This window comes from Streptomyces sp. NPDC044002 (genome assembly GCF_056434525.1).
On record NZ_JBWKEZ010000002.1, the window covers coordinates 51398 to 163310 of the forward strand.

101 protein-coding genes and 1 pseudogene (1 of these 102 only partly in view) are annotated in these 111913 nt (G+C 74.8%); 42 read left to right on the forward strand and 60 right to left on the reverse strand.

The window, feature by feature from the left end; all coding sequences use genetic code 11:
* Nucleotides 1–116: 116 nt before the first annotated feature.
* Both AC07A6_RS01815 and AC07A6_RS01820 read right to left on the reverse strand, forming a co-directional pair.
* Nucleotides 117–1298, reverse strand: coding sequence for a cytochrome P450 (locus AC07A6_RS01815; protein ID WP_125815589.1), 1182 nt, complete (start codon nt 1296–1298; stop codon nt 117–119).
* Nucleotides 1295–2005 (reverse strand): cyclodityrosine synthase, encoded by a 711-nt coding sequence (locus tag AC07A6_RS01820; RefSeq protein WP_478775660.1) that lies wholly within the window; start codon nt 2003–2005, stop codon nt 1295–1297. The genes AC07A6_RS01815 and AC07A6_RS01820 overlap by 4 nt, the downstream gene beginning before the upstream one ends.
* Nucleotides 2006–2345: 340 nt before the next feature.
* Here AC07A6_RS01820 and AC07A6_RS01825 point away from each other — a divergent pair, with 340 nt between their 5' ends.
* From AC07A6_RS01825 to AC07A6_RS01840, 4 genes are all read left to right on the forward strand, one after another.
* Nucleotides 2346–2912, forward strand: coding sequence for an RNA polymerase sigma factor (locus tag AC07A6_RS01825; protein WP_362458700.1), 567 nt, complete (start codon nt 2346–2348; stop codon nt 2910–2912).
* On the forward strand, nt 2909–3895 hold the full coding sequence (locus AC07A6_RS01830) for a CU044_5270 family protein (protein WP_478775661.1): 987 nt from the start codon (nt 2909–2911) through the stop codon (nt 3893–3895). Before AC07A6_RS01825 ends, AC07A6_RS01830 begins: the two co-directional genes overlap by 4 nt.
* 102 nt (nt 3896–3997) lie before the next feature.
* The gene (locus tag AC07A6_RS01835; protein ID WP_478775662.1) at nt 3998–4738 is read left to right on the forward strand and encodes a response regulator transcription factor; all 741 of its coding nucleotides are present in this window, start codon (nt 3998–4000) and stop codon (nt 4736–4738) included.
* Nucleotides 4739–4886: 148 nt separating this feature from the next.
* Nucleotides 4887–6074: an MFS transporter gene (locus AC07A6_RS01840; RefSeq protein ID WP_478775663.1), complete on the forward strand. Its 1188-nt coding sequence runs from the start codon at nt 4887–4889 to the stop codon at nt 6072–6074.
* Here the strand turns inward: AC07A6_RS01840 and AC07A6_RS01845 are convergent.
* The 5 genes from AC07A6_RS01845 to AC07A6_RS01865 all read right to left on the reverse strand — a co-directional run bounded on the left by AC07A6_RS01845 (nt 6071) and on the right by AC07A6_RS01865 (nt 10432).
* A complete protein-coding gene (locus tag AC07A6_RS01845) occupies nt 6071–6910 on the reverse strand; it encodes an amino acid ABC transporter ATP-binding protein (RefSeq protein WP_478775664.1) in 840 nt (279 codons plus the stop codon). The genes AC07A6_RS01840 and AC07A6_RS01845 overlap by 4 nt on opposite strands.
* A gap of 7 nt (nt 6911–6917) precedes the next feature.
* Complete coding sequence (locus tag AC07A6_RS01850; protein ID WP_362458685.1) at nt 6918–7718, reverse strand: amino acid ABC transporter permease; 801 nt, start codon at nt 7716–7718, stop codon at nt 6918–6920.
* Nucleotides 7715–8509, reverse strand: a complete 795-nt coding sequence (locus tag AC07A6_RS01855; RefSeq protein ID WP_362458730.1) for an ABC transporter substrate-binding protein — start codon at nt 8507–8509, stop codon at nt 7715–7717. Before AC07A6_RS01855 ends, AC07A6_RS01850 begins: the two co-directional genes overlap by 4 nt.
* 905 nt (nt 8510–9414) lie before the next feature.
* Nucleotides 9415–9585, reverse strand: a complete 171-nt coding sequence (locus tag AC07A6_RS01860; RefSeq protein WP_478775665.1) for a hypothetical protein — start codon at nt 9583–9585, stop codon at nt 9415–9417.
* 184 nt (nt 9586–9769) lie between these two features.
* Nucleotides 9770–10432 carry a DUF4360 domain-containing protein gene (locus AC07A6_RS01865; RefSeq protein ID WP_362458674.1) on the reverse strand — a complete coding sequence of 221 codons (663 nt, stop codon included), beginning with the start codon at nt 10430–10432 and terminating at the stop codon, nt 9770–9772.
* A gap of 269 nt (nt 10433–10701) precedes the next feature.
* Here AC07A6_RS01865 and AC07A6_RS01870 point away from each other — a divergent pair, with 269 nt between their 5' ends.
* Nucleotides 10702–11655 carry a nucleoside hydrolase gene (locus tag AC07A6_RS01870; RefSeq protein WP_362458671.1) on the forward strand — a complete coding sequence of 318 codons (954 nt, stop codon included), beginning with the start codon at nt 10702–10704 and terminating at the stop codon, nt 11653–11655.
* Between the two features lie 5 nt (nt 11656–11660).
* Here AC07A6_RS01870 and AC07A6_RS01875 read toward each other — a convergent pair whose 3' ends face one another.
* Nucleotides 11661–12482 carry a helix-turn-helix transcriptional regulator gene (locus tag AC07A6_RS01875; RefSeq protein ID WP_478775833.1) on the reverse strand — a complete coding sequence of 274 codons (822 nt, stop codon included), beginning with the start codon at nt 12480–12482 and terminating at the stop codon, nt 11661–11663.
* Nucleotides 12483–12623: 141 nt separating this feature from the next.
* Between AC07A6_RS01875 and AC07A6_RS01880 the strand changes: the two genes are divergently transcribed.
* The gene (locus AC07A6_RS01880) at nt 12624–14042 is read left to right on the forward strand and encodes an MFS transporter (protein WP_362458668.1); all 1419 of its coding nucleotides are present in this window, start codon (nt 12624–12626) and stop codon (nt 14040–14042) included.
* A gap of 182 nt (nt 14043–14224) precedes the next feature.
* On the opposite strand, the pseudogene AC07A6_RS01885 reads toward AC07A6_RS01880, so the two are convergent.
* The 3 genes and pseudogenes from AC07A6_RS01885 to AC07A6_RS01895 form a co-directional block, all read right to left on the reverse strand.
* A pseudogene (locus AC07A6_RS01885) lies at nt 14225–14992 on the reverse strand (IclR family transcriptional regulator); the annotation flags it as partial.
* 869 nt (nt 14993–15861) lie between these two features.
* Nucleotides 15862–16440 carry an RNA polymerase sigma factor gene (locus AC07A6_RS01890; protein ID WP_241253482.1) on the reverse strand — a complete coding sequence of 193 codons (579 nt, stop codon included), beginning with the start codon at nt 16438–16440 and terminating at the stop codon, nt 15862–15864.
* Nucleotides 16441–16834: 394 nt separating this feature from the next.
* Nucleotides 16835–17467, reverse strand: a complete 633-nt coding sequence (locus tag AC07A6_RS01895; protein WP_007268088.1) for an NADPH-dependent FMN reductase — start codon at nt 17465–17467, stop codon at nt 16835–16837.
* 311 nt (nt 17468–17778) lie between these two features.
* On the opposite strand from AC07A6_RS01895, the gene AC07A6_RS01900 reads away from it, so the two are divergent.
* Nucleotides 17779–18519, forward strand: coding sequence for a polysaccharide deacetylase family protein (locus AC07A6_RS01900; protein ID WP_478775666.1), 741 nt, complete (start codon nt 17779–17781; stop codon nt 18517–18519).
* 85 nt (nt 18520–18604) lie between these two features.
* On the opposite strand, the gene AC07A6_RS01905 is transcribed toward AC07A6_RS01900, so the two are convergent.
* A complete protein-coding gene (locus AC07A6_RS01905) occupies nt 18605–19519 on the reverse strand; it encodes a glycine-rich domain-containing protein (protein ID WP_478775667.1) in 915 nt (304 codons plus the stop codon).
* A gap of 413 nt (nt 19520–19932) precedes the next feature.
* Between AC07A6_RS01905 and AC07A6_RS01910 the strand changes: the two genes are divergently transcribed.
* The gene (locus AC07A6_RS01910; protein ID WP_478775668.1) at nt 19933–21042 is read left to right on the forward strand and encodes a mechanosensitive ion channel family protein; all 1110 of its coding nucleotides are present in this window, start codon (nt 19933–19935) and stop codon (nt 21040–21042) included.
* Nucleotides 21043–21054: 12 nt separating this feature from the next.
* Here the strand turns inward: AC07A6_RS01910 and AC07A6_RS01915 are convergent, their stop codons facing one another.
* On the reverse strand, nt 21055–21909 hold the full coding sequence (locus AC07A6_RS01915) for an SDR family NAD(P)-dependent oxidoreductase (protein ID WP_478775669.1): 855 nt from the start codon (nt 21907–21909) through the stop codon (nt 21055–21057).
* A gap of 89 nt (nt 21910–21998) precedes the next feature.
* On the opposite strand from AC07A6_RS01915, the gene AC07A6_RS01920 reads away from it, so the two are divergent.
* Nucleotides 21999–22451 carry a MarR family winged helix-turn-helix transcriptional regulator gene (locus AC07A6_RS01920; protein ID WP_362458650.1) on the forward strand — a complete coding sequence of 151 codons (453 nt, stop codon included), beginning with the start codon at nt 21999–22001 and terminating at the stop codon, nt 22449–22451.
* On the opposite strand, the gene AC07A6_RS01925 is transcribed toward AC07A6_RS01920, so the two are convergent.
* Nucleotides 22438–23724, reverse strand: a complete 1287-nt coding sequence (locus tag AC07A6_RS01925; RefSeq protein ID WP_478775670.1) for an MFS transporter — start codon at nt 23722–23724, stop codon at nt 22438–22440. The genes AC07A6_RS01920 and AC07A6_RS01925 overlap by 14 nt on opposite strands.
* An 83-nt stretch (nt 23725–23807) precedes the next feature.
* Between AC07A6_RS01925 and AC07A6_RS01930 the strand changes: the two genes are divergently transcribed.
* On the forward strand, nt 23808–24674 hold the full coding sequence (locus AC07A6_RS01930; protein ID WP_362458644.1) for an ArsR/SmtB family transcription factor: 867 nt from the start codon (nt 23808–23810) through the stop codon (nt 24672–24674).
* A gap of 37 nt (nt 24675–24711) precedes the next feature.
* Here AC07A6_RS01930 and AC07A6_RS01935 read toward each other — a convergent pair whose 3' ends face one another.
* Both AC07A6_RS01935 and AC07A6_RS01940 read right to left on the reverse strand, forming a co-directional pair.
* Nucleotides 24712–24825, reverse strand: a complete 114-nt coding sequence (locus AC07A6_RS01935) for an MFS transporter small subunit (RefSeq protein WP_478775671.1) — start codon at nt 24823–24825, stop codon at nt 24712–24714.
* Nucleotides 24822–26180 carry an OFA family MFS transporter gene (locus tag AC07A6_RS01940; protein WP_478775672.1) on the reverse strand — a complete coding sequence of 453 codons (1359 nt, stop codon included), beginning with the start codon at nt 26178–26180 and terminating at the stop codon, nt 24822–24824. Before AC07A6_RS01940 ends, AC07A6_RS01935 begins: the two co-directional genes overlap by 4 nt.
* A gap of 114 nt (nt 26181–26294) precedes the next feature.
* Between AC07A6_RS01940 and AC07A6_RS01945 the strand changes: the two genes are divergently transcribed.
* A complete protein-coding gene (locus AC07A6_RS01945; protein WP_478775673.1) occupies nt 26295–27191 on the forward strand; it encodes an alpha/beta fold hydrolase in 897 nt (298 codons plus the stop codon).
* Here the strand turns inward: AC07A6_RS01945 and AC07A6_RS01950 are convergent.
* On the reverse strand, nt 27188–28243 hold the full coding sequence (locus AC07A6_RS01950; RefSeq protein ID WP_478775674.1) for a cation diffusion facilitator family transporter: 1056 nt from the start codon (nt 28241–28243) through the stop codon (nt 27188–27190). The two genes, AC07A6_RS01945 and AC07A6_RS01950, sit on opposite strands and share 4 nt — an antisense overlap.
* A gap of 103 nt (nt 28244–28346) precedes the next feature.
* Here AC07A6_RS01950 and AC07A6_RS01955 point away from each other — a divergent pair, with 103 nt between their 5' ends.
* Nucleotides 28347–28913 carry a YbaK/EbsC family protein gene (locus AC07A6_RS01955; RefSeq protein WP_478775675.1) on the forward strand — a complete coding sequence of 189 codons (567 nt, stop codon included), beginning with the start codon at nt 28347–28349 and terminating at the stop codon, nt 28911–28913.
* Between the two features lie 243 nt (nt 28914–29156).
* Here AC07A6_RS01955 and AC07A6_RS01960 read toward each other — a convergent pair whose 3' ends face one another.
* Complete coding sequence (locus AC07A6_RS01960) at nt 29157–29711, reverse strand: hypothetical protein (protein ID WP_478775676.1); 555 nt, start codon at nt 29709–29711, stop codon at nt 29157–29159.
* A gap of 191 nt (nt 29712–29902) precedes the next feature.
* Here AC07A6_RS01960 and AC07A6_RS01965 point away from each other — a divergent pair, with 191 nt between their 5' ends.
* From AC07A6_RS01965 to AC07A6_RS01975, 3 genes are all read left to right on the forward strand, one after another.
* Entirely contained in the window at nt 29903–30574 is a 672-nt protein-coding gene (locus AC07A6_RS01965) for a hypothetical protein (protein WP_362458626.1), read from the forward strand.
* A 102-nt stretch (nt 30575–30676) separates the two neighbouring features.
* Nucleotides 30677–31231, forward strand: coding sequence for a heme-binding beta-barrel domain-containing protein (locus AC07A6_RS01970; protein ID WP_478775834.1), 555 nt, complete (start codon nt 30677–30679; stop codon nt 31229–31231).
* Between the two features lie 116 nt (nt 31232–31347).
* A complete protein-coding gene (locus tag AC07A6_RS01975; protein WP_386273477.1) occupies nt 31348–32967 on the forward strand; it encodes an alpha/beta hydrolase in 1620 nt (539 codons plus the stop codon).
* On the opposite strand, the gene AC07A6_RS01980 is transcribed toward AC07A6_RS01975, so the two are convergent.
* A complete protein-coding gene (locus AC07A6_RS01980; RefSeq protein WP_478775677.1) occupies nt 32895–33653 on the reverse strand; it encodes an SDR family NAD(P)-dependent oxidoreductase in 759 nt (252 codons plus the stop codon). The two genes, AC07A6_RS01975 and AC07A6_RS01980, sit on opposite strands and share 73 nt — an antisense overlap.
* Before the next feature lie 114 nt (nt 33654–33767).
* Entirely contained in the window at nt 33768–34352 is a 585-nt protein-coding gene (locus tag AC07A6_RS01985) for a TetR/AcrR family transcriptional regulator (protein WP_478775678.1), read from the reverse strand.
* Between the two features lie 129 nt (nt 34353–34481).
* Between AC07A6_RS01985 and AC07A6_RS01990 the strand changes: the two genes are divergently transcribed.
* Together AC07A6_RS01990 and AC07A6_RS01995 are read left to right on the forward strand one after the other, a co-directional pair.
* On the forward strand, nt 34482–34916 hold the full coding sequence (locus tag AC07A6_RS01990; RefSeq protein ID WP_362458613.1) for a CBS domain-containing protein: 435 nt from the start codon (nt 34482–34484) through the stop codon (nt 34914–34916).
* A gap of 221 nt (nt 34917–35137) precedes the next feature.
* Complete coding sequence (locus AC07A6_RS01995) at nt 35138–36196, forward strand: N-acetylmuramoyl-L-alanine amidase (RefSeq protein WP_478775679.1); 1059 nt, start codon at nt 35138–35140, stop codon at nt 36194–36196.
* Here AC07A6_RS01995 and AC07A6_RS02000 read toward each other — a convergent pair.
* The 6 genes from AC07A6_RS02000 to AC07A6_RS02025 form a co-directional block, all read right to left on the reverse strand.
* A complete protein-coding gene (locus AC07A6_RS02000) occupies nt 36171–36986 on the reverse strand; it encodes a class I SAM-dependent methyltransferase (RefSeq protein ID WP_478775680.1) in 816 nt (271 codons plus the stop codon). The genes AC07A6_RS01995 and AC07A6_RS02000 overlap by 26 nt on opposite strands.
* A gap of 3 nt (nt 36987–36989) precedes the next feature.
* The gene (locus AC07A6_RS02005) at nt 36990–37649 is read right to left on the reverse strand and encodes a DUF2278 family protein (protein WP_478775681.1); all 660 of its coding nucleotides are present in this window, start codon (nt 37647–37649) and stop codon (nt 36990–36992) included.
* 80 nt (nt 37650–37729) lie between these two features.
* Entirely contained in the window at nt 37730–38947 is a 1218-nt protein-coding gene (locus AC07A6_RS02010) for a threonine synthase (RefSeq protein WP_478775682.1), read from the reverse strand.
* Nucleotides 38948–39233: 286 nt separating this feature from the next.
* Nucleotides 39234–40748: an alpha/beta hydrolase gene (locus AC07A6_RS02015; protein ID WP_478775683.1), complete on the reverse strand. Its 1515-nt coding sequence runs from the start codon at nt 40746–40748 to the stop codon at nt 39234–39236.
* A gap of 73 nt (nt 40749–40821) precedes the next feature.
* Entirely contained in the window at nt 40822–44013 is a 3192-nt protein-coding gene (locus AC07A6_RS02020) for an amidohydrolase family protein (protein ID WP_478775684.1), read from the reverse strand.
* A 147-nt stretch (nt 44014–44160) separates the two neighbouring features.
* Entirely contained in the window at nt 44161–45639 is a 1479-nt protein-coding gene (locus AC07A6_RS02025) for a multicopper oxidase family protein (protein WP_362458591.1), read from the reverse strand.
* A gap of 333 nt (nt 45640–45972) precedes the next feature.
* Here AC07A6_RS02025 and AC07A6_RS02030 point away from each other — a divergent pair, with 333 nt between their 5' ends.
* Nucleotides 45973–47880, forward strand: coding sequence for a glucosidase family protein (locus tag AC07A6_RS02030; protein ID WP_478775685.1), 1908 nt, complete (start codon nt 45973–45975; stop codon nt 47878–47880).
* A 68-nt stretch (nt 47881–47948) separates the two neighbouring features.
* On the opposite strand, the gene AC07A6_RS02035 is transcribed toward AC07A6_RS02030, so the two are convergent.
* The 3 genes from AC07A6_RS02035 to AC07A6_RS02045 all read right to left on the reverse strand — a co-directional run bounded on the left by AC07A6_RS02035 (nt 47949) and on the right by AC07A6_RS02045 (nt 51141).
* The gene (locus AC07A6_RS02035; RefSeq protein WP_478775686.1) at nt 47949–48203 is read right to left on the reverse strand and encodes a hypothetical protein; all 255 of its coding nucleotides are present in this window, start codon (nt 48201–48203) and stop codon (nt 47949–47951) included.
* 49 nt (nt 48204–48252) lie between these two features.
* Nucleotides 48253–50355 carry a sensor histidine kinase gene (locus AC07A6_RS02040; RefSeq protein WP_362458582.1) on the reverse strand — a complete coding sequence of 701 codons (2103 nt, stop codon included), beginning with the start codon at nt 50353–50355 and terminating at the stop codon, nt 48253–48255.
* Between the two features lie 114 nt (nt 50356–50469).
* The gene (locus AC07A6_RS02045) at nt 50470–51141 is read right to left on the reverse strand and encodes a response regulator (protein WP_478775687.1); all 672 of its coding nucleotides are present in this window, start codon (nt 51139–51141) and stop codon (nt 50470–50472) included.
* A gap of 151 nt (nt 51142–51292) precedes the next feature.
* On the opposite strand from AC07A6_RS02045, the gene AC07A6_RS02050 reads away from it, so the two are divergent.
* The gene (locus tag AC07A6_RS02050) at nt 51293–52441 is read left to right on the forward strand and encodes a dehydroquinate synthase/iron-containing alcohol dehydrogenase family protein (protein WP_478775688.1); all 1149 of its coding nucleotides are present in this window, start codon (nt 51293–51295) and stop codon (nt 52439–52441) included.
* A 5-nt stretch (nt 52442–52446) separates the two neighbouring features.
* Entirely contained in the window at nt 52447–53097 is a 651-nt protein-coding gene (locus tag AC07A6_RS02055) for a class II glutamine amidotransferase domain-containing protein (protein WP_478775689.1), read from the forward strand.
* Here the strand turns inward: AC07A6_RS02055 and AC07A6_RS02060 are convergent.
* From AC07A6_RS02060 to AC07A6_RS02070, 3 genes are read right to left on the reverse strand one after another with little or no spacing between them, the layout of a single operon-like run.
* Nucleotides 53015–54199, reverse strand: coding sequence for an anhydro-N-acetylmuramic acid kinase (locus AC07A6_RS02060; protein WP_478775690.1), 1185 nt, complete (start codon nt 54197–54199; stop codon nt 53015–53017). The two genes, AC07A6_RS02055 and AC07A6_RS02060, sit on opposite strands and share 83 nt — an antisense overlap.
* Entirely contained in the window at nt 54196–55626 is a 1431-nt protein-coding gene (locus AC07A6_RS02065) for an MFS transporter (RefSeq protein WP_478775691.1), read from the reverse strand. The genes AC07A6_RS02060 and AC07A6_RS02065 overlap by 4 nt, the downstream gene beginning before the upstream one ends.
* Before the next feature lies 1 nt (nt 55627).
* Nucleotides 55628–57043 carry a L,D-transpeptidase gene (locus tag AC07A6_RS02070; protein WP_478775835.1) on the reverse strand — a complete coding sequence of 472 codons (1416 nt, stop codon included), beginning with the start codon at nt 57041–57043 and terminating at the stop codon, nt 55628–55630.
* 177 nt (nt 57044–57220) lie between these two features.
* Here AC07A6_RS02070 and AC07A6_RS02075 point away from each other — a divergent pair, with 177 nt between their 5' ends.
* The 11 genes from AC07A6_RS02075 to AC07A6_RS02125 all read left to right on the forward strand — a co-directional run bounded on the left by AC07A6_RS02075 (nt 57221) and on the right by AC07A6_RS02125 (nt 74520).
* Nucleotides 57221–57841 (forward strand): L-threonylcarbamoyladenylate synthase, encoded by a 621-nt coding sequence (locus AC07A6_RS02075; RefSeq protein ID WP_362458560.1) that lies wholly within the window; start codon nt 57221–57223, stop codon nt 57839–57841.
* A 452-nt stretch (nt 57842–58293) separates the two neighbouring features.
* The gene (locus tag AC07A6_RS02080; protein ID WP_478775692.1) at nt 58294–60021 is read left to right on the forward strand and encodes an AfsR/SARP family transcriptional regulator; all 1728 of its coding nucleotides are present in this window, start codon (nt 58294–58296) and stop codon (nt 60019–60021) included.
* Between the two features lie 75 nt (nt 60022–60096).
* Nucleotides 60097–62283: a TOMM precursor leader peptide-binding protein gene (locus AC07A6_RS02085; protein ID WP_478775693.1), complete on the forward strand. Its 2187-nt coding sequence runs from the start codon at nt 60097–60099 to the stop codon at nt 62281–62283.
* A complete protein-coding gene (locus tag AC07A6_RS02090) occupies nt 62273–64183 on the forward strand; it encodes a TOMM precursor leader peptide-binding protein (protein WP_478775694.1) in 1911 nt (636 codons plus the stop codon). The genes AC07A6_RS02085 and AC07A6_RS02090 overlap by 11 nt, the downstream gene beginning before the upstream one ends.
* Before the next feature lie 49 nt (nt 64184–64232).
* A complete protein-coding gene (locus AC07A6_RS02095; protein WP_478775695.1) occupies nt 64233–65783 on the forward strand; it encodes a SagB family peptide dehydrogenase in 1551 nt (516 codons plus the stop codon).
* Nucleotides 65784–65813: 30 nt separating this feature from the next.
* Entirely contained in the window at nt 65814–68624 is a 2811-nt protein-coding gene (locus AC07A6_RS02100; protein ID WP_478775696.1) for a lantibiotic dehydratase, read from the forward strand.
* Nucleotides 68612–69667, forward strand: coding sequence for a lantibiotic dehydratase C-terminal domain-containing protein (locus AC07A6_RS02105; protein WP_478775697.1), 1056 nt, complete (start codon nt 68612–68614; stop codon nt 69665–69667). Before AC07A6_RS02100 ends, AC07A6_RS02105 begins: the two co-directional genes overlap by 13 nt.
* Nucleotides 69664–70767 (forward strand): peptidase M50, encoded by a 1104-nt coding sequence (locus AC07A6_RS02110; RefSeq protein WP_478775698.1) that lies wholly within the window; start codon nt 69664–69666, stop codon nt 70765–70767. Before AC07A6_RS02105 ends, AC07A6_RS02110 begins: the two co-directional genes overlap by 4 nt.
* A gap of 50 nt (nt 70768–70817) precedes the next feature.
* Entirely contained in the window at nt 70818–71804 is a 987-nt protein-coding gene (locus tag AC07A6_RS02115) for an ABC transporter ATP-binding protein (protein WP_478775699.1), read from the forward strand.
* The gene (locus AC07A6_RS02120; RefSeq protein ID WP_362458534.1) at nt 71801–72556 is read left to right on the forward strand and encodes an ABC transporter permease; all 756 of its coding nucleotides are present in this window, start codon (nt 71801–71803) and stop codon (nt 72554–72556) included. Before AC07A6_RS02115 ends, AC07A6_RS02120 begins: the two co-directional genes overlap by 4 nt.
* Complete coding sequence (locus tag AC07A6_RS02125; RefSeq protein WP_478775700.1) at nt 72553–74520, forward strand: TOMM precursor leader peptide-binding protein; 1968 nt, start codon at nt 72553–72555, stop codon at nt 74518–74520. Before AC07A6_RS02120 ends, AC07A6_RS02125 begins: the two co-directional genes overlap by 4 nt.
* A gap of 107 nt (nt 74521–74627) precedes the next feature.
* On the opposite strand, the gene AC07A6_RS02130 is transcribed toward AC07A6_RS02125, so the two are convergent.
* Complete coding sequence (locus tag AC07A6_RS02130; protein ID WP_007268044.1) at nt 74628–74801, reverse strand: thiazolylpeptide-type bacteriocin; 174 nt, start codon at nt 74799–74801, stop codon at nt 74628–74630.
* A gap of 151 nt (nt 74802–74952) precedes the next feature.
* Between AC07A6_RS02130 and AC07A6_RS02135 the strand changes: the two genes are divergently transcribed.
* On the forward strand, nt 74953–76206 hold the full coding sequence (locus AC07A6_RS02135) for an amidohydrolase (protein ID WP_478775701.1): 1254 nt from the start codon (nt 74953–74955) through the stop codon (nt 76204–76206).
* Between the two features lie 36 nt (nt 76207–76242).
* Here the strand turns inward: AC07A6_RS02135 and cynS are convergent, their stop codons facing one another.
* Complete coding sequence (gene cynS / locus AC07A6_RS02140) at nt 76243–76713, reverse strand: cyanase (RefSeq protein ID WP_478775702.1); 471 nt, start codon at nt 76711–76713, stop codon at nt 76243–76245.
* A 30-nt stretch (nt 76714–76743) separates the two neighbouring features.
* Entirely contained in the window at nt 76744–77328 is a 585-nt protein-coding gene (locus AC07A6_RS02145) for a carbonic anhydrase (protein WP_478775836.1), read from the reverse strand.
* A gap of 125 nt (nt 77329–77453) precedes the next feature.
* Between AC07A6_RS02145 and cynR the strand changes: the two genes are divergently transcribed.
* The gene (gene cynR / locus AC07A6_RS02150) at nt 77454–78341 is read left to right on the forward strand and encodes a transcriptional regulator CynR (RefSeq protein WP_478775703.1); all 888 of its coding nucleotides are present in this window, start codon (nt 77454–77456) and stop codon (nt 78339–78341) included.
* A 13-nt stretch (nt 78342–78354) separates the two neighbouring features.
* Here cynR and AC07A6_RS02155 read toward each other — a convergent pair whose 3' ends face one another.
* The gene (locus AC07A6_RS02155) at nt 78355–78780 is read right to left on the reverse strand and encodes an MmpS family transport accessory protein (RefSeq protein ID WP_478775704.1); all 426 of its coding nucleotides are present in this window, start codon (nt 78778–78780) and stop codon (nt 78355–78357) included.
* Nucleotides 78781–78879: 99 nt separating this feature from the next.
* On the opposite strand from AC07A6_RS02155, the gene AC07A6_RS02160 reads away from it, so the two are divergent.
* Both AC07A6_RS02160 and AC07A6_RS02165 read left to right on the forward strand, forming a co-directional pair.
* Nucleotides 78880–79113, forward strand: a complete 234-nt coding sequence (locus AC07A6_RS02160) for a DUF6296 family protein (protein ID WP_362458522.1) — start codon at nt 78880–78882, stop codon at nt 79111–79113.
* Nucleotides 79114–79231: 118 nt separating this feature from the next.
* Nucleotides 79232–80119, forward strand: a complete 888-nt coding sequence (locus AC07A6_RS02165) for a carbonic anhydrase (protein ID WP_478775705.1) — start codon at nt 79232–79234, stop codon at nt 80117–80119.
* 90 nt (nt 80120–80209) lie between these two features.
* Here the strand turns inward: AC07A6_RS02165 and AC07A6_RS02170 are convergent, their stop codons facing one another.
* The 10 genes from AC07A6_RS02170 to AC07A6_RS02215 form a co-directional block, all read right to left on the reverse strand.
* Nucleotides 80210–81472, reverse strand: coding sequence for an MFS transporter (locus AC07A6_RS02170; RefSeq protein ID WP_478775706.1), 1263 nt, complete (start codon nt 81470–81472; stop codon nt 80210–80212).
* Nucleotides 81469–84027 (reverse strand): ATP-grasp domain-containing protein, encoded by a 2559-nt coding sequence (locus AC07A6_RS02175; RefSeq protein ID WP_478775707.1) that lies wholly within the window; start codon nt 84025–84027, stop codon nt 81469–81471. Before AC07A6_RS02175 ends, AC07A6_RS02170 begins: the two co-directional genes overlap by 4 nt.
* Nucleotides 84028–84193: 166 nt before the next feature.
* Complete coding sequence (locus tag AC07A6_RS02180) at nt 84194–84424, reverse strand: hypothetical protein (RefSeq protein WP_478775708.1); 231 nt, start codon at nt 84422–84424, stop codon at nt 84194–84196.
* Between the two features lie 134 nt (nt 84425–84558).
* Nucleotides 84559–85827 (reverse strand): SGNH/GDSL hydrolase family protein, encoded by a 1269-nt coding sequence (locus AC07A6_RS02185; protein WP_478775709.1) that lies wholly within the window; start codon nt 85825–85827, stop codon nt 84559–84561.
* Nucleotides 85828–85892: 65 nt separating this feature from the next.
* Nucleotides 85893–86747, reverse strand: a complete 855-nt coding sequence (locus tag AC07A6_RS02190) for an ABC transporter ATP-binding protein (RefSeq protein WP_478775710.1) — start codon at nt 86745–86747, stop codon at nt 85893–85895.
* Nucleotides 86744–87730 carry an ABC transporter ATP-binding protein gene (locus tag AC07A6_RS02195; RefSeq protein ID WP_478775711.1) on the reverse strand — a complete coding sequence of 329 codons (987 nt, stop codon included), beginning with the start codon at nt 87728–87730 and terminating at the stop codon, nt 86744–86746. The genes AC07A6_RS02190 and AC07A6_RS02195 overlap by 4 nt, the downstream gene beginning before the upstream one ends.
* Complete coding sequence (locus AC07A6_RS02200) at nt 87727–88581, reverse strand: ABC transporter permease (protein WP_478775712.1); 855 nt, start codon at nt 88579–88581, stop codon at nt 87727–87729. The genes AC07A6_RS02195 and AC07A6_RS02200 overlap by 4 nt, the downstream gene beginning before the upstream one ends.
* A complete protein-coding gene (locus AC07A6_RS02205; RefSeq protein WP_478775713.1) occupies nt 88578–89588 on the reverse strand; it encodes an ABC transporter permease in 1011 nt (336 codons plus the stop codon). Before AC07A6_RS02205 ends, AC07A6_RS02200 begins: the two co-directional genes overlap by 4 nt.
* The gene (locus AC07A6_RS02210; RefSeq protein ID WP_478775714.1) at nt 89585–91264 is read right to left on the reverse strand and encodes an ABC transporter substrate-binding protein; all 1680 of its coding nucleotides are present in this window, start codon (nt 91262–91264) and stop codon (nt 89585–89587) included. Before AC07A6_RS02210 ends, AC07A6_RS02205 begins: the two co-directional genes overlap by 4 nt.
* Before the next feature lie 45 nt (nt 91265–91309).
* Complete coding sequence (locus tag AC07A6_RS02215) at nt 91310–92983, reverse strand: amidohydrolase (protein WP_478775715.1); 1674 nt, start codon at nt 92981–92983, stop codon at nt 91310–91312.
* Between the two features lie 128 nt (nt 92984–93111).
* On the opposite strand from AC07A6_RS02215, the gene AC07A6_RS02220 reads away from it, so the two are divergent.
* Nucleotides 93112–93828, forward strand: coding sequence for a TetR/AcrR family transcriptional regulator (locus tag AC07A6_RS02220; RefSeq protein WP_478775716.1), 717 nt, complete (start codon nt 93112–93114; stop codon nt 93826–93828).
* Between the two features lie 10 nt (nt 93829–93838).
* Nucleotides 93839–94426 (forward strand): YdeI/OmpD-associated family protein, encoded by a 588-nt coding sequence (locus tag AC07A6_RS02225; protein WP_478775717.1) that lies wholly within the window; start codon nt 93839–93841, stop codon nt 94424–94426.
* Nucleotides 94427–94433: 7 nt separating this feature from the next.
* Here AC07A6_RS02225 and AC07A6_RS02230 read toward each other — a convergent pair whose 3' ends face one another.
* From AC07A6_RS02230 to AC07A6_RS02265, 8 genes are all read right to left on the reverse strand, one after another.
* Nucleotides 94434–95306, reverse strand: a complete 873-nt coding sequence (locus AC07A6_RS02230; protein WP_362458483.1) for an RNA polymerase sigma-70 factor — start codon at nt 95304–95306, stop codon at nt 94434–94436.
* A 54-nt stretch (nt 95307–95360) separates the two neighbouring features.
* A complete protein-coding gene (locus AC07A6_RS02235) occupies nt 95361–96146 on the reverse strand; it encodes a carbonic anhydrase (protein ID WP_478775718.1) in 786 nt (261 codons plus the stop codon).
* 76 nt (nt 96147–96222) lie between these two features.
* Entirely contained in the window at nt 96223–96825 is a 603-nt protein-coding gene (locus tag AC07A6_RS02240; RefSeq protein WP_478775719.1) for a HutD/Ves family protein, read from the reverse strand.
* 84 nt (nt 96826–96909) lie between these two features.
* On the reverse strand, nt 96910–97281 hold the full coding sequence (locus AC07A6_RS02245; protein WP_478775720.1) for a peptidase inhibitor family I36 protein: 372 nt from the start codon (nt 97279–97281) through the stop codon (nt 96910–96912).
* A complete protein-coding gene (locus AC07A6_RS02250) occupies nt 97278–98006 on the reverse strand; it encodes a hypothetical protein (RefSeq protein ID WP_478775837.1) in 729 nt (242 codons plus the stop codon). Before AC07A6_RS02250 ends, AC07A6_RS02245 begins: the two co-directional genes overlap by 4 nt.
* 120 nt (nt 98007–98126) lie before the next feature.
* On the reverse strand, nt 98127–99533 hold the full coding sequence (locus AC07A6_RS02255) for a VWA domain-containing protein (protein WP_478775838.1): 1407 nt from the start codon (nt 99531–99533) through the stop codon (nt 98127–98129).
* 137 nt (nt 99534–99670) lie between these two features.
* The gene (locus AC07A6_RS02260) at nt 99671–99874 is read right to left on the reverse strand and encodes a cold-shock protein (RefSeq protein ID WP_362458472.1); all 204 of its coding nucleotides are present in this window, start codon (nt 99872–99874) and stop codon (nt 99671–99673) included.
* Nucleotides 99875–100042: 168 nt separating this feature from the next.
* Nucleotides 100043–100705 carry an NADPH-dependent F420 reductase gene (locus tag AC07A6_RS02265; RefSeq protein WP_362458469.1) on the reverse strand — a complete coding sequence of 221 codons (663 nt, stop codon included), beginning with the start codon at nt 100703–100705 and terminating at the stop codon, nt 100043–100045.
* Nucleotides 100706–100923: 218 nt separating this feature from the next.
* On the opposite strand from AC07A6_RS02265, the gene AC07A6_RS02270 reads away from it, so the two are divergent.
* A complete protein-coding gene (locus AC07A6_RS02270) occupies nt 100924–101385 on the forward strand; it encodes a hypothetical protein (protein ID WP_478775721.1) in 462 nt (153 codons plus the stop codon).
* 56 nt (nt 101386–101441) lie between these two features.
* Here the strand turns inward: AC07A6_RS02270 and AC07A6_RS02275 are convergent, their stop codons facing one another.
* From AC07A6_RS02275 to AC07A6_RS02290, 4 genes are all read right to left on the reverse strand, one after another.
* Nucleotides 101442–102803: an FAD-dependent oxidoreductase gene (locus tag AC07A6_RS02275; RefSeq protein WP_362458463.1), complete on the reverse strand. Its 1362-nt coding sequence runs from the start codon at nt 102801–102803 to the stop codon at nt 101442–101444.
* Between the two features lie 139 nt (nt 102804–102942).
* Nucleotides 102943–103476 (reverse strand): GNAT family N-acetyltransferase, encoded by a 534-nt coding sequence (locus AC07A6_RS02280; protein WP_362458460.1) that lies wholly within the window; start codon nt 103474–103476, stop codon nt 102943–102945.
* A gap of 71 nt (nt 103477–103547) precedes the next feature.
* Nucleotides 103548–104513, reverse strand: a complete 966-nt coding sequence (locus AC07A6_RS02285; protein ID WP_478775722.1) for an isopenicillin N synthase family dioxygenase — start codon at nt 104511–104513, stop codon at nt 103548–103550.
* A gap of 157 nt (nt 104514–104670) precedes the next feature.
* Entirely contained in the window at nt 104671–105171 is a 501-nt protein-coding gene (locus AC07A6_RS02290; RefSeq protein ID WP_362458454.1) for a hypothetical protein, read from the reverse strand.
* 294 nt (nt 105172–105465) lie between these two features.
* On the opposite strand from AC07A6_RS02290, the gene AC07A6_RS02295 reads away from it, so the two are divergent.
* From AC07A6_RS02295 to AC07A6_RS02305, 3 genes are all read left to right on the forward strand, one after another.
* A complete protein-coding gene (locus AC07A6_RS02295) occupies nt 105466–106029 on the forward strand; it encodes an HPP family protein (protein WP_478775723.1) in 564 nt (187 codons plus the stop codon).
* Nucleotides 106030–106134: 105 nt separating this feature from the next.
* A complete protein-coding gene (locus AC07A6_RS02300) occupies nt 106135–106899 on the forward strand; it encodes a VOC family protein (RefSeq protein WP_478775839.1) in 765 nt (254 codons plus the stop codon).
* Between the two features lie 58 nt (nt 106900–106957).
* Nucleotides 106958–107980, forward strand: a complete 1023-nt coding sequence (locus tag AC07A6_RS02305) for a PHP domain-containing protein (protein WP_386274841.1) — start codon at nt 106958–106960, stop codon at nt 107978–107980.
* Between the two features lie 74 nt (nt 107981–108054).
* On the opposite strand, the gene AC07A6_RS02310 is transcribed toward AC07A6_RS02305, so the two are convergent.
* Nucleotides 108055–109143, reverse strand: a complete 1089-nt coding sequence (locus AC07A6_RS02310) for a hypothetical protein (RefSeq protein ID WP_478775724.1) — start codon at nt 109141–109143, stop codon at nt 108055–108057.
* A 240-nt stretch (nt 109144–109383) separates the two neighbouring features.
* Here AC07A6_RS02310 and AC07A6_RS02315 point away from each other — a divergent pair, with 240 nt between their 5' ends.
* Nucleotides 109384–111048: a carboxylesterase/lipase family protein gene (locus AC07A6_RS02315; protein ID WP_478775725.1), complete on the forward strand. Its 1665-nt coding sequence runs from the start codon at nt 109384–109386 to the stop codon at nt 111046–111048.
* An 8-nt stretch (nt 111049–111056) separates the two neighbouring features.
* Here AC07A6_RS02315 and AC07A6_RS02320 read toward each other — a convergent pair whose 3' ends face one another.
* A protein-coding gene (locus AC07A6_RS02320; RefSeq protein ID WP_478775726.1) for a M64 family metallopeptidase crosses the window boundary here: on the reverse strand, nt 111057–111913 show its 3' portion. 490 nt of this gene lie beyond the right edge of the window; only the last 857 of its 1347 coding nucleotides appear in the window; the start codon falls outside the window, past its right edge; its stop codon occupies nt 111057–111059.

A 111913-nucleotide genomic window follows, 5' to 3' on the forward strand; every position in this document is an offset into this window, starting at 1 on the left:
CCGCCCCCTCCCCCCCCCCCCCCCCCCCCCCCCCCTCCCCCCCCCCCCCCCCCCCCCCCCCCCCCCCCCCCCCCCCCCCCCCCACGGCCTGGGGCTCGGGTCCGGTCAGACGGTGGTCACCACATCACCGGCAGGCGCTCGGGCAGGCGCTTCATGAAGCCCGTGCGCCACACGAGCTGCTCGACCGGCACGGCCAGCCGCATGCGGGGCATGGCCTTGAGCAGGGCGAGCAGCGCGGTCTCGGCGTGCTTCTTGCCGAGGGCGGTGGCGGGGCAGTAGTGGGAGCCGCCGCCGAAGGAGAAGTGGGCGGAGGAGTTGGCGCGGGTGAAGTCGAGGCGGTGCGGGTCCGGGAAGACGGAGGGGTCGAAGTTCGCGCCCTCGGGCAGGACGAGGACCAGCTCGCCCGCCTTGACCTGGACGTCGCCCAGGGTCATGTCCTCCATCACCAGGCGCGGCAGGCCGTCGCCGATGGAGAGGTTGATGCGCAGCAGCTCGTCCACGGCCTGGGGCATGAGCTCCGGGTGGTCGGCCAGGTAGTCGGCCTCCTCCGGGTGGGTGAGCAGGGTGACCAGCGCCATGGCGAGGAAGCCGGCGGTGGAGATGACGCCCGCGCCGAAGAGGGTGACGCCGACCGTCGCGAACATCTCGTCGGAGACGTGCTCGTAGCCCTCGGTGCCGCGCAGCTTGGCGAGGTCGCCGACGAGTCCCTGCTCGGTGTCGTCGAGGCGCGCCTTCATGTAGGCGATGTCGCGGTCCCAGTTCAGGCGCGCGGCGGGGATCTCGGTGGCGCTGTTCATGAAGGCGATCGGCAGCGACTCCGCGAGGAGCGGGGCCGCGTCGTGCGGGATGCCGAGGATCTGGCAGTGCATCGCCTCGGAGAACGGGTCCGTGAACATGGTGCGCACGTCGACGGGGGCACCGTGCTGGAGCATCCGCTCGACCAGTTCGGCGGCGTACTCGTCCATCCACTGCTGGAGGCCCGGGGACTTGGGGTTGATGGCCTTCATGACGGCCTTGCGCAGGCCGGCGCCGGTGATGTTGCCCATGTTGTTGACGACCTCCGGGGGGATCGTCAGCGCGTACTGGCGGGGCACACCCGGGTCGGAGGTGTTCTTGAGGCTGAACCGGTCGTCTTCGAGGACCTGCTTGACGAGCTCGTAAGAGGAGACGAGCCAGGCCTCGGCGCCGGCGATGGTGCGGACCTTCACCACCGGGGGCAGTTCGTCGACCTGGGTGGGCAGGTGCGTTCCGTCCCACGTGAAGGGGAATTCGAGGATCGGCTCCGCGTGGGTGGTCACAGCTGGTCTCCTTCGGTGGCGGGGGTGACGATGGCGTGGCCCTGGTTGCGGGAGGCCCGCAGTCCGGCGCCGCGCGAGTAGAGCAGGTCCGCCATCGGCAGCGCCTGGTGGTAGCAGTTCAGCGACGAGGGGACGCCCAGGATCGCGGGGGTGTCGAGGAAGAGCGGCGCCTCGGCGCACACGTAGTCCAGGCAGACCGCCCGCTGGTGGGCGGTGGCCTTCTCGCCGCCGAGGACCTTCGACGACAGGAAGATGTCGACGAGTTCGTTGCAGGTCTGCGCGAACGCCGGGTCGGTGTGCAGCCGTTCCAGCAGGTCGGCGTGCATGGCGTCGTAGGCGGGGATCCCGCGCAGCGAGGACATCGGCCTGCCGCGCAGGCGAGTGCCCGACGGGTCGATGTCGGCGACGGCGTTGGTCACCTTGGCGCGCACGCCGCGCAGGTTCTTGACGGTCTTTCGGCGGGCCTCGTCGGGGGGATAGCCCATGGCCTCGTACATCTCGGCCACGTGCAGGTCGGTGTAGATCAGGTCGGCCTGCTCGAAGTTGTCGAGCGCCCATTCGGCGAGGGCGTGCACACGCTGGGCGGAGAAGTAGGAGTTGCCGGGAGAGATGCCGATGACGGCGTGGCCGCCTTCGTCGGCGATGACCTGGCAGTGCGGTGTGTACGCGTCGACACGGAAGGCACTGGTTCGAGTGGCTGTTGTCATGGGAGTGGTCGCATCCCTGTCGCCGCGATTCCCCGCGCGGACCCCGTGTCCCGGGTGCGGCGGCGACGAGCTGAAGCTATACGAACACTTGAGGCCCCGGACGATTACCGTGCAGTTCGTCTCGGTTACTGAAACCGTATGTTGCCCGAGTCAACTGCAACGGCCTGTAAGCGTGTGGATCCGGACCGTAAAGTGACGTTCCGACACATCCACTGGCGGGTCGGCCCTTTCGAAGGCAAGCTTCCGTTTTGAGCGGTATCCGCGGTTCCGTTGCGTCGGCGGGCACGTCGCGTGACCGGAGTCACATGCAACGGGGCGGGTTCCGCGGACACTTCCCAGCGTGAAACCCCAACAGTTCGCGGACATCTACGACGAACACGCCCACGCGGTGTTCGCGCACGCCGTCCGCATGACCGGCGACCGCGCCGGAGCCGAGGACATCGTCTCCCTGACCTTCCTGGAGGCCTGGCGGCTGCGCGACACGCTCGACGGCGTCACCAGCCGGCGGGCCTGGCTCTTCGGCGTCGCCACGAACGTCATCCGCAACACCCGCCGGGCGGCCCGCCGCCACCGCGAGGCCATGACGCGGCTGCCGCCTCCCGAGGCGGCGCCCGACGTGGCGGAGGCGGTCGTCTCCCGCCTCGCCGACTCCGCGGAGGCCGCCGCCGCGCTCGCCGTCCTCGGCCGGCTGCGGCGCGCCGACCGGGAGGTGCTGCTGCTGCACGTGTGGTCCGGCCTCAGCCACGAGGAGGTGGCCCGGGCGTGCGGGGTGCCCGCGGGCACCGTCCGCTCGCGCCTCTCCCGCGCCCGCGCCCGGCTGCGCGTCCTCGTGGCCGCCCACCTCGCCCAGTCCCCGACCCGCGGGCAGCTCCCCGCGCCCCGACCCGCCCGGGAGGGAAACCTGTGAACCCCGCCGACGAACCCCTCGGGCAGCTGCCCGGCCTCTCCGACGCCGAACTGCCCTTCCCCGGACGGGCCCGGCTCCGGGAGCACCTCGTCCGGGAGGCGCACGCCGAGCCCCGACCCGCGCGGTCCCGGCGGCGTGCCGTGCTGCTCCTCTCGGCGGGCGCCGCGGCCTGCGCCGTCACCCTGGCCGTCACGCTCGGCACCACCGGCTCCGGCGGGCCGTCCGCCGCCGCGCCGCCCGATCCGGCGGCGGTACAGCTGCTCGACCGAGTGGCGCTGACGGCCCAGGAGGCCCCCGCTCCGGCCGTACGGGACGGCCAGTTCCTGTACACGCGCACGACCGGGCACTCCACGGCGCTCTCGGAGGTGCCGGGCGGGGCGATGGAGGCCTCGCGCACGGACTCGTCCGGGGAGCGCTGGCTGTCGGTGGACGGCTCGGCCGCTCCCGTCGAGCGGACCGCAGGCGGCGGCACGAGGACGCTGCCCTGGGACGGCGTGAGCAGGGCCACCCTCAACGGCCCCACCTACCGCTTCCTCGAATCCCTGCCCACGGACCCCGGCAGGCTCCTGGAGCTGATCTACGCCGACGCCCGCCTCAACCACGGGCCGGGGTCGGGCTCCACCGTCGGCCCCGACCAGGCGGCGTTCGTCGCCATCGGCGACCTGCTGCGCCAGATGGAGGCCCCGCCCGGGGTGAGCGCCGCCCTGTACCGCGCGGCGGCCCGCATCCCGGGGGTCGTGCTGGTTCCCGAGGCGACCGACGCGGCGGGGCGTTCGGGCGTGGCGGTCGCCCGGGTGCACAAGGGCGAGCGGACGGAGTGGATCTTCGACAGGAGCAGCCTGCGGCTGCTGGGCGAGCGGACCGTCGTCCTGGAGGACAGCTCCTGGGGGAAGGCGGGCACGGCGGTGACCTCGGTGGCCATCGTCGGCCGGGGCGTCAGCGACCGGGCCGGGGAGACCCCGGCCGTGGTGCGCCCCTGGTAGGGCACGGGTGGGGCACGGGTGGGGCACGGCTGACGGGCGGGAGCCGCGCCGAGCGGACCGGGTTGCGGATGCCCGTGCGCGTCCCTCGCCCATAGTGGGGCCATGGAGCCCGAGTCCGAGTCCGAGACCGCGTCCCCGTCCGCTTCCCCGTCCGCGTCCGTGTCCGCGTCCGCGAAGACCCCGGTCCGCGTGGTGCTCGTCGAGGACCATCCGCTGTTCCGCACGGGCCTGCGGTCGGCGCTGGAGAGCGCCGAGGACGTCGTGGTGGTGGGCGAGGCCGAGACGATCGCCGCTCTGGCGGGCGTGGTCGAGGAGGGCCGGCCGCAGGTGGTGGTGATGGACCTGTCGCTGCCCGACGGGTCGGGCCTGGAGGCCACCCGCCGGCTCGCCGAGGAGCACCCCGGGGTGTCGGTGCTGGTGCTGACGATGGCGGACGACGACGGCACCCTCCTCGCCGCCCTGCACGCCGGTGCCCGCGGCTACCTGCTCAAGGGGGCCGGACGGCAGGAGGTGCTGCACGCGGTGCGCACGGTGGCCGCCGGGGGCGCGGTGTTCGGGCCGGACGTGGCCGCGCGGATCGCCGTGCTCGCCACCGGGGGCGGCCGGCGCGACGCGGAGCGGCTCTTCCCCGCGCTGACGGCGCGCGAGGTCGAGGTGCTCGACCTGGTCGCCCGCGGCCACGACAACCGGCGCGTGTCCCGGGAGCTGTTCCTGGCGGAGAAGACCGTACGCAACCACGTGACCCGCATCTTCGAGAAGCTCGGCGTCACCACCCGGGCCGAGGCCGTCGTCCGCGCCCGGGACGCGGGGCTCGGCGCGGGTGACGCACCGGACGGGGACTGAGGCCGGCCGCTCGGGGCCGGGGTAATGCCGCAGCTCAGCGGGGTGTCCGGCGGGGCGCGGGGCCGGTGGCGTGGCGGGTGGGCGACGTCCCGGCGATTCGGGCGCGCGGGGCGGGGCCGGGGTGGGGCGCGGGGTTACCGTCGGCGGCATGGACCGGATGCGCCGGGGCTGGCGGCAGTGTGTGCTCGGCGGGGCGGTGTTCGCCGTGTGCATGGCGGGCACCACGCTGCCGACCCCGCTCTACGGCCTCTACCAGGAGAAGTTCGGCTTCTCCGAGCTGACCGTCACCGTGGTGTACGCCGTCTACGCCTTCGGGGTCATCGGCGTGCTGCTGCTGGCCGGCAACGCCTCCGACGCCGTGGGCAGGCGGCCGGTGCTGCTGGCGGGGCTGGGGTTCGCGGCGGCGAGCGCCGGGTGCTTCCTCCTCGCCACCGGAGTGGGCTGGCTGTACGCGGGGCGGCTGCTGTCGGGGTTGTCGGCCGGGCTGTTCACCGGGGCGGCCACCGCCTACGTGATCGAGTCGGCCCCGCCGGGCGGCGGCGGCCGGGCGACGTTCGTGGCGACGGCCGCGAACATGGGCGGGCTGGGCTGCGGTCCGCTGCTGGCGGGGCTGCTCTCGCAGTACGCGCCCCGGCCGCTGTACCTGCCGTTCGAGGTGCACCTCGCCCTGGTGGCGGTCTCGGCCGCCGTCCTGCTGGGGCTCGGGGAGACCGTACGGCAGCGGCGGGCCCTGGCCACCGTACGGCCGCAGCGGCCGGGGCTGCCGCCGCCGGTGCGGCCGGTGTTCGGGCCGGCGGCGATCGCCTCGTTCGTGGGGTTCGCGCTGTTCGGGGTGTTCACCTCGGTCAGCCCGGCGTTCCTCGCGCAGTCCCTGGGGGTGCACAACCGCGCCGTGAGCGGGCTCGTCGTCGCGCTGGCCTTCTTCGCCTCGACGGCGGGGCAGGTGGCGGTGGGCCGGGTCGGTGCGCGGCGGTCGCTGCCGCTGGGCTGTGCGGGGCTGCTGGCCGGGCTCGCGCTGCTGGCGGGCGCGTTGTACTGGGACCTGCTCGCGCTGGTGGTGCTGAGCGCGCTGGTGGGCGGGGCCGGTCAGGGGCTGGCGTTCCGCGGGGCGCTGTCCGTGGTGGCGTCGGCCTCGCCGCCGGACCGGCGCGCCGCGGTGATCTCGACGCTGTTCGTGGTGGCGTACGCGGGTATCTCGGTGCCGGTGATCGGGGTGGGCGTGCTGGTCGATCCGCTCGGGCTGGAGGGCGCGGGGCTGGTGTTCATCGCCTGCATGGCGGTCCTGGTCTCGGCCGCCGGAACCTATCTGCTGCGACGGTCGGGAACCCCCTCCTAGGCCCGGGACTCCGGCGGGGCGTCGCCGTCGGCCGGAGCCTCGGCCGGTGCCTCGACCGCCGCCGGGTCGAGGACGCGGTCGAGGAAGTTGCGGGTGCGTTCGTGCCGCGGACGGGTGACGACCTGTTCCGCGGGCCCCTGTTCGACGATCACGCCGCCGTCCATGAACACGACCCGGTCGGCGACCTCCCGGGCGAAGCTCATCTCGTGGGTGACGACCATCATGGTCATCCCCTCCCCCGCCAGGACGCGCATGACCGACAGCACCTCGCCGACGAGTTCCGGGTCGAGCGCCGAGGTCGGCTCGTCGAAGAGCATCACCTCCGGTCCCATGGACAGGGCGCGGGCGATGGCGACGCGCTGCTGCTGGCCGCCGGAGAGCTGGGCCGGGTAGGCGTCTGCCTTCGCGGTGAGGCCGACGCGTTCGAGGTTCTCGCGGGCGACGGCGGCGGCCCGTTCCTTGCCGGTGCCCAGGACCCTGCGCTGCGGGAGCGTGAGGTTGCCGGTGACGCTGAGGTGCGGGAAGAGGTTGAACTGCTGGAAGACCATGCCGATGCGGCGGCGCGCGGCGTCGATGTCCACGTCGGGGTCGGTGAGTTCCGTGCCGCCGACGAAGACCTGGCCGCCGGTCGGCTCCTCCAGCAGGTTCACGCAGCGCAGCAGGGTGGACTTGCCCGAGCCGGAGGGCCCGATGACGCACACCACCTCGCCGCGGCCGATGTCGAGGTCGATGCCGCGCAGGACGTGGTTGTCGCCGAAGGACTTGTGCAGTCCCCGGATCTCGATCTCCGGGCGGTCGCTGCCCATCGTGTCCCCCGTTCCCGTGGTCTGTGGCATCGGTTCCTCACGTGGCCTTGTCGGCACGGGCCTCTAGCCGGCGCACCACGAAGCTCAGCGGCACGGTCACGAGGAGGTAGCACAGGCCCGCGACGAGGATGGGGGTGGAGTTCGCGGTCTCGCTGGCGAGGTCCCGGCCGAACTTGGTCAGTTCCCGCTCCTCCAGCGTCACGCCGAGGAAGAGCACCAGTGAGGAGTCCTTGAAGAGGAGGACCAGTTCGTTGGTGAGCGGGGGGATGACGATGCGGAACGCCTGGGGGATGACCACCGACACCATGGCCCGGCCGTGCGAGAAGCCCAGTGAGCGGGCGGCTTCCATCTGCCCCTTGGGGACGGCCTGGATGCCGGCGCGGATGGTCTCCGCCATGTAGGCGGCGGCGACCAGGCCGAGGCCGAGCGCGACCTTCCCGTACGTACCGCCGGGGATGGCGGTGCCGGGGAAGGCCAGGGGGACCGCCACGCCGACGAAGATGAAGATGAGCAGGGCGGGCAGGCCCCGGAAGAGCTCGATGTAGACGCTCGCGACCCAGCGGTAGGGGGCCACCGAGGACAGCCTCATCAGGGCGATGACAAGGCCGAGCACCAGCCCGAACAGGAACCCGGAGAGGGTGTACACCACCGTGTTCCGCAGGGCGATGGTGATGATCTCCGGGAAGAGCCTGGCCGCCAGGTCGGTCTGCGCGAACTGGTTCTGCAGCCGGCCCCAGTCGGCGAGTACGCCGACCAGGACCAGGACGGCGACGAAGACCGCGTACTGGACGCCCTGCCAGACGCGGCGCCGCTGCCGCCGGGTGAGCCGTGAGGTCACGACGTCGCCTGGGGCAGCGGGCCGATCCACTGTTCGTAGATCTTCTTGTAGGTGCCGTCGGCCTTGGCGTCGGTGACCGCCTTGTCGATCGCGGCGAGGAGTGCGGTGTTGCCCTTCTTCACCGAGAAGCCGTACTTCTCGCCGGTCTCGATGTTCTGTCCGAGGACAAACTCGGCGGAGTTCTTCGGGTCCTTGAGCCAGCCCTGGACGACCGGGTAGTCGATGACGACCGCGTCGACCTGGCCGGTGCGCAGGCCGTTGAGCACCGCGTCCGAGCTCTCGAAGGCGACCGGGTTGAAGCCCTGGGCCTTGGCGTAGCTCTCGCCGGTGGTCTCCGCCTGGGCGCCCAGCTTCTTGTTCTTGGCCTTGAGGTCGGCGAGGGAGGTGATGCCGCTCTTCTTCGTCGCCAGCAGGGCCTGGGTGGCGTCGAAGTAGGGGACGGAGAAGTCGACGTTCTTCTTGCGCTCGTCGGTGATGGTCATGCCGGCCGCGGCGAGGTCGCACTGGCCGGAGTTGAGGAAGGCACCCGTCTTGAAGTTCTCGAACGGCGTGTCGAGGATCTTCTGTTCGACTTCGAGCTTCTTCGCGACCAGGTCGATCAGGGCCACGTCGAAACCGACGACCTTGCCGTTCTGCTCGAACTGGAACGGCGGGTAGGGCAGGTGGGTGCAGGTGGTCAGCTTGCCCTTCTCCACGACCTTCACGCCCCCTGCCGCCTCCCCCGGCCCCTCGTCACCCGAGGAGCAGCCCACGGCGAGGAACAGGCCCGCGGCGGCGGCAGCGGCGGCCAGGGCGCGCGGTCGCCAGCGTGAGGGGTGGTGGTGACCGCCGTCGCGGTGACTGCGGTGTCCTTCGGCCGTCCGGAACACGGTTGACCTCCACGGGGGTGCGGGGGGAGCGGCGGTCGCGGAAGGGGACCGTCCGTCGAGATCGTAAGCCCCGGGGGCGCACCGGCAAGGGACCGTGCGCGATGCGGCGCGAAGCGTCCTGCCGCGGCCCGCCGGGCGCGGGAGGGGTCCGGGGGACGGAGGGCGTGCGGCGCTCCCGGCGCGTTCTCGCCCGTACGCCGTCGACGGTCTTCCCGGATTCCCGCCGGGGTGCCCGCCGCACTCGCGGAGAACGCCCTGGTGGAAGCCTTGCCGTGGCCCGGACGGGCGGCCCCGGGGGCGCGTGCGCGCGCTCACCGCGCGTGCGGGACACATGTCGCGGCTGTGGACCTCGTACCGGATTCGGGGCGGAGCACCGCGGATTCCTCCATATGCCGACACGTCGCCACCACCCCGCCGCCCGCGGCCGTCCTTCCCCGCGGCGATTTCCCCACGGCCCCAACAGGCCGGCGCGTCCGGATTTCCACCACGGGTCGAGCGGCCCTCCCTTGGCGTGCAGTGTCGTGCGCTGGGGCGCCAGAGCACGGAAGGCGCATTCCGTTTCCCAGAGGTGGCGCGCCCCTGCACAGCACTCCGTTTCCCCCCGCCGGGGTCAGATCCGCCCGCGCCCGCATGGGTCTGAGCACGGTTCAGGTGACCGAGCCCATGGCGGCCCGCGGAAGCCCGGTCCACGCCGAGGGCGCTCGCCGAGTTCCGGCCGGCCCGCCGGCTGACCATGGAGCGGCCGGCGTACCGGCTGGGCATGGACTCGTCGGAGTACCGCGCCGCGGAGGCGTTCCTCGCGAGCAACCGGAGCTTCCGCTTCCCATTCAGGGCCGGCGCGGGGTCCGCCGGAGGCTCTCGGACCCCTCCTCGGCGGGCCCGGCGGGCGCCTCCGGCTCGTCCAGGTCCTGGAGACCCGGGAAGCGGTACGGGTCGAGCGCCCACTGCGGCGTCCCGGAGGAGAGTCCGTACGTCGGTGCGGTGTTCACGGTGCTCATCGGACCTCCCGGTGGTGGGGTCATCACTGAACGTCACGACTCGTTACTCTCCGCATCTGGTTGCCGAGGCTGGACATTCCCACCCGAACGCCCTCAATGGCATCTCTTCACACCGCCTCCGGGCATGCGCGGGGGCCGCGCCCAGGGGGGATCCCGGGCGCGGCCCCTCGTCGCCCCGCCGGTGTCAGCGCCGCTGCGGGCAGGTCTTCCAGGAGAAGTGGTACACGGTGTTGAAGCTGCCGTCGGTGGAGTCCATCGCGACGAAGCTGGTGGTGTTCGCCGTGTCGGAGGAGCCGGCCTGGGCACGCAGCTCGGTGTTGATGTTCAGGTTCCGCTTGGCCCCGCAGGGGTGGAAGACCAGGGCCTCGACGGGCACCGCGTCCGACACCTGCCAGTTGCCCTCGGTCGGGCCGCTCAGGGTGTGGCTGCGGTATGCCGTCTGCTGCATGCCCTGGAAGTAGTAGCTGGCGTTCTGTGTGGCGCTCGCCCCCTGGGCGAGGCTGGCGAAGCCGCGGTAGTCCGCCTTGGCGATGGCGTAGGTGTAGCCCTGGGGCACGTTCACGCTGAGGCCGAGCTGGCAGTTCTTGCGGAAGTCGGTGGCCTTGGCGTCCTTGCCGACCTGGGCGAGGTACTCGCTGTACGTCACCGTGAAGGCGGTGTTGTCCGGGGAGACCGCGACATTGGCGGTGCCGGGGCGACAGCCGGAGCCGTTGACCTGGACCACGTCGACGGTGATCTGCCCCGGGGGCGCGGGGAACGGCAGGGCGGGCGCGGCGCCCGCGGAGGGCGTGAGGGCGGCAGCGGCGAGCGCGGCGGCCGCGCCGGCAGTGAACACCGTTCTGAGCATGGGGAGTCCTTCCGATCGCTGCTGTGCGTGATCGGCACGAACCGTTCCACACTCCCCGCGGCCATCGGCGCAGGCGCGGCAGCCGCCACCCCCTCCACCCCGCACGCGACCCCCGTCCGGGGCAGTCATCCGACCATCACACCGCGCGCCCGAGGCCGGTGTCCGCCACGACCCGGCCGCCTTTTGGCTCGTAAGGGGCGGCCCGCGCGGCCGTCCGGCGGCAGACTGGGCCGTGTCTTCGGGATCAAGCCCACGAGGAGGTCCGGCGCGTGCCCGTTCCGATCATCATCGACTGCGACCCCGGACACGACGACGCCTTGGCGATCATGCTGGCGGCGGGGGATCCCGCCGTCGACCTCCTCGCCGTCACCACCGTCGCCGGGAACCAGACGCTGGAGAAGACCACCCTCAACGCCCGCCGGGTCCTGACCCTCGCCGGCGTCACGGACGTGCCCGTCGCCGCGGGCTGCGCCCGGCCGCTGCTCCAGCCGCTGGCCGTCGCCGCCGACGTGCACGGCGAGTCGGGGCTGGACGGACCGAGGTTCCCGCCGCCGACGGTGGACGTGGTGCCCGAGCACGCGGTGGACCTCATCCACCGGATCCTCGTCGAGCACCCCGAGCCGGTCACCCTGGTTCCCACCGCCCCACTGACCAACATCGCGCTGCTGCTGACCCGCCATCCCGACAGCGCCGCGCACATCCGCGAGATCGTGCTGATGGGAGGCTCGGCGGGGCCGGGCAACCGAACACCGGCGGCCGAGTTCAACGTCCACACCGACCCGGAGGCCGCCGCCGTCGTGTTCGGCAGCGGAGTACCGGTGACCATGTGCGGGCTCGACGTGACCCACCAGGCGCTGGCCACCCCCGAGGTGCTGGCCCGCTTCGAGGCCCTCGGCACCCCGATCGGCTCGGTCTGCGTGGAGCTGCTGACCTACTTCGCCTCCGCCTACCGCCGGCTGTGGGGCATGCCCCACCCGCCGCTGCACGACCCGGTGGCGGTGGCCCGGGTGATCGACCCGGCGATCGTGGGCTGCGCCGACGCCAACGTCGTCGTCGAACTCCAGGGCCGCTACACCCGCGGCGCCACCGTCGTGGACCTCCACCAGTACGTGGGACGGCCCGTGAACGCGCGGGTCGGCACGACCCTGGACACGGAGCTCTTCTGGGACCGCATGGTCGGCGCGGTCGCCGCCCTCGGCTCCCGCGGCCCCGGCCCGGCCTGAGGGGCTCAGCCGGCCACCGGGTACATCAGGCCGCGCCGCCCCTCGGGCGAGGTCAGCCACTCCAGCTTCTCGGCGGTGTCCGTGCCCGGCAGCGGGGTGTGCAGCACGATCGACAGGTCCGGCCGCGCGGGCACCCGCAGCTGGGTCGACTCCACGTGCAGCGCGCCGACGACCGGGTGCCGCACCTGCTTCTGCAGCTGGCCTCCGGGGCGGATGTCCCGGCGCTTCCACAACGCGGCGAACTCCGGGCTGAGTTCGAGCATCTCCGCGACCACCGCCCGGAACCCGTCGTCCCCGGGGTGCTCCGAACAGGCCGCCCGGAACTGGGCCACGACGTCGCAGGCGTTACGGTCCCACTGCGGGGAACGCTCCCTGTAGATCGGGTCGGTGAAGAAGGCGATCAGGCAGTTCTGCACGGTCTCCGGGCTCATCCCGAAGACCAGCGCGGCAGCGTCGTTGTACATCACGGTGTTCCAGTAGGTGTCCATGATGTGCGCCGGGAAGGGCATCCAGGCTTCGATCAGCCGCCGCAGGCCGTCGCACATGTCCCGGTCCCCCGGGGCCACTTGCAGCGCGGGCGGGTTGAGACCGGCGAGCACGTACAGGTGCCGCCGCTCGGCGCTGGTCAGCTTCAGCACCCGGCTCACGGAGTCCAGCACCTGCCCGGAAACCGTGATGTCGCGGCCCTGTTCCAGCCACTGGTACCAGGACACGCCGACCCCCGCCAGCACGGCGACCTCCTCCCGGCGCAGCCCTGGCGTGCGGCGGCGGGCCCCGCCGTCCGGCAGCCCGGCCTCGGCCGGTGAGATCCGCGCACGCCGGCTCATCAGGAACTCCCGCAGCTCCGCCCGGCGGTGCTGGTCGATCGGCGTTGCCACGAACTCCCCCTGTCAGGCTCCCTGGTGGTGCCACCAACAGGATAAGTTCTCACTCTCCACGGGCATTCCCGGGCCGCGAGGGTGGTGGCCATGACGACAGACACACGGACCCCCGAGGTCAGCGGGCCGCACACGGCGGCTCCCGAGAACGCGCCACGGCTCACCGGCCGGGCCAAGCTGGTCCTCTTCGTGCTCTGCGCCGCCCAGTTCATGGTGGCGCTCGACTTCTCCGTCCTGAACGTGGCGCTGCCCGCGCTCGGCAGGGACCTGGGCCTGAGCCAGTCCGGCCTCCAGTGGGCGGTGACCGCGTTCACCCTGCCCTCCGGCGGCTTCCTGCTGCTCTTCAGCCGGATCGGCGACCTGTACGGCCGCAAGAAGCTGTTCCTGGCGGGCCTCGCGGTCTTCACCGCGGCCTCCCTGCTCGCCACCTTCGCCTGGGACCCCGCCTCCTTCCTGGCCGGCCGGGCCCTGCAGGGCCTGGGGGCGGCCGTCATCGTGCCGACCGGCATGTCGCTGCTGACCACGACGTTCCCCGAGGGCCCGCTGCGCGACAAGGCGCTCGGCATCTCCGGCACCCTGCTGTCCCTGGGCTTCACCGTCGGCATGGTGCTCGGCGGTGTCATGACCGACACCCTCGGCTGGCGTTCGACGATGGGCCTGCTCGCGGTCGCCGGGCTGCTCGTGCTGTTCCTCGCGCCGGGTCTGCTGTCCGAGTCGCGCACCCCGGAGCGGCCGCGCCTCGACGTTCCGGGGGCCGTCACCGTCACCGGTGGTCTGCTCGCCCTGATCTACGGCCTGTCGACGGCGGCCGAGCGCGGCTTCGGCGGCACGGACGTCCGGGCCGCGCTGGCGGCGGGGCTCGTCCTGCTCGCCGCGTTCGTGGTGGTGGAGTCGAAGTCCCCCGCCCCGCTGGTCTCGCTGCCGATGCTGGGGCGGCGCACGGTGGCCTGGGGCAACATCGGCGGCCTGGTGACCTTCTCGATGATGTCGACGGTCGTCTTCGTGCTGACCCTCTACCTCCAGGAGACGCTGCGCCTGTCCTCCTTCCTGACCGGGCTGGTCTTCGGCGTGCAGGGCGTCACCTCCGCCCTGGCCGGCGCGTACGCCCCCCGGTTCATCGGCCGCTTCGGCGCCCGCCCCGTCCTGATCGGCTCGCTGCTGGCCCAGGGTGCCTTCACCGCGGCGCTGCTCGGCACGGGCCCGGAGTCGGGGGCCCTGCTCGCGGCGCTGGCCGTGTCGGTGGCCAGCATGGGCCACCTCGGCGCGATCATCTCGTACGGGGTGATCGTGACGAGCGGTGTCCCGGACGAGGAGCAGGGGCTCGCCACCGGGCTGGTGACCACCACCCAGCAGGTCGGCCTGACCGTCGGCATCCCGCTGCTCGGTGTCCTGGCCACCACGCAGGAGGCGCTGTTCGACGGGGTGCGGCTGGTCCTGGCGATCGACGCGGCCGTCGTGATCGCAGCGGCCGTGCTGGTCGCGGCCGGCCTCGGCCGGCGGAAGGCCTGACGCGCGGCGGAGGCCGGCCCCGGGTGCGGGGCCGGCCGTTGTCGCTATGCGGTGGTGGAGAGGAAGGGGCTGTGGAGTCCGGCCGGGGCCGCCGCGCCGGCCGGCGCGTCCCGGAACCACTGGGGTCCCGGGGCGGCGGGTGCGCTGCGGACCGATGCCGGGGCGGGCTGGGCGCTGCCGGCCACGATGAGGGCGAGTAAGACCGCGGCGGCCTCGCTCTGCAGGATCCGGGCGGCCTGCCTCAGCCGGCCTGGATCGGGGACGGGGATGGACAGGGCCACGCATTCGGGGTTCGGGCCCGAGGTGATGGGGACGGCCGCGCACACCGTGCCGAGGGCGTACTCCTGGAGGTCGAGGAGCGGGGCGTTCGGCCTGCGCGCGTCGAGCTGGTGGAAGAGGGCCTTCTCGCTGCCGATGGTGTGCGGGGTGAACCTGGACATCCGGTGGCGGTCCAGATGGTCCTTCCTGTCGTCGTAGTCGAGCTGGGTGAGCAGGGCCTTGCCGACGGCGGAGGCATGGGCGGCCGACCTGAAGTCGACCCATTCCTCGACGACGGGTGTGCCGGGGCCGTCGGCGTACTGGGTGATGGAGACCTCGCCGTCGGTGTAGCGGGCCACGTAGACGGCGGCGCCCACGGCGTCGCGGACCCAGGCGAGGGTCTCCTTGAGGTGGCCGCGCCCGTCGCCGCCCGCCGCGTCGGTGAGCGCCAGGGCGTTGCCCGCGATGTAGGCGTCGGGTCCGGTCGGGGCGGCCAGGCCGGCGCGGACGAGCTGTTCCACGGCCCGGGCGATCACCAGTTGCGGCAGTTTCGTCTCACGGGCGATCTGGGTGAGGCTGACTCCGCCCGAGTACCGGTTGACCACCTCCAGGACGCGCAGCGCCTGGTGCACGGATTCCAGTGCGGCGGACGCCGGCTGGGCTTCGGGACCCTTGCGGGCGGCGTGCGTCAGGTGCGGCTGCTTGAGCGCTTCGAGCGCCCACGCGTTCGCCTCCCCCGTCAGGTGCAGGGGGTTGAGTCGGGCGTGGTGGGCCACGGCCACGGCGACCGGTGGACTGGGGGTGAACACGTCCCCCAGGTCGGGGTGTTCGTGGTTGGGGCGCGCCGCGACCGCCTGCCGCAGCCGCGCCGGCAGCCGGTAGGGCGGCCGCGCGGCCCGGCCGGGGCCGCTGGTGAGCGAGCTGAGGTCCTGGGTGCTGATGGGCGGGGAGGTCCAGATCACGGAGGCGGCCAGGGCCTCTTCGAGGTCCTCCGGGATCTGCTGCAGGTGGGGCAGGTGTTCCTCGGCGGGCAGGGTCCGGGCCTGCTGCTTCCAGTGCCTCGCGGTACGGACCTCCGCGCGGGAGAGGTGGTGGAGGTAGAGGCACTGCGCGGCGGTGCGGGAGCCCGCCCCGGCCGCGTACTGGAACCAGAACCGGGCGCCCTCCGTCCGCTCCGTCAGGTGGAGCAGACAGCCGAACAGCAGGGCCGAGTCCACTCCGTGCGGCCAGGATTCGGCGTGCAGGGCCAGCTCCGCGAAGTCGCGGCTCTCCACGAGGGTCCAGGTGACGTCGTCCAGGACGCGGGCCGCACGCACGTGGCAGGCGGCGTCGAGGACCAGGTCGTCGTGTTCGGCGGGCCCGGTCTGTGCGCGGGCGGGCAGGTCCGGGCCGGTGGCGCCGCCGATCGCGGAACGGGCCCGGTCGGCCACGATCCGGCGGGCGATGCGGCGCCGGGCCGCGCCCTCGTCGTAGCCCGCGTACTCCTCCGCGAGCACCGCGGCGTTCTTCAGGGCCGCGTCCAGTTCGCACAGCGGCATGTCACGGTCAGCGGGCATGTCGCTCACTGGTCCTTCTCCTCTCCGGGGATCCAGTCCACCCCGAGCTTGCGGGACAGGGTTCGGCGTGCGCCGCGTACGTGCGAACGGACCGTCGCGGGGGAGATCCCCATCATCCGTGCGACCGTGTCGGAGTCGTTGCCCAGCAGGAACGCGAGCAGCACCACGTCGTACTGCCGCTCGGACAGCTCCGCGATGGCCGCGTACAGGCCGAGCTTGGACTCCAGCAGTTCGAGGCGTTCGCGTGACGAGCGGCGCAGGGCCGAGAACCACGCCGTCTCCACCATGGCCACCTGGCGGCCGAGGGCCGCCAGCCGGCGTTCGACGTGTTCGCGGAGCACGGCCCAGGCGAAGCCGTGCAGGCTCGCCTCCTTGAGGGCCTGGCGCCACACCTTCAGGAGGAAGGTGAACACGTCGTCGACGACTTCCTGCGCGTCCTTGGCGTTGCCGAGCTGGAGGTGGGCGTAGCGCAGGTAGGCGCGGTGCTGCTGGGAGTGGAACGCGGTGAACTCCACGGGCAGGACGCCCGCCAGTTCACTGGAGACCGTCTGGTCCCCCGCTGGGTCGAACTCGCCTTCGCTCATGCACTCCCCCACCGTTGCTCGTCGCCGCCCTCCAGGGCGGTGGGTGTCACATCGCTCGAGAAAACACGGACCGTGGTGGTGACTATCAGCGCGAGGGCGACAATCTCGGCAACATTCACTTCGGCGCGGAACCTTCCAAGTGGCGTGTGGGGTGGTCGGCTGCCTGCCCCCGTGTGCGGCAGCCGTGGAGCGGCAAGCGCCCCCCATCACCACCCCATCGGAAATCACGCCCGATCGTGCAAGCCGGTCGCGGAATTCTTCCGGAAGAGTGGCATCCGCCGCCCCGCACGCCCCCTCGGCACCAGCGCGCGCCCCCGCGCACGGGTACGCGCCCCACCCCGGCCGCGGCTGTGCCGGCGGCGGGGGTGGGGCGCGTACCCGGTGGTGCGGCCGTTCAGTCCTGGGCGCGGGCGGTCACCGGCGCGTCGGTCCGGTCGCCGAGGAACTCGTACCAGCGGCGCTGGAGGCACAGGTAGCGGGTGTCGGCCTCGGCGAGGTCGAGGAAGGACTCGACGGTCGCGGTGAGGCGCTCGCCGAGTCCCCGGTCGCGCAGCGCGCCGTCCTCGGTGAACTCCTGATGGGCCATCGCCAGGCTGAACATGTCGGGGTAGACCCGTGCCCCGAGGTGTTCCAGCGGGACGCGCAGCGCCCACAGGCCCCGGTTGCCGCCGACCATCGAGGGAGAGGCCGACACCAGCAGGACCTGCTTGTCCTTGAAGGGCTGCGGCCGGACGCGGGAGACCCAGTCGACGGCGTTCTTGACCACGCCGGGGACGGAGGCGTTGTACTCGGGCGAGGCGATGACCAGGGCCTGCGCGGCCTCGATCCGCTCGCGCAGGGCCAGTGCCCCCGGCGGCACGCCCTCGTCGGCCTCCAGGTCGCCGTCGTACAGCGGCATCGGGAAGTCGCCGAGCATGGCGGGTTCGGCGGTGGCTCCGGCCCGTACGACCAGGCTCGCGACGAGTGCGGCCAGGCGCGCGTTGACCGAACCGGTCCGGGAGGAGCCGGAGAGCACGAGCGCGTGCAGCGAGGCCCGGCCGGTGAGTTCCCGGTCCTGGGGGCGGGCCGGGTCCGACGGGAAGCGGTCCTGGTCGGTGGTGTTCACGGCTGTCTCCCTTGCCGGTGCGGCCTGTGGTGACGGAGGCGGGGTACCCGGAGCGGACTGTACGGGGGCGTCGGCCGGTGCCTGGCCCGGGCGCACCGTGTCACTGCGGTACGGCCGGCGGAGATCACCCGGGTGCCCGGCACGGCTGCGCGGCACCGGGCGTGCCGCCCTCGCACACTCGTGGCAGCGCCGCGCGGTGCGGTGCGCCGGCTGAGGGAGCGACTGTGGTGGATGTGGGACGACGTGCCGCGATGGCGGTGCTGCTGGCCGCGGGTCTGGTGCCCGCCGCGGGTGCCGTGGCCGCCGCGGCGGCGGGGCCGCGGCCGCCGGCGTCGCTGCTGGGGCAGGAGATCCGGCGGCTGCCGACCTCGCGCAGGGTGGTGGCGCTCACCTTCAACGCCGCCTGGAACGAAAGCGGTCTCGACACGGTCCTGGCGGAGCTGCGGCGGCGGAAGGCGGCCGCCACCTTCTTCCCCACGGGCCTGTTCGCGAAGGCCCGTCCCGCGGCCGTGCGGGCGATGGCCGCCGCCGGGCACGGGCTGGGCAACCACTCCCACAGCCATCCGTACTTCGACGGCCTCGGCACGGCGGAGCGGGAGCGGGAGGTGCGCACCGCCGACGCGGCGATCCGTACGGCGTCGGGGGCCGAGCCGCTGCCGTTCTTCCGGTTCCCGTACAGCTCGACGACCGAGGACGCGGTGGCGGACGTCAACGGCCTGGGGTACGCGGCGATCGAGTTCACCGACGACACGAACGGCTACCTGGGGCCGGCCGGCGGGATGACGGTGGACAAGGTCGTCCGCCGGGCGGTGCGTGCCCTGGGCCCGGGTGCCATCCTGCAGATGCACGTGGGCAGCAGCGCGGGTGACGGGGTCGTCCTCGACGCGCAGGCGCTGCCGCGGATCGTGGACGCGGTGCTGGAGGAGGATTACGCGGTCGTCGACCTGCGGGAGTTCCTGACGGCCGCGCCGTGACGGGCGACCGCCCGCCCCCTCGGCCGCGGGGGCCGTGGGAGCGGGCGGTCAGGGTGTTCCCGGGCGTCCGGTCAGGGTGCCTCGGCTACCACCAGATGACGACGTAGCCGGCGCCGCCCGGCTGCCCGGCCGCGCCGGCACGGGGGACGGTGACGTCCGCGACGCGTCCGCCCAGGCCGCCGTCGCCGCCGTCCACCGCGCCCGGAGGCAGGCCGACGATGCCGTCGGGGGCGGTACCGCCCGTACCGATCGCGCCGGGCAGGGTGTTGGTGCCGGTGCCGGCGGGGGTGCCGGGGCCGCCCGCGAGGTTCACCCCGCCGGTGGAGCACGAGCCGTTGCCGCCCGCACCGCCGGTACCGGGGGCGCCCGCGGCAACGATGGGGGTGACGAGCGCGCCGCCGCCGCCACCGCCGCCGGCGCCGCCGGTGGCGGTCAGCAGCGTGGTGTTGGTGGCTGTGGCGACCACGGTCGTGGGGGTGCCGTCTCCGCCCGGGAGGCCCGGGTTGCCGTTCGCGGTCGTGGAGCCGGCGCTGCCCCCTCCTCCGGCGCCACCAGCGGTGCCGACGTCCACCTGGTAGTCGGCCAGCGGGCGGACGTTGAGGGTGCACCAGGTGAAGCCGCCGGCCCCGCCGCCACCGCCCGAGCCGCCGGGCCGCGCGTTCGTGCCGGCGGTGGCGCCGCCACCGCCACCGCCGCCACCGCCGGCGCCCCAGGCCTGGACGAACACGGTCGTCACGCCCGCCGGCACGGTGAAGGTGTTGTCGGAGGCGAACTGCCGCAGACCGTGCGGGAACTGCACGGGCTTCTTCTTGTGGTCGTCCTTGCCCTTGTCCGGGTTCCTGTGCTGCTCCTGGACCGACGGCTTGGGCCCGTCCGCGAACGCCGCCGGGGCGGTCGCCACCAGCTGGCCGGACAGGGCCGCGGCCGCGGTGATGGAGGCGAGCAGCAGCCGGGACCGGGTCCGGGGCCGTTGGGACACCTTCTGAGCGTTGAGGTTCATGACTTCCTTCCCCGCCGGCGCTGAGGACCGCCGCGGGAGCGCGAGGGAACGGTTGCGTGGGCCCCCGTGGCCCGTTGGCCGGGCCGGGCGCCTCTCCACGCGCTGCACATATCACCGCTCTCCGCCACCCGGGCCGGCCCGACAGGCCGGGAGCGTGGGCCGGTCAGGTGAGCGGTTCGTCAACCCGGAGCAACCGCGGCGTCGCCCGTGGGGAGCAGCGGGCGGAACGGCGGGGTCCGGGTGCGGGGGCGGCCGGGGCATGGGGCAGGATGACAGTTCCGTTCGGAATGCGTACATCCGCTCCAACGGGGCTGCGCACAACACGACCTGACAGGTGACAAGGTGACGACACAGCACATACGGCGGCCGGCCGCTTCCCGCTCCCTCGCCCTCCGCGCCGCGGGGGCCCGGCGGTGACCCGGGACCTCGTCCTGCACGACTGGGTGGTGGCCGCCATCGCGCTGGCCACCGGCGGCGTGGCCGGTCTGGTGCTGCGGACGCTGATGAAGTGGCTGGCCAAGCACGCGAGCCGGACCAAGTGGAGCGGGGACGACATCATCGTCGACGCGCTGCGGACGATCGTCCCCTGGGCGGCCGTGATCGCCGGGGCCGCGGTGGCCGCTTCGGCGCTGCCGCTCACCGCGCGGGTCGGGGGCGTGGTCGACCAGTCGCTGACGGCGGTGCTCATCGTCATCGCCACCTTCAGCGCGGCCCGGGTCGTGGCGGGTCTGGTGCAGTCGGTGGCGGCGTCCCGTACGGGTGTCGCGGCGTCGGCGACGATCTTCGTCAACATCACGAGGATCGTGGTGCTGACGATGGGCGTGCTGGTGGCCCTGGAGACCCTCGGGGTCTCCATCGCCCCGCTGGTCACCGCGCTGGGGGTGGGCGGTCTGGCGGTCGCGCTGGCCCTGCAGGACACCCTGGCCAACCTCTTCGCCGGGGTGCACATCCTCGCTTCGAAGACCGTCCAGCCGGGTGACTACATCCGTCTGACCAGCGGTGAGGAGGGGTACGTCGTCGACATCAACTGGCGCAACAGCGTGGTGCGCAACCTGTCGAACAACCTGGTGATCATCCCCAACGGCCGGCTCGCCCGGACGAACATGACCAACTACAGCCAGCCCGAGCAGAAGCTGTCGATCCTGGTGCAGGTCGGGGTCGGCTACGAGAGCGACCTGGAGCACGTGGAGCGGGTGACGCTCGACGTCGTCGACAGCGTGATGGCCGACATCACCGGCGGGGTGCCGGACCACGAGGCCGCGGTCCGCTTCCACACCTTCGGGGACTCCAGGATCAACTTCACGGTGATCCTGGGCGTGGGCGAGTTCAGCGACCAGTACCGGATCAAGCACGAGTTCATCAAGCGGCTGCACCAGAGGTACCGGACGGAGGGCATCTCCATCCCGGCGCCCGCGCGCACGGTCTCGCTCAGGCAGGACGAGGCGGGGGCGCCGCTGTCCGTCCCGCCGGTCCCGCACCAGCGGGACGCGTCGTCCGAGGTGCTGGCGGACCGGCGGCGGTAGGGGGTCCTGCCGTCAGCCCACCCAGGTGGCCGTCATGGCCTGGACGGCCGAGCCGTCCAGGTCGGCGAGCTTGAGGCCGGCGAACTCGCGGGCCCATTCGGAGGTCTGGACCCGGAAGGCGGGCCGCTCGGCGGTCAGGGCCTCGGTGATCGGCGCGGCCGCCTCGGCCGGGGTCTGGGCCGTGGTGAACGTCTTCACCGTGCGCTCGACGTACGTCCGCAGCGCCGGGGCGTAGGGGCCGGCCGCGGTGAGCATGGCGGGCAGGTCCACTCCGATGCTGTTGACGAACTCGCTTTCCACCGCGCCCGGTTCGACGAGGGTGACGGCGACGCCGGCGGTGGCGGCGACCGGGGCGAGGGACTCCATGAAGCCTTCGACGGCGAACTTGGCGGCGCAGTAGGCCTCGTTGAAGGGCTGGCCGATCACGCCGCCGACGCTGGTGACCGTGATCAGGCGGCCGCGCGAGGCGCGCAGGTGCGGCATCGCGGCGCGGGTGACCTGGACGACGCCGAAGAAGTTGACCTCCATGGTGGCGCGGACGTCGTCGACCGTGCCCTGTTCGATCGTCCCGACCCGGCCGGCGCCGGCGTTGTTGACCACCGCGTCGAGCCGTCCGTGCTCGGCGAGGACCTCCTCCAGGCAGGTGTCGATCGACGCCTGGTCGACCACGTCGAGCCGCTTGACCTGGACGAGGTCCTCCACTCCCGCCTCCGCCGCGGCCCGGCGCAGCGGGCCGGCCTTCGCGGTGTCGCGCATGGTGGCGACGACCTGCCAGCCCGCCTGGGCGGCGAGGACGGCGGCGGCGAGGCCGATGCCGGAGGAGGTGCCGGTGATCAGGACGGTGTTCGGGGTGCCGGTGGTGCTCATGGGGTGCTCCGGGGGACGAGGGGAGAATTAGGTGTGTGCACACACAATATATTTACGTGTGTGCGCACGCAAGCGGCTAGGCTTCCGGCATGGCCCGCATAGACCTCACGATGGGTGACCTCAGCGCCCGCGACCACGCCTTCTACGGCTTGATCTGGGCGGGCACCACCCTCTCCGCCCGCATCGACCAGGAGCTCACGCGGGCCCACGGCCTGCCGCTGTCCTGGTTCGAGGTGATGCTCTGGCTGAACGGCCAGAGCGAGCCGGTCGCCGCCTCCGCGCTGGGGGCCAAGACCCTCCTCAGCCGCAGCCAGGTCTCCCGCGTCGTCGACCAGCTCCAGGCCCGCGGCCTGGTCGACCGGGTCCCCTCCCCCACGGACGCCCGTTCCGTGTGCGTGCGCCTCACGGCCGAGGGCCGCCGCGCCTTCGCCGAGGCGGACGCGACCCGCCGGGAGGCCCTGCGGGAGGTCTTCGACGACCGCCTCGACGACGCGGACATCGAAGCCCTCGAAACCGTCTGGGCGAAGCTCAAGCGCCGCTGACCGGGCCCCCGGCCGCCGTCGCAGCGGCGCCCACGGGGCCGGCGGGCGCGGGCGGCAGTCCGCGGGCGGTCCGCAGCGGCGAGAGCAGGAGGGGGAGGACCGCGAGGAGCTCCCCCAGGGCGCCGATCCACATCGCCGGCCGGGCACCGAGCCACTGCCCGAGCAGTCCGCCGGCCAGGGCGCCGACGGGCATGGCGCCCCACACCACGAAGCGGAACGTCGCGGCGGTCCGGCCGAGCAGGGGCTCGGGGCACACCCGCTGCCGGTACGCGACCGAGGTGATCTTGAAGGTCATGAAGGCGGTCCAGCCCAGTCCCTGGAGGGCGACGGCGGCCGCGAACCGCCAGTCGTCCCGGAAGAGGGGTACGGCCGACAGCCACAGCACGCCGCTGACGGCCACGGACGCGCACATCGCCCGGCCCTGGCCCAGCCTGGCGGCGACGCGCAGGGTGAGCAGGCTGCCGAGGAGGCCGCCCAGGGCCTCGGCGGTGAACACGGCCCCGCACAGCAGCGGGGACAGCCCGAGCTCCGCCGCGAGCAGCACCATCAGCATGGCGGCACCGACGGTGCCGAACAGGTTGGAGACGGCGGAGGCGACGGTGACCGCCCGCAGCGTCCGGTCGCCCAGGACGAAGCGCAGCCCTTCGGCGATCTCGGCGCGCAGGCCCGTGCCGCCCCGGGCGGCGGGACGCGGCTCGGGGCTGCGCACGCGCGCGACGAGGAACGCCGAGAGCAGGTAGCTGACGGCGTCGACGGCGAGGGCCACGGGCGCGGTGAGCGCGCCGACCAGGACTCCGGCCAGGCCCGGCCCGCCGGCCTGGGTGACGTTGCGGGTGGCTTCCAGGCGGACGTTGGCGTCCGCGAGGCGGTCCGCACCGACCAGGCGCGGCAGCGCGCTCTGGGCGGCCACGTCGAAGAAGACCGTGCACACCGACATCCCGAAGGCCACGGCGTACAGCTGGGGCAGGGACAGCACGTCCAGCCAGGCGGCCGCCGGGACGGACAGCAGCAGGGCGGCGCGGACCAGGTCGCCCGCGATCATCACGGGGCGGTGGCGCAGCCGGTCCACCCAGGCGCCGGCGGGCAGCCCGATCAGCAGGAAGGCCAGGTACTCGCACGCCACGAGCAGTCCGGCCTCGAAGGCGGTGGCGTCCAGGACGCCGATGGCCACGAGCGGCAGCGCGAGGAGGGTCACGGCGGAGCCGGCCTGGCTGACGGTGTCGGCGGTCCAGAGCCGGCGGAAGTCGGCGTGGAGGGGGAGGTGGTTCTTCATGTCGGCGAAGATGTCGGCCGCGGGGGTGGCGGGGCCAATGTTTTAGGCTGCGCGAAAAGGTCCTGCTGGTGGGGGTGGGTTACGTGGGTGAAGTGCGCTTCGGGGTGCACGACGTCGTCGGCATCAGGTTCGCCGTCTCGCCGCTGTGGGAGACCGTGGCCGGCTTCCGGGCCACCGTCGATCCCGGGCGGCACGCGGTCCATCTGCCGTGGATCAAGTCGGTGTTGCCGCTGCGCGAGGACCGCTCGCTCGCCGGGCGGATCGCGCCCCTGCGCGCGGCGGCCGCCTCCCCGGGGTTCACCACTCCGCCGCCGCGCTGCCCGCTGGCCGAGTTCGAGGAGGAACTCGCCCCGATGGGGGCCGCGCCGGAGCTCGCCGGGGCGCTGCGGGCCTGGTGGGAGGCGGCCGTCCGGCCGCACTGGCCGCGGATCCGGGCCCTGCTGGAGGCGGACATCGCGTACCGCACGCGCCAGCTCGCCGAGGACGGCATCCAGGAGGTGTTCGCCCGCCTGCACCCGTCGCTGCACTGGACCGGCGACCGGCTGGTCTCCGCCGACCTGCCCCCGGCCGGGCCGGACCTCGGCGGCACGGGCATCGTCCTGGCCCCCAGCGCGTTCGCCGCGCGCTGCCGGCTGCTGGCCGGGACCGCGACCGCTCCCCCGGCCCTGGTCTACCCCTCGCGGGCGGTGGGCGGCCTGTGGGAGCGGCGGTGCGGCCGCGCGGACGGGCTGGCCCGGCTGCTGGGCCGCAGCCGGGCCCGGCTCCTCGCCCTCACCGGTTCGCCGAGCACCACCACGCAGCTGGCGGCCGTCAGCGGGCTCAGCCTCGGCGCGGTGTCCCAGCACCTGTCGGTGCTGCGCGACGCCGGTCTCGTCACGAGCCACCGCTACCGGCGCGAGGTGCACTACACGGCGAGCGAGCTGGGCACGGCCCTGCTGGAGCGGTCCTGACCGGCCCGCGCGCGGCGGCAGCACACCGCCGGGCGGCTCAGCCCGTGAACAACTGGCGCATCTTCAGGGCGAGTTCGTACATGCCGTAGCCGAAGGGGATCCCGACCCAGAGCCAGGCGAGGGCGAACAGCGCACGGTGGCGTCCGGTCACGGGGCGGCTCCCTTGCGGAGGACGGGAACGGCCGGCGCGGCGGCGGCCGGTGGTGCGTGGTGCCGGGGGTGCACGGGCCGTACGAGTTCGTTGGCGACGAAGCCGACGGCCAGGAGGCCGATCATGACGAGGAACGAGGTGCCGTAGAGGGCGGTACCGGTCCGCCCGGCCGCCTTCCCGGCGTCCGCCACGGCGTTGACGATCAGCGGGCCCACGATGCCGGCCACGGACCAGGCGGTCAGCAGCCGGCCGTGGATGGCGCCGACCTGGTGGACTCCGAAGAGGTCCTTCAAGTAGGCGGGAACCGTGGCGAATCCGCCCCCGTAGAAGGAGAGGAGGACGGCGGCGCAGGCGATGAACAGGGTCTTGGAGGAGTTTCCGTTCAGCGCGATGAGGAGGTACATCAGCGCACCGGCCCCCAGGTAGAGGCGGTAGATCCGTTTGCGGCCGACGAGGTCCGAGGCCGACGACCACACGAAACGGCCGAGCATGTTGGCCAGGGACAGCAGCCCGACGAACCCGGCCGCGGCTCCCGCGGACACCGGCGCCGGCGTACCGGCGAAGAAGTCCGTGATCATCGGGGCGGCCTTCTCCAGGATGCCGATGCCGGCGCTCACGTTCGTGCACAGGACCACCCACAGGCACCAGAACTGCGGGGTGCGCAGCGTGCCGCGGGCGGACACCCGCGGACCGGACGCCGGCCGGACGCCGCTCGCGGCCGGGGCACCGGGCGGCGCCCAGTCCGGTGGGGGGAGCCGCACGAGCAGCACCCCGAAGGCCATGAAGACGGCGTAGCCGGCCCCCATGGCGAGGAAGGTCTTCGAGATCCCCGAGGAGTCGCGCCCGAAGGCGTCCAGCAGCCTGGCCGTCCACGGCGCGGCGATCAGGGCGCCGCCGCCGAAGCCCATGATGGCGATGCCGGTGGCCATGCCCGGCCTGTCGGGGAACCACTTGATGAGGGTGGAGACCGGCGAGATGTAGCCGATCCCGAGGCCGATGCCGCCGACGCAGCCGTAGCCGAGCACCACGATCCAGTACTGGCGGGTGGCGGCACCGAGGGCGGCGACGAGGAACCCGGACGTGAAGCAGACGGCCGACACGGTCATGGCCCAGCGAGGGCCGTGCCGCTCGACCAGGGGGCCGCCGAAGGCGGCGGAGAGCCCGAGCATCACGATCGCGAGCTGGAACGGCAGGGCGGACGCGGTTCCGGAGAGCCCGAGCGAGCTCTCCAGCGGCGGTTTGAAGACGCTCCAGGCGTAGGCCTGGCCGATGGCGAGGTGGACGGAGAGGGCGGCGGGCGGAACGAGCCAGCGGCTCCAGCCCGGTGGGGCGGGCGTACGCAGTCCGGCGAACATGCCGCGGACCGTACAGCACGCGGACACCGCCGTGTGACGGCCTGTCGGGCCAATCCTCCCCGGTATGTTCGGCGTCTGCCCCTGCACCCCTGCACAGGAGGAGACGGCGTGACGGTGAGCGAGGAGAGGGCCGTGGGCGTGGGACCCGCGGGCATCGAGGTGGCCTACGAGCGGTGGGGGGACGCTCAGGCTCCGCCGGTGCTGCTGGTCATGGGCATCGCCCTCCAGATGCACGGGTGGCCCGACGGCTTCTGCGCGGAGCTGACGGCTCGGGGCGTGCAGTTGGTCCGGTTCGACAACCGCGACGCGGGCCTGTCCACCCACTTCCCCGACGCGCCGGTGCCCGATGTGCCGGCGGCGCTCGCCGGCGACCTGTCCTCGGCCTCGTACTCCCTGTCCGACATGGCCGGGGACGCGGTGGGCCTGCTGGACGCGCTGGGCCTGGACAGCGCCCATGTCGTCGGCCTGTCGCTGGGAGGGGCGATCGCCCAGACCATGGCGATCGAACACCCGGGCCGGGTACGGTCGTTGACCTCCCTGATGTCCACGACGGGCGACCCGGCGGTGGGGCAGCCGGACCCGAAGGCCCTGAGCGCGCTGGCCGGGCCGCCGCCGAGGAGCCGCGAGGAGGTGGTGGACCGGACGGTCAACGCCGTGCGGGTGCTGGGCTCGCCGGGGTTCCCCTTCGACGAGGCAGCGGTGCGCGGGCGCGCCGCCCGCGCCTTCGACCGGTCGTACGACCCGCTCGGCGTCGGCCGCCAGGCCGTGGCCTCGGTGGCGTCGGGCGACCGTACGGAGCGGCTCCGGTCGCTGCGGCTGCCCACGCTGGTGGTCCACGGCGCCGACGACCCGATGTGCGACGTCAGCGGCGGCCGGGCCGTCGCGGGGGCCGTCCCGGGGGCGGAGCTGGCGGTCTTCCCCGGCATGGGCCACGACCTGCCGCGGGCGCTGTGGCCCGCGATCGCCGGACTGATCACGGACCTCGTCCACCGCGCGGAGGCGGGGCGTTAGGGGGTGAGGTGGCCTGCCGCGGCCGGGTGGCCGGTGTGCACGGTCGCGGCCGTCATCCTGGGGACCGCCCGGATCAGGGCGTGCTCGGCGGCGTGCGCGAGTTCGTGCGCCTGGACGACGGTCAGGTGGCCGCCGACCACGATGTCGGCCTCGGCGCGCAGGCTGTGGCCGATCCACCGCATGCGCAGCTGTCCGACGCCGAGCACCCCGGGCACGTGCCGCAGGGCGTGTTCGGCGGTGTCCACGAGGGCGGGGTCGACGCAGTCCATCAGCCGGCGGCAGACCTCGCGGGCGGCGTCCGCCAGCACCAGCAGGATGGCGAGGGCGATCAACAGGCCGACGACGGGGTCGGCGGCCGGCAGGCCGGCCGCGGTGCCCGCGGCCCCCAGCAGGACGGCCAGGGAGGTGAACCCGTCGGTGCGGGCGTGCAGCCCGTCGGCGACCAGGGCGGCGGAGCCGATCCGCCGGCCGGTGCGGATGCGCAGCCGGGCCACCCATTCGTTGCCGGCGAAGCCGGTCAGCGCTGCGGCGCAGACGGCCCACAGGTGGGTGACCTCGCGGGGGTGCAGGAGCCGGTCGACGGCCGTCCAGGCGGCGAGGGCGGCGGACGCGGCGACGGCCAGCACGATGAGCACGCCCGCCAGGTCCTCGGCGCGGCCGTAGCCGTAGGTGTAGCGGCGGTTGGCCGCGCGCCGCCCGAGGACGAAGGCGATGCCGAGCGGTACGGCGGTCAGGGCGTCGGCGGTGTTGTGGACCGTGTCGCCGAGCAGGGCGACCGACCCGGACAGGGCGGTGATCACGGCTTGGGCGGCGGCGGTCACGCCGAGCACCGCGAGGGACACCCACAGCGTGCGCATGCCCTCGCGGGAGGCCTCCAGGGCCGCGTCGACCTTGTCGCCGGTGTCGTGGCGGTGCGGGGTGAGCAGGTGCCGCAGCCCGTGCCGCCGGCCGTGCTCGTGCCCGTGCCCGTGCTCGTGCTCGTGTTGGTGGTGGTGGTCGTGACCGTGCCGGTGCGCGGAGGTGCTCCGGCCGCTGCTCCGATTGCCGTCCATGGGGCCTACGTTGGCACACGGATCCCGTTGCGGCTACGGCCGTCGTACCGGCCGTGACCAGGTGCGACGCCCTCGCACCTGCGCACCCTGTTAACGTGCGGGCATGCGCGCCCCCATCGGACCCTTCGAAGACGCCCGCCCCGCCCCCGACTGCCTGGCCGAGCTGGTCGCGCCGGTCGCCGAGGCGGTGCGCGCCCGGCACCACGTGGACCCGTCCACGGCCCGGCAGATCGTCTACGTGGACACCGACCCGGCGATCGCGGACACGGCCGCCTTCGTCGAGCACTACGGGCACGGCCTGCTGGAGGCGTCCGCGAACTGCGTGGTGGTCGCCGCCAAGCGGGGCGGCGAAACCACCCTGGCCGCCTGCCTGGTGCCGTCGGCGGCGCGGGCCGATGTGAACGGGGTCGTCCGGCGGCACCTGGAGGCCCGGAAGGTGTCCTTCGCGCCGATGGCCACGGCCGTGGAGCTGACCGGCATGGAGCCCGGCGGGATCACCCCGCTGGGCCTGCCGGCCGGCTGGCCGCTGCTGGTGGACGCGGCGGTCGGCGCCATGCCGTACGTCCTGGTCGGCAGCGGTCGCCGGCGCGGCAAGCTGATCGCGCCGGGCGCACTGTTCGCCCGGCTCCCGGGCGCGGAGCTGATCGAGGGCCTCGCCGTCACGGCATAGCCGTCGGCGTCCGTGACGCCGTACTCCCGGTACCGGCCCCAGGTGGCCAGGGACCCGGCCGGACATGGCCATGACGTCGGGGTCGGCGGCCAGTGCGGCGACGGCCCGGCCGAGGTAGGCCGGGGGTGGTGGCCACGGCCGCGGCGCCGTGGGGCCGCAGTTCGGCGGCGATGCGGTCGGCGAGCGCCCGCACCCTCCTCGGGGCTGCTGCGCGCGTTCCCGGGCCGGACAGGTGCGGCGCGCTCAGAAGAGGGCCGTGAGGAGCCCCACGAGGAGACCGGCCGCCACGCCCAGCACCACCACGGCCACCATCGCGGCCAGCGCCGAAAGCACGAAGGCGCCCCCGTCCACGGCCTCCCCCCGCCGCGCGCAGGCCCCCAGCCAGGCCGCCAGGGCGACGAAGGGGACGAGGAGCAGCCCGGTCGCCACGCCCAGGTTGCCGACGGCGAAGCCCGACAGTTCGTACGCCTTCCCGTGCGCGGTGCGGACCTCCACCTCGGAGCCCGGCCGGTGCTCCTCCGCGGCCGTCTCCAGCAGGATCTCCTCCTGCGGGCCCCCGCCCCCGCCGGCAGGGGTGTAGCGGCCCTTGCACTGCGTGCCGGCCGCGTAGCCCTCCACGTCGGCGGCCTCGTGGCACTCGGCGACCGTCACGACCCCGTCCACGGGACCGAAGCCGAGCACCGCGGCCAGCTGCGGGCCGGGCAGGAGCCAGACCAGCCACGCGGCGAGGACCAGGGTCGCCACCGATCCGAGCGCCGCCGCGCCCCGGGCCGCCCCGCCTCCACCACCCCGCACCACGTACCCCCTCCCCCGCTGGGCCATACCCGTGACGGCGGCTGCCTAACGCGGGACGTGCCCAAGTAGCCACCGTCCGCTATCCGCCATATGGGGTGCCCACGCCCCCGCGGGGTACCGCCCGGCTCCTAGGATGAGGCCCGCTGCGGCCCCGGGAGCGCCGCAGCACGCGTCCACAGGCAGGGAGTTGACGAATGAAGCGGTTGCGCGCACTGGTAGCGGTCGGGGTCCTGGCACTGGCATCGGCGGGGGCGGGCACGGCCCAGGCCGACGCCTCCTCCCCCGCCTCCGGAACGGGCGGCTGCCCGGCTGCGGAGATCTTCGCCACCGACAACACCGCCGTCATCACGGACCCGGCCGACCCCCGGCTGCGCACCCGGCTGCACCGCTTCGACCGCGAGGTCCGGGAGATCATCCGCTCGCACGGGGCGCGCACCGAGTCCTCGACCCTGCTCGACGGGGTGTTCTGGTCCGAGGACGAGCAGCAGGCCACCTACGAGCGTTCGCGCGAGTTCGACGTGGCCCGCGTCGACGCCAACGGGCTGCACCACATCGCCGACGTCATCCGCAAGCAGTACCGGCAGGAGTCCGTGCTGACGTTCCGCTGCCTGCCGCGCACCTCGCCGGAGACCGACGCCGTCGAGATCCAGGCCGACGGCGTCAGCGCCACCCGGCTGCGCGACGCGCTGCTCGCCGACCCCGTGGCCCGGGAGCGGCTCGGCGGCGGCTCGGTCGCCCTCGACGGGCGGCTGATCCTCGTCGCACCGCTCGCGGACCTGCCGCTCGCCCGGGAGTTCACGGCCCGGCTCGGCGTCGACTGGAAGTCCGCCGAGGTGCGGTACGGGGACGAGGAGTTCGTCGCGTAGCGCCCCCGTCGTGTCCGGTCGGCGGACCGCGCGGGAGCGGCCGGGCTCCGCGGGCTACGCTGCACGCGCACGGGGGACGACCACAGAACGGGCAAGGTGAACATGTTCGAGCCGGCGCAGGAGAATCCCTACCCCGACAGCCACGTCCTCGGGGAGGGGCCCGAGCCGCATCCGCTGCTGGCTCCGGTGCTGCCCCTGCTGGGGCGCTGGCACGGGCGGGGGCAGGGCGAGTACCCCACCCTGGAGCAGGACTTCCGGTACGAGCAGGAGATCACCTTCAGCCACGACGGCCGGCCCTTCCTGCGCTACGAGGCGCGCGCGTGGCTGGTCGACGCGGACGGCGCCCCGGTGCGGCCTGCGGGCCGGGAGGCCGGTTGGTGGCGGGTGACGCCCGACGCCTCGCTGGAGGTGGTGCTCGCCCACCCGACCGGAATCGTCGAGACGTACACCGGGCGGGTGTCCGCCCCGGCCGCGGCCGGGCTGGAGATCGAGATCGAGACCAAGGACGTGTCGCTGACCCCGCTGGCCAAGGAGGTCACCGGCACCCGCCGCCGCTACGCCCTCGACGGCGAGGGCCTGACGGTCGTGCACGACATGGCGGCCGTGGGACAGCCGCTCCAGCACCACTTGACGACGCGTCTGGTCCGCCGCGCCTGACGGCGGGGGTGGCACCAGCACCACCCCGGACACGGGTGGTGGGGAGATCGTCCCCGGCCCCCGATTCGCGGAGGATCGTCACGACCGATCACCGCGACGGGGAAGAGACCACCCAGATGGACCTGTTGAAGAAGACCGCGCGCCGGGCCGCGGCCGCCGCCTGCGGGCTGCTCGCCGTGGCGGCCCTGCCCGCCGTCCCCGCGCACGCCGCGCCGGGGGCCGAGACCCGTGCGATACCGGCACGGTACGCGAACCAGCGGCTCGACTGGCGGCCCTGCGACTCGGGTCCGCTGGAGTGCGCCTCGATGGCGGTACCCCGCGACTGGTACCACCCGGGCCGGGGGCCGGACCTCACGGTGGCCGTGTCGCGGCACCGCGCCACGGACCCCGCCGCCCGGCGCGGCGTCCTGATGATGGCCGCCGGCGGCCCGGGGGCCTCGGGGCTGGGGCGGCCGGCGGGCCTGGCCTCGTACGCGCCGAAGCTGGCGGCCGCGTACGACATCGTGAGCTTCGACCAGCGGGGAGTGGGGGCGAGCACGAACGTGGTCTGCTCCGGGCAGGACGCGGTGGACGCCCTGTTCGCGGGCGGCGACCTGCGCGACCGCTCGGAGGAGGCCGTGCGCGGGACCGTGGAGCGCGCGCGGGACTTCGTACGCGACTGCCGGCGCAACTCGGGCGGCCTGCTGCCCCACATCACCACCGACCAGGCCGCGCACGACATGGACCTGTACCGGACCCTGCTCGGCGTGCCGCAGGTGTCGTACTACGGCCCGTCCTACGCCACCTACCTCGGCGCCGTCTACGCGACCCGCTTCCCGCGCCGGGTCGAGCGGGTGGTGCTCGACAGCAACATCGACTTCAGCGGCAGCTGGCAGGACTTCCTGACGGGGCAGCCGATGAGCTTCCAGCGCCGGTTCGAACAGGACTTCCTGCCGTGGCTGGCGGCGAACGACGCGACCTACCACCGGGGCAGGACGCCCGAGGAGGCCAAGGCCTCGTACGAGCGGCTGCGCGCCTCGCTGCGCGAGCACCCGCTCGACCTGGAGGGCACCCGCGTCCTGCCCGACCACCTGGACGCCGCGGCGACCGGCATCATCTACAGCGGCGACCGCTTCCCGGACCTGGCGGGGCTCCTCGCCGTCCTGGAGGACCCGGCGAGCGCCCCGGCCGCGACCCGCCGCGCCCTCGCGCAGAAGCTGAAGCACCCGATGGACGCCCGGTTCGCCGCGGACTTCTTCTCCGTGGTCTGCCAGGACACCCCCTGGAACCGCGACACCGCGTACTGGGTGCGCAGGAGCGGGGCGGACAGCCGCGCGTACCCCATGGCGGGCGCGCGGGAGCTGGCCTTCACCTCGGTCTGCGCCGCCTGGCCGCGCTCCGGCGCCCCGCGCGTGGAGGTGACCGGCCGGGGCCTGCCGCCGGTCCTGATGCTCAACTCGGAGCACGACCCGGCCACCTACTACGAGGGAGCCGTACGGGCCCACGGACGGCTCCCGGGATCGCGCCTGATCACGGTCGGCGGCGGCGACCACGGCACCTACCAGTCGCGGAACGCCTGCGTGGACCGCTACGTCGAGGACTTCCTGCTCGACGGCCGGATGCCGGAGGCGGACGCCGCCTGCGCGGGGCGGCCGCTGCCGTCTCCGGCCGCCCGCGGCGCGGCTCAGGCGGAGGAGCCGCTGTCGATGACGAGGTCGGTGCCGACGACCGAGCCGGCCGCGGGCGAGGCGAGGTAGAGCACGGCGGCGGCCACCTCCTCGGCCTCCGCGAGGCGGCCGAGGGGGTTCTCCGCCTTCATCCGCTCGGCGCGGTCGGCCTCGGTCTCGCCGGGCCGCAGCGACATGGGGCCGGCGGCGGCGCCGGGGCTGACCGCGTTGATGCGCACGCCCTCGTGGATGTGGTCGAGGGCCGCGGCCCGGGTGAGGGCGGAGACGGCCGCCTTGGAGGCAATGTAGGCGGCGGCGTTGGGGATCCGCATGTGCGCGCCCAGGTTGGAGGAGATGTTGACGATGGCGCCTCCGCCGTTCTGCCTCATGTACGCGATCTCGTGCTTCATCGCCAGCCAGACGCCGGTGACGTTGGTGCGCTGGACCGCGTCCCAGTCGTCCTCGCCGACGTCGGCGACCGGTCCGATGCCGCGGAGTATGCCGGCGTTGTTGACGGCGACGTCCAGTCCGCCGAAGCGGGCCACGGTCTCGCGGACGAGGTCCTCCACCCGGCCCGAGTTGGTCACGTCGGCGGGTACGGCGGCGGCGGTGCCGCCGGCCGCCTCGATGAGGGCGACCGTCTCGTCCAGGGTGGCGGCGGTACGGCCCGCGGCCACGACGGAGGCGCCCTCGGCGCCGAAGGCGAGGGCGATGGCCCGGCCGAGGCCGGAACCGGCGCCGGTCACGAGGACGGTCTTGCCGGTGAAGCGGTTCATCTGCGGTGACTCCTTCACGGGGCGACGAGCCCCATATTTGAACGATCGGTTCAGAATTCGGGCATGCGAGGGCATGTGAAAGGACATGGCAGGGGCGCTCGGGGCGCCGGGCCGTCAGCCCAGCAGGGACAGCGCCTGTTCCGCCGCGTCCCGGACGCGGGCGGGGTCGTCCGAGGCCTTGCCGACGACGCGGACGCCCTGGAGCAGGACCAGCAGCATCCGGGCCAGCGCCCGCGGATCGCGGTCGCCCGCCAGCTCCCCCTGCCCCTGGGCGCGGACGAGCGCCGAGTGGAGCAGGGTCTCGAAGCGGTCCCAGCTCACCTCGACCCGGCGGGCGGCCGCGGCGTCGTGGGAGGCCAGCTCGGCCGCGGTGTTGGTGATGAAGCACCCGCTGAGCCGGTCCGCCGGGGACCCGGCCTCGGCGGCGAAGCGGCGCACGACGGCCCGTACGCCGGGCAGCGCCGGGCCGGGCGCGGAGAGCTGGTCCAGCAGCAGCGGGTCGAACGTCTCGGCGTAGCGGTCCAGCGCCTTCAGGTAGAGCTCGTGCTTGCTGCCGAAGGTCGCGTAGATGCTGGCCCGCCCGATGCCGAGGTGTTCGACGAGGTCGGCCACCGACGTCGCTTCGTAGCCGCGCCGCCAGAACAGCTCTAGGGCCGACTGGAGCACGGCGTCCGGATCGAATTCCTTGGTCCTTGCCACGTCGAAGATCATAAAGCCATCTGGAACGAACGGTCAAGAATCTTGCCGGGTCCGGGCCCTGACGCTCCCGGCGGGCAGCGCCGGTCCATCCGTGCTGTGCTCGTAGGGAAGGGCACGGAAGGAGGAACCATGGACAGGAACCTGCGGGCCCGGGACATCATGACCAAGGGCGTGCAGTGCGTACGCGAGGACCAGTCCCTGCAGGACGCGGCCAGGATGATGCGCGAGCTGAACGTCGGCTGCCTGCCGATCTGCGGGGACGACGGACGCCTCCAGGGGATGATCACGGACCGTGACATCGTGATCAAGTGCTGCGCCGACGGCAAGGACCCGGCGGCGATGCGGGCCGGCGACCTGGCGGGCAACCTGCACTGGATCGACGCCGACAGCAACGCCATGGAGGCGCTGGACACCATGGAGGTCCACCAGATCAAGCGGCTGCCCGTCATCGACGTGGAAGGCGGCCGCCGCCTCGTCGGCATGATCACCGAGGCCAATCTGGCCAAGAACCTCTCCGACGCGGACATCGCGGAGTTCGCGGTACGGGTGTACGCGGCCAACTGAGCGGCGGGAGCGGAGGAACCCGACGGCCGCAGGCCGTGACCCCCGGGCCGCCGGCTCGTTGAAGGGGGCGGTCAGCGAAGTGCACAGAGCGCCGGCCGGGCACTTCCAGCCCGGTCGGCGCCTTGTGTCCTCGGGGCCAGGAACCGGTTCGGGGGCGTGTCGGAGCAGCCGCTGTTCCGGTTCGCGTCCACCGCCGTCCGGGAATCCTGGAGAGAGCCGACTTGCGCACCCGCGGATTCCCGCTGACGCCCACCACCGCCGCCCTGAGCTGTCTGCTCGTCACCCTGGCCGCGGTCGGCGGGGAACCGGCCGCCGCTCCCCCGCGCGCCGTGACCCTGACCTCGGCCGGCGCCCCCGTCCTCGCGGACGCCCGGACCCCCTTCAGCATGCTGGCCGTCACCGCCCCCGCCGGCCTCCCCGGCGGGCCGGGCGCCGGCACGTACCGGGTCCGCGCCCGGCAGCGGGGCTCCGGCCACTGGTCGCCGTGGACGGTGGTGGAGGGCGGGGAACCGTGGTGGGCCGGGCCGTCCGACGCCGTGGAGGTGCGCGCGGCGGGCGCCGGCGGGGAACTGCCAGCCGGGCTGCGCCTCGACCTGGTCGACCCCGGGCCGGACCCCCGCCCCGCCGCGCCCGTGCCGGTGCCCGCGGCCTACGGGGCGGCCGCCGGCTCCCGGCCCCGGATCGTCCCGCGCGAGGGCTGGGGCGCGGCCGGGGGCCCCGGCGAGGCCGCCGTCTACGGCAGGGACGTCAAGGCCGTGTTCGTCCACCACACCGCCCAGAGCAACGACTACGAGTGCACCGACTCCCCCGCCGTCGTACGCGGCCTGCAGGCCCTCCACCAGCGGGTCAACGGCTGGAAGGACCTCGGCTACAACTACGTGGTCGACAAGTGCGGCACGGTCTTCGAGGGCCGGGCCGGCGGCTCCGGCCGGCCGGTCACCGGGGCGCACACCCTCGGCTTCAACGCCGACACCGTCGGGGTCGCGGTGATCGGCCACTACACCGACGTGGAGGCCCCGCCGGAGGCCACGGCGGCCGTCGCGCGGCTCGCCGCCTGGGCCCTCGGCCGGTACGGGCACGCCCCCTCGGGCACCGTCGAGCTGACCTCCTCCATCGACAACGGGCGCTTCAGGGCCGGGCAGCGGGTGACGGTGGAGCGGGTCTCCGGCCACCGCGACGTCTTCGCCACCGAGTGCCCGGGCAGCGCCCTCTACCGGCAGCTCCCGGCCGTCCGGGCCGAGGCCTCGGACCCCTTCAGCGACCTGTTCGGCGGCCGCTGACCGCCCAGGCGCGGGCGGTCAGCGCGATCGACCCGTCGGCCCGGACGGGCAGGGCGCGGGCGAGCGCCGCGCGCAGCCGCCCGCGCGCGGCGGGGGTCAGGGAGGCCACGTAGCCGGGCGCGGGGCCCTGTCCGGCCAGGAAGGGCTCCCACAGGTCCGCGAAGCCGGCGAACGGCGTCGCCACCTCGACCGGGACGACCCGTACCGCGTCCAGCCCGGCCCCCGCCCACAGCGCCCCCAGCGGCTCCGGCCGGCACAGGGGGAAGCGGCGCCGCTCGTCCAGCGCGGCCGCCGACGGGTCCAGGGCCACGGCCGCGTCCCAGAAGTGCCCCAGGAACCCCATGCCGTCGGCGTAGTCCCATACGTACGCGGCGACCAGCCCGCCCGGCCGCACCGCCCGGGCCGCCTCCGCGACGGCCGCGCCGGGGTCGGGCAGGAAGTTCAGCGCGAGGGCGCTGACCGCGGCGTCGAACGCCCCGTCGCGCACCGGGAGCGCCTGCGCGTCGGCCACCGCGAAGACCGGCCCCGGGGCCCCGGCCGGTGCGGCGGCGGCCCGGGCGGCCGCCACGAAGGCGGCGGACCGGTCCACGCCCAGCACCAGCCCGGGCCGGCAGCGGGCCGCCACCGCCCCGGCCAGTGCGCCCGTACCGCACCCGGCGTCGATCCACCGGGCGCCGGGGCCGACCCCGAGCGAGGCCGCGAAGACCTCGGCCACCCGGCGGCTCCAGCGGCCCATGTAGCGCTCGTAGCCGTCTCCCGCGGCCCAGGTGTCGAAGCGTTCCTCCGGCACGGCCTAGACGGGGTGGCCGTCGGGGCCGGTGTGCTCGGCCTGGCTGGAGAACCTGTTGAGGAAGACGTCGTACAGGCCGTCGGGGCGGCGGGTGAGGGTGGCGCCGTCCTGCCAGGTGCCGTTGTCGTCCCACCACTGGCTGCCGTGCGGATCGCCCTGGTTCTGGTGGATGTTGTGCATGCCGAGCCCGTGGTCGAAGGGCTCCCCGAAGACCATGATCTCCCGGCCGGGCAGCAGCATGGGTTCCAGGGCCTGCGCCGCGTCGAGGTTGGAGCCCGAGATCCAGGGGCGGGGCGGGTTCAGCCGGGCCGTCAGCTCCCGGAGCCACGCGGGCGGGCGGACGGGGAAGGCGCAGCCGGGCCGGTGCTGGAGGGCCGGGTGCCGCTGGTAGTCGAGGGCGCCGGAGCCGGAGCTCATGGAGAGCTCGTGGTAGCCGGGGTCCAGGGAGGGCACCGGGTCGAGCACGGAGGCGGCCAGGGTGAACACCTTCCACTGGACGCCGGTGGTGGACTGTTTGCTGTCCACGTCGACCGCGCACCGGTACCGGCCGGCGGGCGCGTCCACCTCCAGGTTGACGTGGAACCAGTGCCCCTGGGTGTCCGGCGTGTCTCGGAAGTGGCGGTGCAGCGTTCCCGACAGCACCCCGTAGGAGTCGAGCGGCATCCGGCCAGTCAACCACCGCCCCGGCGGGCGGTGGTGTGACGCGCGGGGGATCCCCTCCCCGGCCCCCGTACGGAGGCGGTTCAGCGCCGCAGGATCCGGGAGACCGCCTCCCAGGTGGGCTCGACCGGGACCAGGGGCTCCGCGCCCACGCCGAGCCCCTTGAACCCGCTGGAGGTGGACACGCACACCACCGGGCCGTCGAAGCGCTCACCGGCGGCGGTGCGCTGGTGCAGCCCGGCGAGTCCGGCCGCCGCGGACAGCTCCGCCCAGACCCCCTGGGAGGCGAGCCGGGCCTGCGCGCGGGCCAGTTCGGCGTCCGTCACCAGCAGGGCCGAGCCGCCGCTGTCGAGGACCGCGCGCACCGCCCGGTGGCTGCCGGCCGAGCAGTCGATGGCGTACGCGTCGGTCGGGCCGACCGGTACGACGGCGGCCGGGATGCCGGTGCGCACGGCGTGGGCGAGCGGTCCGCCGGCGGCCGGTTCGCAGCCGAACATCCGGGGGACGGTGTCCGTGACGCCGAGGCGGCGCAGTTCCGCGAAGCCCTTCCAGATGCCGTACAAGAGCTCCCCGTAGCCGACGGGGGTGAACACGGCGGCGGGGACGCCGAGGCCGGCGTGGATCTCGTAGGCGATGGTCTTGTAGCCCTCGGACCCGAAGGGGTGGCCGGTGTGGGTGCGGGTCAGGTTGCTGACCGGGTGGTAGCCGAGGCGGTCGTGGATCTCGTTCAGCAGCGGCCAGCGGTGTTCCACCGGGACGGGCAGGACGTCGGCCCCGTAGGCCCTGAGGAAGGAGGCCACGGCGGGCGGGGCGTCGGCGGAGGCCAGGACCGCGCAGCGCAGCCCGGCCCGGGCGGCGTAGGCGGCGGCCGAGGCGCCGTGGTTGCCGGAGGAGGCGACCGCGATGCCCGGGGCGCCCTGGTGGACGGCGGCGCTGACGGTGACGCGGTTGAGGCGGTCCTTGTGGCTCCAGGTGGGGTTGCGGGACTCGTCCTTGATCCAGAGGCCGTCGCCGAAGGGGAGCAGCGGGGTGCCGCCCTCCCCCAGGCCGGGTGCGTCGAGCGGTGGCAGGAGCGGGGCCCAGCGTTCCAGGCCGGCGCCGGGGGCGGTGTCGGGCGGTGCGGTGAAGAGGCCGGCGGGGGTGTCCTGGTAGGCGTAGTCGACCTCCAGCGGGAAGTCCGCCGCGGGGGTGCTCGTGCGTGGGCAGCCGCGCGGCAGCGGGGGCCACAGGGGGTAGCTCAGGGCGGGGTCGCCCATGGACCGCTGGGAGGTGGCGAGGGAGGGGCCGGGGGCTGCCGTCATGCGGCGATGGTAGACGGCGGGGGCTGGTGCGGGCCTGGGGCGAAGGCGGCCAGCATCTGTTCCAGGGCGGCCTGGTCGGGTCCGGTGTAGGGGGTGAGGCCCGGGACGGCGGTGAGGGTGTCCAGGAGGCGGGGGGTCAGGCCGGTGGTCGGGGGCGAGGTCGGCGGTGGGGAGCGGGGCGCCGAAGCAGTCGGAGCTGTAGCAGGTGCCGGTGCGGTCGTCGAAGAAGCCGACGGTGGCGGGGTTGTCGAAGAGCGGCGGCCGGAAGGCGCGTGGCGGGCGGGGCTCAGTTCGCGCAGCTCGTGTCGCGGGCGGGGCGCTGGCCGGTGGTGAGGAAGCGGGTGACGGTGCGGTCGCCGCAGGCGTTGCCGTTGCCGAGGTAGACGCCGTGGCCGCCCTGCTCGACGGTGACGAGCACGGCCCGGTCGCCGAGGGCCTCGCGCATCTTGAGGCTCTTGGAGTGGGGGGTGGAGGGGTCGCGGCGGCTCTGGATCATCAGGATGTCCGAGGGGCCGTGGTTGGTGATCTTGGTGGGCTTGTCCTGGGGGGCGTCCTTCCAGAAGGAGCACGGGAGCACGTTGACCGGCATGCCGGCGGTCAGCGGGTGGCGGGCCCGGTCCTCGTCGACGGCGCGCTGCCGGTCGGCCTGGGAACCGCCGGGCCAGGCGACGTCGTTGCACAGGACCGCGACGAGCTGGGCGGCGTCCTCGTCGCGCAGGGGGCGGGCGAGCTCCGGGGGCAGGGCGGGGGTGTGGGCCGGGTCGCGCAGGGCGGCGGCGAGCCGGGCGAAGGCGGGGAAGGCGGAGTCGCTGTAGAGGGTGTTCTGGAGGGCCTGGCGCAGGCCGTTGCCGGTCAGGGGCACGCCGGGGGTGGTGGAGGGGCGGGGCGCGCGGTCCAGGGAGGCGAAGAGGGAGAGCAGGAGGGGTTCGACGTCCTCGGGGCGCTGTGCGAGGCGCAGGCCGTCCCGGTCGCGGTCGGGGTGGGCGGCCCAGGCGGCGAAGTCGGGGAAGCGGTCGTCGGAGCCCTGGGCCATGTTGGCCAGCCAGCCGCGGGCGACCCGCTTGGGGTCGGGGTCGCCGCTGCTGTCGAGGACCCAGCGGTCGGTGCGGCCGGGGTAGGTCTGCGCGTAGACGGCGCCCACGTAGGTGCCGTACGAGACCCCCCAGGCGGAGAGCTTGCGCTCGCCGAGGGCGGCGCGCAGGCGGTCCATGTCGCGGACCTGGTTGGCGGTGGTGAAGCTGCGCAGCACGGGTCCGCCGTTGCGGGCGCAGGCCTCGGCGGTGCGGCGGGAGCGGGCGAGGTTCTCGGTGATGTCGCCGTCGGCGGCGGGCCAGGAGCGCAGGGCGGTGAGGTAGCGGTCCTCGGGGGCGAGCCCGCAGCTCGCGGTGGTGGAGCCGCCGACGCCGCGGGGGTCGAAGGCGACGAGGTCGTACGCGCCGGCGAGCTGCTGCTGGAGGGCGGCGCCCTTCTGGGTGAGGCGCTGGACGCCGGAGCCGCCCGGGCCGCCGGGGATGACGACGAGGGTGCCGCGCCGGGCCTGGGGGCGGTCGCTGCGGATCCGGGAGACGGCCACCTTGATCTGCGGGCCCGCGGGGTCGTCGTAGTCGAGGGGGACGGGGAGGTCGGCGCACTCCTGGGTGGCGGGGCCGCCCGGCTTCGCGCAGGGGTGCCAGCTGAGGACGGGCACCTCGGCGCGGGGGGCTGCGGCCGCCTGGGCGGGGAGGGTGGCGGCGGTGACCGCGGTGGCGGCGGCCGCGGCGGAGAGGGCGAGGAGGAGGGCCTTGTTCCGGGAGTTCGTCATGGGGCAAGCCTCTTTCAGCCCGCCCCGGCGTCCCATCCGGCGGACCGGCCGATGGGGGGTGGGGGTAACCCCCCTACACGAAGCGCCCGTTGACCCGGTGGGCGGTGCAGCAGGAGTCGCGGTGCAGCTGGCGCAGTACGGGCCGCCAGGCCTGTTCGGGGGCCGGGGCGGCGGGTTCGGGGTAGGCCGCTTCGAGGTCGGCGCGTTCGTAGTGGGTGCCGGCGCGCAGGACGGCCCGTACGCGGACCAGGTCGGCGAAGTCGGTGAAGGGGTCGCCGTCGACGAGGGTGAGGTCGGCGAGCTTGCCGGGTTCGGCGGTGCCGAGGTGGGTGTCGGCGCCGTAGACGCGGGCGGGGGTGCGGGTGGCGGTGGTGAGGGCCTCGGCGGGCGAGAGGCCGTACCGGTGGAGGGCGCGCAGGGCGAGGTGGAGGTGGAGGCCGACGGGGGTGAGCGGGGCGTCGGTGCCGAGGGCGACGCGGCCGCCGCCCGCGAGGACGGCGCGGTAGACGGCGACTTCCCGTTCGAGGGCGGTGTCCTGCTCGGGGGTCGGCGGCTTGGCGGCGGCGGCCTTGAGGGCGGCCGCGTCCCAGGGCGGCATCATGGCGGTGACCCGGCGGTCGGCGGCGAGCGAGGGGTCGGCGCCGATCAGGGGCAGGGCGGTGAAGGGGGTGGCGACGAGGTCGAAGCCGCCGCGGGTGTAGACCTCCAGGGTGTCCTGCTGGGTGTGGCCGGCGGGGGTCGCGCCGTGGCCGTACTCGGCGCGTTCGGTGGCGACCAGGTGGGTGGTCAGGTCCTGGCCGGACTGGATGCCGGGGGCGCACAGGTGGGAGCCGGAGCGGACGCCGAGCACCTCGCGGGCGAAGCGGGCGGCCTCCTCCATGAAGGCGTAGGGGGCGCGGACGTAGGTCTTGACGAAGTCCCAGTCCAGGGCTTCGGCGCGGGCCAGGGAGCGGGCGAGTCCGGCGTGGGTGCGGTGGGCGCGGCCCATGCTGTAGGCGACGCGGGACCCGTCGAGGAGTTCCCCGCCGGCCAGCAGCCGGGGGGCGGCGAGGCGGCCGGCGCGGATGTCCTCGCGCAGGCGGGCCTGTTCGTAGGCGGAGCCGCCGGGGGAGACGGCGGTGGTGATGCCGTAGGCCAGGTGCAGGGCGCCCTGGCGGGCTCCGTAGGTGTACGGGTACGGGTGGACGTGCGCGTCCCACAGCCCCGGCAGGACGGTGCCCCGGGAGGCGTCGACGGTGCGGGCGGCCCGTCGGCGCGGGCGGTGCGGTTCGACGGCGGTGATGCGGCCGCCGCTGACGAGCAGGTCGACGTCGGCGCGGGGCGGGGTGCCGGTGGCGTCCCACAGGAGCCCGGCGTGGACGACGGCGTCGACGGGTTCGGGGCGGCGGTAGGTCAGGGAGACGGGGACGGTGCGGGGTGCCCCGTCCGGGGTGCCGTCGGGGCGGAGGGAGAGCAGCCGCAGCCGGGCGTTGGACTGGTAGAGCAGGGTGCGGGAGTCGGCGGACCAGGAGGGGTGGTCGGCGGCTTCGTCCGTGAGGCGGCGGGCGGGGCCGGCGGGGGTGCCGTCGGGGGTGACGGGCAGCAGCCAGAGCGCGGATTCGGCGACGCAGGCCAGGTGGCGGCCGTCGGGGGACCAGACCGGGCCGGAGGCGTAGCGGTCGGAGAGGGAGGTGTGCGGGGCGAGGGCGTGCAGGCGGGCGGTTCCGGTGGCGGTGTCGACGATCCGGATCAGGTTGTAGCCCTCGCGGAAGCGGCGGCTGAGCCGGTTGCGGTCGCAGAGGGCGAGGTGGCGGCCGTCGGGGGACCAGCTGGGCGGGCCGGGCAGGCCCCCGCCGCCGAGGGCGGCGACGAGGGGGGTGTCGGTGGCGGAGGCGAGGTCGCGGACGATCAGCCGCCCGGCGAGGTCGAGGGCGGCGAGGCGGGTGCCGTCCGGGGAGAGGGCGCCGTAGACGCGGCCGGGCGGGGAGAGCACGCCGTCGCGGCCGTCGGCGAGTTCGCGGCGGCGTACGGTGTTCAGCCCGTCGCGGTCGTCGGTGTAGAGCAGGGCGCGTCCGTCGGGGGTCCACACGGGGCCCTGGACGTAGGCGGTGGCGGGGGCCTGGAGGATCCGGCGCGGGGCTCCGCCGGTGACGGGTGCGGTCCACAGGGCGCCGAGTGCGGCGAAGGCGACGCTGCGGGCGTCGGGTGAGAGGGCGGGCAGGTGGATGCCGCGGACGGGGCGGGGACGGTCGGCTTCGAGGTCGTACTCCTTGACCCGGTAGCGGGGCCGGGGCACTTCGAGGGTGGCGTCGAGGGGGATGTCCCGGGCGGGGCCGTCGCGGTGCGGGCGGATCACCCGGAACCGGCCGTCGAGGGTGATCAGCAGCCGGTCGTCGCCGATCCAGCGCGGGGGCGCGGGGGCGAGGTCGCCGTCGAGGGGGACGGGGCGGCCGTCGGCGTACAGGGTGAGCTTCTCGGCCCTGCGGGGGCCGGGGGCGGCGGACAGCCATGCGGTGCGGCCGGCCGGGGACAGGGCGGGGGCCATCAGGCTGTCGCCCGTGACGGTGTGTTCGGTGCGTACGGGGCCGCTCCCGTCGGCGGCGACGGAGGCGAGGGTGCGGGCGGGCAGGGTCTCACCGACCGGGGTGGCGCGCAGGAACAGGACGCGTGTGCCGTCGGGCGAGAAGACCGGGTCGAGGTCCTCCCAGGCGCCGTCCTGGCCGGGGCCGGCCTGTCCCGGCGCCCCGGTGAGGCGGCGCAGGCCGCCGTCGGCGAGGGAGACGGTCCAGATCCGGTAGGGGCTGCCGGCGACGGGGTCGCCGCCGCGTTCGGAGCAGAAGGCGAGGGTGCGGCCGTCGGGGGACCAGGCGGGCGCTCGGTGGTCGAAGGGGCCGTCGGTGAGGCGGCGCAGGCCGGTGCCGTCGGCGCGCATCACCCAGATGTGGAAGGTGCCGCCGCGGTAGGCGCTCATGGCGACGCGGCGTCCGTCCGGGGAGAACACGGGCCGGCCGGGTTCCAGGTCGGGCGGGGTGAGCGGGGTGGCGGGCGCGCCGTCCGGGGGCAGCGACCAGAGGACGTTCTGCACCTCGGCGATGACGCGCCGTCCGTCGGCGGTGGCGGTGGCCGCGCCGTTGGTGGCCCGGGTGAAGCGCAGCACGGCCCGGCCGTCCGTGCGCGGGGCGGCCGGGCGGGCGGCCGCCGGCGGGGCCCCGGCCCCGGTCCTGGTCACCGCCGCCAGAGCCCCGGCCGAAGCCGCCCGCAGTACCGCCCTGCGCCCCATCCGCATGCCGCCGACCCGCCTCGTGTGGTTCCCGTACGTCTGCCCGTCGGGCGGTCAAACGATCACGGCCCCGGTTCGGCAACGGGCAGGGGTCCGCCCCGGCGGCTGGACGAGGCCGCCGGGGCGGAGGGGGAGGGGAAGGCGTGCGGGGCGTCAGGAGATGCGCATGTTCGCCATCATGCCCATGGCGCCGTGGTCGAACAGGTGGCAGTGGTAGACGTAGGTGCCGCGGTAGCCGTCGAAGGTGGCCTGGACCTTGACGGTCTCGCCCGGCTTGAGCGGCACGGTGTCCTTCAGGCCGGTCTCGGGGCCGGAGGTGACGGGCTTGCCGTTGCGTTCCAGCACCCGGAACTGCACGAGGTGCATGTGGAAGTTGTGCGGGGCGAGCTTGTTGCTGTTCGTCACGGTCCAGATCTCGGTGGCACCGTAGGCGATCTCGGTGTCGATGCGGTCCATGTCGTACGTCTTGCCGTTGATGTACGCGCCGGTGCCGCCGGGCTCCTCGTCCATCTTCATGTCGAACTCGCGGGTGACGCTGGCCGGCCCGAGCGCGGGCAGGGTGCGCAGCCGGTCCGGGACGGAGCTGCGGTCGGCCGCGGTGCGGGTGACCCGGAACTGGAGGACCTTGCTGACCGCCTCCGCAGGCTCGAACGGCGGGAAGTCCTTGTTGCGCAGCTCGATCACGGTGCCGACGGGGTAGCGGGAGAAGTCGATGACGACGTCGGCGCGCTCGCCGGGGCTGATCTTGACCACGTCGGTGCGGTGCGGGGCGGGGAGCAGGCCGCCGTCCGTGCCGATCTGCACGAGCTCGGAGTTGTCGGCGAGGTGGAGGTCGAAGAAGCGCTGGTTGGAGGTGTTGGTGAGGCGGAAGCGGTACTTGCGGGCCGCGACCTCGAAGTACGGCCAGGCCTTGCCGTTGGCCATGATGACGTTGCGCTTCATGAAGTCACCCATCTGGTAGATGAGTTCGCCGCTCTCCAGGAAGCGGGCGTCGCGCAGCGCGATCGGGACGTCGTACTGGCCCGCGGGCAGGGGCAGCCGGCGCTCGATGTCGTCGGTGAGGATGTAGGTGCCGGTCAGCCCGCGGTAGACGTTCTCCGACTCCATGTGGTGGGCGTGGTCGTGGAACCACAGGTTCGCGTGGGGCTGGGTGTTGGGGTACGTGTACGTCTTGCTGCCGCCGCCGGCCGCGATCAGGTCCATCGGGGCGCCGTCGCTGTCCTGCGGGACGTGGGCGCCGTGGAGGTGGATCGAGGTGGGGACGGCGAGGGAGTTGGTCTGCTTGATCACGACGCGCCGGCCCGACTCGGCCTTGATGACGGGGCCGGGGAAGGAGCCGTTGAAGGTGCGCAGCGGGGTTCTGATGCCCGGCAGGATCTCCTTGGTGGCTTCCTTCAGGGTCATGCGGTAGTAGCTGGTCGTGCCCGTGTTCAGGTAGGGCGTCAGGACCGGGGGCAGCGGCATCTTCTGCGTGAACTTGGCTATGCCGACGGGGTCGAGCTCGGCGGCGCCCGCGGTGGCACCGGCCGTGCCGTTCCCGGCGGCGTTCACGACGGGCAGCAGCATGCCTCCGGTGCCGACGATGCTGCCGGCGGCGACGCCTGCCCGGAGTGCGGTCCGTCGAGTGATCACATTTCCCCCGTGGGTGTGGCCCGGCGCCTCGTGTGCCGGTCGGTTCGGGTGCGCGCGATGGGTGCGCGCGGCTGGACAGGGAGAGCGTGTTCGAGTGCGGTGGTGTGCCGCTTGTGCGGCTGTGGAGCACTGGTGAGGCGGCGGTGGCGGTCGGGCCGTTACCCCGGCCGGTGACGGGGCGTTGGACCGTCCGGGCGGTGCTGCGGGGTGTCCGGCGCGGCAGGGGCGGTCACGTCTCCCGGCGGCGCCCCGGCCGGGGATATTGGATGAATGGCGCCGCGTACGCGCTCTGCCGGGCTTATTGACGCTTCATCACAGTGGAGGCAATGCGTGATGCGCACACGGTCCGTCCTGCTGGCCACCGCCCTGCTGGCGACGCTGCTGCAGACGGCGGACGGGGCGGCCGCCGCGAGCGGGCCCCTGGCGCCCGACGGGCGGTCCGCCTTCGACGGCCAGGCGGGGCACGAGGTGGCCCTGTACGGGATCAAGGGCTCGGGAAGCACCGGACGGGCGGGGGCCCAGGAGTTCAGTACGGACGACGACCGGCTGTCGAGGGTCTCGCTGTTCATCGGCAGCACGGCCTCGACCGGGAGGCTGGGCGTGCAGGTCCGTACCGCGCGGGACGACGCCGGCTCCGCGATCGCCTCGGCCACCGTGGACCTGGCCGCCCTGGGCGGGCCGGGCACGGGCTGGGTGGAGGTGCCGCTGACGGCGGCGCTGCGGCCCGGCGCCCGGTACTACCTGTTCGCGCAGGCCACCACCGCCGAGGCCGGGGCGGTGACCTGGCACGGCACGCGGACGGCCGCGGCCGGCTCCCCCGCGGCCGCGCAGTACGACCAGGCGCGGGGCGGCTGGCAGCCGGGCTCGGGCCGGCTGGCGTTCTACGTGAACCCGGCCGGGTCCGAGCGGTGCGGGGAGACCGAGGCCTGCTACGTCCCGGCCTCGATGAAGCCGGCCCGGACGGCGGGCCTGCTCTCCAACGGGCGGGCGGTGGAGGCCGTGGACCCGGCCTTCGCCGTCGGGGCCCGCTACGTGGAGGGCAGCAACGTCCTGGTGCTGCCCTCGGGCCGCTGGCGCTACCTGCCGGAGGGCGCGGAGAAGTCGAGGGTGGTCGAGGCGGGCGACGCGGGCGCGCTGGCCCAGATCGCCGAGTCGCGGCGCTGGCTGGACCGGGGCCTGGTGCCGGGGGCGGCGGGGGCCCGGCGCGAGGGCGCGGAGCGGGCGCTGCTGTCGATGCGGGCGCTGCTGCGGCCGAACGGTGCGCTGGCGGCGGCCTGGTACCCGTTCTGGGACTTCTCCTGGCCCCGGGACTCCGCCTTCGCGGCGGCGGCGTTCGCGCACACCGGGCACGACGAGGAGGCGTACCGGATCCTGCTGTACAACGCGCGGACGCAGCGGCCGGACGGCACCTGGGAGGCCCGTACCAAGCTGGACGGCTCGGGGCCGCCGGACGACCGGCGGTGGCAGCTGGACGCGAACGGCTGGGTGCCCTGGGCCACCTGGCAGTGGTACCGGACGGCGCCCGCGGCCGACCGGGCGGAGCGGCTGCGGGTGCTGTACCCGGCGATCCTGAAGGCGGCCGACTACGCGGCGGCCTCCCTGGACGGGGAGGGGCTGCCGCCGGCCTCCCCGGACTACTGGGAACTGCCCACGGACACCGCCAACATCGGCACGGCGGCGCCGCTGCTGTCCGGACTGCGGGCGGCCGCCGACCTGGCCGCCGGGCTCGGGCGGCAGCAGGAGGCCGCGCGCTGGACGGAGGCGGCGGGCCGGCTGGAGCGGGGCATCGCCAAGCGGTTCGCGCCGCTCGGCTACCAGCGCACGGCGGACGGGCTGCACGGCCACGACAGCGCGGCGGCGTTCATGGCGCCGCCGTTCAACGAGGCGCCGGCCGGTCTCCCGGGGGCGCTCGACACCACCTACCGGGAGCTGCTGCGGCCCAACGGCGGTCTGGTGCCGGGCAGCGACCCGGACACGCGGTGGGGGAACATCACCTGGACGGCGAGCACCTCGTTCTTCGCGCTCGCCTGGTCGTCGACGGGCGAGCGGGCGAAGGGCTCCGCGGTCCTGGACTGGGTGCTGGCGCAGCGCAACGTGCTGGGCGAGCTCCCCGAGACGGTGGACGCGCAGGGCCTCCCGAAGGCCGTGGTGCCCCTCGGCTGGACGGACGCGCTGGTCCTGCTGACGCTCGTGCAGCTGGGCGACGCGCCCCTGGCGGCGCCGCCCGCGCCCCGTACGTGAGCCGAGGGCGCACGTGCGCCGGGCCCGGGACGTGCGTCCCGGGCCCGGCTGGAGGAGCTGTCCTCCGGTCACTTCGTGGTGTAGTAGAGCCACCACTTGTGGTCGATCTGCTTGCAGTAGTAGCTCTTGTAGTGGCCCGACTTGCCGGCCGCCTCACAGGACGACTTGCTCGGGTAGGGCCCCTTCTTGCCCTTGGCCTTGTGCTCCAGCACCGACACCACGTCGGACTGCTGCTGGGGGGCGGCCAGTGCGGACGGACCGGCCAGGATCAGGCCGACGGTGACCAGTGCCACCGGAGCGAGCTTCACGATCTTCGCGTACATGATGGTTCCTCTTCCTCTGGTTCTCCGGGCCCGTTCGGGCTTCGGACCATCAACGTACGGAGCCCCCTGTCCCGGGCACATGGTCCCCGGGTCCCGTGCCGGTCCCGGCCGTACGAGGGAGTACGGCCCTGACCACGGTCCCGGTTCCGGAGCTGACCAGGTCGAAGGTGCCGCCCAGCTCCTCGGCGCGCTCGGCCATCGAACGCAGCCCCACCCCGGTGTCGCGGGGCGCGCCCGCGGGGACGCCGGACCCGTCGTCGGTGACCTCCACCGTCACCGCTTCGGGGGTGAGCACGACCGCCGCGTGGGCGTGGCCGGCCCGCGCGTGGCGGACGACGTTGTTCAGGGCCTCCGCCGCGATCCGGTACAGGGCCACTTCCACGGCGGCCGGCAGGCCCGGGAAGGGCTCGGGGGCCAGGCTGACGGTGATGCGCAGGGTGCGGCCCAGGTGTTCGGCGAGCTGGCGCAGGGCCCGGGGCAGATCGGCGCCGTCCAGGGCGGCGGGGGCCAGTCCGCCGGTGATGTGGCGCAGTTCGTCGATGGCCTGCCCGATGCCCTCGGACACGGCGGCCAGCGAGTCCGTGGCCCGGGTGCCGGGCGGTATGGCCGCGCGGGCCGCGTCGACCTGGAGGCGCAGCCCGGACAGGGCGGGGCCGAGGCCGTCGTGCAGGTCGTGGCGCAGCCGGCGCCGTTCCTCCTCGCGGGCCAGGACGATCTGCTCGCGGCTCGTCTGGAGTTCCTCGTAGAGCTGGAGGGAGGCGATGGCGGGCGCGCTGTGGTCGGCCAGGATCCGCACGGCCTCCCGGTCCTGCTGGTCGAGGGCGAGTTCACCGGCGCGCGGCGGGACGTAGAGGTGGCCGATGGCGTTGTCCCGGTGGACCAGGGGGAAGGCCTCGTCGCCGCTGCCGGGGCTGCCCAGGCGGGCCAGTTCGCGGTCCCCGTGCCGGGTGCTGATCACCAGGCGGGCGGCGGGCAGGTGGAGGGTGTGCACGACCGTGTCGCACAGCAGGCGGGGCATGTCCCCCGGGTCGAGGGCGTGGCTGAGCCGGTCGGCGAGGGCGCGCACCGCCTGGTAAGGCTGGGCGCGTTCGCCGTAGTAGTAGCGGTCGACGAGCCGGGCGGCCCAGCGCGCGGTGGGCCGCAGCAGGAAGCCCACCAGCAGGGTGAGGCAGGCCATCAGCCCGGATTCGGGGGTGAGGGAGCCGGGCGCGAAGTAGTCGAGGACGAAGGCGCCGCCCGCGTAGGCCATGAACAGGCCGAAGGTGAGGACGAACGCGGTCAGGATGCGGCGTCCCGCCCGGTCCAGGGCCCAGGTGCGCTCCCGGATGTGGACGTAGCCCACGGTCGCCGGCCAGGACGCGGCGGCGAGGTAGACCATGACGACCTCGAAGCCCATCGGCGGGTCGCCGTACTGGTTGACGGCGATCACCGCGAGCCACAGCAGGTAGGGCACCGCCAGGATCGCGTAGGGGCGGTCGGACGGGGCGGAGCGCGGCCAGCGGACGGCCATGACGAGGATGCCGATGCCCGCGATGAAGGGCGGCACCCAGCGCAGCGCGGTGTCCATCCACGGCGTCAGCAGGCGCTCCAGAGCGGCCCATCCGGAGCCGGCGATGGGGGTCTCGACGCCGTAGTAGACGAAGCCGGGGCTGGTGAAGACGTAGTACTGCTGGGCCGCGCTGAACAGGGCGGTGAAGGCCACGTACGGCGCGCCCCAGCGGGGGAAGCGGCCGGTGGGCAGCCACAGCGGCATGGGGTAGATGATGATGTTGACCAGGGTGAAGGCGACCGCCACCAGGATGAACACGGCGGTGAGCACGCGCGGGCCCGCTCCGTGCACCACCGCGGTCTGCGGCACCACCTGGGCGAGCGTCAGCAGGCAGCCCGAGCACAGCATGAGCCACCCGAGGACCCGGGCGGTCCGGCGGGCGGCGAAGACCATGCCGGTGAGGGCGATGCCCAGGCCGGCGAGCACGTGGTCGGCGGCGAGGTGGAGGCGTACGGTGCGCAGGGCCGGGTCGCCGATGTGGGTGAGGGTGACGATGCCCCAGGTGATGGCGGCGAGCATGGTGAGGACGCAGACGGCGTAGGCGGGCAGCATCTCCGGCCCCGAGCGGGGCGTGCTCGCGGTGGTCCGGTTCGCTGTGCGCATGTCGGCCTCCCCGGCCGCTCGGTGCGTTGGTTTCCAGCCTGGTGCGTGCCCGGTCCCGGGCGCATGGGGCGGGCGTCCCGGTTTCCGGGCGGCCCGGTTCCCGGGCCCGCGGGGTCAGCCGGCGTCGCCGCCCAGGCCCGCGTCCCGGGCCCGGGCCACGGCCTCGGCGCGGGAGGTGACCTGGAGCTTCTCGAAGACGTGGGTGACGTGGTTGCGGACGGTCTTCTCGGACAGGACCAGTTCCCGGGCGATGCGCCGGTTGTCGTGGCCGCGCGCGATCAGTTCGAGGACTTCCACCTCGCGGGAGGTGAGGGAGGGGAAGAGCCGTCCGGCGTCGCGGCGGCGGCCGCCGGCCAGGAGTTCGGAGAGCCGGGCCGCGATCTCGGAGCCGATGACGGCGCCGCCCGCCGCGACCGTGCGCAGGGCGTGCAGCACCTCCTCGGAACCCGCGCCCTTGACCACGTAGCCGCGGGCGCCCGCCTGGAGGGCGGCGAGCAGGCTGCCGTCGTCGTCGGACATGGTGAGCATCAGGACGGGCAGGCCGGGGTGGGTGCCGGCGAGGCGGCGGGTGGCCTCGATCCCGGAGACGTCGGGCAGGGAGAGGTCCATCACGACCACGTCCGGCCGGTGGCGGTCCACGGCGTCCGGGACCTCGCCGCCGGTCTCGGCCTCGGCGACGACGACCGCGCCCCGGGTGCTCTCCAGGGCGGCCCGCAGCCCCTCGCGGAACAGGGGGTGGTCGTCGACGATCAAGACCCGGGGAATGGTGCGGTCTTCTTCGTCCACGGACCGACACTAGCAGTCACCAGCCGTCGCTCTGAGTGACAGCGCCGTGCGGGGGTGGGACCGGACGGGCGGGGTGGGACCGGACGGGAGGGACCGGTACGGGGTCTGGGCCTCATGCCGCTGGGGTGCGGGCGCCCCGATCGTGGGCGGCATGTCCGCACACCTCTCCTCCGTCCGCATCGACCGGTCCCTGCTCGTCGGCCCGGTGCACGTCCCCGTGCGGATCCGCTGCGGGGACGGCCCGCCGGACGGACTCCCCGACGTCCTGCGGGACCTCGCCCCCGGCCGGATCGCCCTGGTCACCGACCCCGGGCTGCCGCGCGAGCACGCGGCGCGCGCGCTGCGCCTGCTGGGCGCGGCCGCGCCCACCGGGGTGCTGTGGCCCGACGGAGACGGCCCCCTCGTGGTGCCGGACGGCGCCCTCGCCGTAGCGCTCGGCGGCAGCCGCGTGATCGAGGCGGCCGACCGGGCCCGGTACCCCGACGGCACCCGGCCGGCCCTGGTCCGGCTGCCCACCACGCTGCGGGCCATGACGGACACGGCCCTGTCGGTGGCGGGACCCGCCGGCCGCCTCGCGGCGCCGGCCCTGGTCCGGATCGACCTGGAGTACCTCGCGACCCTGCCGCCGCACCGGCTGCGCGCCGGGCTGGCGCCGCTGCTGCGCACCGTGCTGGCCGTCGTCCCGGCGTCGGCCGGGCGGGTGGCCTCCGGGCTGCGGCCCGGCGGCGGGTACGACCCGCAGGCCCTGGCGTCGTACGTCTCGCTCTGCCTGGAGGCCCGGGCCGCGCTCTGCTCCCACGACCCGCTCGGCCGCGGCCCCGCCGCCGCCCTGCGCTACGGCGAGCCCGTCGCCCGGGCCGTGCGGGGCCTCGCCGGGCCGGGCCTGCCGTACGGGGACGCGCTCGCCCTCGGCCTGCGCGCCGCCGCCGCGGTCGCCCGCCGCCGGGGCCTGCTGGGCCCGGCCGACGAGGCGGCCCACGAGGACCTGCTGGCCCGCGCCGGCGCCGCCAGGACCCTGCCCGACGGCGTCCGCCCGCGCGCGGTCGCGGCGGCCGTGACCGGGGGCCGGGAGGAGGCCCGCATGGTGCTGCTGCGCGGGCTGGGCGACCCGTACGCCCACCACGGCTCCCTGCTCACCCCGGTCTCCGCCGGGGACCTGGAAGCAGCACTCGCCGAACTCGTGCCCGCCGGCCGGCGGATCCCGGTACCCGACCGGGACCCGGACCGCGCCCGGGTCTCCGTCCCGGGCGGCCGGGACGGCGGGCTCCCCGCCCCGGGCGGGGCCGTCTCAAGGAAGTGATCACCATGTACGCGTTCCTCGGCCACTACGGCGCCGGCCTCCCGGCGCACCGGCTGCACGCCGCCGCCGCGCGGCTGGGCACCGGCCCTTCCGGCGGGATCCGCCTCAGCCGCGGCGAGGGGTGGGCCCTGGCGTCCGGCCGGGTCTTCGACCGGGGCGGGGTCGCCGCGGCCCTCGACGGCGGGATCGAGGGCCGGCTCGCCCTGGCCACCCGGCTGGAGGTCCGCGGCCTCCCGGTCGCCGACCGGAACGACGCGGCGCTGGCGCACTCCGCCTTCGCGCTGGACGGCGACCGGTTCGCGGCGCACGTCGAGGGCGCGTACGCGGCGGCCGTGGTCGACGCACGCGCCGAACCGGTGCTGGTGCTGGCCGCCGGGGCCGGCGGCACCCCGCTCTACTACCACCGGGAGCCGGACGGGGGCCTGCTGTGCTTCGCCTCCGCCCTGCCGGCGCTGCTCGCGCTGCTGCCGGACCGGCCGGGGCCGTGGGTGCGGGTGCTGCCTCCCGGCACCACCGCCGTCTGCTCCCTGCACCCGCGCCCGGGTCCCGCGCCCCGCCCGGACGCGGCCGGGGTCACGGCGGCGGGCCGACCGCGATCCGTACCGGCGGCCGGGAGGGCACGGGCGGAAGCCGCAGCGGTGCGCGCCCCGGGGTGAGGGAGCCGAGCACCCGGGGCCCCCGTGCCCCGGTGCACCCGGGGGCGTTGCCGGGCAGGCCGTGCAGGGCGAGGTAGCCGAGGACGGCGAAGGCGTACGCCTCCTTCGCGGCGGCGGGCAGTCCCAGTGCCGCCGAGTCCAGCAGGGCGGTGCGCGGGGGCAGTTCCTCGCGGAGCATGGCCATCAGGGCCGGGTTGCGGGTGCCGCCGCCGGAGGCGACGACCTCGGTGACGCGCAGCGGGCGCAGGGCGTCGGCGACGGTACGGGCGGTGAGGCGGGCGAGGGTGGCGAGGAGGTCCTGCGGCGGGAGGGGGGCGCAGCCGTCGAGGGCGGCGCGCAGGTGGCCGTGGTGGAAGAGCTCCTTGCCGGTGGTCTTGGGCGCGGGCAGCCGGTAGTAGGGCTCGGCGAGCAGGCGCAGCAGGAGCGGTTCGTGGACCCGGCCGGCGGCGGCGAGGGCGCCGTCCTCGTCGTATCCGAGCCGGCCGCCGGTGAGTTCGCGTACGGCGGCGTCCATCAGGGCGTTGCCGGGGCCGGTGTCGAAGGCGACGGGCGGGCCCGTCCGGGGCAGGGCGGTGAGGTTGGCGATGCCGCCGATGTTGAGGGCGGCGGGCGTGCCGGGGCGGCCGCGCAGCAGCATCAGGTCGACGAGGGCGACGAGCGGGGCGCCCTGGCCGCCGGCGGCGATGTCGCGGGGGCGGAAGTCCGAGACGACGGGTCGTCCGGTGGCTTCGGCGATCCAGGCGGGGCGGCCGAGCTGGAGGGTGCCGTGGACCCGTCCGGCGTCGGTCCAGTGGTAGACGGTCTGGCCGTGCGAGGCGATCAGTGCGGCGCGGCCGGCGCACAGTTCGCGGTCGGCGCGGGCCGCGAGGGCGGCGAAGGCCTGTCCGATGCGGGTGTCGAGGAGGCAGACGTCGGCCAGGGTGGTGGGCGCGGGCGGCAGGGCCGCCGCGAGGGCGTCGCGCAGTCCGTCCTCGTAGGGGGCGCTGACCAGTCCGAGCGGGACCAGCCGCAGGGTCTCGCCGCCGTCCTCCGGGGTGAGCCGGGCGGCGGCCGCGTCGACGGCGTCGTACGAGGTGCCCGACATCAGGCCGATCACCTTCATTCCAGGGGCCTGCGGTGGTCGTCGCCGCGCAGCCCCGCCAGGGCGAGGGCGCTGAGGGCGCAGGTGCCGGCGGCGTAGTAGGCGGGGACGTCGTGGTCGCCGGTGGCGGCGGTCAGGGCGGTGATGACGAGGCCCGCGCAGCCGGAGAACACGGCGCCGGTGAGGGCGTACGCCAGCCCGAGCCCGGTGCAGCGCACGCGGGCGGGGAACATCTCGGCGAGCATGGCGGGCCCCGGGCCGGCGAGGAGCCCGACGGTGGCGCCCGCGCCGAGGACGGCGGCGGCCTTGGCGGGGGCGGCGGCCGCCGGGTCCTGGAGGAGGTGGAGCAGCGGGAGCGCGAGGAGGGTGACGCCGAGGGCCCCGGCGAGCATGACGGGCCGGCGGCCGACCCGGTCGCTGAGGATCCCGGCGGGCAGGATGGCGGCGGCGAAGCCGAGGTTGGCGAGGGCGGTCGCGGTCAGGGCCTGCCGGAAGGAGGCGCCGAGGGTGGCCTGGAGGTAGGAGGGCAGCACCACGAGGAAGGTGTACCCGGCCGCGGACCAGCCCATGAGCCGCGCGACCCCGAGACCGACGGCCCGGGCGGTTCCGGCCCCTGCGGGGGTCGTGCGGGCGGGCCCGGGGCCGGTACCGCTGACGGCCGTACCGCCCGCGGCGCGGCCGGCCGGCCCGGCACCCGCCGCGGCCGGTACGGCTTCCGGCGGTGCGGGCTCGGGCGCCGGGGCCGGGTCCGGCGGCCGGGCCGGCGCGGGGGCCGGCGGCGGGTCCTCGGGGAGGCCCGTGCGCAGGCGGTACGCGGCCAGGCCGAGCGGCAGGGCCAGCAGGAAGGGGATGCGCCAGCCCCAGGCGTGCAGGGCCGCCGGGCCGAGCAGCCCGGCCAGGAGGGCGGCGACGGCCGCGCCGGCGAGCAGGCCCAGGGCGACGGTGAAGGACTGCCAGGCCCCGTGCCGGCCGCGCCGGCCCGGCGGTGCCGATTCCGTCATCAGGGCCACGGCCCCGCCGAACTCCCCGCCCAGGCAGAGCCCTTGCAGTACGCGGAGCAGGGTGAGCAGCCAGGGCGCGGCGGCGCCGATGGCGTCCCGGTCGGGGAGCAGCCCGATCAGGGTGGTGGCCAGGGTCATCAGGGCGATGACGAGGACCAGGGCGGGGCGGCGGCCGGCGCGGTCGCCGATCCGGCCGAAGAGGACGGCTCCGACGGGCCGGAAGAAGAAGGACACCGCGAAGGAGGCGTACGCGGCGACCAGCGGGCCGGCGCCGCCCTGCCCGGCCGCCTGCGCGGGGGTGAAGAACCGGTCGGCGATGACCGTGGCGAAGGCGCCGTAGACGCCGAACTCGTACCACTCGGTGAAGTTCCCGGCGGAGCCCGCGAGCAGTGCCCGGCGCGGTCCGGCGGCGGACCGCGCCGGGCGGGGCGGCGCGAGGCGGGACACGTCAGGTCGTCGGGTCGAGGCGGGTGGGGGCCTCCGGCGTGCGGTGGGCGGCGGCCGCCGGGGTCAGGGCGCTGCCCGAGAGCCAGGTGCGCCAGTCCATGTTCCAGTCGCCGATGCCGTTGCCGAAGGGGTCCATCCGCTCGCCGCCGCTGTTGACCACCTCGACGATGTCGCCCTCGCGGACGGTCTCGTAGAACCAGGCGGCGTCCTCGGTGGACATGCCGGTGCAGCCGTGGCTGACGTTCTCCTCGCCCTGCGACTCGACGGACCAGGGCGCGGCGTGGACGTACTCCCCGCTCCAGGTGACCCGGGTCGCGTAGCGGACGGGGAGGTCGTAGAACTCCTTGGTGCCCTTCTTGATGCCGACGCTGTCGCCCCGCATGCGGACCTTGGCCTCCTTGCCGAGGACGACCTTGATGCCGCTGCGGGTCAGGAAGCCGGCCTTTCCGGTGGTGACGGGGATGGTCCTGATGACGCGTCCGTTGCGGCGTACGGTCATCTCGTGGGCGGCGGAGTCGGTGACGGCCTCGATGCGGTCCGCGACGGTGAACTCCAGGGTCTCGGAGGGGCCCCCGTAGCCGTGCTCGCCGAGTTCGACCCCGTCGAGGCCGCTGCGGACGCGGACGACGGTGTGGGCGGGCCAGTAGGTGCGGGGCCGGAAGTGCAGGGTGGAGCTGTTCACCCAGTGCCAGGCTCCCTCCACCTGGGGGCGGGAGGTGACCTGGAGGGCCTGTTCGACGCGGGCGCGGGCTTCGGGGTCGTCGGCGGGGACGGGGTGGCTGAGTTCGGCGGTGACGACCTCGCCGGCGCCGTACGTGCCCGGGCGGGGGCCGAACTCGGCGGTGATCCTGTTCCCGTCGGCGGGTGCGTCGGGCGGCGCGGTGCGGAAGGCCAGGCTGACGCCGACGGGGGCACCGCGGCCGTCCTGGGCGCCGACGCGGACCGTGTAGCCCTCGCCCGCGCGCAGGGGTTCGGTGTTGCGCCAGTGCTCGCCGTCCGGGCCGAGTTCACCGGCGAGGTGGCGGCCGTGCCCGTCGGTGACGGTGACGTCGGTGAGGCGGCCGGCCTCCGCCCGGGCGAGGCCGATCTCCAGCGGGGAGCCCGAGTCCGTGGGGAGGTCGCCGGCGTCGCCGAGGGCCGGGTCCGACAGGACGGCGCCGCCCCGGGCGGTGGCGAGCACCCGCTGCTCCTGCCAGGTGCCGCAGCGGCCGCCGCGGAAGGCTCCGGCGGCGCACCACACGGCGTCGTCCGCGCGGACCCCGCCGTCCACGGCGTGGCCGACCAGCAGGGTGACCGCGGCCTCCGGGGCGGCGCCGGGGGGTGCGGCTTCGGCCGTGCCGCCGGGTGTGTGGGTGATGGCCAGTGCGGCGGCCCCCGTCACCGCGGTGACCGCGGTCCACGCCTTCGTCCGTGACATCGCCACACAGCCCTCCACCTTTGTCCTCCGGCCGGATGGCAGCATCAAAGAGGACGGGCAGCCGAACCGATGATCATAAACTCGGCGCTGCGTCCGAACGGGCGTCCCAAGTGAACCCGGACGGAGTACCGCGCGCGAGCTCCGGAGTGGGGCGGTCCGGTCCCGTAGGCTCGGCGGATGGCGAAGTACTTCGACGTTCACCCCGAGAATCCCCAGCGGCGCACCCTCACCGGCGTGGCGGACTCCCTCCGCTCCGGCGCGCTCATCGCGTACCCCACGGACTCCTGTTTCGCGCTGGGCTGTCAGCTGGGCAACCGCGACGGCCTCGCGCGGATCCGGTCGATCCGCAACCTCGACGACAAGCACCACTTCACCCTCGTGTGCCAGAACTTCGCCCAGCTGGGGCAGTTCGTGTACGTGGACAACGACGTGTTCCGGGCCGTCAAGGCGGCGACCCCGGGCGCCTACACCTTCATCCTGAAGGCCACCCCGGAGGTGCCGCGCCAGCTGCTGCACCCGAAGAAGAAGACGGTCGGGGTCCGGATCCCGGACCACCTCGTCACCCAGGCGCTGCTCGCCGAGCTGGGCGAGCCGCTGGTCTCCAGCACCCTGCTGCTGCCCGACGAGGAGGAGCCGCTCACCCAGGGCTGGGAGATCAAGGAGCGGCTCGACCACGTGGTCGACGCCGTCGTCGACTCCGGGGACTGCGGCACCCGGCCGACCACCGTCATCGACTTCTCCGGCGGCGGGGCGGAGATCCTGCGCCGCGGCGCGGGCGACACCGCGCGCTTCGAGTAGAACTCCCCCGATCCTCCTGCGACGGCGGATTCCGGTTCCGGATCATTATCCGGAATCCGCCAGTCCGGCGTCCGATCCGGCCATGCGGGAGCCGCCCCGGAATGCCCCCTCCCCCTGCACTCAAGCGATCCTTTATCGGGACTCGTTTAGCTGTGAACAGAATTGACGAACCGGCGGTAACTCCACGCATTCCCGGGGTGACGGAGAGGGGAAGAAGGCCGCTACGCCGGAATTGATCCGCATCCGAACTCGACTTTCACAAGATCCCTTCTGTAGGGTTCCAGTTATTCACCGCCCAACGGGGGGCGGCGAGCGGCCGCGGGCACTGGTCCGGACTTTTCCGGAGGCGTGTCCGTCGTGGCGGCTCGCGGGAACGACGCCCCCGTCACGCTCATTTGCGACACGTGACCCGACACGGGGGACCATCAATGCGGTTCCAGCTTTTGGGGCCCTTGAGTATTGCACACGGCCCCGAGACAGCAGTTCTCAAGCCCTCCAAACCGACCAGCCTCCTCGCCGCCCTCCTGCTCCATCCCGGCACCGTGGTTTCCACCGGCTATCTGCTGCGCGCCGTATGGGACGAGGAACCTCCCGCGACCGCCCGGGCCGCACTCCAGACCTGTGTGCTGCGGCTCCGCAGGTTATTCGAGAAATACGGCATATCCGCGACCACCATCGAGGCCGTGCCGGGCGGTTACCGGATGCACAACGACACCGAAACGCTCGACCTCGCCCTGTTCCGGTTACTGACCGCCCAGGCACGGGCCGCCGCCGGGACCCCCGAGGAGCTGTACCGGCTGCGCGAGGCCCTCACCCTCTGGCAGGGGCAGCCCCTGTCGAACGTGGCCTCGGGCATGCTCCAGCGGGACGCGGTACCGGCCCTCGAACAGGAGCGGCTGCGGGTCCTGGAGCGGGTCTGCGACCTCGAACTGGCCGCCGGGAACTGCCACCAGGTACTCGTCGACCTGTACGAGGGCGCCCGCCACCGGCCCGTCCGCGAGCGCTTCACCGAGCAGCTCGTCGAGGCCCTGTACCGCACCGGCCGGCAGGCGGAGGCGCTGGCCGAGTACCGCACCGTGCGCGAGCGGCTGCGCGACGAACTCGGTGTCGACCCCGGGCCGGGCCTGCGCCGCCTGGAGCTCGCGATCCTGCGGGCCGAGGAACTCGGCCCGGCCGCCCGCCCCCTGGACCCCGAACCGGCCGCGCCGCGCTCAGGCCCCGCCCTCGCCGTCCGCGACCGCTCCCCCGGGCCCTCCGGACCCTCCGGACCGCCGCCGGTGCCCGGGTTCGCCGGACGCACCGCGGACCTGCGGGCCCTGGCGGACCGCCTCACCGACCCCGCCGGCCCCCGTCTGCTGGTCGTCTCCGGAGCACCCGGGATCGGCAAGTCGGCGCTCGCGCGGCAGAGCGCGCACGAGATCCGGGCGGCCTTCCCGGGCGGGGTGTCCGCCATCGACCTGACCCGGCCCGACGGGAGCCCCCTGGACACCGGGGAGGCCCGCGCACTGCTGCCCGGACCGGGCGGCGACGGCCGGCGGCTGCTGGTCCTCGACAACGCGGCCGGGGCCGGCCAGGTGCTGCCGCTGCTGCCGGAGACCGGCGGCGCCACGGTACTGGTGACCAGCCGGCGCGCCCTGGCCGCGGCGGTCGCCACGCACGGCGGCTTCGTCCACCGGCTCGACGTGCTCTCCCCGGCCGAGGCGCACGCCCTGCTCGCCGGCCTCGCCGGAGCCGGCCGGATCGCCGCCGAGGAGCCGGCCGCGCGTGAACTGGCCGCCGTGTGCGGATGGTTCCCGCTCGCGCTGCGGATCGCCGCCGGGCGGCTGCTGACCCGGCCGGGACTGTCCGTCGCCGACTGCGCGGCCTGGCTGGCGGCGGACCCACCGGGCCGGCTGGCCCTCGCCGAGGACCCCCGGCTGTCCGTGCCGGAGGTCCTCGGGCAGGCCGTCGGCGCGCTCCCGCCCCGGCTGCGCGAGGCGTTCCTGCTGCTGGGCTCGCTCGACCCCGGCTCCGGTCCCGCCACAGCCGTGGAAGAGAGCGTGCTCGAACAGCTCGTGGAGGCCGGGATGCTGGAGGACGGACCGCCCGGCGAGCCCTACCGGATCCACGCTTTCCTCCGCGGATACGCGCGGTGGCTGGCCCGGGACCGGGCCGGCGCCCCGGCCCTCCTGCCCCGCTGAGGCGGCCCCTGACGCCTCCCCGACATTTCCCACCTCACGTCTTCGTCCCCACCAGACCGCAATCAGAGGTGTTCCATGTCCCTGGACAGCTATCAGTACGTTGCCGCGACGCGCCCCCGCATCCGCCGGGACGTGCTCTTCACCGAGACGCCCGACGGCGTGCTGTTCCACAATTCCGACGGGGGCTTCCGCCTCACCGCCCGCACCGCCTACCGGTTCGCCACGCTGATCGTCCCGCACCTGACCGGCGAGCACACCGTCACCGAGCTGTGCCACGGCCTGGGCGACGCCCAGCGCGCCATGGTCGGCGAGCTCGTCAAGACCCTGTACGAACGGGACTTCGCCCGTTCCGTCGCCGAGCCCGCCGACGCCGGCCGGGCCGCCGCCCCGCCGCCGGACGTGGCCCGCAGATTCGCGCCGCAGATCGCCTACGACGACCACTACGCCGATGACGCCGAAGCCCGCTTCCTGCGCTTCCGGGGCACCCGGGTCGCCGTCCTCGGCGAGGACGCGGTGGCCCGCTGGTGTGCGCTGAGCCTGGTGCGCAACGGCTGCGCCACCGTCGGCGTGCTGCCCGGCGCCGACGCGGAGGAGGTGCGGGCCGAGGCGGCCGAGGCCGTCGCCGACGGCTGCCCGGTGGAGGTCCGCACGCTGCCCGGACACCCGCTCGGCTGGCCGGAGCTGGCCGGGTACGACTTCGTGGTGGTGACCGGCGGGGCGGCGGCCCCGGCCCGGCTGCTGCCGCTGCTGCGCGCCGGTGTCCCCGAGGGGCGCACCCTGCTGCCCGCCTGGTCGTACGGGAACGACGCGGTGGTCGGCCCGCTCATGGCGCACGGCACCGCCGGCTGCTGGTCCTGCGCGGCCCTGCGGCTGGGCTCGGCGCGCGGGGGCCCTGCCGCGGCCGCGCTGTGGAGCGCCCTCGCCCTGCCGGAGGCGCCCCTCGCCGAGGGCCCGGTGCCGGGGCGGCCGCTGGCCGCGATGATCGGGAACCTGCTGGGGTACGAGGTGTTCCGCGCGGCCTCCGGTTCGCTGCCCGCCGAGACCGCCGGACGGCTCCTCGTCCAGGACACGGCCTCGCTGGACGTCACCGCCGAGCCGCTGCTGCCGCACCCCCGCTGCCCGTTCTGCGCGCCGGGCGAGACCGAGGCCGCCCCCCTGGACCTCACCGCCGCCGGCACCTCGGGCACGCCCGCGCTGCCCACGCTGGAGACCGCCCGGGAGGCGGACGCCCTCGTCGAGGAGCTGAACCGGCGCTCGGCCGTGGTGCGCCCGTACGCGGGGGTGTTCACCCGGTACGCGGACGAGGAGCTCACCCAGATCCCGCTGAAGGCCGGGGTGGTGGAGCTGGGCCTCGGGCACGGGGAGACCCGCACCGTGGCCGCGTTCGACGTCCACCACGTGGCGGGGGCGCGGATGCGGGCCCTGGACGCGGCGGCGCTGGTGTACGCGGAGCACGTGGTGCCGGCCCGCGGCGTGACCGGCGCGGGGCCGGGCGCGGTGGCCGCGGGGCGGCTGGCGACGGCCTCCGGGATACCGGGCGGGGCGTCCGCGTACCAGCCCGCGGTGTCCCTGCTGACGAAGGAGCCCGCGCTGGTCCCGGCCGGCGCGGTACGGCCGTTCGGGCCGCACAACGCGGGGCGGCTCTTCGAGCGCACCCGCGCCGGTGCCGGGGCCGGCCCCTCCCCCGCCGACGCCGCCGCGGCCGGGCTGCTGTCGGCGCTCGGGCACGCCGCGCTGCTGCGGGCGGTGCGCGGGGACCGGGCGGCCCTGGTGCCGCTGCCGGAGCGCGACGGGGAGGACGCCGAACTCGCCTTCCTGCTGCGGTCCGCGGACCGGCTGGAGCTGGAGCCGGAGCTGCTGGACCTCGGGGAGGGCCCGCGCTCCGGGGTGCAGGTGCTGCTCGCCCGCGCCGGGGAGCGCTGGGCGCTGGGCGAGGGCCTGGACCGGCGCACAGCGGCGGTCGCGGCCCTGCGGGAGCTGCTGGGCGCCGCGCAGTACGGGGCGGATTCCGCCGACGCGGGACGCGACCCCCTGCTGCCGGACCTGGACCCGCGCGCGCTGGCGGTGTCCGCGGAGCCGGCCGCGCCCCTGGCGGCGGAGCCCGCCGCGTCCTGGGAACGGGTGCTGGAGCGGCTCGCCGGGGCGGGGCTCGACGCGTACGCGGTCCCGACCGGGTCGCCGGACCTGGCCGGGGCGGGGATCCACACCGTGCGGGTGCTGCTCGCCGCGGCGGCGGTCCGGGAGTCCGGCGATGACGCGTAGCGGCTCCGCCTCGGTGGCGGACGGGCTCGGCCGGGAGGCCGCCGGGCGGTTCACGGGGCTGCTGGAGCGGGCGGTGGCCGCGCTGGGCGGGCCGCCCGTGTCGGTGCGGGCACTGGGGCTGCGGGACGCGTTCCGCGTCGCTGAGCGGGAGGCGCCGGCGGGCGCGGTGCCGGTCGCCCTCTACGGGCACCAGGCCGTGGTGGGCCCTCTCCCGGGCGACGGGCCGGGGTGTGCGCTGTGCCTGGAGCGGCGCTGGCAGGCGGTGCGGTCGGTCGCGCTGCGGGACGCCCTGGAGCTGGGCGGCGGGACCCGGGCCGCGGGCGGCTGGCCGTACGCGCACGCCTTCGCCGCCGACGCGCTGGCCGCGCTGGTGGTCTCGGCGGGCTCCGGCGCCGCCGGGGCGGCGGGCGGGGTGTTCCCCGGGGTGTGGGTGCTGGACCTGCGGAGCGGGGGCGTGCGGCGCTACCCGCTGGTGCCCGATCCGGAGTGCCCGGTGTGCGGGACGCCCGAGGCGGACACGGCCCGGGCGCTGGATCCGGAGCCTGCGCCCAAGTACCGGCCGGGGGCGTTCCGTACCCGGCCCGTGGAGGCGTACGCCATCGACGTGGCGGCGTTCGCGAACCCGCTCTGCGGGGCGCTGGGGCCCTCGCTGGTGCAGGACGTCTCCTCGACGTCCACCTCGGCGACGATCGGCTGCTTCTCGATGCGGTCGGGCGAGTACCTGCGCGAGACCTTCTGGGGCGGCCACACGGACTCCTTCGACCGCAGCGCCCGCGTCGGGGTGCTGGAGGGGCTGGAGCGGTACGCGGGGATGCGCTCGCGCTCGCGCACGACCAGCGTCACCGGTTCGCTGAACGGCTTCGGGGCGGAGGCCGTCGACCCTCGGGTGGTGGGCCTGTACAGCGATGCTTTCCACCGGGACAACCCGCGGGTGCGGCCCTTCGACCCGGACCGGGAGATCCCCTGGGTGTGGGGGTGGTCGCTGCGCGACCGGCAGCCGCGGCTGGTGCCGGAGGTGCTGACGTACTACCACGCGCCGGGTCTGGAGAACCGGTTCGTGCAGGAGAGCTCCAACGGCTGCGCCTCGGGCGGGAGTCTGGCCGAGGCGGCCTACTTCGGGCTGATGGAGGTGGTCGAGCGGGACGCGTTCCTGCTCACCTGGTACGGGCGGCAGCCGCTGCCCGAGATCGACCCGGCCACCAGTTCCCGGGCGTCGACGCGGGCGATGGTCGACCGGCTGGCCCTGTACGGGTACCGGGCGCGGTTCTTCGACACCCGGATCAGCTTCCCGATCCCGGTGGTGACGGCGGTCGCCGAGCGGTTCGACGGCGGCCCCGGCCGGATGTGCTTCGGGGCGGGGGCCGGGCTGGACCCGGAGTCGGCGCTGGACTCGGCGCTGTGCGAGATCGCCACGGACGCGGTGAACCTGCCCGGCCGCACCGAGCGGGAGGAGGAGCGGCTGCGCGCGATGGCGGCCGACTTCGACCTGGTCACCGCGCTGCACGACCACCCGCTGGTGTACGGGGTGCCGGAGATGGGCCGCCACGCGGACTTCCTGCTGCGCGGGCCCTCGCGGGGTCCGCTGCGGGCGGTGTCCTCGCTGCTGGGCCCCGAGGGGGTGTCGGACGACGTGGCCGAGGACCTGGAGCGGTGCGTGGAGGCCGTAGCCGCCGGGGGGTTCGACGTGGTGGTGGTCGACCAGACCCTGCCGGAGCAGCGGGCGCTGGGCCTGCACACCGTGAGCGTGCTGGTGCCGGGGCTGCTGCCGATCGACTTCGGCTGGTCCAGGCAGCGCGCCCTGGGCATGCCGCGCATGCGTACCGCCCTGCGCGAGGCGGGGCTGCGCGGGCGCGACCTGGAGCCGGCCGACCTCAACCCGGCCCCGCACCCCTTCCCCTGACCCGGCCGCCGGCCCCGCCCGGCCCGGCCGCACGAACCGAGGAGGACCCGTGGGCTACGCCCATGACTACGCCAGCGCCATCCTGTACCGGGGCCGGGTGCCCATGGAGCCCGTCGACTTCGTGCCCGACTGGGCCGACCGCCCCCGCAAGGCGAAGTACTACCCCGGCGCGGAGACCCTGCCGCTGCCGGATCCGGCGGCCGGCGGGCCGCGCCCCGCAGGGGGGTTCACCCTGCCGCTGCTGTCCGGGATGCTCCAGGAGTCGTACGGGCTGACCGGCCGGCGCCTGGGCGTGCAGGCCAACACCGACCTGGCGGCGCTCCCCCACTACACGCAGGCCAACTGGTCGCGGGGCACCGCCTCGGGCGGCGGCCTCTACCCGGTCGGCGTGTACTGGGCGGCCGGCGCGGGCGGCCCGCTCACCCCGGGCCTGTACCACTACGCCCCGCACCAGCACGGGCTGCGCCGGCTGCTGGCCGGCGACGTCACCGGTGACGTGCGCGAGGCCCTGGGCCACGGCCCCGGGGAGGGCTCCTCGCAGTACCTGGTGCTGAGCGTCAAGTACTGGCAGAACTCCTTCAAGTACAACAGCTTCTCCTTCCACGCGGTGAGCATGGACGTGGGCGCGCTGGTGCAGACCTGGCGGCTGTGGGCCCGGGAGCACGGGCTGCGGATCGCGCCCGCGCTCTGGTTCGACGAGGAGCGCCTGGCCCGGCTGCTGGGCGTGGCCCCCGGGGAGGAGGGCGTCTTCGCGGTGCTCCCCCTGGAGTGGGAGGGCGACGCGGCCGGCTCCGCCGCCGGGCCCCCGTCGGCGGGCGCGGGGGTGCGCCGCCGGGACGCGGAGCGGTCCCGCACCGTGCTGGCCTTCGAGACGCTGGAGCGGATCCACGGGGCCACCCTCGGCCGGGCCGGGGACCGTCCGGCGCCCGGCGCTCTCGACGCGGCCGCCGCGTACCCGCCGCGGGGCGGGGAGCCCGTCCCGCTGCCCGCCCCCGCGGCGCCCCCGATGGGGGAGACGGCCGCGCTGCGGGCCCGGCGCAGCAGCTTCGGCCGGTTCGACGCCACCCGGGCGGTGACGGCGGAGCAGCTGGCGGCGGCGCTGGCGGAGTGTGCGGCGACCCGGCCCGGCAGTGAGGCGGAGCAGCCCGACGGGCCGCCGCTGACCTCCCTGTACGCCTTCGTCAACCACGTCGAGGGGATCGAGCCGGGCAGTTACGCCTACGACCCGGCGGAGCACGCGCTGCGGCTGGTGGTGCCGGGTCCGCCGGGGCCGTTCCTCCAGGCCAACTACTTCCTGTCCAACTACAACCTGGAGCAGGCGGGCGCGGTGCTGGTGCCGACGGTGCGGACGGCCGCCGTCCTCGACGCGGTCGGCGACCGGGGCTACCGCCTGATGGGGGCGGCCGTGGGCGCGATCGCGCAGACCTTCTACACCACCGCCGCCGCGCACGGGCTCGGCGCCGGTGTGGCGCTGGGCTTCGACAACGTCTCGTACGCCGAGCGGCTGGGGCTGGCGGACACCGACGAGGCACCGCTGCTGATCATGCTGCTCGGCCACGAGCGGCCGCGGCCCGCCGACTTCCGCCACGAGATCGCCTGACCGGGCCACGAGAGACGCAGGGGACACAGGATGGACACCACCACCGGATGGCACGCGGGCGAGCGCTTCATGCTGCGCGTCGCCGGCCTGCCGCTGGCCGCGGCCGACGCGCTGCGCTGCGCGGACACCGGGCGCTGGGCGGCCGACGTGCTCGCGGCCGAGGAGGCGCTGCGGGCGGACGCGCAGTGGCTGAGCGAGGTGCTGCACCGGGCGGTCGGCGCGACCGACCCGGAGCCGGGCGGGCCGGGCGCTGCGCTCCGGCGCGAACTGCTGGGGCTGCGCCGCCGGATCCACAACGGGCGCGTGCCGGCCGATCCCGGGGCCGCCCTGCGGGCGGTGGCGGACCTGGGCGAGGAGGCGGCCGGGCGGCTGGCGCTCTGGCTGGAGCGGACCCGTGGGCTGGAGAAGCTGCTCGCCGAGGGGGAGCCGCTGCTCGCCGCCGATCTGGGCCGGGGCCGGGCCGCGCTGCGCGGCCTGCTGGAGGACGACCGGCTGCGGCACGGGCTGCTGCTGGCCTCGCCCGTGCTGGAGGGGCAGCTCGACGCGTACGCGGCGGCCACCGCCGGGGGCGGGGAGCCGGGGGGACGGGCGCGCAAGGCCGAGCGCTCGGTGCTCTCGTACCTGTACCGCACCGCCTGCAAGACCAGCCCGTTCAGCACCTTCACCGGGGTGGCGACCGGCCGGTTCACCCCCGGGGCGGGGGCGGACGGCATCCGGGTGGAGGACGCCTGGAGCAGCCACGTCCGGCTGAACGTGGTGGTGCTGGCGCGCCTCGCCGAGCTGGTCCTCGCCGACCCGGTGCGCCGCCGGGACCTGCCGCTGCGCCCGGCCCCGGGCTGGGGGCGGGAGGACGACCGGATCCGGTACGTGCGGCGCTCGGTGACGGCCGGCGACGACACGGCCGCCGTCACCTTCGACGCGGTCAAGGACCGGCTGTTCTTCCTGCGCCGCAGCGGCACCCTGGACCGGCTGCTCGCCCTCTTCGCCGAACGGGCCGAGCGGGCCGGGCGGGCCGGGCAGGGCGGCGGTGGCGGCGGTGAGCCCGAGCTGCGCCACCACGAGCTGGCAGACTGGCTGGCCGCCGAGCACGACGCGGCCCCCGAGGAGTGCGAGGCGTACATCGGGGCGCTGCTCCAGCTCGGCATGGTCCGGGTGCCGTGCCTGGACACCGAGGTGCACAGCGGGGACCCCGTACGGTCCTTCCAGCGGGCCCTGTCCGGCCTGGAGCGGCCCTGGGCCGACGATCTGGCCGCGCTCCTGGAGGAGCCCGCCCGGCTGCTGGAGCGCTACCCCCTCGCCGGCCGCGCCGAGCGCCGCGAGCTGCTGTCCGCCCTGCGCGCCGCGCTGCGCCGGGCCCAGGCGGAGCTGGGAGCGCCGGCGGACGCTCCGCTGCCGCAGACGCTGGTGTACGAGGACACCGGCGCGGGCCGCGACCTGGCGGCGGCTCCCCCGGCCTGGGCGGAGCCGGGCGCGGGCGGCGGGTCGCTGCGCTCGGTCGAGCGGATCCTGCCGGCGTTCGACCTGACGGTGGCCCAGCGGATCACCTTCGAGGGCTTCTTCACGGCCCGCTACGGTCCGGGCGGGCGCTGCGAGGACTTGCTGGGGCTGGTGCACGACTTCCACGAGGACTTCTTCGACCAGTACCTGTCCTTCACCGCGCGCCGCACCCCCTTCGACGCGCGCGGCGAGTACGTGCCCGAGGAGAACTGGCTGGGCCTGCCGGGGATCCGGGCGCTGGACGCGGCGCGGCGGGCCTTCACCGGCCGGATGCGGGCGCACTGGGCGGCGTACGAGGAGGGCGGCGCGGGCGGCGGCGAGCTGCGGCTGTCCGGGGAGGACGTGGAGGCGGTCGCGGCCGAACTGGAGCCGGTGGTACCCGGCTTCGCGCCGCGCTGCCACCACCTCCAGCTCGCGCGGGACCCGGAGACGGGCGCGGAGCTGACCGTGCTCAACCGCTCGTACGGCGGGCTCTCCTTCCCGTTCAGCCGGTTCACGCACCTCTACCCGGAGCCGGCCGGGCTGGCCGGCGAACTGCGTGCGACGGCCGCCGGGGTCACCCCGCCCGGGGCGGTGTTCGCCGAGGTGACGGGCGGGGCGGTCACCACCAACCTGAACCTGCACGGGCGGCTCACCGAGTACGAGATCGTCTGCCCGGGCGAGAGCGGGACGCTGCCCGAGGAGCGGCTGCTGCGCCTGGACGACCTGTACGCGGAGCACGTGCCGGAGACCGGCCGCGTGGTGCTGCGTTCGCGGCGGCTGGGCCTGGAGGTCGTCCCGGTCTACCTGGGGTACCTGGTGCCGCTGGCGCTGCCCGCCGTACCGCGCACCCTGCTGCTGCTGTCGCCGTCCTCGATGTCCCCGCTGGACATCTGGGCGGGGGTGCCGGAGGGCGCGGCGCAGGCCGGGGTGACGACGCGTCCGCGGGTGGTGCACGGGGACCTGGTGCTGAGCCGGCGCAGCTGGACGACCACGGCGGGCGAGCTGCCCGCGCACGGGGCGCGGGAGGCCCGGCACTTCCTGGAGTGGCAGCGCTGGCGGCGGGCTCACGGGCTGCCGGAGCGGGTGTTCGCGACCGTGTCGGCGGGCCCGTCCGCGCTCGGGGCGAAACCGCAGTACGTGGACTTCTCCAGCCTGCTGTCCCTGGCCGCGTTCGAGCCGCTGCTGCGGGAGGGGGAGCACCGGGTCGTCTTCCGGGAGATGCTCCCGGACCCCGGCGGACTGCACGTCGCCTCCGGGCGCGGCGGGCACGTCGCCGAGCTCGCCGTCGAGACCTTCACCACGACCACCACGACCACCACCACCGTCCCGACCGAGGAGGACGCACCCGCATGTCAGAGCTGACCCCGACGCGTGGCGCGTGGCAGGCCGTGCACGTGTTCTACGCCGCCAACCCGCAGCCGCTGCTGGTGCAGTGCGTGCGTCCGCTGATCGCCTCCCTGACGGCGGACGGGCTGCTGGCCGGGCACTTCTTCATCAACTACTGGCTGGAGGGGCCCCACGTACGCCTGCGGCTGCGGCCGGTGAGCCCGGAGGCGGAGCCGGAGGTGCGCCGCCGGGCCGAGGAGGCCGTGTCGGCGTTCCTCAAGGCCCGGCCGGCGCTCTACGAGGTGGACTCGGGCTTCCTCAACGAGTTCTACAACACCCTGTTCGACATCGAGTTCCCGGACGGGGACCGGGCCGCGTTCATGGGCGAGGACGGCCGGATGAACCTGCGGCCCAACAACTCGTTCTCGTACGAGCCGTACGAGCCGGAGTACGGCAAGTACGGCGGGCCCGCCGGGGTGGAGCTCGCGGAGTGGCACTTCGCGCACTCCAGCGACCTCGTCATGGAGGCCCTGGGGTCGATGAACCTGCACCTGCGGACGGTGCTGCTGGGCACCTCGGCGCAGCTGATGATGGTGATGGCCGGGGTGTTCCTGCCCGACCGGGAGGAGCTCGGCAACTACCTGGACAGCTATTACGAGTTCTGGCACCGGGCGTTCCCGGGCACCGGTTTCATCGGCTCGACCGAGTACGACCGCACGTACGAGCAGACCGGCCCGGGTCTGGGGCGGCGCTTCGAGGCCGTGCTGGAGGCTCTTGGCTCCGGGGAGACGGGCCGGCTGCCGGGCTTCCTGGCGGGCTGGGCGGAGCACTGCCGTGAGCTGCGGCGGCGCGCGGAGGCGCTGGCGGTGGCCGGGGAGCTGGTGTTCCGGTCCTGGGACGGGAGCCGGGACGAGCGGGTGACCGATCCGGTGGTGGCGCTGCCGCTGCTGCTGTCCCCGTACATGCACATGACCAACAACCGGCTGCACGTGACGATCCGGGACGAGGCCTACCTCTCGCACCTGCTGGGCCGGGTGCTGCGCGAGGGCGCGGGGACCGCCGGGGCGGTCGGGCCGTGACCGCGCCCTCCGGGTTGCTGGACCACCGGCCGGCGCTGCGGCCCGGGGTCCTGCTGTCGCCGCCGCTGCTGAACGGCCCCGCCGTGGTGCACCTGGTCAAGGACCCGGTGTCCGGGGCGTCGTTCGAGATCGGGCCGAAGGAGTACTTCCTCGTGTCGCGGCTCGACGGCTCGCGCAGCCTGGCGGAGATCGGCGATGCGTACGGGCGGGCCTTCGGGCGCCGGCTGGGCGAGCGGAACTGGCAGCAGCTGCTCGGGCTGCTCGGCACCCGGCGGCTGCTGGCCGGGGGCCCGCTCCCGGAGCCGGGGGCCGGTCCCGGGCCGCAGCGGACCGGGACCCTGCTGCGCGGCACCCTGAGGCTGGTCGCGGACGCCGACGCCACGACGGCCCGGCTGCACCGCGTCCTGCGGCCGGTGCTGCGGCCGGCGGTGCTGGGCGGGCTGCTGCTGGTGTTCCTGGCCGTGGAGGGGTGGCTCGCGGCTTCGGCGGGCGCCCTGTTCGCCGACCTGTGGTGGCTGCTGACGCGTCCGGCGCCCCTGCTGGCGGTGGCCTCGCTGCTGTGGCTGAGCACGGCCCTGCACGAGTTCGCCCACGGGATTGCCGCCCGGCACGTGGGCGGCACCGTCGGGGAGATCGGCCTGCGCTGGCGGCTGCCGATGGTGATCATGTACTGCCGGGTCGACAACTACCGCTACCTGCCGCGCCGCCGCGACCAGCTGGCCGTGGCCGGCGCGGGCGCCTTCGCCAACCTGCTGTTCCTGCTGCCCTTCTGCGCCTGGTGGGCGGCGCTCCCCGCGGGCGACCCCACCCGCCGGGTCCTCGGGGCGCTGCTGCTGCTCGGCAGCGCGCAGGCCCTGGTCAACCTCGTCCCGCTGCCGCCGCTGGACGGCTACACCCTGCTCGGGCACGCGCTGCGCGTGACCCGGCTGGCGCCCGCCAGCTCGGCGTACCTGCGGCTGCGGATGCGGGACAGGGCCGCGGCGGCCGCCTACCCGGTACGGGCCCGGCGGCTGTACCTCGGCTACGGGATCGGCTCGGCCGTGCTGGTCCTGCTGCTGGCGGGGTGCCTCGCGGCCGCCGTCGTGCTCACCGCCCCCTGAACTTCTTCCGACCCCCCACCCGATTCCGACACCGAGGGAACCGCACGCCGATGACAACTGACCGCACTCCGCCGCCCGACGCGCCCGTGGCCGTCGCCGTCCGGGAGGTCCGCAAGCGCTACGGCGACCGACAGGCCGTGGACGGGCTCTCCCTCGACGTGCGCCGCGGCGAGTTCTTCGGACTCCTCGGCCCCAACGGGGCGGGCAAGACCACCTTCATCGAGATCGTCGAGGGCCTTCGCCAGGCCGCCTCGGGCACCGTCGAGGTCCTCGGGCACAGCCCCTGGCCCCGCAACACGGCGCTGCTGCCCCGGATCGGCGTCCAGACGCAGGCCTCGGCGTTCTTCGTCCGGCAGACCGCGCGCGAGCACCTCGTCACCGTCGCCGGGCTGTACCGCAAGGACGCGGCCGCCGCGGACCGCTCGCTGGCGCTGGTCGCGCTGACCGAGCAGCGCGACGTGCTCGTGGAGAACCTGTCCGGGGGCCAGCGGCAGCGGCTGGCCATCGCCTCCGCGCTGGTCCACGACCCCGAGCTGATCTTCCTCGACGAGCCGACCGCCGCACTGGACCCGCAGGCCCGCCGGGACCTGTGGCAGGTGCTGCGCGCCCTGAAGGGGGAGGGCCGCACCATCGTCTACACCACCCACCACCTCGACGAGGCCGAGGCCCTGTGCGACCGGGTGGCCATCCTCGTCGGCGGCCGGATCGCCGCGCTGGACTCCCCGCACCGGCTGATCACCTCCGCCGGGGCCCGGACCCGGCTGCTCGTGCCCGAGGGGCGGATCGGCCTCGCCGAGGCCGCCGCGCTGGACGGCGTGGACCGGGTCGGCGAGCAGGGCGGCTCGCTGGTGCTGGAGACCTCGGTCCCCGGCAAGGTGCTCCAGGCCGTCGACGCGCTCACCGGGCTCGACGGGGTGATCACCCGTACGGCCACCCTGGAGGACGTCTACCTGGAACTGACCGGCCACGCCGCGGCCGGGGGCGACTCCCCCGCCGAGGGCAACTCCCCCGCACACACCCTGGAGTCCCGCGCATGAGCGCCTACACGGCACTGACCGCAGCCGGCTACCGGGCCCAGGTCCGGGACAAGGCCACCCTGTTCTTCACCTTCGCCTTCCCGCTGCTGTTCCTCGTCGTCTTCGGCCTGATCTTCAGCGGCCAGGACGTGGAGCAGAGCGGCCGCCCGTACATCTCGTACATCGCGCCCGGCGTGATGTCCTGGGGCGTCGCCAACGCCGCCGTGTTCGGGATCGCGTTCACGCTGATGCAGTGGCGCCGCGACGACCTGCTGCGGCTGATCCGGCTCAGCCCGACGCCGCTGACCACGGTGCTGGCCTCGCGCTACGTACTGGCCCTGGTGGTCGGCGTGGTGCAGGCGGCGGTGTTCGTCGCGGTCGCCATGCTGCCCGGGTTCGGGCTCGAACTGGACGGGCGCTGGCCGCTGGTGCTGCCCGCGCTGGTCCTCGGCATCACCGCCTTCATGGCCATCGGGGTGATCGTCGGCAACTACGCCAGGACGCCCGAGGCCGTCGCCGCCATCGCCAACTGCATGATGGTGCCGATGGCGTTCCTGTCGGGCTCCTTCCTGCCGCTCGACATGATGCCGTCCTGGCTGCGCACGGTCTCGCGGGTGCTCCCGCTGCGCTACCTCAACGACGCCGCCTCCGGTGCCCTGACCGGCTCCGGCTCCCTCGCCGCGATCGGCGTCGGCTGCGCGGCGCTGGCCGGCTTCGCCCTCCTGTTCGGCGGGATCGGGCTGAGGACCTTCCGCTGGAGCGACCAGTCATGACCGGCACCGCGACGGAGACCGTACCGGCGGCCGCGGCCCCCGACGGCACCGCGCTGGAGGAGGCCCGCCGCCTGCTGGAGCGGGCCCTCGCCGCTGCCGCCGCCCCGGGCCCGGCCGCGCCGTACGTGGTCACGCTCGGGGTGCACGACGCCCTCGGGCCGCGCTCCGGCGACCCGTTCGCCGGGGTCCGCCCGGCCGCCACCGTCCACCTGGGCGCGCAGGCGGTGCTGGTGGGGCCCTGGGGCGGCGACGGCTCCGCCCCCGCCTGCGGGCAGTGCCTGGCGATGCGCTGGCAGCGGCTGCGCAGCAGGAGCGAACGGGACGCGCTGGAGACCGGGACCGGGCCGCGCACCCCCGTCTCGGCCCGGTGGCCGCTGCTGTCGCCGTACGTACGGGACGCGGTCGTGGCGCTGCACGCCGCCGTGGCGGGCGGTGAGGCGCGGGCCCCGGGCGGGGTGGCGGCCGACCGGGCGCTGCCGCAGGTGTCCCGGCTGGACCTGGAGACCCTCCAGGTGCGCACGTACCCGCTGGCCGCCGACCCGCTCTGCCCCGACTGCGGGCCGCGCGCCGCCGCCGCGCCGGCCCCCTTCACCCCGGTGTCGCGGCCCAAGCCGGACCCGGACGCGCAGCGGCTGCGGAAGGCGTCCTCGTACCCGGTGCCGCGGGAGGCGCTGGCCAATCCGGTGACCGGGGTGCTCGGCGGGGGCACCTGGATCAACGTGACCTCGCCGACCACCGCCCCGGTCGCGGGCAGCGTCTTCATGCGCGGCTACGCGGGGCTGACGGACGTCACCTGGAGCGGGCAGGCCAACAGCTTCTCCGCCAGCCGGGACCTGGCCTTCCTGGAGGGGCTGGAGCGGTACGCGGGCACCCACCGGCGCACCGGCGCCGAGGCGCTCACCGCCTCCTACGCGGAGCTGGGCGACCGGGCCCTGGACCCGGCGGAGTGCGGGTTCTATCCGCCCGGGACCTACCGGGACGACCCGCTGGTGTCGCCCTTCGACCCCGAGCGGCCGATCCCCTGGGTGTACGGGCACTCGCTGCGCGACGACCGGCCGGTGCTGGTGCCGGCCCGGCTGGCCTACTACAGCGCGGGCCTGGCCGCCGACAACTTCGTCTTCGAGTGCTCCAACGGCTGCGCCATCGGCGGCTGTGTGGAGGAGGCGCTGCTCGGGGCGCTGCTGGAGCTGATCGAGCGGGACGCGTTCCTGCTCGCCTGGTACGGGGGGCAGCGGCTGACGGAGATCGACCTGGACTCCGTACCGGGGCCCGCGGTGCGGATGATGGTGGACCGGGCGGCCCTCCAGGGGTACGACGTGCACGCCTTCGACAACCGGATCGACCTGGCGGTTCCGGTGGTGACGGGGCTGGCCGTGCGCCGGGACGGCGGGCCGGGGTTGTACTCGTTCGGCGCGGGCGCGGCGCTGGATCCGGCGTCGGCGGTGGAGGCGGCGCTGTCGGAGGTGCTGACCTACATCCCGCACCTGCCCCGGCAGGTGGCCGAGCGGCGGGGTGAACTGGAGGCGATGTCGCGGGACTTCGGGAAGGTGCTGCACCTGAAGGACCACGCCCAGCTGTACGGGCTGCCGGCGATGGCCCCGCACGTGCGGAGCTACCGGGAGCCGCTCGGCGTGCGCCCGATGGCGGAGCTGTACGCGGGGTGGGAGGCCGGCGGGCGGCCGCGGACCGGCGACCTGCGGGACGACCTGCTGCTGTGCGTGCGGGAGTTGACGGACGCCGGGCACGACGTGATCGTCGTCGACCAGACCACGCCGGAGCAGCGCCGGATGGGGCTGAGCACGGTGTGCGCCGTGGTGCCGGGGCTGCTGCCGATCGACTTCGGCTGGTCGCGCCAGCGGGCCCCGTACATGCCCCGGCTGCGGACGGCCGCGATGCGGGCGGGGCTGCGCGACGCCCCGCTGACGGACGCGGAGGTCCGTCTGGTGCCGCACCCGTTCCCCTGACCGTGCGGGCCCCTGCCCGGGGGCCCTACGCATAGCACGCCGGATGCCCCGGACCCCTTCCTGCGGGGTCCGGGGCATCCGGTGTCTGCGGCTGCGGCGCCGGGGTGTCAGGCGCTGCAGGAGGTGGTGCTGGTGGTGGAGGAACAGGTCGAGGTGGAGCTGCAGCTCGTGGAGCCGGCGAGCACGACCTCGCTGGCGTCCGAGTAGTCCGAGATCTCGAAGGTCTCCGACTCCAGCTCCAGGATCTCGTCGGCGAGCGAGGCGAGCGGCGACTTCTCCATGGGACTCTCCTTCGGTTGGTTTCCCTGTGGGGCCCTTCCAGGAGAACCCGCGCCGCCTTCACGTCACCCGTTCATCTCCTGACACTCCTCTGACAGAAAGTGTCAGCGCCTTGACAGTGCCGCCCCGGGCCGGTGGCCGAGCATGGTCGGCATGACCGTCTCCGCGCCCGTGCTCCCCGGACTCCGGCCGCTGCTGCGGCCGTTGACGACCCTGTACCTGGACCTGCACCGCCACCCCGAGCTGTCGGGCGAGGAGGAGCGCACGGCCGCGCGGTTCGCCGGCTGGCTGGAGTCCGCCGGGTACGAGACGGCGCGCGGGATCGGCGGGCACGGGGTGGCCGGGGTGCTGCGCCGGGGCGAGGGGCCGACCGTGGTGCTGCGCGCCGAGCTGGACGCGCTGCCGGTGCGGGAGACGACGGGGCTGCCGTACGCGAGCGAGGGCCCGGCGGCGCACGCCTGCGGGCACGACCTGCACCTGGCGGCGGCCGCCGGCACCGCCTCGCTGCTGGCGGGGGCCGCCGCCGGGGCCTGGCGGGGCACGCTGGTGGTGGTGGGACAGCCGGCCGAGGAGACCCTGGAGGGGGCGCGGGCGATGCTCGCCGACGGGCTGTACGAGCGCGTCGGCCGCCCGGACGTGGTGCTCGCGCAGCACGCCGCCCCGCTGCCCGCCGGGATGGTCGCCCACGGGTACGGGCCGATGACCGCCGGGAGCGTGACCTTCCGGGTCGTCGTGCACGGGCGCGGCGGGCACGCGGGCGCCCCGCACCTGACGGTGGACCCGGTGGTGACGGCGGCCCACGTGGTGACGCGGCTGCAGACGGTGGTGGCGCGGGAGGCGGCGCCGTCGGAGCAGGTGGCCGTGACGGTGGGCTCGCTGCGGGCGGGCGAGCGGCCCAACGTGGTGCCCGACCGGGCCGAGCTGGGCATCACCGTACGGGCCGCCGGGGAGGCGGCGCTCGCCCGGGCGGCGGAGGCGGTGGAGCGGATCGTGCGCGCCGAGTGCGCCGCCTCGGGCTGTCCCCGGGAGCCGGAGATCGTCCGCGAGGGCTCGTCGCCCGTCACGCACCCCGATCCGGCCACGACGGCCGCGGTGCGGGCGGCGCACACGGCGCGGCTGGGGGCGGAGCGGGTGGCGATGTGGCCGCCGTCGCTGGCCACGGAGGACTTCGGGCTGTTCGGCGACGCGGGGCGGTCCCTGCACGGGGCGCGGGGGGTGCGGCTGGCGTACTGGATGCTGGGGGTGATCGGGCCGGCCGCCTGGGCGGCGGCGCCCGGGGAGGGCGCGGCGGGGAAGCTGGCGGGCCTGCCCGCCAACCACGCCCCGGACTTCGCCCCGGACGTCCGCACAGCCCTCCCGGCCGGGGTGGAGGCCCTGTCCTCGGCGGCCCTGGCCTGCCTGGGCTAGGCCGGGGCCTTCGGATCTTGCCTGACCCGCGGCGGGTCAGAAGGGCCTGGTCGGGAGGTACTTGCCGTCGAGGGTGATGACGGCGCGCTCGCCGCCGTCGGGGTCGGCGACCTTCTTGACGTCGAGCCTGAAGTTGATGGCGCTGATGATGCCGTCGCCGAACTGCTCGTGGACCAGGGCCTTGAGGGTGGTGCCGTAGACCTGGAGCATCTCGTGGAAGCGGTAGATGGTCGGGTCGGTGGGCGGCGTGCCGGTTCCGGTGCCGCGGGTGGGGATGGTCTGCAGCCACATCGCGGCGTCCTCGTCGAGGCCGAGGAGTCCGGCGACGGCCTTCGCCGCGGGCTCGGGCAGCGGGTGCTGGCCGAGGACGGCGGCGGTGACGAAGGCCACGGAGAGGCCGGCGGCGTCGGCGATCTGCTGCCAGGTGAGGTTCTTGCGGGTCTTGGCCTCGACGGCGTCGGCGGCGATCCGCTCGCGGACGGCGGGGGCGAACTGGGCGTGGGGCACGGGGAGTTCCTTTCGGGAGGGGGCGGGATGTCAGGCCGCGAGGGCGGGGGCGTCGAGTTCCTCGACGGATCCGGTGGGGATGTCGTAGACCCAGCCGTGCAGGGCCATGGACCCTTCCGCGAGGGCGCGGGCCACCGCGGGGTGCGTGGCGAGGCTGGCCAGCTGGGCGCGTACGTTCTCCCGGACCAGCGCGTCCACTCCGCCGCCGCCTCGGGCGGCGCGGGCCACCGACGCGTCCGCGTGCCGGAGCCAGCCGGCCACGGCCGGTGCGGCGCTGAGGTCGTGGTGTTCGGCGAGGGCGGTCATCGCCCCGCAGCCGGAGTGTCCGCAGACCACGATCCCGCCGACTCCGAGTACGGCGACGGCGTACTCGACGGCGGCGGCGACCGCGTCGGGGCCGTGGCCGTGTGCGGGGACGAGGTTGCCCGCGGTGCGGACGACGAACAGCTCGCCCGGCTCGCTCTGGGTGATCAGCTCCGGCACCACGCGGGCGTCGGAGCAGCCGATGAACAGCGTCGCGGGCCGGTGGGTGCCGGCCAGGCGGGCGAAGAGGCCCGCCTTGGCGGGGAAGACGTCGCGCCGGAAACGGTCGACGCCCTCGATGAGGTCGTGCACGGTCACTCCCGTTCTCTGGGATCCACCCCGGTGGGGCTGACGTGTTCAACCCTGCACGACCTGCACCCATAGTGTCCAAGAGCGGTAAACCATGAGACCTATCGATGCCATCTATAGTCGTCCCCATGGCCCTGGAACTGCGTCACCTGCGCTATCTGCTCGCGGTCGCCGAGCACCACAGCTTCACGCGCGCCGCGGAGGAGCTGCACATCTCCCAGCCGACCCTGTCGCAGCAGATCAAGCAGTTGGAGCGGACGGTGGGGGTGCGGCTGCTGGACCGGGGCGGCCGCGCGGTGCGGCTCACCGACGCGGGCGAGGCGTACGCGCACCACGCGCGCCGGGCACTGCGCGACCTGGCGGCGGCCGAGCGGGCCGTGCACGACGTCGGCGACCTCTCGCGCGGCCACCTGCGGCTCGCCCTGACCCCCACCTTCACCGCGTACCTGCTCGGCCCGCTGCTCGGCGCCCTGCACGAGGCGCATCCCGGCATCACCGTCGAGGTGCGGGAGATGGCCCAGGACCGCATCGAGTCGGCCCTGCTGGCGGACGGCACCGACCTCGGGATCGCGTTCGCCGGGCCCCACCCGCCGGGGATCGCGGCCACCGCCCTGTTCACCGAGACCCTGGGCCTGGTGACCTCCTGCGCCCTTCCGGCGCCGGCCGGGCCGGTGCCGGCGGCCGGGCTGGCGGACCGTCCGCTGGCGTTGCTGAACGGGGACTTCGCGACGCGGCGGCACGTGGACGCGTACTGCGCCGCGCAGGGGGTGCGGCCGCGCGTGGCGGTCGAGGCGGACTCCGTCCAGGCGCTGACCGAGCTCGTGCGGCGGACCGGGCTCGCCACCGTCCTGCCGGACGCCGTGGCCCGGGAGCAGCCGGGCCTGACCCGCGTCCCGCTGCTCCCTCCCCCGCCCTCCCGCACGGTGGTCCTGCTCCGCCGGGACACCGCCTACCAGAGCGCCGCCGCCCGCGCCTTCACGGCGCTGGCCCGGGAGCTCACGGCGGCCTACGGCTGAGCGTTCGCCCGGGTCAGCCCGCGGCGGGAGAGACGGCGACGCAGCCGCCGGCCGCGGTGAGGGCCCCGCCGGACTGTTCGGCGATGACCTTGCCCTTGTAGGTGATCTTGCAGGTGATCTGCCCCTCGGAGCCGGGCGCCGCGACCGGGAGCACGGTGGGCGGCATGATGCCGCGCAGGGTGACGGTCTTCACCCAGGGCAGGGAGGGGGCGTCCACCGTCTCGTGCTGCGGCTCCGTCGCGGTGCCGGCTCCGGCGGCGAAGCTGATGGAGGCGGCGCCCTGGCCGGTGACCTCGTACGTCACCTCGTACTTCTCGTCGACGGCCTTGTCGACCTGGTCGACGGCTCCGTCGACGGCGTCGGCGGCGGAGCAGGCCGTCACGGCGAGCAGGAGGGTGGCGGCGAGGGCGCCGGCACGGGCGATGCGGTGGGTCTTCACGGGGTTCCTTCGATGACGCAAGCGGACACCCCGTACACAATCGCAAAGTAAAGGTAAAGTCAAAAGGCGGTCCGGGGGCGTACGGCCCACGATGGACACATGAGCGTCCGACGGTACGAGCTGACGTTTCCCGGTGCCGACGGGACGGACGAGGACACCGTGGTCGTGGAGCGCACGGAGCTGTCCGGCCCGGGCGGCCACCCGGTGTACGCCGACGCCACGGGCATCGTCCGCGCGGAGATCAGCGACCGGGACGAGGTGCGCATGCTCGCCTCCGGCGGCCGGCAGGCCCTCGCCCACCCCACCGGGGCGCGCCGGCTGCCCGATTCCTGAACGCCTCCGCTGTGCGCCGACGGTGGGAACGCGGGCCCCCGCCGCTCGCGCCTGCGCCGCCCGCGGCCGCCTTCCGTCCGATAGTCGCCAGGGTCACGACGAATCGGAGGAACGTGCGATGGACAGCGCAGGACTACCGCGCCGCAAGGCACTGCTCGCGGGCGGCCTCGCGGCCCTCGCGGGCGCGCTCTCGGCGTGCACGGCCGCCGGCACCCCGCGGGGCGCGGGTACGGGGGCACGGCCCGAGGCCGCCGCGCCGAACGCGGCGCCGACCACGCCGGACGCGGCCTTCGCCCGGCTGATGGAGGGCAACAAGCGCTGGGTGGACGGCTCGCTCCAGCACCCCGACCGGGACCCCACGCGGCGTGAGCTGGTCGCCCAGAGCCAGGAGCCGTTCGGGGTGGTGCTCTCCTGCATCGACTCCCGGGTACCTCCCGAGCTGCTCTTCGACACCGGGCTCGGCGACCTGTACGTGCTGCGCACCGGCGGTCAGGCGGTCGGCCCGGTGGTGACCGGCTCCGTCGAATTCGGGCCGGTGACCGGAGGCACCCCGCTGATCTTCGTGCTCGGGCACCAGCGCTGCGGCGCCATCGACGCCGCGTACAAGGCGCTGCGGGACGGGAAGGACCTGCCGGGCAACCTCAAGGCGGTCCAGCAGGCCCTGAAGCCGGCGTACGACCAGGTGGCCAAGGAGGGCGGCACCGGCGACCCGGTCGACCGGATGATCCGCGCCCAGATCAAACTGACCGCGGACGACCTGCGCGCCAACGCCGATCTGGCCCCCATGGTCAGGAAGGGGTCGGTCGTGGTGGTCGGCGGCTACTACTCCCTCGACACCGGCAAGGTGGAGATCCTGACGGGCGCCCCCGCCGGCGCGGCGACGCCCGGCCCCGCGGGCACCGGCACCGCGACCCCGGCGCCGTCCACGAACCCGCAACCCTCGGGCACCCCCGCCCCGATGGGCACCATGCCGATGGGGACGATGCCGATGGGCACCCCCTCCTGACTCCCCCGGGTACGCACGGGCCCCCCGGCGGGCCGCGGTGACGCGGTCCGGCGGGGGGCTCCGTACGAGGGGCGGCACGCCCCGGGGCTGTCAGGCCGGCGCGGGCTCGGCGGGCAGACCCCTGCCCTCCGGCACCGGACGCGGACGCGGGTACACCGCCTCCTCCGGCAGCCTCGGCTCCAGGCGCAGGACGCCCAGGGCCGAGACCGTCGCGCCCACCGCGAGGACCAGCCACATCGCCAGCGGCGACAGGGTGAGCAGGGCCGTCAGGACGGCCGGGGCCAGGGCGCTGGGGACCGCCCAGGAGAGCTGGTACACGGCCAGGTGGCGGCCCCGCGTCTCCTCCGGCGCGGCCTGCGCGCACAGGGCCGACGCCGTCGCCCCGTGCATCAGCTCGCCTGCCGTGAACAGGGCCGTCGCGGCGAAGATGCCGATCAGGATGGCGGTCTTGTCGCCCACCGCGGCGAGCACGGCGAACACCAGGAAGGACGAGGCGAACACCGCCGCGCCCAGGGCCACCGCACGCGAGCGGCGGTAGGCGACGAGCGCCCGGGTCACCGGGATCTGGAGCAGCGCGATCCCGACCGTGTTGACGGCGTACAGGACGCCCACGAGCGAGGTGGAAGCGCCCAGGTCCTGGGTGACGTACGCCGGGATGCCGATGGCGAGCACCGTGTAGCCGAACGCCGTGGGCACGTTGAGCAGGGTCAGGGCGAGGAACGGCCGGTTGCGGGCCACCAGCCGGTAGCCGCCCTTGCGGGAGGTCCGGGCGGCCGGGGCGGCCGACTTCGCGATCGGGATCGAGCCGAAGCAGGCGGCCGCCAGCAGGTACCCGGCGGCGGTGCCGATCACGATCACGTAGTAGAACGCGTCGCTGCCGAGGGCCAGGACCCCGCCGGCGACCAGACCGCCCACGCCCAGGCCGGCGTTGCGCAGGCTGCGCTGCGCGGCGAGGAGCTTGTCCCGCTCCGTGCCCTGGACGAACTCGGCGATGAACGACTGGATCGCGGGCGGGTACGAGGTGTCGCCCAGCGCGACCAGCAGGATCACGGCGAACATCGTGTAGCCGTTGTCCACCAGCGGATACGTGCAGAAGCCCGCGGCCCGCAGCAGGTACCCGCCGGTGACCACGGCCTTGGCCCCGAACCGGTCGATGAGGACGCCCGCCGCCGGGTTGCTGACCAGGCCGATCACGGCGGCGGCCGTCATCAAGGTGCCCACCTGGGTGAGCGGGAGCCCCGTCACGTGGTGGAAGTAGAGCAGGGACAGGGGCAGGTACATGCCGGCGCCGGTGGCGTCGACGACCATGCCCAGCATGTACCGCGTCTTCGCGGACAGGCGGCCCCCCTTCATGACGCGTCGCCGATCACGCTGTGCTCGCGCACCCACTCGCCGAGCTCGCGCAACCTGCGGTCGACCTCCGCGCGGGTCGGGCCGGTGCCCACCGCGGCCGCGAGGAAGTCGGAGGAGCCGGAGGCCGGGGCGATGACCTGGCCCTCCTCGGCGTAGAGCCAGAACCCGTCGAGCCAGTCGTGGCCGGGGGCCGCGGGCAGCGCGCGCACCAGGCCGGGCCGCTTCATCATCAGGAGCTGTCCCGCCATGTGACGGGGCTTCGGCAGGTCCGCGGTGTCGCCGCCGCGGCGGACGGCGGGGTGGAGCTCGTGGCCCGCGTCGGCGCGCACGGCGTACCCGCCCAGGTGCACGCCGAACAGGCTGTGGAAGACCTCGCGGATCTTGGCACCGCCGGGACGGCAGGCGATCTCGCACAGGACGAGGCGGTCGTCCGGGGTGTGGAAGACCTCCATGTGGAAGGCGTGGTCCCGCAGCCGGGAGCCCTCGGGGGCCAGCGAGGCGAGGACCCGCTCGGCGAGGTCGAGCAGGCGCGGGGTGACCGGATCGTCCTCGTCGAGGGTGAGGTCGATGCGCGGGCCCGGGTCGGAGGCGAAGGAGGACAGGTCGTACTGGTACTGCGAGGGCCAGGCCATCGCGACCCGGCCGTCGCGCACCACGCCGTCGACGTGGCACATGCGGCCGGGGACGAAGTCCTCCAGCAGGACGTCGTCGCGCTCGCCGCCGGCGTACACCTCCGTCAGGCACTCCTCGAAGGAGGCCTCGTCGTGCAGGATCCGCAGGCCGATCGCGTTGAACCCGCTGCGCTCCTTGAAGACGACGGGGAAGCCCTCGGCGGCGGCGAACTCGCGCGCCTGGCCGGCGGTGCGGGCCTGGACCCAGGCCGCGACGTCGATGCCGGACGCCTGCGCGCGGGCCTTCATCAGCGCCTTGTCGCGGAACGGCACCACGTCGTCGTGCCAGGCGCCGCGCAGGCCGAAGCGCTCGCGCAGCCGCGCGGCGCGCAGCATGTCGGCCTCGTGCAGGGCGGTCACGCCGGTGATGCCGTGCTCGGCGACGAGTTCGGCGGCGCGGGCGTCGACCTCCTCCGCGTCGAAGTCGTCGAAGATCTCCAGGCGGGTGTAGCCGAGGTCGCCGTCCGGCACCTTCTCACCCGCGAGTTCGATCTTGTCCCGGGCGGCGAGGACGAAGATGTCGCCGGTGTGGTCGGGCAGCCAGGAGCGGTACGGGAACGGCTCCAGCGGGTTGCGGTGCAGGATCAGCAGGTTCTCGCGCGGGGCGATCTCGGACGGCTGCGCGAGGACGGTCTTCCCGTCCGGGCCGGCGAGGGTGATGCGGATGTGCTCGCGGATCACCTCGGCGCCCCGGCGGATCGCCGCGGAGGTGTCCTCGGCGGCGACGGCGATCAGGCCGAGCCGGTCCCAGTTGTCCTTCAGGACCCGCACCTCGTCGCCCGGCTTGGCGCTGGGGGTGACGGAGATGACGCCCTCGGCGGCGCGCGCCTCCTCGATCCCGGCGATGGACTCGACCCGGGTGCCGGGGGTGCCGATCAGGGCGCGGACGCTGGCGCCGCCGTGCGCCCGCGGCCGGTCGGGGAGCTCCTCGACCAGGCCGAACGGGGCGCCGACGGCGAGGGTGACCAGGTCGACGCCGAAGGCGCTGCGCACCAGTTCGGGGATGGAGTCGCCGCCGATCCGGTTGTGGCCCTCGATGACGCGCGGGCCCTTGGCGGTCAGGCGGACCTCGGTGTGGCAGACGCCGTCGCGCAGGCCCATCACGTCGAGGAAGCCACGTATGCCTTCGCGTACCGCCTCGTCGTCGGCGTCGGACAGGCGGGCCGGGACGGCGTGGCCGAGCTCGGCGAAGTGGCCGTCGGCGGTGAACTTCTCCGTGACGGTGACGATGACGTGGCGGCCGCCGAAGCTGAAGGACTCCACGCTGAACTCGGGTCCGTCGAGGAACTCCTCCATCAGGAAGTCCTTCAGGACGAACAGGGAGGAGACCCGGTCGGTGCGGGTGCCGGAGAGCCGGCTGACCTCGGCCCAGACCCGGTCGGCGTCCCCGGGCCCCTCGACGCGCATGACGCCGATGCTGGCGGTGGCGTCGACGGGCTTGACGATGAACGGGAAGCCGTACTGGGCCCCGAAGGCGTCCAGGTCCTCACGGGCCTTCAGGGAGCGTGCGCCGACGGCGTGTTCGGGGTCGTGCTCGGCCACGTAGCGGCGCATGGCGGCCTTGTCCCGGATGCGGGCGGTGACCTCGTAGCCGGTCCCCCCGAGCCCGTACAGGTCGTTGATCCGGCCCGCGTTCTCCAGCCCCGGCTCGGTGAGGGAGACGGCCGCGGCGAAGCCGGGGCTCGCGTGCCAGGCCCGGACCAGGGGTTCGATCTGCTCCCACTCGGTGAAGTCCACCACCTCGACGGCCGCGGCGAGCCGGTTCTGCTCCTCGCTGACCTTGGTCGGGTGCTGGAGCAGCAGCACGCTCAGGCCCAGGTCGTGGGCCTTCCGCACGGTCTCGTCGGTCGCACCGACGAGCAGCAAGGTGCGCTCGGGGTTCATCAGCTCTCTTCTCCCCCTGCGGCCGCAGGGATGTTCTGGCTCTTGCTCGGGTGGGGATCGGGGGGGGGTGGGGCGTAGCGGGTGGGGCGGGTGCCGGCTCACCCCTGGCGGCCGGCCTCGCCGCCGAAGAGCAGCGCGGAGCCCGCCGGCTCGACGGCGGCCACCTTCAGGTCCGGGTTCTGCTCGCACGGGTGGCGGGCGGGCAGGTGAGGGTGGCGCAGGCGGTGAAGACGGGGGTGTGGTCGGTGAACTCGGCCTCCGCGCCCGGCATCCGCAGCGTCAGGACGCGTTCGCGGGAGGCATTGGAGGGGAGCACGGTCAGGCAGCGGTGGCCGCGGGCGGCGGCGAGGTCCTGTAACGATGCCGCGACGCGGCGGGTGGTGCGCGCGTGGTTCACGTGCCTCCCCCTTTGGTGCTGGACGTGCGTGGGTCCCTGCACAGTAGCCAGAGCCGGCAGCGCGCGATTGGTGCACCGGTCGAACGTGACTCGAGTACCGCTCGCGCGCCGCGTGCGTCGGTGGACCGGGCAGGTCACAGGGCGCCCGGGTCCACCGCCTCGGCCATCGCCTTGTAGCCCGCGTCGTTCAGGTGGAGGCGGTCGGCGAAGGCGAGTTCCGCTTTCAGCTTCTGCGGGTGTTCCGGGTCGGCGACGGCCCGGTCGAAGTCGACGACGCCGTCGTAGGAACCGCTGGTGCGGATCCACGTGTTGACCTCGTTCCGGACGGCTTCCGCGGCCGGGTTCCAGTACTGGGCGTCCCCGTAGGGCGGGAGGGTGCCGCCGAGGATCCGGACCCCGCGCTGGCGGGCCTCCCGGATCAGCTGCCGGTGACCGGCGATGATCTCCTGCGCGGTCGCTCGGGGCGCGGCCGTGCAGCGGTCCTGGGGCATGTCGGGCTGGATGATGTCGTTGGTGCCCTGGAGAACGATCACCGTGCCGGTGTCCGGCCGGCCGAGCGCGTCGCGGCGGAAGCGGTGCAGGGCGCTCTCGCCGAAGCAGGGCGAGTCGTTCAGGACCTTGTTCCCGGCGATCCCGGCGTTCAGGACGGCGCGCGGCCGGCCCCGGCCCGCGAGGCGTTCCGCGAGCGCGTCGGGGTAGCGGCGGTCGGTGCCGGGGGTGGCGCCGAAGCCGTCCGAGAGGGAGTCGCCGAAGGTGACGACGGCCCGGCGGGCGCCGGCCGGGCCGCCGCCCTTCACGTCGATCCCGGCCAGGTGGTACCAGGACCAGCTCTGGTTGCCCGGGGCCGTGAAGGCCTCGCCCGCGGTGTCGCGGAGGTGGTCGCCGTCGGCCCGGTAGCTGGTGCCCATGGCCACGTTGTGGAAGGTGGCGGGGCCGGTGGGGCCCTGGAACCAGAGGGTGACGGTGAGCTGTTCGAAGGCCTGGACGGGGAGGGCCACCGGGTCGCTCGCCAGAGTTGCGCCCGCCGGGACGGTCGCCGTGCCGGCGCCGCCGAAGCGCAGCGTGCGTACGGAGCCGGCCTGGACGGCGGCGCCGCCGGCGCTGCGGGCCACGGTCGCGCCGGTGAGCCGCAGCGGGGTCTTCCCGTAGGCGTTGGTGAGCCGTACGCGCAGTTCGGAGCCCTCGGCGCCGGCCCGGACGACTTGGCGCACCGACTGGTTGCGGAAGCCCTCCTCGGACCAGTTGGGGAACCAGTCGGTGTGCGCGGGGGCCTGCGGGGCGGCGCCCCAGGCGCTGGTCCAGGGGGTGTGCGCGGCGGCGGGGACGGCGGCGGTGGTGGTGCCGGCGAGGGCCAGGAGGGCGGCGGCGAGCGGGACGGCGAGGGCGGTCTTCTTCGTGGTCATGCCCCTCTGACCCGGCCCGCCCGGCGGATGTGACGGGCGGGGCGGGTCCTGGCGTGTGGGGCCGGTCACACTGCGGGCGGGCCTCCTGCGGGGTCGAGTTCCCTGCGCCGCCGGGCGATGGAGGCGGGGTCCCAGCCGGGGCGGGGGACGGAGGCCAGCAGCAGCCGGGTGTACGGGTGCCGGGGCGCCGTCAGAAGCTCCGCGACGGGGCGGTGTTCCACGGTCCGGCCCCGGTGCATGACGAGGGCCTCGTCGCAGATGTAGCGGACGACCGCCAGGTCGTGGCTGACGAAGACCAGGCCGATGCCGGTGTCGCGCCGGACGTCGGCGAGCAGGTTGAGCACCTGGGCCTGTACGGACACGTCCAGGGCGGAGACGGCCTCGTCGAGTACGAGCACGGCCGGCTCGACCGCCAGGGCCAGGGCGATCGCGGCGCGCTGGCGCTGGCCGCCGGAGAGCCTGCGGGGCAGGGCGGCGGCCTCGCGGTCGCCGAGGCCGACCTGGGCGAGCAGTTCCCGCGCTCGGGCGGCGCGCGCCGCGGGGTCGCGGGTGCCGTGCAGCCTGAGCACCCCGTCGAGGGCGGCGCCGACGGACAGCCGGGCGTCCAGGGAGAGGTAGGGGTCCTGGAAGACGATCTGGACGGCCTTGGCCCGGGCCAGCCGGGCCGCCCGGCCCCGGACGCACTCGGTGAGGGGGCTGCCCTGGACGAGGATCCGTCCTGCGTCGGGGCGTTCGAGGCCGACCAGCATCCGGGCGGTGGTGGTCTTGCCGGAGCCGGATTCGCCGACGATGCCGAGTGCGCCGCCCGGCGCCAGCGAGAAGGACAGCCCGTCGACGGCGACGACCTCCCTCCCGCCGGTCCGGTACGTCTTGCGCAGCCCCGTGACGTCGAGCAGCGGGGTCGGGGCCGGGGTGGTCATCGGGCCTCCGAGGGGGTGAGGGCGGCTTCGCCGAGCCGGTGGCAGGCGGCGGCCGCGGCCGGGCCCCGGTCCCGCAGCGGCGGCGGGGACTGTTCGCAGCGGCCGGGGTCCGTGAACCGGCAGCGGGGTGCGAAGGCGCAGCCGGGCGCCGCTTCGAGCAGGCCGAGGGGGGCTCCGGGGATGGGGACGAGGCGGCCGGGCGGGGCGCCGTCGAGCGGCGGCGCGGAGCCGATCAGGCCGGCCGTGTAGGGGTGGCGGGGTGCGGTGAGGAGGTCGGCGGCGGGGGCGGTCTCGACGATGCGGCCGGCGTACATCACGTAGACGCGATCTCCGACGGAGGCGGCGAGTTCGATGTCGTGGGTGATCAGGAGCAGGCCGAGGCCGCGTTCGCGGCGGAGCCGGTCCAGCAGGGCGAGGATCTCGGCCTGGGTGCTGACGTCGAGGGCGGTGGTCGGCTCGTCGCACAGCAGCAGGCGGGGTTCGGTGGTGAGCGCGGCGGCGATCACGACGCGCTGGAGCATGCCGCCGGACAGTTCGTGCGGGTACTGGTCGAGGTGCCGGACGGGGTCGGGCAGGCCCACCGCGTCGAGGAGTCCGGCCGCCCGGGCGCGGGCGCGGGCCCTGGGCCGGCCGTGCACCACGCGCAGGGACTCGGTGAGGAAGTCCCCGACGCGGCGGACCGGGTTGATGGCGGCCCTGGGGTCCTGGTAGATCATCGCGGCCTTGGCGGTGCGCACCTCGCGCAGGGCCTCCCGTCCGGCGGTGACCAGGTCGGTGCCGTCGACGGCGACCCGGCCCCGGACCTCGGCGCCCTGGGGGAAGAGGCCGAGGGCGGCGCGGGCGGTGACGGACTTGCCGGAGCCGGATTCACCGACGAGGACGACGGTCTCGCCGGGTTCCACGTGCAGGCGGATGCCGTCGAGGAGGGGGCGGGCCGTGCCGGGGAGGGTGATGCGGAGGTCTTCGTACCGGAGCAGTGTCATCGGGAGTCGGAGTCCCTTCCCGCGAGGCGGTCGCCGAGGTTCTCCCCGACGACGGTGAAGGCGACGACCACGACGACGACCGCCACGGCGGGGACGACCGCGGACAGCGGTTCGCCCTGGAGGACGGCCGCCTGGCCCTGGTTGATCATCGCTCCCCAGTCGGGGGTGGGCGGCTGGACGCCGAGGCCCAGGAAGGAGAGCGCGGCGAGGTCGAGGAGCGCGTACCCGAAGTTGACGGTGGACTGGGCGAGCAGGGTCGGGGCGATGTGGGGCAGCAGGGCGCGCACGGCGGTGTACAGGGCGGAGTGTCCCTGGACCCGGTAGGCGGCGATGTAGGGCCGGGCCTTCTCCTGGAGCGCGAGGCCGCGCACGAGGCGTGCCGTGTACGGCATGTAGGCGAGGGCCATGGCGGTGACGGGGGCCGTCATCCCCTTGCCGAAGAGGGCGACGGCGAGGATGGCGAGGAGCAGGGCGGGGAAGGCGAAGAGGATGTCGAGGACCCGGCCCGCGAGGCGGTCGGTGCGGCCGCCGCGCCAGGCGGTGAACAGGCCGACGGCCACGCCGAGGACGGTGGAGGAGAGGACCACGGCGAGCGGTCCGGCGAGGCTGGTGCGGGTGCCGGCGATCAGTGCGGACAGGGTGTCGTGGCCGCCCTGGTCGGTGCCGAGCCAGTGGTCGGGGCCGGGGCCGAGCAGGGTGTCGCCGAGCCGGCCGAAGGTGGGGTCGTGGGGGGTGAGCCAGGGCGCGAGCAGCGCGACGAGCACGAACAGGGCCAGGAGCAGCGGGCAGAGCGCCCGCAGCGGGGCCTTCCCGATGGCCTTCCCGGTGGCCTTCCTGATGATGTGGTTCACCGGGCGCTCCCGGCCGCGGCCGTGCGCGGGTCGATCAGCGGCAGCAGGAGGTCGACGAGGGCGTTGACGACGACGAACGCGGCCACCACCAGCAGCACGACCGCCTGGACGACCTGGAAGTCCAGCTGGTCCACGCACTGCACGAGCAGGGAGCCGATGCCGGACATCCCGAAGGCGGTCTCGACGATGGCGGTGCTGACCAGCATGCCGGAGACGAGGAGCGCGGAGACGGTGACGACGGGTCCGAGGGCGTTGCGCAGCACGTGCCGGCGGATCACGGTGGCCCGTGGGGTGCCCCGGCTGAGGGCGACCTCCACGTGCTCGCGGCGCAGTTCGTCCAGCATCGCCGAGCGGGTCACGCGGGTCACCAGGGCGGTGAAGGTGACGGACAGGGCGATGGCGGGCAGCAGGACGTGGTGGAGCCGGTCGAGCACGCCGCTGCCGTTGCCGATGGTGGGGAACCAGCCGAGGCGGACGCCGAGCACGGAGCGCAGGAGCAGGGCGACGACGAAGGCGGGTGCGGCCGCCCCCACCGTGACCAGCAGCATCAGTGTGCGGTCGGTGCGGGTGCCGTGCCGCAGCGCGCCGAGGGCTCCGGCGGAGACGCCGACGGACGCGATCAGCAGCGCGGCGATGGTGACGAGGAGGAGGGTGGAGGGGAGCCGGGACCACAGGAGGTCCGCGACGTCCTGCTGGAAGAGGTGGGAGCGGCCGAAGTCACCCCGCAGGACGCCTTCGAGCCAGTTCCAGTACCGCAGCAGGAAGGGCTGGTCGAAGCCGTACTGGTGGCGGATGCCGGCGAGCTGCTCGGGGCTGGGGCTGCGGCCGCGCACGAGGAAGGCCGCCGGGTCGCCGGGGGCGAGGTAGAGGGAGGAGAACACCAGGAAGGAGGTGACGAGGAGGGTGGTGGCCATGGCGGCGAGCCGGCGCAGCACCCGGCCGGCCCGGACGAGTGCCTTCGGGAGTGCCTTGGGGAGTGCCTTCGGGCGGGCGGCCGCGGCCCTCATCCTCTGGCTCCGATCTCGGCGGCCCACGGGTAGTAGAGGTAGGCGATGGACGGCTGCACGCCGGTGATGCGCTTGCCGAGGAAGACGCTGACGGGCTGGGTGTAGAGGGGCAGCCAGGGCAGTTCGCGCAGGGCGATGCGCTGGGCCTCGGCGTTGGCGGCGGCGTGTCCGGCGGGGTCGTGGGCGGCGCCGGCCCGTTCGACGGCGGCGTCGAAGGCGGGGTCGGACCAGCCGCCGTAGTTGCTGAAGTTGCCGGTCTGGAGGGAGCCGTACATGTCGAGGGGGTCGGTGATGGAGGTGTACCAGAAGGTGAGGAAGAGGTCGATGCCCTCGCGGGCGGCGGGGTCGGTGAAGAGGGTGGAGTACTTCTCGGCGGAGAGGGTCTCGATGCGCGGCTTGAGTCCGATGGCGGTGGCGGCCTGGGCGACGGCCTGGGTGATGATCGTCGTCTGGGAGTCCACGGCGCTGGTGGCGAGGACGACCTCCTGTCCGGACACGCCCGCCTCGGCGGCGAGCGCCTTGGCGCCGGCGGGGTCGTAGGGGATCTTGGGGACCTCCTTCAGGACGGCCTCGCGGGTGGTGTCGGGTGCGGTGCTCCAGAGGTTGTCGGTGACCAGGGAGTGGGCGACCTCTCCGACGCCGCCGGCTCCGGCCTTGACGATGCCGGCCCGGTCGGTGGCCATCAGCAGGGCCTTGCGGACGCGGGCGTCGCCGAGGGGGCCCTTGAGGTTGGCGACGACCTCGTCGGCGACGGTGGTGTTGCGGCCGAAGTAGAGCGTTCCGGCCTGGCCGGAGCGCAGCTGTGCGTAGGCGCCGGCGGGGACCATCCAGCCGCCGTCGACCTCGCCGCTCTGGAAGGCGTTGACCCGGGTGGTCGGGTCGGCGAGGAAGACGAACTTCACCTCGCCGGACTTCGCCTTGAGTTCGGGGTTCCAGTAGCCGTCGAAGCGCTTGAGGGTGAGGGACTGGCCGGAGGTCCAGGAGCCGAAGGAGAAGGGGCCGGTGCAGTTGACGCCGGTCTGCGGGTTCCCGTAGTCCTTGCCGGCCTTGGCGAGGGTGGCGGCGGACTCCACCGTGCCGGGGCCGGCGGCGAGGTACTGGTTGAAGGCGGAGTCGGGTCTGGCGAGGGTGACGGTCACCTCCATGTCCCCGGTCCGGTCGACGGACGTGACGTTGCGGAAGGTGGAGGCCCAGACGCTGGCGGCGCCCGGGTCCAGGTTGCGGCGCAGGGAGGCGACGACGTCGTCGGCGGTCAGGGGCGTGCCGTCGTGGAAGCGGACGCCGGGGCGGATCGTGTAGACCCAGGTGGTGGGGGTGGGGTTGGCGTACGAGGCGGCGAGGTTCGGGGAGGTCGTGAGGTCGGGGTTCCAGCGCAGCAGGCTCTCGCAGACGTTGGCGAGGATCTGGTTGGGCGGGAAGTCGAAGGAGCGGGCGTAGTCGATGCTGGTCGGCTCGGCGTACGTCGACCAGGTGAAGGCGTCCAGGTTCCCGGCGGCGGCGGGGGTCCGGTCGGTGAGCTCCGGGGAGTCCGCCGTGCCGGGGCGGGGGCCGGCGGTGCCGCTGCAGGCGCCGGTGAGGAGCAGGGCGGCGGCCGTGAGGCCGGCGGCGAGGGTGCGGCGGGCGCGGCGGGCGCGTCCGTTGCCGGGGAGGGCGGCTCTCGGTCGGGGTGATGGCATCGTCTGCCTCCGTGAGGGGTGGGCGGGGACCGGGCGGGGTGGGGTTCAGCCGGCGGCGGTGTGGACCGGTTCGCCGTCGACGTAGGTGCGGAGCACCCGTACGTCGCCGATCTCCTCGGCGGGCAGTGCGAAGGGGTCGCGGTCGAGTACGGCGAGGTCGGCGTACTTGCCCGGCTCGACGGTGCCGGTGACCTCGTCGAGGTGGTTCACCCAGGCGCTGCCGGCGGTGTAGGCGGTCAGGGCCTGGGCGAGGGTCAGGGCCTGCTCGGGGAAGAAGGGCTCGCGGACCTCGCCGGGGGCGGCCTCGCCGGCGGGGACGGTCCGGTTGACGGCGACGTGGACGCCCCAGAGGGGGTTCGGGCTGCTGACGGACCAGTCGCTGCCGGCCACCAGCCGGGTGCCGGCGCGCTGGAGGTCGCCGAACGGGTACTGGAGGGCGGCCCGGCGCTCGCCGAGGAAGGGGATGGTCAGCTCGTCCATCTGCGGTTCGTGGGCGGCCCACAGCGCCTGGATGTTCGCGGCGGCGCCGAGGCGGGCGAAGCGCCCGATGTCGTCGGGGTGGACGACCTGGAGGTGGGCGAGGTGGTGCCGGTTGTCGCCCGGGCCGTTGGCCGCGAGGGCCGCCTCCAGCGCGTCGAGGACCTCCCGTACGGCGCGGTCGCCGAGGGCGTGGAAGTGCAGCTGGAAGCCGGACCGGTCGAGGATCCGCACCGCTTCGGCGAGCAGGGCCGGTTCCACGAAGCTGAGCCCGGAGTTGGCGGTGGCGCAGCCGCAGCCGTCGAGGTAGGGCTCCAGCATGCCCGCCGTGAAGTTCTCGGCGATGCCGTCCTGCATGATCTTGACGCTGGTGGCGTTGAAGCGTCCGACGCGGCCGCCCCGGCGGCGCTCCTCGATCTCGGGGATCTGTTCCAGGCCGCGTTCGCGGTCCCACCACAGGGCTCCGACGACGCGGGCCTTCAGGGAGCCTTCGCGGGCGGCGCGCAGGTAGACGCCGTAGTTGTCGGGCTGGGCGGGGAAGGCGCCGATCATGGCGTCCTGCCAGGCGGTCACGCCGAGGGAGAAGAGGTGCCGCTGCGCGGCGAGCAGGCCGGCGTGGGCCTCCTCGGGGGTGGCGCTGGGCACGTGGCGGGCGACCAGTTCCATGGCTCCCTCCTGGAGGGTGCCGGCCGGGGTGCCGTCGGGCTCCCGCTCGATGCGGCCGTCCGCCGGGTCGGGGGTGTCGCGGCCGACTCCGGCGCGCTCGAAGGCGCGGGTGTTGGCCCAGGCGCCGTGGCCGTCGCGGTTGGTGAGCAGGACGGGCCGGTCCGGGACCACCGCGTCGAGCATGGCTCGGGTGGGGGTGCCGCCGGGGAAGGCGTCCATGGACCAGCCGCCGCCGCGGATCCAGTCCGCCTCGGGGTGCTTGCGGGCGTAGGCGGCCACCACGGCGAGGTACTCGCCGATGGAGCGGGCCTCGCCGAGGTCGCATCCGAGCATCTGGACGCCGGCCACCACGGGGTGGACGTGGGCGTCCTGGAAGCCGGGGAGCAGCAGGCCTCCGGCGAGGTCGACGACCTCGGTGGCGCGGTCCGCGAGGGAGCGTACGGCGCTCTCGTCGGAGACGGCGAGGATCTTCCCTCCCCCGACGGCGACGGCCGCCCGGACGGGGGCCCGGGAGGTGCCGGTGAAGACCTTCCCTCCCACGAAGACGGTGTCGGCCCGCTGACTGCTGCTGCCCATCGCGCATCCTCCGGCTCGGCGGGCGGGGCCCGCTCGGCTTGCTGGTTGAGGAGGAGTGAACGGGAGCGCAACAGTGTTGTCAACGGTGTTGCGCTGACTCCGTGCCGGATCGATACACTGGCCGCACCATGCCGAAGCCACCCGACGCCCCCGGCCGCTCCAAGCGGGCCGGAAGCCAGCTCACCCCCGAGGCGATCATCGACGCGAGCCTGCGCATCGCGGCGCGCGGCAGTGAGGACGCCTTCACGGTCCGCCGCCTCGGTGAGGAGCTCGGCGCCGATCCGACGGCGGTCTACCGCCACTTCCGCGACAAGGACGAGCTGCTGCTGTCCGTCGCCGACCGCACCCTCGGCGAGGTGCTCGCCGGCATCCCGGAGGGACTCGGCTGGCAGGACCGGCTGCGGGCGCTGGCCGCCGGGTCGCTGGAGGTCGCCCTCAAGTACCCGGTGGTCGGTTCGACCATGGCCAGCCGGACCACCCGCCGCGCCAACGAGTTCCGGGTCGTGGAACTGATCCTCGGCGCGGTGCGGGAGGCCGGGCTGGAAGGGGCGGAGGCGGCCGCGCACTACCGGATGGTCGGCGACTCCATCCTCGCCTGGGTCGGCCAGCGCGCCGCCTACCTGCTGTTCCCGCCGGAGGTGCGGGAGGCCGACGAGGCCTCCTGGAGCCGCGAGTACCGGCTGGTCGACCCCGGCGGCTTCCCGAACATCACCCGGCTGAGCGGGGAACTGGCCGCGGTGACGGAGGAGGAGATCTTCCGGCTCCGGGTCGAGGCGCTGATCACCGCGATCGAGGAGCGGGCGCGGGCGGCCAACGGGGCCTCTCCGGACCGGGGTTGCGGTTAGCCTGACCCGCATGGACGAGATCAACGGTGTGGAGGTCGTCACCTTCGCGGACGCCGCCGCCTTCGAGGGCTGGCTGGCTCGTCACCACACGCGCGCCGAGGGCGTGTGGATCAAGGTGGCCAAGAAGAAGTCCGGCATCCCGTCGGTCACCGACGACGAGCTGGTGGACATCGGGCTCTGCTACGGCTGGATCTCCGGTCAGCGGCGTTCGCACGACGAGCGGCACTACCTCCAGAAGTACGTGCCGCGCCGCGCCCGGAGCCTGTGGTCGCGGGTGAACGTGGAGAAGGTCGCGGAGCTGACGGCGGCCGGCCGGATGCGCGAACCGGGGCTCGCCGAGGTGCACAGGGCACAGGCCGACGGGCGGTGGGCGGCCGCGTACGAGTCCCAGCGCACGGCGGCGGTCCCGCCCGACCTGGCGGCCGCGCTGGAGGCGGACCCACGGGCCCGGGCGGCGTTCGAGGCCCTCGACCGGGGCGGCCGCTACCAGCTGGCACTGCCCCTGCTCCAGGCCCTCACCCCGGAGACCCGCCGGGCCCGCCTCGACCGGGCCCTCGGCACGCTGCGGCGCGCCGGGGAGCCCGGCCCGGGGGATTGACGGCGCGTCAGCGGCGCAGGCCCGCCAGCTTGTCGGGGTTAACCTGGATGCGGATGTTGCGCATCAGGCCGCCCTCCAGGTCGTAGGTGAGCGAGCCGATCGGCTCGCCCCCGGCCAGGGCGAGGACGCTCAGCTCGCCGTTGATGACCGCCGGGACGACGGTGACCCCGGCCATGGCCGGCTTGGACAGCACGCCGATCAGGAAACGGCCCACGTGGTCCTGGCCGTACAGCGGGCGGCGGCCGGCGGTGACCTTGCCGCCGCCGTCGGACCAGGCGGTGACGTCGGGGGCGAGCATCTCCAGGACGGCGTTCAGGTCTCCCCCGGCGCAGGCCTTCAGGAACCGCTGGGTGACCTGCTCGCGCTGCGCGGTGTCGGAGTCGTAGCGGTGGCGGCGCTCCGCGACGTGCTTGCGGGCCCGGGAGGAGATCTGCCGGACCGCCGGCTCCGGACGGTCGAGGAATCCGGCGATCTCGGCGTGCGAGTAGCCGAAGACCTCGCGCAGCACGAACACGGCGCGCTCCACGGGGCCCAGCGTCTCCAGGACGACCAGCATCGCCGTGGAGACGCTCTCGGCGAGCTCCTGCTCCTGCGCCACGTCGGGCTCGGTGAGCAGGGGCTCCGGCAGCCAGGGACCGACGTACTCCTCCCGCGTGGCGCGGGCGGAGGTGAGCCGGTTCAGGGACAGGTTGGTGACCGTGCGCACGAGGTACGCCTTGGGGTGGCGGACCTCCGAGCGGTCGGCCTTGTTCCAGGTCAGCCAGGCGTCCTGGACGATGTCCTCGGCGTCGCTGACGGTCCCCAGCATGCGGTAGGCGGTGGCGAACAGCAGCCGCCGGTGTTCGTCGAAGGGGTCCGTCTCGGTTTCGGTCGTGATCACCGTTCGATTCTGCCCGGCGTACGGCGGAACCCGCCACCCCTCCCCCGCCGGATGTCAGTTGAGGGTGCTCACCCGCTGGTCGTGCAGGTCGTAGCGGGCCGCCGCCACGGCGAGCTTCCCGGCGGAGATGGCGCGGGCCAGGTCCGGTTCGGCGGCGAGCCGTTCGCGGGTGCGGCGGGCGTGGGCGTCGATGGTGGCGCGGACACGGGCGTCACCGTGCTGGCTCCGGTCGATCGCCGGGCGGATCTGGTCGGCCAGGTACTGGATGTGCGCGGGCAGCCGCTCCCCCGTCTCGTCGGCGTGGACGGCCGCGCCGACGGCGCCGCAGGACTGGTGGCCGAGGACCAGCACCAGCGGGATCTTGAGCTCCAGGACGCCGTAGGCGACGCTGCCGAGCACCGCCTCGTCCAGCACCTCGCCCGCCGAGCGGACGGTCAGCAGGTCACCCAGGCCCTGGTCGAAGACGAGCTCCGGCGGGACCCGGGAGTCCACGCAGCCGAGGACGATGGCGAAGGGGCTCTGCCCCTTGGCGAGCCGCAGCCGGGTCGACGGCGACTCGTTGGGGTGCTCCTGACGGTACGTGCGCCAGCGCCGGTTGCCGGCGGCGAGCTCGCGCAGGGCCTGCTCGGGGGTCTTGGGGCGGGATCCGGTGGCCGGCGCGGGCGGGGCGGCGGAGGCGGGGAAGGCGGAGCCCAGGGCGAGGACGGACCCCGCGGTCGCGGTGCCGGCCACGGCGGTGCGCAGCAGGGCGCGACGGCTCGGCGAACCAGCCCCGCGCACGGCGGTGTTGGGGGAAGCGACCTCAGGAGAAATGTTCGACGTGCGTATGTTCGAAAGCATGCGCGACGGTATCCGGCTTTACCGTCCCTTGACCAATACATGTAATTTTATTGACCTGAATCCATCCGCTGGTGGCTCAATTCAGCCTGTCGATGGCGTGTATTCCCACAATGGCCACCCACCCCTCGGTACGGATCACACAGGCCGGGAACTCCCGCAGCAGAACGGCGTCGTAGGGGCCGAGCTCGGTGCGGGCGTCCGGGAACCCCGGGCGGTGGAGCGCCGCCGGACCCTCCAGGGCCACGACGACCAGGGTCTCGTCCGGCAGCGCGGTGAGGGCGAGTTCGCCCCGTACGACGGCGGTGCGGGCCCGGACCCGGTCCCGGTGGTACATCACGTTGAAGTTCACGACGGGGCCGCCCAGCAGCCGGCAGTCGGTCGGCAGGTCCCCGGGGAAGTGCTGCGGCGCGTACCGCTCGTCGACGACCCGCCGGGCGCCGCCGACCGTGAGGTCCATGCCCGCCCCGTCGGCCAGGGTGAGGATCCGGTCGACGCCGGGGAAGGCCGAGAAGGGTCCGTCGGCCGCCACCTCGGCGAGGCTGATCCGCCAGGCGAAGTCGGCGGTGCCCGCGCCCTCGGGCCGGGCCGCGATCTCGCGGGTGACGCCGCCGCCGTTCTTCCACGGGGCGGCCGTCCGGTCGGCGGCGCGCAGGATCCGGATCTCGGCGGGGCCGGGCATGGCGGGGGTTCCTTCCCTCGGGTCCGTACCGCCCGGCGGGCGGTACGGACCCGGGCGGCCGGGACCGAGCCTATCCGGGGGGCCTCAGCAGCCCGTGGACCAGGTGTGGGAGCCGCCCTGGTCGTTGGCACCGCCGTTGTAGCCGACCTCCTGGCCGGGGGCCAGACAGAGCGTCACCCGGCCCGTCAGCTCGCGGCCCTGGTACACCTTCACGTGGTCGGGCACGCCCGGGCCGGAGACGCCGTGGTTGGCCCAGGAGGAGTCCTGCTTGAACATGTCCCCCTCCCACCAGTGGTCGTCGCCGCTGTGCTCGATCTTCATGCCGTCGAAGTTGGCGTGCGTCCAGACGCAGAAGTAGCCGCTGCGGCAGTCCGCCGCCTCGGCGGCGGCCGAGGTGGCGAGGATCCCTGCGGTGGCGACCAGGGCGGTCGCGAGGAGGGTGGTGAAGCGCTTCATGCGGGCGGGTTTCCCTTCGGTGGTGGTGAGGTGAGCACGGTCGTGGCTTCGGTGACGGCGCGGGCGCGCAGCCGCTCCCAGTCGGCGATCTCGGCACGGTGGCGGGCCCGCACCTCGGCGAGGCCGCGGTGGGTGTGGTCGGCTTCGGGCCGGAGGTTGTTGACGACGACCGAGGCGCGGAACCAGCCGGGCTGGTCCCCGTAGAGCCGCTGCTGCGCGGCGGCGAGGCAGCCGTCGGTGTGGGCGCGTACGACGTGGCCGGTGGGGAGCGCGAGGGACAGCTCCGCCGGGCCCGCGCCGAACAGGGCCGCGCTGACCCGCCGGTCGCCGGCGTCGCGCGGGCGGCCCGGACCGGCGCGGGGCGGTACGAGTCCCTGGCGGGTCAGGCACGCGTCGGTGAGGCGCTGCGTGGCGGCCTTGATCAGCTCATCGGGATCGGGGCCGGGAACGGGCCCCGGGGCGGGGGCCTTCGCGGCGCAGCCCACCAGGACCGCAAAGCCCGCCAGGACGGCGCAGGCCGCCGCGGACGCGCGGGCCGGGGCGGACGCGCGGACCGCCACGGCCGCGCGGGCCACCGCGAGCGCGCGCGCCGGGGCGGACGCGCCGGCTGCCGCCGCGGTCGCGCCGGGCACCGCGCCCGCGCCGGTCATCGCGCCGGCGGCCGGGGGCCGTCCGGACCGGCGTAAGCGGCGGAGCGTCCGGGACCCGGGGAGTTCCTTGATCACAGTCAAGGTGTCTAGTCGCCGGAGCCCCCCGCGCGACAGGCCGGTGGGCTCTGGCTCACCCGACCGGCCGCACCTTTCACCCGGGGAAACGTTGCTGCTCCCCCGGCGGCCGACGGTCGGTCAGCGCAGGATGCCCGCCTGCCGGGCAGCCCGCAGCCAGGAGGGGAACTCCGACAGGAGCCGGTCGTACAGGTCCTGGTCCGAGACCTTGTCGATGTCGTCGACGGCGAAGAAGCCGACGTTGTCGACGCGCCGCCCGGGCATGGTGTCGAAGCGCTCCAGTACGCCGAAGCCGGCCCGGCCCAGTCCGACGAACTGCCAGAACACCGGCTCCTCCACGGCCGCCCGCAGCTCCCGCTCGATCTCGTTGTTGCGGTACACGCCGCCGTCGGAGAAGAACAGGACCAGGGTCGGGGCCGGTACCGGGTGGGAGCGTACGAAGTCCCGCACCTCGGCGATGACCTTCTGCTCCTCGTTCTGGAAGCCGACGTGCCGCATGTCGACCTGGCCGGCGACCAGGCCCTTGGGCGGCTTCCTGCGGCCGAAGACGCTCATCTGGCCTACGCGCACGTGCAGGCGCAACCACTCGGGCAGGTCGCCGATGGCGAGGTCCGGCAGCCGGGCCGGGTTGGTGGCGAAGGTCCAGGCCTGCATCTCGCCGTCGTCGTCCAGCTGTGCGGCGACGGCCGCCATCCGCTCCACCACGCTCGCGACGGTGCCGCGCGCGTACAGGGTGCTCATCGATCCGGAGGCGTCGAGGACGAGGACCACGCGGGCCGTGACCCCCTGGGCGCCGGCCTTGCTCAGGCTGACGGCGACCTGCTTCTTGCGCAGCGACAGCCGCCCCCGCATGTCCTCGGGGAGCCATTCCTCGCCCTTGACCAGCCGTACGACCGCCTCACCGGCCGGCGGGGCCGCCGCGGGCGCGGGGGTCGGCACCGGCCGGGGAGCGGGAGCGGCGGCGGGAGCGGGAGCGGTGGCCGGCGGCGGGGCCGGCGCGGGGACGGCCGCGGGCGGCGGGGCGTCGTCCACGGTGATGCCGTAGTCGGTGGCGAGTCCGGCGAGCCCGCTCGCGTACCCCTGGCCGACGGCCCGGAACTTCCACGCCCCGGCCCGCCGGTAGAGTTCGCCGCTCACGAAGGCGGTCTCCGGCCCGGCCTCCATGTCGAAGCGGGCCAGTTCGGCGCCGGAGACGGCGTCGAGCAGGCACAGGTGCAGTCCCGGGACCCGGCCGAAGGTGCCGCCGTCGGCGGAGGCGCAGAGCACGACCCGCTCGACGTCCCCCTCCAGGGCGGCGAGGTCGACGTCGAGGGTGTCCGCGCCGGGCCGCTTGCCCAGGTGGCGCACGGCCCCGGAGGCGTGGCGCGGCTGGTTGTAGAAGACGAAGTCCCCGTCGGAGCGGACCCGTCCGGTACCGGCCAGCAGCAGCGCGGAGGCGTCCACGTCGGGCACTCCCGGCCCGGGCGACCAGCCGAGCACTGCTCTGACGGAGGCGGCGGCGACCGGGAGGTTGGCGCCTTTGCTCATTGTCGTCACGCGGGACAGTCTGCCCGCTGGGCCCGCTCCCCGGGCCCGGAACGGCCCGGAACGGCCCGGAACGCACGCCGCCGGGGTCCGCACCCGTGGGTGCGGACCCCGGCGGCGCGGGGAAACCGGGCGGAGACTCAGGCGGGCACGATGTTCTCGGCCTGCGGGCCCTTCTGGCCCTGGGTGACGTCGAAGACCACCTTCTGGCCCTCCTGGAGCTCGCGGTAGCCCTGGGTGGCGATGTTCGAGTAGTGGGCGAACACGTCGGCGCCGCCGCCGTCCTGCTCGATGAAGCCGAAGCCCTTTTCCGCGTTGAACCACTTCACGGTGCCGGACGCCATATCGATTCTCCTTCGGGGCCGTACCCGGAGCCGCACTGTGCGGGCCCGGCGTCGCCGTGATGATTGACCCCGTCCGAAGATCTCTGGGAACCACACCTGCAACTGCCAGGACCGTAGCACAGGGCTACTGCATAAATGCAGAGCGTTACGTCGATCGAGTGTACGGAATCATCCCCGGAACCCGTCCGTGCGGACGGGCGAGGCCTCGGCGAGGGCCTTGGTCACGGCCTCGACGCCGCCGCGCAGCCCGTAGACGGGGGTGTCGGGCTGCTGGCGCCAGGACTCGTCGAGGCCGCCCGCGTCGACGGTGTCGAAGCCGAGCTCGTCGATGAGCGCGCGGACCGCCGCCTTCGCCTCCGCGTGGTCGCCGGCGATGGGGAGCGCGATCCGCTCGGGGTGCCCGGCGGGCCGCGGCCGGTCGATGATGTCCGCCGCGTAGGTGCCGTTGAAGGCCTTCACCACCGGGTGCCCCAGGTGGCGTTCGGTCCAGCGGCTCTCGGTCAGGCCCTCGTCCTCGACGCCGGCGATCCGGCCGTCGCGGTGCTTCGGGTAGTAGTTGCCGGTGTCGATGACGGTGAAGCCCTCGGCCGCCCCGTCGAAGAGTCCGGCGGGCAGTTCGGGGACCTTCCCGAAGGGGATGGTGACCACCACGATCTCGGCGCCGCGCGCCGCCTCGGCGACGGTGACGGGGGTGGCGCCGGTCTCCTCGGCGAGGGCGGTGAGGGTCTGCGGGCCCCGGGAGTTGGCGACCGAGACCTGGTGTCCGAGCGAGGCGAGCCGGCGGGTGAGGTTGCCGCCGATGTTCCCGGCGCCGATGATGCCGATCTTCATGAGCCCTCCAGTGCGTACGGAGTCGGTTATCGCGTCCGTCGCAACCTCCTGCCGGGACGCCGCATTCCGCCGTCGCGCGGATCCGGGGGAACGGATCGCCCGTACGGGCGAAATCTCGCCATTTCCGGGACAAGTAGAACCGGCCGGTGTCCGGGGCCCGTCATCCAGGGCAGCCGGGAACCGTACCGGCACGCGATCCCGGGGAAAGGCAACGACCGATGCTCCAGCTCCCGACCAAGCGCTTCACCTCCGTCGCCCTCGCCGCCGCCGCGGGGGCGGCCGCCCTGTCCTTGGCCGTCGCCGCCGGGACATCCGCGACCGCGGCCGCGCCGCCGTCCGTCTCCGGCAGCCCGGAGGGGGCGTTCACCCGGATCGCCGACTTCTACGGCGCGTACGTCGACGCGGTCTACGACGGGGACGGCGCCACTGCCGACCGGCTGCGCGCGTTCTACCTCTCCGAGCCCCTCCGGCGGGAGCTGCGGCAGTGGGAGGACGCCAACCACGCGGACGGGGTACTGCGCGCCCAGAACGTGCCGCTCAAGTGGAAGGTGACGTCCGTGGACAGCGGGATGGGCAAGACCAACGCCGCGGTGACGCTGACCTGGAGCGGGAACGCCACCACCACGGTCCACGTCCAGGCCGACCTGGCGACCCGGAAGATCACCGCGATCCGGGACTGACCCCGGACACGCCGGTGGGGCCCGCCGACGGCGGGCCCCACCCGTGGTCCCAGGTCTCAGGCGCCGCTGGCCCCGAGCATCTCCTCGCGCTCCACGATCTTCACGCGCTCGCGGCCCTGCGGCTCGCCCAGCGCCTTCTCGGCGGCGTCCAGCTTGTACCAGCCCTCCCAGGTCGTGTAGCGGACCCGCCGCTCGGCGAGGAAGGCCTCGACCGCCTCCGGCTCGGGGGTGGCGGGGGTCAGCAGACGCCCCTCGGCGTGGTCGGCCAGCAGGTTGGCGACGGTCTCGTTCGCGTCGCCCTTGGTGTGGCCGATCAGGCCGATCGGGCCGCGCCGGATCCAGCCGGTGACGTACGTCGAGGCGAGGTGCTCGCCGTTCTCGATGACGCGGCCGCCCTCGTCGGGCACCGTGCCGGACTCCACGTCCCAGGGCAGCTTGGGCAGTTCGTCGGAGAGGTAGCCGACGGCCCGGTAGACGGACTGGACGTCCCAGTCGGTGAACCGGCCGGTGCCCTTGACGTTGCCCGTGCCGTCCAGCTCGGTGCGCTCGGTGCGCAGGCCGACGACCTTGCCGTCCTCGCCGAGGATCTCGGACGGGGACTCGAAGAAGTGCAGGAACAGCTTGTGGGGGCGGTCGCCGACGTCGCGGATCGCCCAGTTCTCCAGGGTCTTGGCGACCATGTCGGTCTGCTTGTTCTTGCGTCGCTCGGCGATCGAGCCCTCGTCGTAATCGATGTCCTCGGGGTTGACGATGACCTCGATGTTGGGCGAGTGGTCGAGCTCGCGCAGCTCCATCGGGCTGAACTTCGCCTGGGCCGGGCCGCGGCGGCCGAAGACGTGGACTTCGAGGGCCTTGTTGGCCTTGAGGCCGTCGTGGACGTTCGGCGGGATCTCGGTCGGGAGCAGCTCGTCGGCGGTCTTGGCGAGGATGCGGGCGACGTCGAGGGCGACGTTGCCGACGCCGAGGACGGCGACCTTCTCGGCCTCCAGCGGCCAGGTGCGCGGCACGTCCGGGTGGCCGTCGTACCAGGAGACGAAGTCGGCCGCGCCGTAGGAACCGTCGAGGTCCACGCCCGGGATGCCGAGCTCGCGGTCCGCGGTGGCGCCGGTGGAGAAGATCACCGCGTCGTAGAAGGCGTGCAGCTCGTCGAGGGAGATGTCGTTCGGGTAGTCGACGTTGCCGAACAGGCGGACCTGCGGCTTGTCGAGCACCTGGTGCAGGGCGGTGATGATGCCCTTGATCCGCGGGTGGTCGGGAGCCACGCCGTAGCGGATCAGGCCGAACGGCGCGGGCATCCGCTCGAAGAGGTCGATGGACACACCGGGGTCGGCCGCCGCCTCGGACTTCAGCAGCGCGTCGGCCGCGTAAATTCCGGCGGGGCCGGCACCGACGATTGCTACCCGCAGAGAGCGAGGCATGACTGGGTTCCCTTCGACCGACAATCTGACTGATCAAGGAAACCCTAAACTAAGGCCACCCTAACCCGGCACCCGCCCCCGGGTTATGACCCCATAATCGGATCTTATGGCTTCACAAAGCCCCGCTTTGGGACGGCGCTCAGGCCTCGTACTCGGTGAGGTCGATGCTGTGCAGGGTGAGGCGGGCACCGGTCTCCGGGTCGGAGGCCTCCCCGTCGCTCTCCATCCCGAGCTTGCGGATCACGTTCGCGGACTCCTCGTTGCCGACCCGGTTGACGGCGACGACCCGGTCGAGGCCCCGGTCCTGGAGGGCGAACTCCAGGGCCGCCTGGGCCGCTTCGGAGGCGTAGCCCTGGCCCCAGAAGGCCCGGCCCAGGCGCCAGCTGATCTGCACCTGGTGCCGCGTCTCGGGCAGGTCGTCGGCGGCGGTCAGGCCGACGGCGCCGATCAGCTCGCCGGAGGCGAGGAGCTCGACGGCGAACAGGCCGAAGCCCTCGTCGTCCCACTCCTCCTCCCAGCGCTCGATGGCGTCGGCGGTCTGCTCCAGGTCGAGCGCGGAGCCGTCGCCGGTCCAGCGCATCACGTCCGGGTCTGCGTTGATCTCCGAGAGGGGGACGAGGTCGTCGTCGGTCCAGCGGCGGAGGAGGAGGCGGGGGGTGCGGATCTCGGTCATGCCCACATCCTGCCGAACGGGGTCCGACCAGGGGTAATCGGGCCCCGCCCGGACCGCGGAGGAGCCCGCCCTCAGGACACCGTGATGGCGTCGAGCTTCGCCCGCAGGTAGACGTGCGAGTCGACCGGCTCGTGCGCCACCCTGCCGACCGGGGCGGGCAGGGACTCGACGCGGGTGTGCGCGTCGCACTCGTAGAAGTAGACCAGGGAGACCAGTTCCTCGGCCGGGGCGTGCGCGGGCGGCGGCAGCACCCGGTGGCGGCCGGCCCGCCAGCGGTCCCCGGTCCAGCGGGCCAGCAGGTCCCCGATGTTGACGGTCAGCGCCGCCGGGTCCCAGGGGGCGTCCTGCCAGCCGCCCTCGTCGGTGTGGATTTGCAGGCCGCCCGCGCCCGGCTCGCGGTCCAGGACGGTCACCGTGCCGAAGTCGGTGTGCGGCCCGATGCGGAACTGCCCGGGCAGCGGTTCGCCGGTCACCTCCGCGCCCGGGTACCAGTTGACGTTGAACCCCCAGGTGGGGTGGCCGGTGTGGCGGGTGAAGTGGTCCTCGGGCAGGGCCAGGGCCACCGCGAGCAGCTCCAGCAGTTCGTCCGAGAGGGCCCGCATCGCGGCCAGGTACTCGGCCACCGGCGGCCGCAGCGCCGGCACCTCGGCGGGCCAGGTGTTGGGGCGGAACCACTCGGCGTCCACCGAGGGCACCCCCGTCGGGTCCTCGGCCGCCCAGGACCAGGACTCCTTCAGGTCGGGCGGCGAGGCCATCCCCTCCGCGTAGCTGTTGGCCTCCGCTCCGGGCCCGAGCCAGCCGCGCCCGCCCACGCTCACGGCGTACGGCTGCTTCGCCCCGGCCGGCAGCCTGAAGAAGGTGCGGGCGGCCTCCCGGATCCGGGCCGGCAGTCCCGGATCCACCCCGTGCCCGGTGACCAGCAGGAAGCCGGCCGTCTGGAGCGCCTCGTCGACGCGGGCGGCGGTCCGGGCACGGGCGGCGGGGTCGCCGGAGCGCCACGGCCCGAGGTCGATGACGGGCACCTGGGTGCTGGGCATGGGGACCTGCCTTCCGAGAAGGGGGCCGGGTGGGGCCGGGTGTCCGCTCCGAGCGTAGGGGCCGGCGGGTGTCCGCCGCCGCCGAACGGGCCCGCGTGGCCCGTGAGGGGCGGTCCGGGCCGCCGCGGTTGACCGCACCTCCCGGCGTCCGGTGCGGTCAGTCCGGGAGGGCGGTGCCGCAGCGGGAGCAGTAGCGGGCGGCCGGCTCGGTGGCGAGCCGGCCGCAGTCGGGGCAGACCCGGTGCAGCAGGCACGCCGTCTCCCCGCCCTCGGCGGCTCCCGCCGCCCGGCCCGCGGTGCCGATGCCGAGGCCGGGGCGCCGGGTGTGGACGGTGAGGTACGCCAGCCCGTGCGGGCCGGCGGTCAGGGAGCGCCGGGCACCGCGCGCGAGCCAGCAGGCGGTGTGCGGGCGCAGCCGGTGCGGGCCGTCCTCGGTGTCGATCCGGCCGCCGCCCTCCACCACGACGAGCAGGACGTCAAGGGCCGGCTCCGCGTGCTCCGCGATGACCGTTCCCGGACGCAGCCGGATCAGGTTGGCGTCCAGACCGCGCCCGGTTCCGGTCAGCCGCCACAGGGCGCCGGTCGCGTCGGCGGGGGCTTCGGCGATCACCGCGTCGAGGTCCGTGAGGATCCCGGCGAGGTGGGGGTGCGTCGTCATTGCTGTCCTTCCCTGCCGCAAGCTCGTGCCTCCGCAGTCATACACGATCACGGCCGACCGTTTCCGGCCGATCCGCTGTTTGTGTTCCGACTGCCCGCAGTCCCTCCTGTCACACCCGGTCACACCCGGCCACACCCCGGCGGTATCGCCATGGGGCCCGGGCGATAGGGTCGTGTCCGGATTGCGCCGTCCTCATCCGGATCGGACACCCCACGCCCGGCCGACGGTCGATCACCGTCCGGGCACGGCCGCTCCTGCCTCCCTGCCCCGCCCGTACCGGAAACCTGCCCCCGCATGCACCCCAGCACCACCCCCGTCGCCGACGCCCCCGGCGACGCCCCCGCCCCCGTCCCCTCCCCCCGCAGGCGCCTGATCACGCCCCGGGCCCCGGCCCGGCCGAGCGCGGCCGCCGCCGTCCACAGCGTCAGCGCCGCCACCACCGTCCTGCTGGGCCTCGTGGGGATCGGCGCGATGATCCACGAGCCGGTGCTGATACCCCCGCTGGCCGCGAGCGCCGCGCTGGTGCACAGCGCCCCCACCCTGCCGCTGGCCCAGCCGCGCGGGGTGGTCATCGGGCACCTGATCGGCGCGGCGGCCGGTTTCGCGGTCCTGGCCGTGGCGGGCAGCAGCGCCTGGGCGGCGGCCCTGGCGGCCGGACTCACCCTGGCCCTGCTGACGCTGGCCCGCACCCCGCACTCCCCGGCCGTGGCCACGGCGGTGGTGACCGTGCTCCAGAGCCCGGATCCCGCCCGGTTCGTCCCCCTGCTGTTCGGGTCGACCGTGCTGCTGGTCCTCACCGGCTACGCCGGCTCCCGCATCCGCCGCACCGCTCCGAGGTACCCCGCGTACTGGTGGTGACCGGCGGGCGCGCCTGCGCTGCGGCGAGGGGGCGCGGACGCTACTCCTTGTGCTGTGGAAATTTCTGCGAAGGACGTCTTCGGGGCCCCCTGCTGGGTGAGTCTGATGGCCCGCGACCTGGAGGCGTCCCAGCGCTTCTACGCGGCGGTCGTGGGGTGGAGCTTCCGCCGGGCCCGGCTGGGCTCGGCCTTCTCGGTGGCCGTGCTGGACGGCGTACCGGTCGCCGGGATCGGGGCGCTGGCCACGGATCTGGCGGTGGCGGTGGCCTGGACCCCGTACTTCGCGGTCGACGACGTGGACGTGGCGGCCGCCCGGATCCGCGAGCGCGTCGGCACGGTCGCGGTGGGCCCGGTCTCCTTCCCCGGGGGCGGGCGGGCCGCGCTGGTCGCCGACCCGGACGGCGCGGTCTTCGGGGTCTGGCAGGGGCCCGTCTCCTCGGGCTGGCGCGTGGGCAAGGGGCCGGCCCCGGCCTGGCTGGAGCTGCGGACCCGCAACGCCTTCGACGCGGCGCTGTTCTACGGCGAGGTGCTGGAGTGGGCCACCGGGCGCGAGGGGTGCTGCGAGGTCTCGTACGAGGAGGAGCGGGTCGTCCTGCGGCAGGGCGGGGAGCCCGTGGCCCGGCTGGACGGCGGCCCGGTGGAGCAGGGCGCCTACGCCCCGCACACGCGGCCCCGCTGGCATGTGCACTTCCGGGTGGCGGACCTGGACTCGGCCGTGGAGTCGGCCCTCGACCTCGGCGGGCGCGCCGTGTCGGTGGTCACCTCGGACGGCACCGAGCGCTCCCTCCTGCTCCGCGACCCGGACGGCGCCCTGTTCACCCTGACGGAGCGGGTCGGCCCGCCCGCCCCGGAGGGGGACGGCCCGCGCTGACGGGTCCGCTCGCCGGTCCCCGGCCCCGCGGGGAGACTGGTCCGGGAGGAGGTGCGCCATGGACCCGGTGGCGGCACTGGACCGGATCGCGTTCCTGCTGGAGCGCGCGCAGGCACCGGCCTACCGGGTGCGGGCCTTCCGCACGGCGGCGGCGGCCGTGGCGCACCTGGGCGAACGGGAGACCTCCGAGCGCGCCGCGGCGGGCTCCCTGGAGGCGGTCAGGGGCATCGGTCCCAAGACCGCCAAGGTGGTGCGCGAGGCGCTCGCCGGCCGGATCCCCGAGTACCTGGGCGCCCTTGAGGAGGAGGCCGCGGCGATGCCGCCGGGCCCGCCCCCCTCGCCGGCCGCCACCGCGCTGCGCGCCGCCCTGCGCGGGGACTGCCACCTGCACTCGGACTGGTCCGACGGCGGGAGCCCGATCGAGGCGATGGGGCGGGCCGCGGCGGAGCTGGGGCACGAGTGGGCGGTGCTGACGGACCACTCGCCGAGCCTGAAGGTCGCCCGGGGGCTGTCGCCGGAGCGGCTGCGCGAGCAGCTGCGGGTGGTGGCGGAGCTGAACGCGCGGTGGGCACCGTTCCGGCTGCTCACCGGGATCGAGTGCGACATCCTCCTCGACGGCTCGCTCGACCAGGAGCCGGAGCTGCTGGAGCGGCTCGACCTGGTGGTGGGGTCCGTCCACTCGAAGCTGCGGATGGAGTCGCCCGCGATGACGCGCCGGCTGCTCAAGGCGGTGCGCAATCCGCTGCTGGACGTCCTCGGGCACTGCACGGGCCGGCTGGTGACGGGGCGGACGCGCCCCGAGTCGGTGTTCGACGCGGAGGCCGTCTTCGCGGCGTGCGCGGAGTCGGGCACGGCCGTGGAGGTCAACAGCCGTCCCGAGCGCCTCGACCCGCCCCGGCGGCTGCTGCGCATGGCGGTCGCGGCGGGCACCCTGTTCGCGGTCGACACGGACGCGCACGCCCCCGGCCAGCTGGACTGGCAGATCCTGGGCTGTGCACGGGCGGCGGAGTGCGGGGTGCCGGAGGACCGGGTGGTCAACACCTGGCCCGCCGGCCGGCTGCTCGCCTGGACCGGATCCTAGGCGGACGGGACGGGACGGGGCCCCGGCCGCGCGGTGAGCGGCCGGGGCCCCGTCGGGCGGGTCAGGGCGGGTCGTCAGCCTCCCGTGCCGGCGGGCGGGCGGCGGTAGGTGAGGGCCAGGCCGGCCAGGACCGCCCCGGTGCCGGCGCAGAGCACGGCGGTGACCCCGGACCACTCGTAGGGGCCGCCGAGCGCGCCGTCCAGCGGGTCGAAGAGCACCAGGCCGCCCACGACGTGCAGGGTGACCACGGCGAGCCCGGCCACCGCCGCCGCCCGCCAGACCGCCGGGGTGTCGCGTACGGCGAGCAGGGCGCCGAGTGCCAGGCAGAGCAGGGACACAGCGAGCGCGGCCAGGGACTCGGGTGCCGGGGGCCGGGCCAGGTTGCCGGGGAGGTGGAGGACCCCGCACAGCAGCAGCGCGGCGGCGGTCGGCCAGCGCAGTACGTGGCCCAGCGCGCCCACCGCCGGGGCGGCGGCGGGGACCCGGTCGGGCTCAACGCGCGCCCAGTCCTCCTCGGGCGGGGCCGGCACGGCGACGGCAACGGGCACCGGCGGGGCGGCGGCGGGGGCCCGCACCGGCTCCGGTGCGGCGGCCGCCGCCGACGGCGGGTCCTGCGGCGGCGGGGGCAGGGCCGCCCGCGCGGGGGGCCGGTCCGTGCGGGGGGTGCCGTCGGGGCCGAGGATGCTGGCCAGCAGGGCCACGTCCTCGATGGGCCGGCCGACGGCCGCCGCCCGCAGGGTGATGTCGGCCTCGGCCTCCTCCAGGGGGTGTTCGCCCAGCAGGGCGACCATGTGGCGGACGTCGTCGACGGGCCGGGTGACGGCGGCCGCGCGGAGCGCGTCGTGCCCCGGGCTGTCGAGCCGGCCGCTCTCCTTCAGGAGGCTGACCAGCGCGGTGACCTCCTCGACGGGCCGGCAGGTGGCCGCCGTTTCCAGCAGGGTGCGGACCGGCTCGGGGTGCGGGGCGGGGTGCGGGTCGGGGTCGGCTCCGGGGCGGGGTGCGGGGTCCGGTCCGGCGGGGGCCGGGCCGGCGGACGGGGGGTCCGCCGCGGCGTCGGGGGTGGGGGGCGCGGGGGTCGCGGGTCCGTCGGTGGGGTCCGGGGTGGCGGGGAGCCCGTCGCGGTCGCCGTGGTCCGCCGCCGCGAGGGTGCTGGGGTCATTCATGGAAAGCTCCGTTCGCCGACGCGCGGGTCTACGCATCGCGCGCCGGTCATCGTGCGTCATGGGAAGCGCACGCTTTGTTACATTCAGCGGCACCGGCCGCGACTGCGCCATTCGGGGCGGGCAAACGGGGGTCTCCCCGGCGTGTCCGCGCCCCTGGCCGGACACGCCGGTGGCAAGGCGGGCCGGGCGCGACCGGGGCGCGCACAGTGGCCGGACCGACTCGTCGAGGAGGCCTCAGCCGTGCCGGATTCCCGTCCCGCCCGCCGCGGGCGCGTCCACCGCGGGCTGCTGGGCGCGCTGTTGCCCGCGCTGGTCCTGCTGATGCTCTGTGCCGCCGCCTCGGGGCCGCCTGCCGCGGTGGCGGTGGCCGGAGCCGGTGGGCCGCCGGTGGTGCGGACCGCCGAGGGGCCCGTACGGGGCCGCGCGCACGGGGCGTACGACACCTTCGAGGGAATCCCGTACGCGGCGGCGCCGACCGGTCCGCTGCGCTGGCGTCCGCCGGAGCCGGCGCCGCGCCGGGCGGGGGTGCTGGACGCCGGGGCGCCGGGGGCTCGGTGCGCGCAGCTGCCGGCGCTCGGGCCGGGCGGGCCGGCCGGGTCGGAGGACTGCCTGTTCCTGAACGTCACCGCCCCTGCGGGACGGGGGCGGGCGCGGCCGGTGATGGTGTGGTTCCACGGCGGCGGCTTCCGCTTCGGCTCGGGGGACGCGTACCGGCCGGAGCCGCTGGTGGCGGCGAGCGGCGTGGTGGTGGTGACCGTCAACTACCGGCTCGGCGTCTTCGGCTTCTTCGGCCACCCCGAGCTGGGCGGCGCCCCGGACTTCGGGCTGGCCGACCAGCAGGCCGCGCTGCGCTGGGTGCGGGCGAACGCGGCCGGGTTCGGCGGTGATCCGGGCCGGGTCACCGTCTTCGGGGAGTCGGCGGGCGCGCTGAGCGTCTGCGCGCACCTGGTCTCCCCCGCCTCGGCGGGCCTCTTCCACCGGGCGGTCGTGCAGAGCGGCTCCTGCTCGACGACGATGCCGCCGTACGCGCTGCTGCCGTCGGTGGGGACGTACGAGCCCTTCGTGCCCGAGCGGCGTACGGTCGCGGCCGGCACGGCGGCGGCCGCCTCGCTCGGCTGCGGCGGCCGGCCGGAGGGCCGGGTGCTGGACTGCCTGCGCGCCCTGGACACGGGCCGGCTGCTGACGGCGGAGCTGATGGAGCGGTTCTCCGGGGTCGCGTACGGCAACGCCCTGCTGCCGCTGGAACCGGCCCGGGCACTGGCGGCGGGGCGGTTCCACCGGGTGCCGGTGGTCCAGGGGAACAACCTCGACGAGATGCGGCTCTTTCTCGCGCAGACGCTGGCGGCGTATCCGGTGGACGGCGAGGAGGGCTACCGGGCGCGGCTGCGGACCTCCTTCGGCGCGGCGGCCGCCGAGGTGGGGGCGGCGTACCCCCCGGACGGCTTCGCGACGCCCGCGCTGGCGTGGGCCGCGCTGCTCACGGACGCCTCCTTCACCTGCCCGACGCTGCGGGACGGGCGGGCGCTGGCCCGGCACGTGCCGGCGTACCAGTACCTGTTCGCCGACCGGGGGGCGCCGAACTTCACCGGGCTGCCGGAGCTCGCCGGCTTCCCGTTCGGTGCGGCGCACGGCTTCGAACTGCCCTACCTGTTCACGACCGTCCCGCTGGCGGAGCCGCAGCGGGCCCTGTCCGCGCGGATGGCCGCCTACTGGACGCGGTTCGCCCGCACGGGGGCGCCGGACGTGCCGGGCGCCCCCGCCTGGCCCCGGTTCGCGCCGGGCGCCCCCTCGGTGCTGGAGCTGGCGCCGGGACCGGGCGGCATCCGCCCGGCCGACGCGGCGGCGGCGGCGCACCACTGCGCCCTGTGGGACTCCCTGGCCGCCGCGAAGCCGCCCGCTCCGTGAGCGGGGGTTCAGAGCCGGACGTCCCAGGTGAGGCTGGAGGTCAGGGCGCGGGCGGCCTCGGGGTCGCGGACCGAGGGGGTGCGGTCGGCGACGTCCACCGACAGCCGGTGGCCGCGCAGGTCGAGCAGCCACAGTTCGGCGACCCGGACCTCGGTGCGTCCCGCGAACCGCTTGAGCTCGCGGCCGTCCAGGTACCAGCGGACCTCCAACTGCCGTCCGTCGGGGCCGTGGAGGCGGGGGACGGCCACCTTGGCGGTGTGCCGCAGCCGCAGGGTGCGGTCGGTGGGGGTGAGCGGGGTGGCCAGGCGCGCGTGCCGGTGGAAGCCGGTGGTCATCGCCTCGACCCCGGGGAGGTTGAAGGGCTTGCCGAGGACCCGCATCAGGGAGTTGTCGGTGGGGCGGTAGAGGCCGGTGACGTAGTAGCCGCCGCCCTCGTACGCGCCGACGGTGCCGCCGTCGGGGGAGGTCTCGCCGAGCCAGCGGTACCACTTGGCCCGCTCCGCGGCCATCCGGGAGGCGTCGAGGGTGGAGGTGTTGGGGTCGCCCGGCTCGGTGCCGGTGTACTTCTCGTAGCCGGGGACGCCCGGGTAGAAGTACTCGTCGGCGAGCTTGCCGAGGGAGTGGCCGGTCTCGTGGATGGCGACCTGCCCGGACTTGGGGTGTCCGGCGGAGGCGGTGGAGATGCCCTCGTAGCCGAGGGTGGCGCTGGGTTCGTTGTATCCGGCGCCGCCGTACTTGGCGCTGTTGGCCAGGACGATCACCAGGTCGGCGGCGGGGGCCCTGGAGACGTACGCGTCGACCTTGGGCTGGTCCACGCAGAGCAGCCGCTCGATGGACTCGCACCAGAAGTACGAGCCGAGCGCGG

Coding starts and splice junctions, on each gene's coding strand:
- AC07A6_RS01820 (WP_478775660.1), bottom strand. CDS start 2,005: ATGACAACAGCCACTCGAACCAGTGCCTTCCGTGTCGACGCGTACACA.
- AC07A6_RS01835 (WP_478775662.1), top strand. CDS start 3,998: ATGGAGCCCGAGTCCGAGTCCGAGACCGCGTCCCCGTCCGCTTCCCCG.
- AC07A6_RS01840 (WP_478775663.1), top strand. CDS start 4,887: ATGGACCGGATGCGCCGGGGCTGGCGGCAGTGTGTGCTCGGCGGGGCG.
- AC07A6_RS01845 (WP_478775664.1), bottom strand. CDS start 6,910: ATGCCACAGACCACGGGAACGGGGGACACGATGGGCAGCGACCGCCCG.
- AC07A6_RS01860 (WP_478775665.1), bottom strand. CDS start 9,585: ATGAGCACCGTGAACACCGCACCGACGTACGGACTCTCCTCCGGGACG.
- AC07A6_RS01865 (WP_362458674.1), bottom strand. CDS start 10,432: ATGCTCAGAACGGTGTTCACTGCCGGCGCGGCCGCCGCGCTCGCCGCT.
- AC07A6_RS01875 (WP_478775833.1), bottom strand. CDS start 12,482: ATGAGCCGGCGTGCGCGGATCTCACCGGCCGAGGCCGGGCTGCCGGAC.
- AC07A6_RS01880 (WP_362458668.1), top strand. CDS start 12,624: ATGACGACAGACACACGGACCCCCGAGGTCAGCGGGCCGCACACGGCG.
- AC07A6_RS01890 (WP_241253482.1), bottom strand. CDS start 16,440: ATGAGCGAAGGCGAGTTCGACCCAGCGGGGGACCAGACGGTCTCCAGT.
- AC07A6_RS01905 (WP_478775667.1), bottom strand. CDS start 19,519: ATGAACCTCAACGCTCAGAAGGTGTCCCAACGGCCCCGGACCCGGTCC.
- AC07A6_RS01915 (WP_478775669.1), bottom strand. CDS start 21,909: ATGAGCACCACCGGCACCCCGAACACCGTCCTGATCACCGGCACCTCC.
- AC07A6_RS01920 (WP_362458650.1), top strand. CDS start 21,999: ATGGCCCGCATAGACCTCACGATGGGTGACCTCAGCGCCCGCGACCAC.
- AC07A6_RS01925 (WP_478775670.1), bottom strand. CDS start 23,724: ATGAAGAACCACCTCCCCCTCCACGCCGACTTCCGCCGGCTCTGGACC.
- AC07A6_RS01940 (WP_478775672.1), bottom strand. CDS start 26,180: ATGTTCGCCGGACTGCGTACGCCCGCCCCACCGGGCTGGAGCCGCTGG.
- AC07A6_RS01950 (WP_478775674.1), bottom strand. CDS start 28,243: ATGGACGGCAATCGGAGCAGCGGCCGGAGCACCTCCGCGCACCGGCAC.
- AC07A6_RS01955 (WP_478775675.1), top strand. CDS start 28,347: ATGCGCGCCCCCATCGGACCCTTCGAAGACGCCCGCCCCGCCCCCGAC.
- AC07A6_RS01965 (WP_362458626.1), top strand. CDS start 29,903: ATGAAGCGGTTGCGCGCACTGGTAGCGGTCGGGGTCCTGGCACTGGCA.
- AC07A6_RS01970 (WP_478775834.1), top strand. CDS start 30,677: ATGTTCGAGCCGGCGCAGGAGAATCCCTACCCCGACAGCCACGTCCTC.
- AC07A6_RS01975 (WP_386273477.1), top strand. CDS start 31,348: ATGGACCTGTTGAAGAAGACCGCGCGCCGGGCCGCGGCCGCCGCCTGC.
- AC07A6_RS01980 (WP_478775677.1), bottom strand. CDS start 33,653: ATGAACCGCTTCACCGGCAAGACCGTCCTCGTGACCGGCGCCGGTTCC.
- AC07A6_RS01990 (WP_362458613.1), top strand. CDS start 34,482: ATGGACAGGAACCTGCGGGCCCGGGACATCATGACCAAGGGCGTGCAG.
- AC07A6_RS02005 (WP_478775681.1), bottom strand. CDS start 37,649: ATGCCGCTCGACTCCTACGGGGTGCTGTCGGGAACGCTGCACCGCCAC.
- AC07A6_RS02010 (WP_478775682.1), bottom strand. CDS start 38,947: ATGACGGCAGCCCCCGGCCCCTCCCTCGCCACCTCCCAGCGGTCCATG.
- AC07A6_RS02015 (WP_478775683.1), bottom strand. CDS start 40,748: ATGACGAACTCCCGGAACAAGGCCCTCCTCCTCGCCCTCTCCGCCGCG.
- AC07A6_RS02020 (WP_478775684.1), bottom strand. CDS start 44,013: ATGCGGATGGGGCGCAGGGCGGTACTGCGGGCGGCTTCGGCCGGGGCT.
- AC07A6_RS02030 (WP_478775685.1), top strand. CDS start 45,973: ATGCGCACACGGTCCGTCCTGCTGGCCACCGCCCTGCTGGCGACGCTG.
- AC07A6_RS02035 (WP_478775686.1), bottom strand. CDS start 48,203: ATGTACGCGAAGATCGTGAAGCTCGCTCCGGTGGCACTGGTCACCGTC.
- AC07A6_RS02040 (WP_362458582.1), bottom strand. CDS start 50,355: ATGCGCACAGCGAACCGGACCACCGCGAGCACGCCCCGCTCGGGGCCG.
- AC07A6_RS02050 (WP_478775688.1), top strand. CDS start 51,293: ATGTCCGCACACCTCTCCTCCGTCCGCATCGACCGGTCCCTGCTCGTC.
- AC07A6_RS02055 (WP_478775689.1), top strand. CDS start 52,447: ATGTACGCGTTCCTCGGCCACTACGGCGCCGGCCTCCCGGCGCACCGG.
- AC07A6_RS02060 (WP_478775690.1), bottom strand. CDS start 54,199: ATGAAGGTGATCGGCCTGATGTCGGGCACCTCGTACGACGCCGTCGAC.
- AC07A6_RS02070 (WP_478775835.1), bottom strand. CDS start 57,043: ATGTCACGGACGAAGGCGTGGACCGCGGTCACCGCGGTGACGGGGGCC.
- AC07A6_RS02075 (WP_362458560.1), top strand. CDS start 57,221: ATGGCGAAGTACTTCGACGTTCACCCCGAGAATCCCCAGCGGCGCACC.
- AC07A6_RS02085 (WP_478775693.1), top strand. CDS start 60,097: ATGTCCCTGGACAGCTATCAGTACGTTGCCGCGACGCGCCCCCGCATC.
- AC07A6_RS02090 (WP_478775694.1), top strand. CDS start 62,273: ATGACGCGTAGCGGCTCCGCCTCGGTGGCGGACGGGCTCGGCCGGGAG.
- AC07A6_RS02100 (WP_478775696.1), top strand. CDS start 65,814: ATGGACACCACCACCGGATGGCACGCGGGCGAGCGCTTCATGCTGCGC.
- AC07A6_RS02105 (WP_478775697.1), top strand. CDS start 68,612: ATGTCAGAGCTGACCCCGACGCGTGGCGCGTGGCAGGCCGTGCACGTG.
- AC07A6_RS02115 (WP_478775699.1), top strand. CDS start 70,818: ATGACAACTGACCGCACTCCGCCGCCCGACGCGCCCGTGGCCGTCGCC.
- AC07A6_RS02120 (WP_362458534.1), top strand. CDS start 71,801: ATGAGCGCCTACACGGCACTGACCGCAGCCGGCTACCGGGCCCAGGTC.
- AC07A6_RS02125 (WP_478775700.1), top strand. CDS start 72,553: ATGACCGGCACCGCGACGGAGACCGTACCGGCGGCCGCGGCCCCCGAC.
- AC07A6_RS02130 (WP_007268044.1), bottom strand. CDS start 74,801: ATGGAGAAGTCGCCGCTCGCCTCGCTCGCCGACGAGATCCTGGAGCTG.
- AC07A6_RS02135 (WP_478775701.1), top strand. CDS start 74,953: ATGACCGTCTCCGCGCCCGTGCTCCCCGGACTCCGGCCGCTGCTGCGG.
- cynR (WP_478775703.1), top strand. CDS start 77,454: ATGGCCCTGGAACTGCGTCACCTGCGCTATCTGCTCGCGGTCGCCGAG.
- AC07A6_RS02160 (WP_362458522.1), top strand. CDS start 78,880: ATGAGCGTCCGACGGTACGAGCTGACGTTTCCCGGTGCCGACGGGACG.
- AC07A6_RS02165 (WP_478775705.1), top strand. CDS start 79,232: ATGGACAGCGCAGGACTACCGCGCCGCAAGGCACTGCTCGCGGGCGGC.
- AC07A6_RS02170 (WP_478775706.1), bottom strand. CDS start 81,472: ATGAAGGGGGGCCGCCTGTCCGCGAAGACGCGGTACATGCTGGGCATG.
- AC07A6_RS02175 (WP_478775707.1), bottom strand. CDS start 84,027: ATGAACCCCGAGCGCACCTTGCTGCTCGTCGGTGCGACCGACGAGACC.
- AC07A6_RS02185 (WP_478775709.1), bottom strand. CDS start 85,827: ATGACCACGAAGAAGACCGCCCTCGCCGTCCCGCTCGCCGCCGCCCTC.
- AC07A6_RS02190 (WP_478775710.1), bottom strand. CDS start 86,747: ATGACCACCCCGGCCCCGACCCCGCTGCTCGACGTCACGGGGCTGCGC.
- AC07A6_RS02195 (WP_478775711.1), bottom strand. CDS start 87,730: ATGACACTGCTCCGGTACGAAGACCTCCGCATCACCCTCCCCGGCACG.
- AC07A6_RS02205 (WP_478775713.1), bottom strand. CDS start 89,588: ATGAGGGCCGCGGCCGCCCGCCCGAAGGCACTCCCCAAGGCACTCCCG.
- AC07A6_RS02210 (WP_478775714.1), bottom strand. CDS start 91,264: ATGCCATCACCCCGACCGAGAGCCGCCCTCCCCGGCAACGGACGCGCC.
- AC07A6_RS02215 (WP_478775715.1), bottom strand. CDS start 92,983: ATGGGCAGCAGCAGTCAGCGGGCCGACACCGTCTTCGTGGGAGGGAAG.
- AC07A6_RS02220 (WP_478775716.1), top strand. CDS start 93,112: ATGCCGAAGCCACCCGACGCCCCCGGCCGCTCCAAGCGGGCCGGAAGC.
- AC07A6_RS02225 (WP_478775717.1), top strand. CDS start 93,839: ATGGACGAGATCAACGGTGTGGAGGTCGTCACCTTCGCGGACGCCGCC.
- AC07A6_RS02235 (WP_478775718.1), bottom strand. CDS start 96,146: ATGCTTTCGAACATACGCACGTCGAACATTTCTCCTGAGGTCGCTTCC.
- AC07A6_RS02240 (WP_478775719.1), bottom strand. CDS start 96,825: ATGCCCGGCCCCGCCGAGATCCGGATCCTGCGCGCCGCCGACCGGACG.
- AC07A6_RS02245 (WP_478775720.1), bottom strand. CDS start 97,281: ATGAAGCGCTTCACCACCCTCCTCGCGACCGCCCTGGTCGCCACCGCA.
- AC07A6_RS02255 (WP_478775838.1), bottom strand. CDS start 99,533: ATGAGCAAAGGCGCCAACCTCCCGGTCGCCGCCGCCTCCGTCAGAGCA.
- AC07A6_RS02260 (WP_362458472.1), bottom strand. CDS start 99,874: ATGGCGTCCGGCACCGTGAAGTGGTTCAACGCGGAAAAGGGCTTCGGC.
- AC07A6_RS02265 (WP_362458469.1), bottom strand. CDS start 100,705: ATGAAGATCGGCATCATCGGCGCCGGGAACATCGGCGGCAACCTCACC.
- AC07A6_RS02270 (WP_478775721.1), top strand. CDS start 100,924: ATGCTCCAGCTCCCGACCAAGCGCTTCACCTCCGTCGCCCTCGCCGCC.
- AC07A6_RS02275 (WP_362458463.1), bottom strand. CDS start 102,803: ATGCCTCGCTCTCTGCGGGTAGCAATCGTCGGTGCCGGCCCCGCCGGA.
- AC07A6_RS02280 (WP_362458460.1), bottom strand. CDS start 103,476: ATGACCGAGATCCGCACCCCCCGCCTCCTCCTCCGCCGCTGGACCGAC.
- AC07A6_RS02285 (WP_478775722.1), bottom strand. CDS start 104,513: ATGCCCAGCACCCAGGTGCCCGTCATCGACCTCGGGCCGTGGCGCTCC.
- AC07A6_RS02290 (WP_362458454.1), bottom strand. CDS start 105,171: ATGACGACGCACCCCCACCTCGCCGGGATCCTCACGGACCTCGACGCG.
- AC07A6_RS02295 (WP_478775723.1), top strand. CDS start 105,466: ATGCACCCCAGCACCACCCCCGTCGCCGACGCCCCCGGCGACGCCCCC.
- AC07A6_RS02300 (WP_478775839.1), top strand. CDS start 106,135: ATGGCCCGCGACCTGGAGGCGTCCCAGCGCTTCTACGCGGCGGTCGTG.
- AC07A6_RS02305 (WP_386274841.1), top strand. CDS start 106,958: ATGGACCCGGTGGCGGCACTGGACCGGATCGCGTTCCTGCTGGAGCGC.
- AC07A6_RS02310 (WP_478775724.1), bottom strand. CDS start 109,143: ATGAATGACCCCAGCACCCTCGCGGCGGCGGACCACGGCGACCGCGAC.